Source organism: Streptomyces sp. NPDC051921 (assembly GCF_040680975.1).
Lineage (GTDB): Bacteria > Actinomycetota > Actinomycetes > Streptomycetales > Streptomycetaceae > Streptomyces.
In genome coordinates, this window is the sequence record NZ_JBFAXU010000008.1 from 1 (window position 1) to 113427 (window position 113427).

General features: G+C 72.9%; 96 protein-coding genes, 3 tRNA genes and 2 pseudogenes (1 of these 101 only partly in view). 46 read left to right on the top strand and 55 right to left on the bottom strand.

The features are described from left to right. A partial coding sequence (locus tag AB0M16_RS12630; RefSeq protein WP_365341834.1) for a choice-of-anchor A family protein occupies positions 1–1088 on the top strand: 1088 nt, incomplete at its 5' end. 132 nt (positions 1089–1220) lie between these two features. After that, positions 1221–1913 (top strand): TerB family tellurite resistance protein, encoded by a 693-nt coding sequence (locus AB0M16_RS12635; RefSeq protein ID WP_365341836.1) that lies wholly within the window; start codon positions 1221–1223, stop codon positions 1911–1913. A gap of 174 nt (positions 1914–2087) precedes the next feature. Here the strand turns inward: AB0M16_RS12635 and AB0M16_RS12640 are convergent, their stop codons facing one another. Together AB0M16_RS12640 and AB0M16_RS12645 are read right to left on the bottom strand one after the other, a co-directional pair. Next, the gene (locus tag AB0M16_RS12640; protein WP_365341838.1) at positions 2088–3620 is read right to left on the bottom strand and encodes a LuxR family transcriptional regulator; all 1533 of its coding nucleotides are present in this window, start codon (positions 3618–3620) and stop codon (positions 2088–2090) included. Between the two features lie 71 nt (positions 3621–3691). Then, positions 3692–5065: an FAD-dependent oxidoreductase gene (locus tag AB0M16_RS12645; protein WP_365341840.1), complete on the bottom strand. Its 1374-nt coding sequence runs from the start codon at positions 5063–5065 to the stop codon at positions 3692–3694. Positions 5066–5287: 222 nt separating this feature from the next. Between AB0M16_RS12645 and AB0M16_RS12650 the strand changes: the two genes are divergently transcribed. Next, a complete protein-coding gene (locus tag AB0M16_RS12650) occupies positions 5288–5746 on the top strand; it encodes a hypothetical protein (RefSeq protein ID WP_365341842.1) in 459 nt (152 codons plus the stop codon). A gap of 21 nt (positions 5747–5767) precedes the next feature. Here the strand turns inward: AB0M16_RS12650 and AB0M16_RS12655 are convergent, their stop codons facing one another. Continuing rightward, positions 5768–6502 carry a helix-turn-helix domain-containing protein gene (locus AB0M16_RS12655; protein WP_365341844.1) on the bottom strand — a complete coding sequence of 245 codons (735 nt, stop codon included), beginning with the start codon at positions 6500–6502 and terminating at the stop codon, positions 5768–5770. Positions 6503–6750: 248 nt separating this feature from the next. On the opposite strand from AB0M16_RS12655, the gene AB0M16_RS12660 reads away from it, so the two are divergent. Both AB0M16_RS12660 and AB0M16_RS12665 read left to right on the top strand, forming a co-directional pair. After that, positions 6751–7422, top strand: coding sequence for a DUF4097 family beta strand repeat-containing protein (locus tag AB0M16_RS12660; RefSeq protein ID WP_365341846.1), 672 nt, complete (start codon positions 6751–6753; stop codon positions 7420–7422). 61 nt (positions 7423–7483) lie between these two features. Beyond that, on the top strand, positions 7484–8284 hold the full coding sequence (locus AB0M16_RS12665) for an alpha/beta hydrolase (protein ID WP_365341848.1): 801 nt from the start codon (positions 7484–7486) through the stop codon (positions 8282–8284). A gap of 78 nt (positions 8285–8362) precedes the next feature. Here AB0M16_RS12665 and AB0M16_RS12670 read toward each other — a convergent pair. Together AB0M16_RS12670 and AB0M16_RS12675 are read right to left on the bottom strand one after the other, a co-directional pair. Then, a pseudogene (locus tag AB0M16_RS12670) lies at positions 8363–8623 on the bottom strand (GNAT family protein); the annotation flags it as partial. Between the two features lie 18 nt (positions 8624–8641). Next, complete coding sequence (locus tag AB0M16_RS12675; RefSeq protein WP_365341850.1) at positions 8642–8914, bottom strand: hypothetical protein; 273 nt, start codon at positions 8912–8914, stop codon at positions 8642–8644. Positions 8915–8998: 84 nt separating this feature from the next. Here AB0M16_RS12675 and AB0M16_RS12680 point away from each other — a divergent pair, with 84 nt between their 5' ends. From AB0M16_RS12680 to AB0M16_RS12705, 6 genes are all read left to right on the top strand, one after another. Next, a complete protein-coding gene (locus AB0M16_RS12680; protein WP_365341852.1) occupies positions 8999–9691 on the top strand; it encodes a TOPRIM nucleotidyl transferase/hydrolase domain-containing protein in 693 nt (230 codons plus the stop codon). Between the two features lie 57 nt (positions 9692–9748). Then, a complete protein-coding gene (locus tag AB0M16_RS12685; protein WP_365341854.1) occupies positions 9749–10330 on the top strand; it encodes an ATP-dependent Clp protease proteolytic subunit in 582 nt (193 codons plus the stop codon). Between the two features lie 406 nt (positions 10331–10736). Next, on the top strand, positions 10737–10952 hold the full coding sequence (locus AB0M16_RS12690; RefSeq protein ID WP_365341856.1) for a hypothetical protein: 216 nt from the start codon (positions 10737–10739) through the stop codon (positions 10950–10952). Between the two features lie 223 nt (positions 10953–11175). Beyond that, positions 11176–11925 (top strand): DNA repair protein RecO, encoded by a 750-nt coding sequence (gene recO / locus AB0M16_RS12695; protein ID WP_365341858.1) that lies wholly within the window; start codon positions 11176–11178, stop codon positions 11923–11925. A gap of 13 nt (positions 11926–11938) precedes the next feature. Further along, positions 11939–12763, top strand: a complete 825-nt coding sequence (locus AB0M16_RS12700; RefSeq protein WP_365341860.1) for an isoprenyl transferase — start codon at positions 11939–11941, stop codon at positions 12761–12763. Positions 12764–12783: 20 nt separating this feature from the next. Continuing rightward, entirely contained in the window at positions 12784–13290 is a 507-nt protein-coding gene (locus AB0M16_RS12705) for a YcxB family protein (protein WP_365341862.1), read from the top strand. A gap of 76 nt (positions 13291–13366) precedes the next feature. Here AB0M16_RS12705 and AB0M16_RS12710 read toward each other — a convergent pair whose 3' ends face one another. From AB0M16_RS12710 to AB0M16_RS12725, 4 genes are all read right to left on the bottom strand, one after another. Continuing rightward, positions 13367–13777: a Fur family transcriptional regulator gene (locus AB0M16_RS12710; RefSeq protein WP_365341864.1), complete on the bottom strand. Its 411-nt coding sequence runs from the start codon at positions 13775–13777 to the stop codon at positions 13367–13369. Positions 13778–13838: 61 nt separating this feature from the next. Beyond that, complete coding sequence (locus AB0M16_RS12715) at positions 13839–14732, bottom strand: metal ABC transporter permease (protein ID WP_365341866.1); 894 nt, start codon at positions 14730–14732, stop codon at positions 13839–13841. Position 14733: 1 nt separating this feature from the next. Further along, on the bottom strand, positions 14734–15510 hold the full coding sequence (locus tag AB0M16_RS12720; protein WP_365341868.1) for a metal ABC transporter ATP-binding protein: 777 nt from the start codon (positions 15508–15510) through the stop codon (positions 14734–14736). Positions 15511–15533: 23 nt separating this feature from the next. Further along, positions 15534–16532, bottom strand: coding sequence for a metal ABC transporter substrate-binding protein (locus AB0M16_RS12725; RefSeq protein WP_365341870.1), 999 nt, complete (start codon positions 16530–16532; stop codon positions 15534–15536). A gap of 263 nt (positions 16533–16795) precedes the next feature. Between AB0M16_RS12725 and AB0M16_RS12730 the strand changes: the two genes are divergently transcribed. Beyond that, the gene (locus AB0M16_RS12730) at positions 16796–18175 is read left to right on the top strand and encodes a glycine--tRNA ligase (RefSeq protein WP_365341872.1); all 1380 of its coding nucleotides are present in this window, start codon (positions 16796–16798) and stop codon (positions 18173–18175) included. A gap of 73 nt (positions 18176–18248) precedes the next feature. On the opposite strand, the gene AB0M16_RS12735 is transcribed toward AB0M16_RS12730, so the two are convergent. From AB0M16_RS12735 to AB0M16_RS12745, 3 genes are all read right to left on the bottom strand, one after another. Next, positions 18249–18842 carry a TetR family transcriptional regulator gene (locus AB0M16_RS12735; protein ID WP_365341874.1) on the bottom strand — a complete coding sequence of 198 codons (594 nt, stop codon included), beginning with the start codon at positions 18840–18842 and terminating at the stop codon, positions 18249–18251. A 31-nt stretch (positions 18843–18873) separates the two neighbouring features. Further along, positions 18874–19908: an aldo/keto reductase gene (locus tag AB0M16_RS12740; protein ID WP_365341876.1), complete on the bottom strand. Its 1035-nt coding sequence runs from the start codon at positions 19906–19908 to the stop codon at positions 18874–18876. An 87-nt stretch (positions 19909–19995) separates the two neighbouring features. Then, positions 19996–21396 (bottom strand): MFS transporter, encoded by a 1401-nt coding sequence (locus AB0M16_RS12745; protein ID WP_365342335.1) that lies wholly within the window; start codon positions 21394–21396, stop codon positions 19996–19998. A 143-nt stretch (positions 21397–21539) separates the two neighbouring features. On the opposite strand from AB0M16_RS12745, the gene AB0M16_RS12750 reads away from it, so the two are divergent. Beyond that, positions 21540–22517, top strand: a complete 978-nt coding sequence (locus tag AB0M16_RS12750) for a helix-turn-helix domain-containing protein (protein ID WP_365341878.1) — start codon at positions 21540–21542, stop codon at positions 22515–22517. Here AB0M16_RS12750 and AB0M16_RS12755 read toward each other — a convergent pair. Further along, entirely contained in the window at positions 22487–23953 is a 1467-nt protein-coding gene (locus AB0M16_RS12755; RefSeq protein ID WP_365341880.1) for an MFS transporter, read from the bottom strand. The two genes, AB0M16_RS12750 and AB0M16_RS12755, sit on opposite strands and share 31 nt — an antisense overlap. 52 nt (positions 23954–24005) lie before the next feature. Here AB0M16_RS12755 and dusB point away from each other — a divergent pair, with 52 nt between their 5' ends. The 3 genes from dusB (at position 24006) to AB0M16_RS12770 (ending at position 30339) form a co-directional block, all read left to right on the top strand. Beyond that, on the top strand, positions 24006–25142 hold the full coding sequence (gene dusB, locus AB0M16_RS12760) for a tRNA dihydrouridine synthase DusB (protein ID WP_365341882.1): 1137 nt from the start codon (positions 24006–24008) through the stop codon (positions 25140–25142). 886 nt (positions 25143–26028) lie between these two features. Next, positions 26029–28740, top strand: coding sequence for a pyruvate, phosphate dikinase (gene ppdK / locus AB0M16_RS12765; protein WP_365341884.1), 2712 nt, complete (start codon positions 26029–26031; stop codon positions 28738–28740). A 570-nt stretch (positions 28741–29310) separates the two neighbouring features. Further along, entirely contained in the window at positions 29311–30339 is a 1029-nt protein-coding gene (locus tag AB0M16_RS12770; RefSeq protein ID WP_365341886.1) for a winged helix-turn-helix domain-containing protein, read from the top strand. Here AB0M16_RS12770 and AB0M16_RS12775 read toward each other — a convergent pair. Further along, positions 30309–31469, bottom strand: coding sequence for an alkaline phosphatase PhoX (locus tag AB0M16_RS12775; RefSeq protein ID WP_365341888.1), 1161 nt, complete (start codon positions 31467–31469; stop codon positions 30309–30311). The two genes, AB0M16_RS12770 and AB0M16_RS12775, sit on opposite strands and share 31 nt — an antisense overlap. Before the next feature lie 436 nt (positions 31470–31905). Between AB0M16_RS12775 and AB0M16_RS12780 the strand changes: the two genes are divergently transcribed. Both AB0M16_RS12780 and AB0M16_RS12785 read left to right on the top strand, forming a co-directional pair. After that, positions 31906–32370 carry a group III truncated hemoglobin gene (locus AB0M16_RS12780; protein ID WP_365341890.1) on the top strand — a complete coding sequence of 155 codons (465 nt, stop codon included), beginning with the start codon at positions 31906–31908 and terminating at the stop codon, positions 32368–32370. 111 nt (positions 32371–32481) lie between these two features. Then, complete coding sequence (locus AB0M16_RS12785; protein ID WP_365341892.1) at positions 32482–32895, top strand: VOC family protein; 414 nt, start codon at positions 32482–32484, stop codon at positions 32893–32895. Between the two features lie 21 nt (positions 32896–32916). Here AB0M16_RS12785 and AB0M16_RS12790 read toward each other — a convergent pair whose 3' ends face one another. The 6 genes from AB0M16_RS12790 to AB0M16_RS12815 all read right to left on the bottom strand — a co-directional run bounded on the left by AB0M16_RS12790 (position 32917) and on the right by AB0M16_RS12815 (position 39946). Next, positions 32917–33675, bottom strand: a complete 759-nt coding sequence (locus AB0M16_RS12790; protein WP_365341894.1) for an SDR family oxidoreductase — start codon at positions 33673–33675, stop codon at positions 32917–32919. Between the two features lie 46 nt (positions 33676–33721). After that, positions 33722–35149 (bottom strand): MFS transporter, encoded by a 1428-nt coding sequence (locus AB0M16_RS12795; RefSeq protein WP_365341896.1) that lies wholly within the window; start codon positions 35147–35149, stop codon positions 33722–33724. A gap of 79 nt (positions 35150–35228) precedes the next feature. Next, positions 35229–35813 (bottom strand): TetR family transcriptional regulator, encoded by a 585-nt coding sequence (locus AB0M16_RS12800; RefSeq protein ID WP_365341898.1) that lies wholly within the window; start codon positions 35811–35813, stop codon positions 35229–35231. A gap of 62 nt (positions 35814–35875) precedes the next feature. Continuing rightward, positions 35876–36205: a nitrite reductase small subunit NirD gene (gene nirD, locus AB0M16_RS12805; RefSeq protein WP_365341900.1), complete on the bottom strand. Its 330-nt coding sequence runs from the start codon at positions 36203–36205 to the stop codon at positions 35876–35878. Continuing rightward, entirely contained in the window at positions 36202–38736 is a 2535-nt protein-coding gene (gene nirB / locus AB0M16_RS12810; RefSeq protein ID WP_365341902.1) for a nitrite reductase large subunit NirB, read from the bottom strand. The genes nirD and nirB overlap by 4 nt, the downstream gene beginning before the upstream one ends. Position 38737: 1 nt before the next feature. Then, positions 38738–39946: an FAD-dependent oxidoreductase gene (locus AB0M16_RS12815; protein ID WP_365341904.1), complete on the bottom strand. Its 1209-nt coding sequence runs from the start codon at positions 39944–39946 to the stop codon at positions 38738–38740. Positions 39947–40141: 195 nt separating this feature from the next. On the opposite strand from AB0M16_RS12815, the gene AB0M16_RS12820 reads away from it, so the two are divergent. Together AB0M16_RS12820 and AB0M16_RS12825 are read left to right on the top strand one after the other, a co-directional pair. After that, a complete protein-coding gene (locus tag AB0M16_RS12820) occupies positions 40142–41626 on the top strand; it encodes a ferric reductase-like transmembrane domain-containing protein (RefSeq protein ID WP_365341906.1) in 1485 nt (494 codons plus the stop codon). Between the two features lie 221 nt (positions 41627–41847). Next, on the top strand, positions 41848–42633 hold the full coding sequence (locus tag AB0M16_RS12825) for a TSUP family transporter (protein ID WP_365341908.1): 786 nt from the start codon (positions 41848–41850) through the stop codon (positions 42631–42633). Between the two features lie 154 nt (positions 42634–42787). Here the strand turns inward: AB0M16_RS12825 and AB0M16_RS12830 are convergent, their stop codons facing one another. The 3 genes from AB0M16_RS12830 to AB0M16_RS12840 all read right to left on the bottom strand — a co-directional run bounded on the left by AB0M16_RS12830 (position 42788) and on the right by AB0M16_RS12840 (position 45079). Next, complete coding sequence (locus tag AB0M16_RS12830; protein WP_365341910.1) at positions 42788–43408, bottom strand: class F sortase; 621 nt, start codon at positions 43406–43408, stop codon at positions 42788–42790. Between the two features lie 83 nt (positions 43409–43491). Next, positions 43492–44028 carry a hypothetical protein gene (locus tag AB0M16_RS12835; protein ID WP_365341912.1) on the bottom strand — a complete coding sequence of 179 codons (537 nt, stop codon included), beginning with the start codon at positions 44026–44028 and terminating at the stop codon, positions 43492–43494. A 223-nt stretch (positions 44029–44251) separates the two neighbouring features. Beyond that, positions 44252–45079 (bottom strand): aminotransferase class IV, encoded by an 828-nt coding sequence (locus AB0M16_RS12840; RefSeq protein ID WP_365341914.1) that lies wholly within the window; start codon positions 45077–45079, stop codon positions 44252–44254. Between the two features lie 68 nt (positions 45080–45147). On the opposite strand from AB0M16_RS12840, the gene AB0M16_RS12845 reads away from it, so the two are divergent. From AB0M16_RS12845 to cutA, 3 genes and pseudogenes are all read left to right on the top strand, one after another. Next, a complete protein-coding gene (locus tag AB0M16_RS12845; RefSeq protein WP_365341916.1) occupies positions 45148–45735 on the top strand; it encodes an NAD(P)H-dependent oxidoreductase in 588 nt (195 codons plus the stop codon). Positions 45736–45810: 75 nt separating this feature from the next. After that, positions 45811–46023 (top strand): annotated as a pseudogene (locus AB0M16_RS12850) (ABC transporter ATP-binding protein); the annotation flags it as partial. Then, positions 46020–46739 (top strand): divalent cation tolerance protein CutA, encoded by a 720-nt coding sequence (cutA, locus tag AB0M16_RS12855; RefSeq protein WP_365341918.1) that lies wholly within the window; start codon positions 46020–46022, stop codon positions 46737–46739. The pseudogene AB0M16_RS12850 and the gene cutA, both read left to right, overlap by 4 nt. Positions 46740–46769: 30 nt before the next feature. On the opposite strand, the gene AB0M16_RS12860 is transcribed toward cutA, so the two are convergent. The 3 genes from AB0M16_RS12860 to AB0M16_RS12870 form a co-directional block, all read right to left on the bottom strand. Then, positions 46770–48878: a molybdopterin oxidoreductase family protein gene (locus tag AB0M16_RS12860; protein WP_365341920.1), complete on the bottom strand. Its 2109-nt coding sequence runs from the start codon at positions 48876–48878 to the stop codon at positions 46770–46772. Positions 48879–48950: 72 nt separating this feature from the next. Continuing rightward, positions 48951–49643 carry an ElyC/SanA/YdcF family protein gene (locus AB0M16_RS12865; RefSeq protein WP_365341922.1) on the bottom strand — a complete coding sequence of 231 codons (693 nt, stop codon included), beginning with the start codon at positions 49641–49643 and terminating at the stop codon, positions 48951–48953. Between the two features lie 46 nt (positions 49644–49689). Then, a complete protein-coding gene (locus AB0M16_RS12870; RefSeq protein WP_365341924.1) occupies positions 49690–50400 on the bottom strand; it encodes an aquaporin in 711 nt (236 codons plus the stop codon). Positions 50401–50538: 138 nt separating this feature from the next. Here AB0M16_RS12870 and AB0M16_RS12875 point away from each other — a divergent pair, with 138 nt between their 5' ends. The 6 genes from AB0M16_RS12875 (at position 50539) to AB0M16_RS12900 (ending at position 58066) form a co-directional block, all read left to right on the top strand. Further along, positions 50539–51180: a hypothetical protein gene (locus tag AB0M16_RS12875; RefSeq protein WP_365342337.1), complete on the top strand. Its 642-nt coding sequence runs from the start codon at positions 50539–50541 to the stop codon at positions 51178–51180. A gap of 89 nt (positions 51181–51269) precedes the next feature. Next, on the top strand, positions 51270–52154 hold the full coding sequence (locus tag AB0M16_RS12880; protein ID WP_365341927.1) for a sirohydrochlorin chelatase: 885 nt from the start codon (positions 51270–51272) through the stop codon (positions 52152–52154). Positions 52155–52189: 35 nt separating this feature from the next. Next, positions 52190–53506 (top strand): deoxyguanosinetriphosphate triphosphohydrolase, encoded by a 1317-nt coding sequence (locus tag AB0M16_RS12885; RefSeq protein WP_365341929.1) that lies wholly within the window; start codon positions 52190–52192, stop codon positions 53504–53506. A 138-nt stretch (positions 53507–53644) separates the two neighbouring features. Then, positions 53645–54907 (top strand): FAD-dependent oxidoreductase, encoded by a 1263-nt coding sequence (locus AB0M16_RS12890; protein WP_365341931.1) that lies wholly within the window; start codon positions 53645–53647, stop codon positions 54905–54907. Positions 54908–54942: 35 nt separating this feature from the next. Next, a complete protein-coding gene (gene dnaG / locus AB0M16_RS12895) occupies positions 54943–56844 on the top strand; it encodes a DNA primase (protein ID WP_365341933.1) in 1902 nt (633 codons plus the stop codon). Between the two features lie 187 nt (positions 56845–57031). After that, the gene (locus AB0M16_RS12900; RefSeq protein WP_365342339.1) at positions 57032–58066 is read left to right on the top strand and encodes an RNA polymerase sigma factor; all 1035 of its coding nucleotides are present in this window, start codon (positions 57032–57034) and stop codon (positions 58064–58066) included. Positions 58067–58147: 81 nt separating this feature from the next. Here the strand turns inward: AB0M16_RS12900 and AB0M16_RS12905 are convergent, their stop codons facing one another. The 4 genes from AB0M16_RS12905 to AB0M16_RS12920 form a co-directional block, all read right to left on the bottom strand. Then, positions 58148–60073: an ABC transporter ATP-binding protein gene (locus AB0M16_RS12905; protein ID WP_365341935.1), complete on the bottom strand. Its 1926-nt coding sequence runs from the start codon at positions 60071–60073 to the stop codon at positions 58148–58150. After that, positions 60073–61806, bottom strand: coding sequence for an ABC transporter ATP-binding protein (locus AB0M16_RS12910; protein WP_365341937.1), 1734 nt, complete (start codon positions 61804–61806; stop codon positions 60073–60075). Before AB0M16_RS12910 ends, AB0M16_RS12905 begins: the two co-directional genes overlap by 1 nt. A 108-nt stretch (positions 61807–61914) precedes the next feature. Then, positions 61915–63354 (bottom strand): FGGY family carbohydrate kinase, encoded by a 1440-nt coding sequence (locus AB0M16_RS12915; protein WP_365341939.1) that lies wholly within the window; start codon positions 63352–63354, stop codon positions 61915–61917. A gap of 37 nt (positions 63355–63391) precedes the next feature. Then, complete coding sequence (locus tag AB0M16_RS12920; RefSeq protein WP_365341941.1) at positions 63392–63679, bottom strand: YtxH domain-containing protein; 288 nt, start codon at positions 63677–63679, stop codon at positions 63392–63394. A 136-nt stretch (positions 63680–63815) separates the two neighbouring features. On the opposite strand from AB0M16_RS12920, the gene AB0M16_RS12925 reads away from it, so the two are divergent. The 3 genes from AB0M16_RS12925 to AB0M16_RS12935 all read left to right on the top strand — a co-directional run bounded on the left by AB0M16_RS12925 (position 63816) and on the right by AB0M16_RS12935 (position 64209). Continuing rightward, positions 63816–63888, top strand: a tRNA-Asn gene (locus AB0M16_RS12925). 5 nt (positions 63889–63893) lie between these two features. After that, positions 63894–63969, top strand: a tRNA-Asn gene (locus AB0M16_RS12930). A gap of 163 nt (positions 63970–64132) precedes the next feature. Further along, positions 64133–64209, top strand: a tRNA-Ile gene (locus AB0M16_RS12935). Positions 64210–64376: 167 nt separating this feature from the next. Here AB0M16_RS12935 and AB0M16_RS12940 read toward each other — a convergent pair. The 7 genes from AB0M16_RS12940 to AB0M16_RS12970 form a co-directional block, all read right to left on the bottom strand. Further along, positions 64377–64727, bottom strand: a complete 351-nt coding sequence (locus AB0M16_RS12940) for a hypothetical protein (RefSeq protein WP_365341943.1) — start codon at positions 64725–64727, stop codon at positions 64377–64379. Positions 64728–64917: 190 nt separating this feature from the next. Further along, complete coding sequence (locus tag AB0M16_RS12945; protein WP_365341945.1) at positions 64918–69315, bottom strand: FG-GAP-like repeat-containing protein; 4398 nt, start codon at positions 69313–69315, stop codon at positions 64918–64920. 199 nt (positions 69316–69514) lie between these two features. Further along, positions 69515–71569: a phosphocholine-specific phospholipase C gene (locus AB0M16_RS12950; RefSeq protein WP_365341947.1), complete on the bottom strand. Its 2055-nt coding sequence runs from the start codon at positions 71567–71569 to the stop codon at positions 69515–69517. A gap of 214 nt (positions 71570–71783) precedes the next feature. Continuing rightward, complete coding sequence (locus AB0M16_RS12955; RefSeq protein WP_365341949.1) at positions 71784–73868, bottom strand: HEXXH motif-containing putative peptide modification protein; 2085 nt, start codon at positions 73866–73868, stop codon at positions 71784–71786. A gap of 21 nt (positions 73869–73889) precedes the next feature. Further along, positions 73890–74048: a hypothetical protein gene (locus AB0M16_RS12960; protein WP_365341951.1), complete on the bottom strand. Its 159-nt coding sequence runs from the start codon at positions 74046–74048 to the stop codon at positions 73890–73892. A 290-nt stretch (positions 74049–74338) separates the two neighbouring features. Then, entirely contained in the window at positions 74339–75466 is a 1128-nt protein-coding gene (locus tag AB0M16_RS12965) for a caspase family protein (protein WP_365341953.1), read from the bottom strand. Further along, complete coding sequence (locus AB0M16_RS12970) at positions 75463–76512, bottom strand: hypothetical protein (protein WP_365341955.1); 1050 nt, start codon at positions 76510–76512, stop codon at positions 75463–75465. The genes AB0M16_RS12965 and AB0M16_RS12970 overlap by 4 nt, the downstream gene beginning before the upstream one ends. A gap of 321 nt (positions 76513–76833) precedes the next feature. Between AB0M16_RS12970 and AB0M16_RS12975 the strand changes: the two genes are divergently transcribed. Beyond that, positions 76834–78162 (top strand): cation:proton antiporter, encoded by a 1329-nt coding sequence (locus AB0M16_RS12975; RefSeq protein WP_365341957.1) that lies wholly within the window; start codon positions 76834–76836, stop codon positions 78160–78162. 125 nt (positions 78163–78287) lie between these two features. On the opposite strand, the gene fxsT is transcribed toward AB0M16_RS12975, so the two are convergent. The 4 genes from fxsT to AB0M16_RS12995 form a co-directional block, all read right to left on the bottom strand. After that, a complete protein-coding gene (fxsT, locus tag AB0M16_RS12980; protein WP_365341959.1) occupies positions 78288–82721 on the bottom strand; it encodes an FxSxx-COOH system tetratricopeptide repeat protein in 4434 nt (1477 codons plus the stop codon). After that, positions 82721–83881: a MoxR family ATPase gene (locus AB0M16_RS12985; protein ID WP_365341961.1), complete on the bottom strand. Its 1161-nt coding sequence runs from the start codon at positions 83879–83881 to the stop codon at positions 82721–82723. Before AB0M16_RS12985 ends, fxsT begins: the two co-directional genes overlap by 1 nt. Next, positions 83878–85338 carry a hypothetical protein gene (locus AB0M16_RS12990; protein WP_365342341.1) on the bottom strand — a complete coding sequence of 487 codons (1461 nt, stop codon included), beginning with the start codon at positions 85336–85338 and terminating at the stop codon, positions 83878–83880. Before AB0M16_RS12990 ends, AB0M16_RS12985 begins: the two co-directional genes overlap by 4 nt. Positions 85339–85535: 197 nt before the next feature. Continuing rightward, positions 85536–85952 (bottom strand): organic hydroperoxide resistance protein, encoded by a 417-nt coding sequence (locus AB0M16_RS12995; RefSeq protein ID WP_365341963.1) that lies wholly within the window; start codon positions 85950–85952, stop codon positions 85536–85538. A 125-nt stretch (positions 85953–86077) separates the two neighbouring features. On the opposite strand from AB0M16_RS12995, the gene AB0M16_RS13000 reads away from it, so the two are divergent. The 5 genes from AB0M16_RS13000 to AB0M16_RS13020 all read left to right on the top strand — a co-directional run bounded on the left by AB0M16_RS13000 (position 86078) and on the right by AB0M16_RS13020 (position 88978). Continuing rightward, positions 86078–86590, top strand: coding sequence for a MarR family transcriptional regulator (locus AB0M16_RS13000; RefSeq protein ID WP_365341965.1), 513 nt, complete (start codon positions 86078–86080; stop codon positions 86588–86590). 41 nt (positions 86591–86631) lie between these two features. Further along, on the top strand, positions 86632–87096 hold the full coding sequence (locus AB0M16_RS13005; RefSeq protein ID WP_365341967.1) for a GNAT family N-acetyltransferase: 465 nt from the start codon (positions 86632–86634) through the stop codon (positions 87094–87096). Continuing rightward, positions 87093–88349, top strand: coding sequence for an MFS transporter (locus AB0M16_RS13010; RefSeq protein WP_365341969.1), 1257 nt, complete (start codon positions 87093–87095; stop codon positions 88347–88349). Before AB0M16_RS13005 ends, AB0M16_RS13010 begins: the two co-directional genes overlap by 4 nt. Positions 88350–88373: 24 nt before the next feature. Next, a complete protein-coding gene (locus tag AB0M16_RS13015) occupies positions 88374–88685 on the top strand; it encodes a hypothetical protein (RefSeq protein ID WP_365341971.1) in 312 nt (103 codons plus the stop codon). Positions 88686–88801: 116 nt separating this feature from the next. Further along, the gene (locus tag AB0M16_RS13020) at positions 88802–88978 is read left to right on the top strand and encodes a hypothetical protein (RefSeq protein ID WP_365341973.1); all 177 of its coding nucleotides are present in this window, start codon (positions 88802–88804) and stop codon (positions 88976–88978) included. Positions 88979–89006: 28 nt separating this feature from the next. On the opposite strand, the gene AB0M16_RS13025 is transcribed toward AB0M16_RS13020, so the two are convergent. The 6 genes from AB0M16_RS13025 to AB0M16_RS13050 form a co-directional block, all read right to left on the bottom strand. Then, positions 89007–90488 carry a carboxyl transferase domain-containing protein gene (locus AB0M16_RS13025; RefSeq protein WP_365341975.1) on the bottom strand — a complete coding sequence of 494 codons (1482 nt, stop codon included), beginning with the start codon at positions 90486–90488 and terminating at the stop codon, positions 89007–89009. After that, complete coding sequence (locus tag AB0M16_RS13030) at positions 90481–91947, bottom strand: acyl-CoA synthetase (RefSeq protein ID WP_365341977.1); 1467 nt, start codon at positions 91945–91947, stop codon at positions 90481–90483. Before AB0M16_RS13030 ends, AB0M16_RS13025 begins: the two co-directional genes overlap by 8 nt. 20 nt (positions 91948–91967) lie before the next feature. After that, the gene (locus AB0M16_RS13035; RefSeq protein WP_365341979.1) at positions 91968–93200 is read right to left on the bottom strand and encodes an MFS transporter; all 1233 of its coding nucleotides are present in this window, start codon (positions 93198–93200) and stop codon (positions 91968–91970) included. An 85-nt stretch (positions 93201–93285) separates the two neighbouring features. After that, entirely contained in the window at positions 93286–94827 is a 1542-nt protein-coding gene (locus tag AB0M16_RS13040) for a GAF domain-containing protein (RefSeq protein WP_365341981.1), read from the bottom strand. Positions 94828–94861: 34 nt separating this feature from the next. After that, positions 94862–95908: a rod shape-determining protein gene (locus AB0M16_RS13045; RefSeq protein WP_365341983.1), complete on the bottom strand. Its 1047-nt coding sequence runs from the start codon at positions 95906–95908 to the stop codon at positions 94862–94864. 149 nt (positions 95909–96057) lie between these two features. Then, positions 96058–96645, bottom strand: coding sequence for a hypothetical protein (locus AB0M16_RS13050; RefSeq protein WP_365341985.1), 588 nt, complete (start codon positions 96643–96645; stop codon positions 96058–96060). Positions 96646–96767: 122 nt separating this feature from the next. Between AB0M16_RS13050 and AB0M16_RS13055 the strand changes: the two genes are divergently transcribed. After that, positions 96768–97610: a hypothetical protein gene (locus AB0M16_RS13055; protein ID WP_365341987.1), complete on the top strand. Its 843-nt coding sequence runs from the start codon at positions 96768–96770 to the stop codon at positions 97608–97610. 120 nt (positions 97611–97730) lie between these two features. On the opposite strand, the gene AB0M16_RS13060 is transcribed toward AB0M16_RS13055, so the two are convergent. Then, positions 97731–98162, bottom strand: a complete 432-nt coding sequence (locus AB0M16_RS13060) for a MarR family transcriptional regulator (protein ID WP_365341989.1) — start codon at positions 98160–98162, stop codon at positions 97731–97733. Positions 98163–98251: 89 nt separating this feature from the next. Between AB0M16_RS13060 and AB0M16_RS13065 the strand changes: the two genes are divergently transcribed. The 3 genes from AB0M16_RS13065 to AB0M16_RS13075 all read left to right on the top strand — a co-directional run bounded on the left by AB0M16_RS13065 (position 98252) and on the right by AB0M16_RS13075 (position 100743). Then, on the top strand, positions 98252–99271 hold the full coding sequence (locus AB0M16_RS13065) for an NADP-dependent oxidoreductase (RefSeq protein ID WP_365341991.1): 1020 nt from the start codon (positions 98252–98254) through the stop codon (positions 99269–99271). Positions 99272–99335: 64 nt separating this feature from the next. Then, positions 99336–99758, top strand: coding sequence for an organic hydroperoxide resistance protein (locus AB0M16_RS13070; RefSeq protein WP_365341993.1), 423 nt, complete (start codon positions 99336–99338; stop codon positions 99756–99758). A gap of 154 nt (positions 99759–99912) precedes the next feature. Beyond that, positions 99913–100743 (top strand): EI24 domain-containing protein, encoded by an 831-nt coding sequence (locus AB0M16_RS13075; protein WP_365341995.1) that lies wholly within the window; start codon positions 99913–99915, stop codon positions 100741–100743. A gap of 148 nt (positions 100744–100891) precedes the next feature. Here the strand turns inward: AB0M16_RS13075 and AB0M16_RS13080 are convergent, their stop codons facing one another. From AB0M16_RS13080 to AB0M16_RS13090, 3 genes are all read right to left on the bottom strand, one after another. After that, positions 100892–102115 (bottom strand): serine hydrolase domain-containing protein, encoded by a 1224-nt coding sequence (locus AB0M16_RS13080; protein WP_365341997.1) that lies wholly within the window; start codon positions 102113–102115, stop codon positions 100892–100894. A gap of 75 nt (positions 102116–102190) precedes the next feature. Next, positions 102191–103408, bottom strand: coding sequence for a SpoIIE family protein phosphatase (locus AB0M16_RS13085; protein ID WP_365341999.1), 1218 nt, complete (start codon positions 103406–103408; stop codon positions 102191–102193). Positions 103409–103535: 127 nt separating this feature from the next. Beyond that, positions 103536–104495 (bottom strand): LysR family transcriptional regulator, encoded by a 960-nt coding sequence (locus tag AB0M16_RS13090; RefSeq protein WP_365342001.1) that lies wholly within the window; start codon positions 104493–104495, stop codon positions 103536–103538. Between the two features lie 146 nt (positions 104496–104641). Between AB0M16_RS13090 and AB0M16_RS13095 the strand changes: the two genes are divergently transcribed. Then, a complete protein-coding gene (locus AB0M16_RS13095) occupies positions 104642–106831 on the top strand; it encodes a M4 family metallopeptidase (protein WP_365342003.1) in 2190 nt (729 codons plus the stop codon). Between the two features lie 67 nt (positions 106832–106898). On the opposite strand, the gene AB0M16_RS13100 is transcribed toward AB0M16_RS13095, so the two are convergent. Beyond that, positions 106899–107621: a carbon-nitrogen hydrolase family protein gene (locus AB0M16_RS13100; protein ID WP_365342005.1), complete on the bottom strand. Its 723-nt coding sequence runs from the start codon at positions 107619–107621 to the stop codon at positions 106899–106901. 32 nt (positions 107622–107653) lie between these two features. Continuing rightward, positions 107654–108562, bottom strand: a complete 909-nt coding sequence (locus AB0M16_RS13105) for a LysR family transcriptional regulator (protein WP_365342007.1) — start codon at positions 108560–108562, stop codon at positions 107654–107656. A gap of 58 nt (positions 108563–108620) precedes the next feature. Here AB0M16_RS13105 and AB0M16_RS13110 point away from each other — a divergent pair, with 58 nt between their 5' ends. Further along, positions 108621–109547: an NAD(P)-binding domain-containing protein gene (locus tag AB0M16_RS13110; protein ID WP_365342008.1), complete on the top strand. Its 927-nt coding sequence runs from the start codon at positions 108621–108623 to the stop codon at positions 109545–109547. A gap of 86 nt (positions 109548–109633) precedes the next feature. Continuing rightward, on the top strand, positions 109634–110842 hold the full coding sequence (locus tag AB0M16_RS13115; RefSeq protein WP_365342010.1) for a serine hydrolase domain-containing protein: 1209 nt from the start codon (positions 109634–109636) through the stop codon (positions 110840–110842). On the opposite strand, the gene AB0M16_RS13120 is transcribed toward AB0M16_RS13115, so the two are convergent. Both AB0M16_RS13120 and AB0M16_RS13125 read right to left on the bottom strand, forming a co-directional pair. Then, positions 110839–111957, bottom strand: a complete 1119-nt coding sequence (locus AB0M16_RS13120; protein WP_365342343.1) for a pyroglutamyl peptidase — start codon at positions 111955–111957, stop codon at positions 110839–110841. The two genes, AB0M16_RS13115 and AB0M16_RS13120, sit on opposite strands and share 4 nt — an antisense overlap. Before the next feature lie 30 nt (positions 111958–111987). Then, positions 111988–112566, bottom strand: a complete 579-nt coding sequence (locus tag AB0M16_RS13125) for a TetR/AcrR family transcriptional regulator (RefSeq protein ID WP_365342012.1) — start codon at positions 112564–112566, stop codon at positions 111988–111990. A 140-nt stretch (positions 112567–112706) separates the two neighbouring features. On the opposite strand from AB0M16_RS13125, the gene AB0M16_RS13130 reads away from it, so the two are divergent. Continuing rightward, a protein-coding gene (locus AB0M16_RS13130) for a glycoside hydrolase family 3 C-terminal domain-containing protein (protein ID WP_365342014.1) crosses the window boundary here: on the top strand, positions 112707–113427 show its 5' portion. It continues 1718 nt past the right edge of the window; the window shows 721 of its 2439 coding nt (coding positions 1–721); the start codon lies at positions 112707–112709; the stop codon falls past the right edge of the window.

Here is a 113427-nt window from a genome sequence, read left to right on the forward strand (position 1 = left end):
GCAGCCCCGAGCAGCGCTCCGGCTTCTCCATCGGCAGCCGGCTCACCTCCGGTGACCTCGCCGCCCTGCCCGGCGGCCACAGCCTCGTCGTCGGCGGAACGCTGTACGCGAACCAGGTCGTCCTCGACAAGGGCACCGGCGTCGCCGGCAAGGTCGTCGACCGGTCCACCAAGGGCTCCGGCTTCGGTGTCGACGGCGACAAGGTCGAGGAGGGCCCCTCGCCGATCGACTTCGCCGAGGAGTTCGGCTCCCTGCGCACGCTGTCCGCCGGCTGGGCGGCCGTCGACCCCAACGGCACCGTCGCGAGCGACCAGGGCGGCCAGGGGCTGTTCCTCACCGGCACGGACAAGCAGCTCAACGTCTTCGCCGTGAGCGCCGCCGACCTGCAGAAGGCCCGCGCGATCACCCTGAAGGTCCCCGCCGGCGCCTCGACCCTGGTGAACGTGCTCGGTACCGCGTACGACATGAACGCCTCGGCCACCTACGGCGTCTACTACCAGGGCGAGAGCGGCGCCCCCGTCATCGACGACTACGACCTGCCGGGCGACGGGTTCCGGCAGATCCGCGCCAAGCTGCTGTGGAACTTCCCGCAGGCCGAGAGCGTGAAGAAGAACTACACCTCCTGGCCGGGCACCATCCTCGCGCCGAACGCCACCGTCGAGATGGGCGGCAAGGGCGTCGGTCCCGGTCATGTGAACGGTTCCGTGATCGCCGAGCGGCTGATCACCGTACCCGGCGCCGAGACCCACCAGATGAACTTCGCCGGCTGCCTGCCCGGCGGGAAGCAGCCCGGCCCCGTCGTCCCCCCGGAGAAGCCGAAGCCGACCGACACCCCGGTGCCGACCGCCCCTCCGGCCCCCACCGGGACGGCCTCCCCGAAGCCCTCCTCCCCGGCCACTTCCGCCCCGGCCCCCTCGCGGTCCACCTCGGCCGCGGCACCGGCTCCCGCGCCGTCGTCCACTCCGGAGGGTGATCTCGCCCAGACCGGCTCGGCCTTCGGACCTGGTGCGATGGGGGCCGCCGGAGCGGCCGTCCTGCTGGGCGGCGGCTTCCTGGCCTTCGCGAAGCTGCGCAAGCGCGCTTCCTGAGCCCCGGCGGGGCCCGGCGGGTCTCGGCCATCTCCTCGGCGTTCTGCTGACGAGGTGCTGACGCCACATCATCGATGTGGCTAACATCACGCCACGGCCGGCAGTGTTGCCGGGACGTTAAGGAGGTGCGGCGTGCGGTCAGCGCGGAAGTCACGGGACCGGAGCAGGGTTCTCTGCGGAATTCGCACCTCCTGGAACACGATCGGCGACGGCGAGTTCTTCTGCGAGGAGTGCGGCGGCGACCGCAACTACCGGCGGCGCACCGGCCGCCGCCGGTTCGCCCTCCTGGGCGTGCCGCTGCTGCCCCGGGGCCACGCGGGCCCGGTCGTCGAGTGCGCCGCCTGCCACACCCACTTCGGTACGGACGTGCTGACGCACCCGACGACCAGCCGGTTCTCCGGGATGCTCCGGGACGCCGTGCACACCGTCGCGCTCGCCGTGCTCGCCGCGGGCGGCACCTCGTCCCGTACCGCCGTCGACACCGCCGCGGCAGCGGTGCGGGCGGCCGGCTTCGCCGACTGCACCGGACTCCAGCTCGTCGAACTGGTCGAGGCCCTCGCCGCCGACACCGGCCGCTTCCTGCCGGACGTCAGCAGCGGGGGAGCGGCCCTCGCCATCGAGCTCCACGAGGCCCTCGAACCGCTCTCCCCGCACCTGGCTCCGTCGGGACGTGAATCGATCCTGCTGCAGGGCGCCCGGATCGCCCTCGCGGACGGTCCGTACACCCCGGCCGAGCAAGAGGTCCTCGGCACGGTCGGCAACGCGCTCGCCCTGTGCGCCGACGACACGGCCCGACTGCTGGCCACGGCCCGCACGGTGAGCTGACACCTCGGGGATCCCCGCGACACGCACGGCACGCGTGCGTGGTCGAGCCGGAGGGGTCGGCCTCCCGGCGGTGCCGCGCTCAGGTCGGGGTGGGCGGGGCCGGTGCGCGCGCCCAGGTGGGCCTGACCGGCTCGGACCGGGCGGCACGGGCTCGGAGCTCCGGCCATGACGGGCTCAGGACACCCGGCCGCGAGTACGCGCCCCTGAGAGCAGGTCGGCGGCGCGGCGGGCGTCGGGTCCGGCGCCCAGGCGCTCGAAGACCGCGCGGGCGGCGCCCAGTTCGAGCCGGGCGGCCTCGTGATCCCCGGCGGCCCGGTCGGCCGCCGCGAGCAGCAGCCGCGCCCGCCCCGCCTCGTACGGCACGCGCAGCTCCAGCCACAGGGCGAGGGCCTGCCGCAGCGGCCGGTGCGCCGGTTCGCCCCGGGCGAGGGCCAGCGCCCCGCGGGCCGTCGCGGCGACGGCGGTGAGCAGTGGCGCGCCCCGGGCGGGCGCCAGCTCCTCCAGCTCCCGGACCGCCTTCTCGGCGGCGTCGGTCTCGCCGACCGCCAGGGTCACCTCGGTGAGCGCGGCGAGCAGTCGGGCCCGTCCGAGGAGGTCGTGCAGGGGGTCGGTCTGGCAGTCCAGGGCCAGCCGCAGCCCGGCGAGGGCGGCGTCGGCGCGGCCCTCGGCGAGCCGGAGCAGCGCGAGCCCCGGCTGCGGGACGCGCCCGAGTTCGTGGGCGCGGGTGTACGAGCGGGCCGCCTCGGCCAGGCGGCCCTGGCGCCGCTGGACGTCCCCGGCCGCGTACGAGGCCGCGGCGGCGGTGTCGAGGGAGTCTGGCAGGACCTCGTGGTGGACCAGCCGTGCCTCCTCCTCCGCACGCGTCCACTCGCCGCGCAGGTCGAGCACCTGGACGTGGTGGACGCGGCACGGACCGCGGAAGGGGTTGTCGGGAACAGGAGCGGCAGGCGGGGAGGGGGTCGGCGCCGGGCCCTTGCGGGAGGCTCCGCCGGGAGCCGCCAGGTGCTGCGCCCAGGGCACCGAGCACCACGCCATCGCCGCGTCCGTCCACTCCACCGCCCGCCCCAGGTCGGCCGCGGCCATGCACTGGTCGAGGGCCAGGCAGAACAGCCGGCCGGTGAACAGGCGGGTCAGCTCGCCCGCGGTGACCGCGCGCATCGCGTCGTCGAGGAGCGCGAACCCCTCGGCCCGGCGGCCCTGTGCGAGCAGGACGGAGGCCTCGGCCTGGCGGCTCAGGGCGAGCAGGTCGGGGCTGCCGGAACGGTCGGCGAGCCGGGTCATGCGCCGTGCGGCGGCGAGGGCCGCGGCCGGGGCGTGGTGCTCCTGGGCCTCGTCGGTGTCCGTGAGGGCGAGGAGGCACTGCCCGGTGCCGTCGGGCCGGCCCTCCAGATGGTGCCGGGCCCGGTGCAGCCAGCCGGCGGCGGCCGCGGGCCGGCCGAGGCGGCGGTACTCGAAGGAGAGCCACCACGCGGTGAGTCCCGCGCCCCGCCGGTCGCCCTCCGCCACGTACCCGGCGTGGGCCCTCAGCCGGGCGGCGACGGACTCGTCGACGCGGCCGGACCACCAGGCGGAGTCGGCGAGGCTGTCGAGGTCGCCGGGCCCGAGGGGCGCGGTGGGATGCCGGTCGGCCTCGTGCAGGAGGGCGTACGCACCGGCCCAGTCCTCGCGGGCCGCCGCGTCCCTGGCCCGTGTGAGAGTGGCGGCCATGACGGGCTCCTTCCCGGCCCTTTCAGAGTAGGGCCGGGAAGGAGTCGCGGCAGGGTGTGCCCCGCCGGGCGTCAGCCGAGGTCGACGCCGCTGGCGCGCAGCATGTCCTCGCGCTCGACGATCTTCACGCGCTCGCGGCCCTCCGGCTCGCCGAGCGCCTTCTCGGCGGCGTCGAGCCGGTACCAGCCCTCCCACGTGGTGTACGTGACGCCCTTGCCCTCCAGGAAGGACACGACCGCGTCCTCCTCCGGGGACTCGGGGGTGAGCAGGCGCCCGTTGGCGTGGTCGTCGAGCAGGTTGGCCACGGTCTCGTTGGCGTCGCCCTTGGTGTGCCCGATGAGGCCGACGGGGCCGCGCCGGATCCAGCCGGTGACGTAGGTGGAGGCCATGGGCGCGCCGCCCTCCTCGATGACCCGGCCGCCCTCGTCGGGGACGGTGCCGCTGACGGTGTCCCAGGGGAGCTTGGGCAGCTCGTCGGAGAGGTAGCCGACGGCGCGGTAGACGGCCTGGACGTCCCAGTCGGTGGTCCGGCCGGTGCCCTTGACGTTGCCGGTGCCGTCGAGCTCGGTGCGCTCGGTGCGCAGGCCGACGACCTTGCCGTCCTCGCCGAGGATCTCGACGGGGGACTCGAAGAAGTGCAGGAAGAGCTTGTGCGGACGGTCGCCGATGTCGCGGATCGCCCAGTTCTCCAGGGTCTTGGCGACCATGTCGGTCTGCTTGTTCTTGCGCCGCTCGGCGATGGAGCCCTCGTCGTAGTCGATGTCCTCGGGGTTGACGATGACCTCGATGTTGGGGGAGTGGTCCAGCTCGCGCAGCTCCATGGGGCTGAACTTGGCCTGGGCCGGGCCGCGACGGCCGAAGACGTGGATCTCCACGGCCTTGTTGGCCTTGAGGCCCTCGTGGACGTTCGGCGGGATCTCGGTCGGCAGCAGCTCCTCGGCGGTCTTGGCGAGGATGCGGGCGATGTCGAGGGCCACGTTGCCGACGCCGAGGACGGCGACCTTCTCGGCGGAGAGGTCCCAGGTGCGCGGGACGTCCGGGTGCCCGTCGTACCAGGAGGCGAAGTCGGCGGCGCCGAGGGAGCCGTCGAGGTCGACACCGGGGATGCGCAGCTCGCGGTCGAACATCGCGCCGGTGGAGAAGACCACCGCGTCGTAGAAGGAGCGCAGGTCGTCGAGGTGGACGTCGGTGCCGTAGTTCACGTTGCCGAAGAGGCGGACCTGCGGCTTGTCGAGCACCTGGTGGAGGGCGGTGATGATGCCCTTGATGCGCGGGTGGTCGGGCGCGACGCCGTAGCGGATGAGGCCGAACGGCGCGGGCATCCGCTCGAAGAGGTCGATGGACACGCCCGGTTCGGCGGCGGCCTCGGACTTCAGCAGCGCATCAGCGGCGTAGATCCCGGCGGGGCCGGCGCCGACGATCGCGACCCGGAGGGGGCGGGGCATGACGGGTTTCCCTTCGCAAGCGAGCGGCGGCGAGGGATCGCCGCACTTAGGTCACCCTAAATAACACCGGAAATGATCCGGTACCCGCCCCCGGTCTATGGCCTCATAAGGCGGACTTATGAGATCCCAAAGGGAAGCCTGGGTTCAGGTGTTGATATCGGACTTATGGCTCCTCGGGGGGAATTCACGCGTCCGTTAGGGTGGGTTTCCATGCGAAATTGGATGTTTGGCGGCATTTACGGCACGGTCCTGGCGAGTGCGCTGCTGGCCGCCCTGCAGAGCGAGGGTGAACGGTTCACCCCCCTCTACGACGCGCTGTGGATCCTGGTGACGGCCATCGCCGCCGGTCTCGTCCACGGCTACGCGCACCACATGGCGACCCACCACACCGGCAGTGCGTGGGTGCGCTGGCGGCGCCTCCTCACCGCCCTGGGGGACGAATGGCCTCTGGTGATCGCCGTCGTCCCCACGGTCGTGCTGCTCCTCCTGGCGGGTGTCGCGGACTGGGACGAGGGCCCCGTCACCACGGTCGGGCTGACGCTCAACACCCTGCTGCTCGGGGCCTGGGGGACGTTCGCCGCCCTGAAGTCCGGCTACCGGCGCGGCTCGGCCGTGCTGGTGGGCCTCGCGGACGCGACGATCGGCCTGGCCATCGCGGTCGCCAACGCGCTCATCAAGTAGGGCGCCACCCGAAGCGGGCCGTCACTCGGCGGCGGGGTCGCTCGGCGGGCGCTTCGTGGAGAGGATGTCGCGGGCCTGTTCCGCGGAGCGCATGATGCTCTCGGCGACGAAGTCGACGAAGCGGGCGATGTTCTCCAGGCGGACGGCGGCCGGGGTGTCGGGGCCGAGGACGCCGACGCCCTGCCGGGCGGTCCGGGCGAGCTGGGCGTTGGCCTGGGCGGCGGAGATCATCGACTGGTACCAGACGTCGTCGTCGACGGCGTAGCGCTCGCGGCGGCCCTCGCCCTGTTCGCGGCGGATCAGGCCCTGCTGTTCGAGGAAGGCGACGGCCTTGGAGACGGACGCCGGGCTGACCTCCAGGCGCTGGACGAGTTCGGCGGCGGTAAGGCTGCCTTCGTCGGTGGTGAACAGGCAGGTCAGCACCCGGGACATCATCTTGGGCAGGCCCTGCTGCATGAGGAGGGTGGTGAAGACCTCCTCGTACTCGCGCACCGCCTCGGCGTCGCGGCCGTGCCCCAGCTCGGGCGCCTGCGCCCCGCGCGGGGCGGCCGGCTTGCGCCGGTGGGCGCGGCGCTCGGTCGCGCGGTGGGCCAGGTCGGCGCGGTAGGCGGTCGGGCCGCCGTTGCGCATGACCTCGCGCGTGACCGTTGACGTGGGGCGGTCGAGGCGCCTGGCGATCTCCGCGTAGGCGAGCCCGTCGGCCACCCCCAGCGCGATCTGCTGGCGTTCCTGCTGGGTGAGTCGGCCTCCCGGCATCGCGGTCTCCCTCTCGTGTGTCCGTGACGTCGTCAGCATAGCGTTCACATCTCATCCAATGCAACGCGAGGGATCGGGAGCGTTGCATTAGAGCCGCGCCCGTTGCAACGATATTCAATCTCTGAGCTGCACCGATTCTGATTCTGCGCAACAAGAGCGTTGCCGCGCATTGGAAAGCAACGTAGCGTTTCCGGTGTCAGAAACGACGAGCGCGAGATTCCGGACGCAGCATTCCAGAGGAGAGAACGATGCAGAAGTTCGCCACCCCCGCCCCGATCGCCGCGGTCATCGACTTCCCCGCCGGGCGCGTGCAGTTCATCGCCGCCGACCGGGCCGACGCCACCGTCGAGGTCCTCCCGGCCAACGCCTCCAAGAGCCGCGACGTGAAGGCGGCCGAGCAGACCACGGTCGACTACGCCGACGGCGTCCTGCGGATCGCGGCCCCGGACGGCAGGAAGCAGTACTTCGGCCCGTCGGGTTCCGTCGAGATCACGGTCCAGCTCCCCGCCGGGTCCCAGGTCGGTGTGACGTCCTCGTGCGCCGAGTTCCGGGGCGTGGGCCGCTTCGGCGAGGTCGCCTTCGAGGGCGCCCAGGGCGCCATCAAGATCGACGAGGCCGCGGGCCTCAGCGTCACCACCTCCGGCGGCGATGTCACGGTCGGCCGCCTCACCGGCCCCGCCGACATCAGCACCGGCAAGGGCGACATCCGGATCAGCGAGGCCCGCCGCGGCGCGGTCGTCCTGCGCACCCAGATGGGCGACATCTCGGTCGGCGCCGCCGCCGGAGTCTCCGCCTCCCTCGACGCGGGCACCGGCTACGGCCGGATCCGCAACACCCTCAGGAACGCCGAGGGTGCCGCCGCCGGCCTGAACATCGAGGCCACCACCGGCTACGGCAACGTCGACGCCTGCAGCATCTGATCCCCCCACCCGCTGCACCCCATCTCCCCGTCCCATCCCCATCCAGCCCGGAGGGCACGTCATGACCAGCAACACCGCGTGGACCGGCATGGTGCCGGTGGACGACACCGCTCTGGCCGTCACCGACAGCGGCGGCCCCGGCATCCCCGTGATCTACCTGAACGGCCAGTTCGCCACGCAGGGCTACTGGCGGCGGGTCCTCGACGAGCTGGGCCCGGACTGGCGGCACATCACCTACGACGAGCGCGGCCGCGGCCGCAAGTCCGGCCGTTCGGCCGACTACTCCTTCGAGGCCGCCGTCCGTGACGTCGACGCGGTCCTCGCGGCCCGGGGCGTCGACCGGGCGCTGCTGGTGGGCTGGTCCTACGGCGCGTACGTCGGGGCCCACTGGGCAGCCCGGAACCCGGAGCGCGCCATGGGGGTGGTCCTGGTCGACGGCGCGTGCCCCTACGACTGGATGGACGAGGCCATGGAGGAGCGGATCCGGAAGATGTTCCGGCGGATGAGCTGGTTCCTGCCGCTGCTGCGCCCGACGGGCCTGGCCCCTCGCCTCACCGCCGAGGAGCAGGCGGAGAGCAACATCGAGCTCGGCAGGCTCGGCGGCGAGCGCGAGCTGGGCGCCGTCCTCGACTCCGTCGTCGTCCCGACGCGCTACGTGCTCGCCTCGGGGACGTCCCTCGGCAGCCGCGGGGACGAGCAGGAGCGGATCCGCGCCGGCCTCGACGCGGTGACCGCCCGCAACCCGCACATCGAAGTGAGCGCCAAGGTCGCGAGCAACCACGGCGCCATCCTGCGCAAGGACTTCCGCGCGGTCGCCGCTGCGGTGCGCGAGGTCGCGACCCTCGACCGTGCGGCGCGCTGAGCGCCCCGTCGGGCGTCCGCCCCGCCCGCCCACCAGAGCCCGGTGCATCCCGGCGCCGGTTCCGGCCGGGCCTGCGGGTCAGCCCTCGGACCGCGTCAGCCGCCAGACCCGGAACTCCGCGTCCCCGTCCCGCAGCCGCCCCTCCTCCGTGAAGCCGAGCCGGGCGGGGACCGCGCCGCTGGCGTGGTTGGCCGGGTCGTGCACGATGAGGACCTGATCGACGCCGGGCAGCCCGAGCGCCTGCTCGGTCAGGGCGCGCGCGGCCCGGGTGGCCACGCCCCGGCCGGTGGCGGCGGGATGCAGCCAGTAGCCGATCTCGTAGGCGTCGCCCGGGGTGTCCTCGCGCCGGTGGAGCTGTCACGCGCCGGAGATCCCGCCGTCGAGCACGACGGCGTACGTGAACTCCTCCCCGCTCTCCCACCGTTCGGCCCGCCGCGAGAGGAAGGCCGCGGTGCGCGCTGCGCTGTGCTCGGACACCCACTCCATCCACGGGCGCAGATGGTCGAGGGACTCCTCGATGAGCCGGTGCAGTGCGGGGAGGTCCGCCGGGTCGACGAAGCGGCGGAGGGTGAGGCGGTCGTCCACCTCGATGACCTGCGGGGGCTGCGACAGCTGCTCGGGTAGGTCCATGCGGCGAGCATCGCCAGGCACGGGTCACGCGGGCAAGCGGATATCCGATGGCACGCGAGCCGGGGGAGGACGCAGACTCGCCCCATGGATGACATGGGGGCGTTCCGGGAAGCGGTCCTCGCCTGGGCGGTGAGCGACTCCGCGGCAGGCGGCTTGGCGCGAGGTGGGTCCGCGGCCGTCGGCTTCACGGCAGGGGGGTCCGCGGCGGGAGACCCCGAGGGCCCCGCGCGTGAACTCGCCGCGCGCCTGCCCGTACGGACGGTGGTCCTGCTCGAAGGACTGAGCGACGTGGCCGCGGTCGACGCGCTGGCCGAGCGCCGCGGGCGTGACCTGGCGGCCGAGGGGGTCTGCGTCCTGCCGATCGGCGGCGCGATGAGCGTCGGGCGCTTCGCCCGCCTGCTCGGGCCGGCCGGCCTCGGCCTCCGGCTCGTCGGCCTGTGCGACGAGCGGGAGCGCGACTACTACGCCCGGGCCCTGGAGCGGGCCGGCGCGGAGGGGCAGGGCTTCTTCGTCTGCGCGGCCGACCTCGAGGACGAGCTGATCCGCGCGCTGGGAGTCCCACGCGTGACGGAGCTCGTCCGGGAGCAGGGCGAGGAGCGGCCCCTGCGCACCTTCCTGCGCCAGCCCGCACAGCAGGGCCGGGCGCCGCACCAGCAGCTGCGGCGCTTCTTCGGCACGAAGAAGGGGCGCAAGATCCACTACGGCCGGGTCCTCGTGGAGGCCCTCGATCCCGACCGCGTCCCCGCGCCGCTGGAAGGGCTCTTCGCCGGCCTGTGAGCCGATCGGCGGCACGGCACGTGAGGAGCGGAGCGGCCGGGTGGAAGGCATCACCGCATGCCCGCCGACTCCCAGGACACCACGGCCCACGACACCGCAGCCGAGGCGGACGCCGTCGTCGAACGCCTCCTGCGCCACCGCGTCCTCCACATTTCCACGCCGATCACCCACGACACCGCCGGCCGGATCACGGCGCAGCTGCTGCTCCTGGCCGCCGAGGGCGACCGCCCCGTCACCCTCTACGTCAACTCCACGGGCGGGTCGGTGCCGGCCGGCCTGGCGATCTACGACACGATGCAGCACATCAGGAACGACGTCGTCACCATCGGGCTCGGCTACTGCGCATCGATGGCCCAGTTCCTCGTCGCCGCCGGTACGCCCGGCAAGCGGTACGCCCTGCCCCACACCCGCATGATGCTGCACCTGCCGTCCTTCGCCGACGCCGACGCCGGCGACACGGACGACGTGGGCATCGCCGAACTGCACCACACGCGCACCCGCATCACGGACCTCCTCGCCCTCCACACCGGCCGCGAAGCGGCCCAGGTCGCCGCCGACTTCGCCGACGACCGCTGGCTCACGCCCGCGGAGGCCAAGGAATACGGCCTGATCGACCACGTGCTGGATCCGGCCTCGTGACGCTCACTTCACGGCGGCCACCCGCCGCAGTCAAAGGGGGCGTCGCGAACCGAATACCGCTGGTTCACAGGACCTCCACGAATTCCCGTCGGGTCCGGTCGCGGATTCCTGATGTCGGGCGGTGGCTCCGTCGAGACCCGCCGCCCTGCCTGCTGTTTGCCCTTGGCCAGGGATTAACCCCCGGGCCCCGCACCAGATTTGTCGCCCCGGCGAGTCCCGCGATTGTACGGATCCGTACCCATTCTGGATGTGGTAAACGGGAAATGGATTCGGAGCGGAACGCGTTGGTGAAAGAGACAGCATGCGGTCTTCGGAAGTGGCGCGCGGGGCGCGCGAGGTGGTGAAGGAATTGCGCGGCGCGCGCCTGTGCGCTCGTCGTGGCGCTCATCAACGAAGGGGGATGCGCATGGAGCCGCCCATCGGTGCGTACGTCGTCGACATCCGTACGGGAAAGGTCGGCACGGTCATGGGGCACGAGGGCTCCTGCCTTCAGGTCCGCCCCATCGGGGGCGGGCGCGAGTGGGACTGCGAGCCGGACGGGGTGCGGGTCGCGACCGTCGCCGAGCGGCTGAGCGCGGCGACGGCGCACGCCAACGCCCGCAGTCGCGGAGAAGTGCCGTGAAGCCGGGGACGGAGGCGGAGTCGGCGAGCGAGCTCGCCCTCGCCTGCCGCGCCGTGGGCCGCCGAGACGAGGCCGCCCGGCGGCTGGGACGGGTCCCTGGTCCGGCCCGCGGGACCTGGAACGCGCGGCCGTGGAGCAGTTCCGTGGCAGGCCCGGCCCGGCTGCGCCTCCGGAAGGGACAAGGGCACCCCTGAGCACTCCTCCCGTACGGGAGAATGGCTCCATGAGTCTGTTCCGCGACGACGGCATCGTGCTGCGCACCCAGAAGCTGGGTGAAGCGGACCGCATCATCACCCTCCTCACGCGCGGTCACGGACGCGTACGCGCCGTCGCGCGCGGGGTGCGCCGGACCAAGTCGAAGTTCGGGGCGCGGCTCGAACCGTTCTCGCACGTGGACGTGCAGTTCTTCGCCCGGGGGAGTGAGCTGGTCGGGCGGGGGCTGCCGCTGTGCACGCAGAGCGAGACCATCGCCGCGTACGGCAGCGGGATCGTCACCGACTACGCCCGCTACACCGCCGGCACCGCGATGCTGGAGACGGCGGAACGGTTCACCGACCACGAGGGCGAGCCGGCCGTGCAGCAGTACCTGTTGCTCGTGGGCGGGCTGCGGACGCTCGCGCGCGGGGAGCACGCCCCGCACCTGATCCTCGACGCGTTCCTGCTGCGCTCGCTCGCCGTGAACGGCTACGCGCCCAGCTTCGAGGACTGTGCGAAATGCGGACTCACCGGCCCGAACCGCTTCTTTTCGGTCGCGGCGGGCGGAGTCATATGCGGGGACTGCCGGGTGCCCGGAAGCGTCGTACCCTCAGCGGAGGCCGTAGGCCTGCTCAGCGCGCTGCTCACGGGCGACTGGGAGACGGCGGACGCGGCCGAGCCGCGTCACGTCAGGGAGGGCAGCGGGCTCGTGTCCGCCTATCTGCACTGGCACCTGGAGCGCGGGCTGCGCTCGCTGCGGTACGTAGAGAAGAGCTAGGAGAGACCACGTCATGGCCATCGCACGACTCCTCGGGCGGCAGCGACGGGAGTACAGCACCCCCGAGCCGCACCCCTCCGGTGCCCGCCCGCCGAAGCTCCAGCCGGAGCTCGTGCCCGAGCACGTCGCGATCGTCATGGACGGTAACGGCCGGTGGGCCAAGGAGCGTGGTCTGCCGCGCACCGAGGGGCACAAGGTCGGCGCGGAGCAGGTGCTCGACGTGCTCCAGGGCGCGATCGAGATGGGCGTGGGCTCGATCTCGCTGTACGCCTTCTCCACGGAGAACTGGAAGCGCTCGCCCGAGGAGGTGCGCTTCCTCATGAACTTCAACCGGGACTTCATCCGCAAGACCCGCGACCAGCTCGACGAGCTGGGCATCCGGGTGCGCTGGGTGGGCCGCATGCCCAAGCTGTGGAAGTCGGTGGCCAAGGAGCTCCAGGTCGCCCAGGAGCAGACCAAGGACAACACGAAGCTCACGCTGTACTTCTGCATGAACTACGGCGGCCGGGCGGAGCTCGCGGACGCGGCGCAGGCGCTGGCGGAGGACGTGAAGGCCGGCCGGCTCGACCCCGCGAAGGTCTCCGAGAAGACCATCCAGAAGTACCTCTACTACCCGGACATGCCGGACGTCGACCTCTTCCTGCGGCCCAGCGGCGAGCAGCGCACGTCGAACTACCTGATCTGGCAGAGCGCGTACGCCGAGATGGTCTTCCAGGACGTCCTGTGGCCCGACTTCGACCGCCGCGACCTGTGGCGCGCCTGCGTCGAGTACGCCCAGCGCGACCGGCGCTTCGGCGGGGTGGACCCGGCCGACCTGGCCGTCCTCGACAAGGCCTGACGAGAGCTGGGGGGTAAGCGGTGGAACTGGTCTACACGCCGACGCGTGCGGACATCGCCGACGCGGTGCGGGTGCAGACGCGGCACGGCTCGTTCCGGCTGCTGCGGTGGCTGCTGCCGGTCGCCGCCGCCCTGGCGTTCCTGGCCGTCGCCCTGCTGCTGACCGGGCCCGGCGAACCGGACACCGGGGGCGCGGTCCTCATGGGCGCGCTCGGGCTGCTCTCGGCCGTCCTCGTACCGCTGAGCCGCCTGCTCACCACCCGGCAGTTGTACGCCATGATCGCCCGGCAGGGTGAGCACCGGGCCAGGGTCGACGAGGCCGGGGTCCGGTGGACGAGCCAGGACTGCGAGGTCGTGGCCGGCTGGCAGCTCACGCCCCGGTACGCCGAGACCCCGACGCAGTTCGTGCTGTTCTCCGGCGACAAGGGCCGCGTGGGCCTGGCCGCGCTGCCCAAGCGCGCGCTCGCCGACGCCGCCGACGTCGACCGGCTCCGCGCGCTCCTGGACCGGAACATCGACCGGATCTGAGGCCGTACATGCGGCTGGGGCCCGTACCGGAATCGTCCGGTTCGGGCCCCAGCCGTATGTCACCTCGTGCGTCAGGTCACTTCGCCGCGCACTCCGCGCAGGTGCCGAAGATCTCCACGGTGTGGGCCACGTTCACGAAGCCGTGCTCCGCGGCGATCGTCTCGGCCCACTGCTCCACGGCCGGGCCCTCGACCTCCACGGCCTTGCCGCAGACGCGGCAGACCAGATGGTGGTGGTGGTCGCCCGTCGAGCAGCGGCGGTAGACCGTCTCGCCGTCGCTGGTGCGCAGGGCGTCGACCTCACCGGCCTCGGCCAGGGACTGGAGCGTGCGGTAGACGGTGGTGAGGCCGACGGAGTCGCCGCGGTGCTTGAGCATGTCGTGCAGCTCCTGGGCGCTGCGGAACTCGTCCACCTCGTTCAGCGCCGCCGACACGGCGGCCCGCTGCTTGGTCGAGCGGCCACGTACGGGGGGTCCTGCCGTCGTCACGCGGGCCTCCTTGAATCCTTGTCTGCCCCCGCCATTCTGCCAGCCCCCCGTGGGCCCGGTGTCAGACCTTCACGTCGTCCGAGGGGCGCCGGGTGGCCGGAAGCGGCGCGTCGCAGGCCCGTGTGGCGGCCTCGGCGGCCCGGGCGCGGCGCCGGGCGAGCGGGGCCGAGAGGGCCGTGAGGGTGATGAAGACCGCGATCGCGAGGAGCACGATCGTCGCGCCGGGCGGGGCGTCGACGTAGTAGGTCGTGACGGTGCCGGTCAGGGTGACGCCGACACCGATCAGCACCGCGAGCGCGAACGTCGTGCGGAAGGAGCGGGACAGCGACTGGGCGGCCGCGACCGGGACCACCATCAGCGCGCTGACCAGGAGCAGGCCGACGACGCGCATGGCGACCGTGACGGTGACGGCGGCGGTGACGGCGATGAGCAGGTTCAGGGCGCGCACCGGGAGGCCGGTGACGCGGGCGAAGTCCTCGTCCTGGCTGACGGCGAAGAGCTGCCGGCGCAGGCCGACCGTGACGAGGATGACGAAGGCGGCCAGGATCGTGATCGCCACCGTGTCCTCGCGGGACACGGTCGTCAGCGAGCCGAACAGGAACGAGGTCAGGTTCGCGTTCGAGCCGGTGTCCGAGAGGTTGATCAGCATGACGCCGCCCGCCATGCCGCCGTAGAACAGCAGGGCGAGGGCGAGGTCGCCGCGGGTCTTGCCGTACGCGCGGATGAGTTCCATGACGACGGCGCCGACGACGGCGACCAGGGTCGCCATCCACACCGGGTTGGCCGACATCAGGAAGCCGAGGCCGACACCGGTCATGGCGACGTGGCCGATCCCGTCGCCCATGAGTGCCTGGCGCCGCTGGACGAGGTAGATGCCGACGGCCGGTGCGGTGATGCCGATGAGCAGGGCGGCGAGCAGGGCCCGCTGCATGAAGGGGTCGTTGAGGAATTCCATGTCAGGTCAGCAGTCCCGTACGGAGCGGCTCGTCGGCCGCGTGCGGATGGACGTGGTCGTGGCCGGGCAGCGCGTGCTGGCCGACGGCCTGCGGGGGCGGGCCGTCATGGACGACGCAGCCGTCGCGCAGCACGACCGCGCGGTCGATGAGGGGCTCCAGCGGGCCGAGTTCGTGCAGGACGAGGAGGACGGAGGTGCCGCCGGCGACCTGGTCGCGCAGGGTGGCGGCGAGGATCTCCTGGCTGGCGAGGTCGACGCCGGCCATCGGCTCGTCCATGATCAGCAGCTCGGGTTCGGCGGCGAGCGCGCGGGCGATGAGCACGCGCTGGTGCTGGCCGCCGGAGAGGGCGGAGACGGAGTCCTTGGCGCGGTCGGCGAGGCCGACGAGCTCGATGGCGCGGTCGACGGCGGCACGGTCGGCCCTGCTGGTGAGGCCGAACCGGCGGCGGGAGAGCCGGCCGGAGGTGACGACCTCGCGGATGGTGGCGGGGACGCCGCTGGCGGCGGTGGTGCGCTGCGGCACGTAGCCGACCCGGGCCCACTCGCGGAACCGCTTCTGCGGGGTGCCGAAGAGCTCGATGGTGCCGCCGGTCAGCGGCACCTGGCCGATGACGGAGCGGACGGCGGTGGACTTGCCGGAGCCGTTGGCGCCGAGCAGCGCGACGACCTCACCGCGCCGGACGGTGAGGTCGACGCCGCGCAGTACGGGGCGCGCGCCGAGGGCCGCGGTCGCTCCGCGGACGGAGATGACGGGCTCGTCGCTCACGAGGGCGCTCACGGGTGCCTCCTGCTGGGTGCCGATCACTTCGCGCCGAGGGCCTTCTGCAGCGCGGCGAGGTTGGACTGCATGACCTCGATGTAGTCATCGCCCTTGGACTTGTCCGTGATTCCCTCGAGCGGGTCGAGCACGTCGGTCTTCAGGCCGGTGTCGCTCGCGAGGGTCTTGGCGGTCTTGTCGCTGGCGAGGGTCTCGAAGAAGACGGTGCCGACCTTGTCCTGCCTCGCGATGTCCTGGAGCTGCTTGACGCGGGCGGGGCTCGGCTCGGCCTCGGGGTCGATGCCGGAGATGCCCTCCTGCTCCAGGCCGTAGCGCTCGGCGAGGTAGCCGAAGGCGGCGTGGGTGGTGATGAAGGTCTTGGTGGTGGTGTTCCTCAGACCCGTCTCGAAGGCGGTGTCCAGGTCACCGAGCTTCTTCACCAGGGTGGCGGTGTTCTTCTTGTAGGCGGCGGCGTGCGCCGGGTCGGCCTTCTCGAAGGCGGCGCCCACGCCCTTGGCGACCTCGGCGTACTTCACGGGGTCGAGCCAGATGTGCGGGTCGGTGCCGGCCTCGGATCCGTGGTCGTGGCCCTCGTGGCCCGCTTCCTCGGAGCCGTGGGCCCCGTCGCCGTGGCCGTGCTCGTGGCCGCCGGCCTCGGTGCCGTGCTCCTCCAGCTCGGTGAGGGTGGCGGCGTCGACGGTGTTCTTCACGCCGGCCTGCTGGATGGCGTTGTCCACGGCGGGCTGGACGCCCTTGAGGTAGACGATGACGTCGGCGTCGGTGAGCCGGCCGACCTGCCGCGGCTTGAGCTCCAGGTCGTGCGGCTCGACGCCGGGCTTGGTGAGCGTGTCGACGGAGACGTGCTCGCCGCCTATCTGCTCGGCCAGGTACTGCATGGGGTAGAACGACGCGACGACGTCCAGCTTCCCGTTGCCGTTCTTGTCGGCCGCGTCCGAGGTCCCGCCGCAGGCGGAGAGGGTGACGAGACCGAGCGCGACGGCTCCGGCGACGGCGGTCGGGGGTATCAGTCGGCGTACGTTCATGACACTCATTTTCAACAAAGATGGAAACGGTTGTCAATTGCCGCACGTGTGTCCCGGCGCACTGTCGTTCGACGGGAACGGCGCCGTCGTCGATATCCAGGCAGACTGGTACAAGTCGGGGGTTGATCCGACCGAGGCCCCCGGCACCCGCGTCCCCCTCCCTCCGCTTCCCGGTGAGCGGGGGAGAACCGATTTGAAAGAGGGGGTGCGGGCGCCGGTAACCTGAGGCATTCGCACTTCGTCGTCGTAATGAAGAGAGCACCGTGGCCGCCGACAAGATCGACACCATCGTCAGCCTGAGCAAGCGCCGTGGCTTCGTCTACCCGTGCAGCGAGATCTACGGTGGCCAGCGAGCCGCCTGGGACTACGGGCCGCTGGGTGTCGAGCTCAAGGAGAACATCAAGCGTCAGTGGTGGCGTTACATGGTCACCTCGCGCGAGGAGGTCGTCGGCCTCGACTCCTCCGTCATCCTGGCCACCGAGGTCTGGGAGGCGTCCGGCCACGTCGCCACCTTCACCGACCCGCTGACCGAGTGCACCTCCTGCCACAAGCGCTTCCGCGCCGACCACCTGGAGGAGGCGTACGAGGAGAAGCACGGCCGCCTCCCCGAGAACGGCCTCACCGACCTCAACTGCCCCAACTGCGGCAACAAGGGCACCTTCACCGAGCCCAAGCAGTTCTCCGGCCTGCTCTCCACGCACCTCGGCCCGACCCAGGACACCGGCTCCGTCGCGTACCTGCGTCCCGAGACCGCCCAGGGCATCTTCACCAACTTCCTCCAGGTGCAGACCACCTCGCGCAAGAAGCCCCCGTTCGGCATCGCGCAGATGGGCAAGTCCTTCCGGAACGAGATCACTCCGGGCAACTTCATCTTCCGCACCCGCGAGTTCGAGCAGATGGAGATGGAGTTCTTCGTCAAGCCGGGCGAGGACGAGCAGTGGCACGAGTACTGGATGGAGCAGCGCTGGAACTGGTACACGGGCCTGGGTCTCCGTGAGGAGAACATGCGCTGGTTCGAGCACCCGAAGGAGAAGCTCTCCCACTACTCGAAGCGCACCGCCGACATCGAGTACCGCTTCCAGTTCGGCGGCAGCGAGTGGGGCGAGCTCGAGGGCGTCGCCAACCGCACCGACTACGACCTGAAGGCCCACTCCGAGGCCTCGGGCGCCAACCTGACCTTCCTGGAGCAGGAGGGCGAGCGCTACACGCCGTACGTCATCGAGCCGGCGGCCGGTGTCGGCCGCACCATGCTGGCCTTCCTGCTCGACGCGTACACCGAGGACGAGGCCCCGAACGCCAAGGGCGTCATGGAGAAGCGCGTCGTGCTGCGCCTCGACCACCGCCTGGCCCCGGTCAAGGTCGCCGTCCTGCCGCTGTCCCGCAACGCGCAGCTCTCGCCGAAGGCCAAGGGCCTGGCGGCCGACCTGCGGCAGAACTGGAACATCGAGTTCGACGACGCCGGCGCCATCGGCCGCCGCTACCGTCGCCAGGACGAGATCGGCACCCCGTACTGCGTCACCGTCGACTTCGACACCCTCGAGGACAACGCGGTGACCGTGCGCGAGCGCGACACCATGAAGCAGGAGCGCGTCTCCCTCGACCAGATCCAGGGCTACCTGGCCAGCCGCCTCATCGGCTGCTGAGTCCGCTTCCCGCCCACGGCGAAGCCCCCGGTTCCGTACCCGGAACCGGGGGCTTTCCCGTGCGGTCGTGTCCTCAGGCCCTCAGGGCGCGCTGCACCAGGGAGACGACCGCCGCGAACGCGGCCTCGCTGCCCGGGGCGGACCAGTCCGCGGAGTGCGCCGGGTTGTGGAAGCGGTCCGTGGCGTGGAAGACCGCGCGGGCCGTCGTCGCGAGGTCCTGTTCCGGGGCGGCGAACACGCCCTCGCGGACGCCGTCCTCCAGGATGCGGGCGATCTGGTCGGCGAGGTGCTCCTCGTGCCGGTCGACCACCGCGCTGTTCTCGCCGATCAGCACCTGGAAGGTCGCCATCAGCTCCGGATCGCCGCCGGCCTTCTTGCGCTTGAGGGCGAAGAGGGCCGTGAGCCAGCCGGTCAGGCGCTCGTCGGCGCGCTGCGGGCCCGTCACGTACGGTTCCAGGGCGACGATGGTCCGCTCCAGCCAGCGCTCCGTGACCGCCTCGCGCAGCGCCGCCTTCGTACGGAAGTGGCGGTAGACGCTGCCGTGGCTGACGCCGAGGGCCCGCGCCACGTCCACGACGGTCGCCTTCGCGGGACCGAAGCGCCGGAGCACCTCCTCGGTGGCTTCCAGGATGCGCTCCGCGGTCAGGGTCTCGGTGGTGGCGGCCATGGAAGGACAGTACCTGTCACCGGGACGCCGCTCACTGCTCGCTGTCGAGGTGCGCCATCTGGTTCTCCGGGTAGCGCGCGCCGGACGCCGCGCCGGCCGGGACGGCCGCCTCGATCGCCGCGAGCTCGGCCGCGTCGAGGGTGACGTCCACGGCGCCGAGCGCCTCCGCGAGCCGGTCGCGGCGACGGGCGCCGATCAGCGGCACGATGTCGGCGTGGTGACGCGCTCCCTGGGCGAGCACCCACGCGATGGCCGTCTGGGCCACCGTGACGCCCTTCGCCTCGGCGACCGCGCGCAGCCGGTCCACCAGGTCCAGGTTCCGGCCCAGGTTCTCGCCCTGGAAGCGCGGGGACATCCCGCGGAAGTCCCCCGGGGCGTAGGACTGGTCACGGGTGACGTGCCCGCTGATCAGACCGCGGGAGAGGACCCCGTACGCGGTGATGCCGATGCCCAGCTCACGGGCGGTCGGCAGGATCCGGTCCTCGATGCCGCGGGAGACCAGCGAGTACTCGATCTGCAGGTCGGCGATGGGGGCGACGGCGGCGGCCCGGCGCAGGGTGTCGGCGCCGACCTCGGAGAGGCCGATGTGCCGGACGTGGCCCGCCTCGACCAGTTCGGCGATGGCGCCGACGGTCTCCTCGATCGGCACGTCCGGGTCGACGCGCGCGATCCGGTAGATGTCGATGTGGTCGGCGCCGAGGCGCTGCAGCGAGTAGGCGGCGAAGTTCTTCACCGCGGCCGGTCGTCCGTCGTAGCCGAGGAAGTCGCCTTCGACGGCCCGCAGGGCGCCGAACTTCACGCTGGTCAGGGCCTGTTCGCGGGCGGCGGTGGGGGCGGTGCGCAACGCCTCGTTGATCAGCAGCTCGTTGTGGCCCATCCCGTAGAAGTCGCCGGTGTCGAGCAGCGTGACGCCGGCGTCCAGGGCGGCGTGGATCGTCGCGATCGACTCCGCGCGGTCGGCCTCGCCGTACAGCGCGGACATGCCCATGCAGCCGAGGCCGAGAGCGGAGACCCGGGGGCCGGTGGTGCCCAGGGGGCGGGTGGGGAGGGAGGTCGTGAGCGTCATGGGGGGCTCCTGGGGAGGGAGGAAGGGGGCCCGTCGAGCGGGGCACCCTTCAACCATGACATGAGCGATGACAGATTTCAATATTTGTCACTTCACTGCGCGAGGGAGGCGCAGACCCAGCAGCACCGTCAGCGCGATCACCGCCAGCTGGACCAGCAACGTCGTCGTCACCGCCGAGCCCATCCGGGCCGGTGACGAGGCCAGCGACAGGAAGAGCGAGCCCAGCGTCGCCACGCCCAGCGCCAGGGCCGACTGCTGGGTGGTCACCATGACCCCGCTGCCCACGCCCGCCCGCTCCGTCGGCACCTCCGACAGCACCACCCGGAACAGCACCGGCAGCTGCAGGCCCTGGCCCAGGCCGGCGATCGCCATGCCCGGCACCAGCTGCCACACCGTGAGGTCCGTCCAGCCCCGCCACGCCGCCCAGGCGATGAGGGCGATGCCGAACCCCTGGAGCAGGCCGCCCACCGGCACGATCCGGGTGCCCCAGCGGCGTACGACCCGCGGCCCCGCGAGCGAGGCCGCGAAGAAGGCCACCGCCATCGGCACCAGCGCCAGGCCCGAGGCCACCGCGCCCATTCCCAGGCCTTGCTGGAGCGCGACGGCGATCACGAACATGAAGCCGCTGAAGCCCAGCGACAGCGGCAGCACCACCGCCAGGCCCCGGCGCAGCGGGACCAGGCCGAGCAGGCTCGGCGGCACCAGCGGCACCCCGCCCCTGCGGTCGGTCCGCAGCTCGACCCACCAGAACGCCCCGGCCGCGAACGGGAACACCGCGAGCGCGATCCAGGTCCACGGCGGCCAGCCCGCGGCCCGGCCCTCGGTCAGCGGCGCGAGCAGCGTGAGCAGGGACAGCGCGAGCAGCAGCGTGCCCGGCACGTCGACGGGCGCGGGCCGGTCCGAACGGGTCTCGGGGACGGTGCGGGCCGCGAGCAGCAGACCGGTCAAGGCCACCGGCACGTTGACCAGGAACACCGCCCGCCAGCCGCTGCCCGCGACATCGGCGGCCACCAGCACGCCGCCCAGGATCTGGCCGGCGACCATCGACAGGCCCGCCGTCGCCCCGTACAGGCTCAGGGCCTTGGCGTGCCGGGCGCCCGAGGTCGAGGAGTGGATGGTCGCGAGGACCTGCGGCAGCATCAGCGCCGCCGCGGCGCCCTGGGCCACCCGTGCGCCGACCAGCGTCCAGGCGTCCGGGGCGAGACCGCAGGCGAGGGAGGTGACGCCGAAGGCGGCCATGCCGGCGAGGAAGAGCCGGCGGCGCCCGAAGAGGTCGCCGAGCCGGCCGCCGAGGACGAGCAGGACGGCGTATGCCAGGCCGTAGCCGGCGACCACCAGTTCGAGCATCGCCGGTCCGGCCGCCAGGTCGTGGTCGATGGTGGGCAGGGCGACGTTGACGATGAAGAAGTCGATCAGCGGCAGGGCCGCGCCGAGCAGCACCGTGAACAGACCGAGGGAGCCGAGCGAAGGCCGGGCACGGTCGACCACCGGGGCGGCCGCGCGGGCGGACGGGGAGGTTGTCGTAGTCACGCAACCGAGCTTCGGACCGTCCTCAGCCTGGTACCAGAGTGTCTTTATCCTGGTACAAGGACTACCTGGCAATGGGCTGAGCGCCCGGGCACCCTGGGGGCATGACGGTCATGACGGCGTACGCGACCACCGAACCGGACGTCCGACGGCACGAGCTCGCCGCGTTCCTGCGCAGCCGGCGCGAGCGGATCAGCCCCGAGCAGGTCGGGCTGCCGCGCGGCCGCCGCCGCCGTACGCCGGGGCTGCGCCGCGAGGAGGTCGCCCAGCTGTCCGCCGTCGGCGTCACCTGGTACACGTGGCTGGAGCAGGCCCGGCCGATCCAGGTCTCCCCGCAGGTCCTGGACGCGCTCGCCGCCGCGCTGCTGCTCGACCCCACCGAACGGACCCACCTCTTCGCGCTCGCCGGGCAGAGCGACCCGCACCCCGAGACGCCCTGCCCGACGGTCACGCCCGCGCTCCGGCAGCTCCTCGACCAGTTGGAGCCGGTCCCGGCCGCCGTCCAGAACAGCCGCTACGACTTCCTCGCCCACAACCGCACCTTCGGGCGCCTCTTCTGCGACCTGGACGCCCTGCCCCGCGAGGACCGCAACAGCCTCTGGCTGGCCTTCACGAACGAGGAGTTCCGCGCCGCCGTCACCGACCTGCCCGAGGTGCTGCGCTCCCTGGCCGGCAAGCTGCGCGCCGCCATGGCCGAGCACCTCGCCGAACCCGCCTGGAAGGCGTTGCTGCACCGGCTGCAGGACGCGTCGCCGGAGTTCCGCGAGATCTGGGCCCGGCACGACGTCGTCGACCAGGCCAGCCGGACGAAGGTCATCCGCAACACCCGGGTCGGGCTGCTCCGCCTCGAACACACCAACCTCTGGCTCGGCCCCCAGTCCGGACCGCGCCTGGTGACGTACGTGCCGGTGGACGAGGCCTCGCGGGCGGGCATCGAACGGCTCCAGGCGCTGGTCCTGGCCGAGCAGGCGGCGGAGGAGACGGAGGCGGAAGGGGCCCGTCGCGGCGGCGCCTCGGCCGACCCCCGGGCCGGAGCCGCCCCGACGCCCGCTCAGGAGGACGGGGCCCTGGCCGCCGCCTGAAGTCCGTCCGCCCCCTCCAGGAGGCGCGCCGTGCGCTCCGCCGTGCGGCGCGCCCACGCGCCGCTGGTGAGCGCACCGGCGAGCAGCACGCACAGGCCGCACCCCGTGATGATCCAGTAGACCGGCCCGCTCGCGTCGACGAAGCCCTCCGGGTGTCCGGCCCCGCCCGCGCCGTACGCGGTCGAGCCCATCCCCGCCGTCAGGACCGCGCCCGCCACCGCGACCCCGAGGGTCTGGCCGATCTGGCGGCTGGTGGAGGCCACGGCGGCGGCCACCCCGGCCTGGGCGCGGGGCATCCCCGACACCGCCGTGTTGGTGATCGGCGCGTTCACCAGGCCGAAGCCGATGCCGAAGACCACGTACCCGGTGAGGAGCAGCGGCGTGCTGGTCTCCGCCTGGAAGGCGGCGAGGAGCAGCGGTCCGGCCGCCATCGCCGTGCCCGCGAGCAGCAGCGAGGGCCGCGGGCCGCGCGTCCCCACCAGGCGGCCCGAGAGCGGCGCGAAGACGAAGGTCATCGCCGCCATCGGCAGCATGAAGAGCCCCGCGTGCAGGGCGGACAGGCCACGGACGTCCTGGAGGTAGAGGGTGTTCAGGAACAGGAAACCGCCCAGCGCGGCGAAGGCGCAGACCGCGATCACCGTCGCCCCGCTGAACGGCGCGCTGCGGAAGAACCGCAGGTCGATCAGCGGCTCCCGGCGCCTCGGCTCGTAGAGCAGGAGGCCGGCCAGGGCGAGCGCCGCGACCCCTGCGAACAGCACGCTGGACTCGATGATCGCGTACGTCAGGGAGCCGAGCAGCGCCGCCACCAGGACCTGGCCCACCGGGTCGGGGCGCCGGGGGCGGGGCGCGCGGGACTCGGGGACGTAGCGCAGCGTGAGGAGCAGGGCGACGAGACCGACCGGGAGGTTCACCCAGAAGATCGCGCGCCAGCCGACCGACTCGACGAGGAGGCCTCCCACCAGCGGGCCCGCGGCCATGGAGACGCCGACGACCCCGCCCCAGACGCCGATGGCCCGCGCGCGTGCCGCCGGTTCGGTGAAGGTGTTGGTGATGATCGACATGGCGACCGGGTTCAGCATCGAACCGCCCACCGCCTGCACCATCCGGAAGGCGACCAGCGTCTCCAGGCTGGGCGCGAGGGAGCAGAGCAGCGAGCCGAGCGCGAAGAGGACGAGTCCCGTGGTGAAGACCCGGCGGCGGCCGATCCGGTCGGCGGTGGAGCCCGCGAGCATGAGCAGCGAGGCCAGCACCAGGGTGTAGGCGTCGATGGTCCACTGCAGACCGGCGACGGAGGCGTCCAGCTCGCGCCGCATGGAGGGCAGGGCGACGTTGAGCGCGGTGTTGTCCAGGCTGACGATCAGCAGGCTCATGCAGCAGACCGCGAGGACGATCCGTTGCCTGCCGTGGGTGAGCTGGGCCTTCGTGACCTCGGACATAGCCGGATAGTACGGCTGTCTAAAGACTTGCGCAGTGCGCGACAATGGGCGAATGACCGCGTTCTCCCCCCTCGCCATCGGCCCGCACATCGTGGAGCCGCCGGTGGTGCTCGCGCCGATGGCCGGCATCACCAACGCTCCCTTCCGCACCCTCTGCCGTGAGTTCTCCGGAGGGAAGGGGCTGTTCGTCAGCGAGATGATCACGACGCGGGCCCTGGTCGAGCGCAACGAGAAGACGATGCAGCTCATCCGCTTCGACGAGACCGAGAAGCCGCGGTCCATCCAGCTGTACGGCGTGGACCCGATCACCGTCGGCAAGGCCGTGCGGATGATCGTCGACGAGGACCTCGCCGACCACATCGACCTGAACTTCGGCTGCCCCGTCCCCAAGGTCACCCGCAAGGGCGGCGGCTCCGCCCTCCCGTACAAGCGGCCGCTGCTGCGGGCGATCCTGCACGAGGCCGTGACCAACGCGGGCGACCTGCCGGTCACGATGAAGATGCGCAAGGGCATCGACGACGACCACATCACCTACCTCGACGCCGGCCGGATCGCCGTCGAGGAGGGCGTCACCGCCATCGCGCTGCACGGCCGGACGGCCGCCCAGCACTACGGCGGCACCGCCGACTGGGACGCGATCGCACGCCTCAAGGAGCACGTGCCGGAGATCCCGGTGCTCGGCAACGGCGACATCTGGTCGGCGGACGACGCGCTGCGGATGATGCGCGAGACCGGCTGCGACGGCGTCGTCGTGGGCCGTGGCTGCCTCGGCCGCCCCTGGCTCTTCGGCGACCTCGTGGCGGGCTTCGAGGGGACGGGCACCTACGCGCAGCCCTCGCTCCGCGTGGTCGCGGACGCGATGGTCCGGCACGCCCGCCTGCTCGGCGAGTGGCTGGACGACGAGGCGCGCGGCGTCATCGACTTCCGCAAGCACGTGGCCTGGTACCTCAAGGGCTTCTCGGTCGGTTCCGAGATGCGCAAGAGGCTCGCCATCACCTCCTCCCTGGACGAGCTGCGCTCCGGCCTCGACGAGCTCGACCTGGACCAGCCCTGGCCGGTCGGCGCGGACGGCCCCCGTGGCCGCACGTCCGGGAACAACCGGGTCGTCCTGCCGGACGGCTGGCTGAAGGACCCGTACGACTGCGCCGGTGTGAGCGAGGACGCGGAACTGGACACATCGGGCGGCTGAGCCCGACCTGAGCCCGACCTGAGCCCCCGGCCGCCGACCCGGCGCCGGGGGCGACGTGTTCCACGGGCCGCCGGTGCCGCACGCGGGGTCGGGCGAGCGCCGCGGCGGCCGCTACGGCGCGCCCGGTGCGACGGGCTCCGCTGACGCTTCTTGAACACGGGCTGCGCGTTCCGGACGGGGACGGCGCCCCCACCGCACGACTTCGGCCCGCCCAAGGCGTGTACGCGCCGCCTTCCGGCCGATCCGCCCGCGGGACGGCTCGCCCGTGGGCCCCATGGGGAGGCTGCCGAAGCCCTCGCGGGCGCGGCCCGCTCACGTGAGCGGGCCCCGGGCGCCGCGCACGAGCTCACAGCGGGGTCCTTCCCAGGGCCTCGCCGAGGCCCTCACCGCGCCACCGGTGCCAGGACGGAGGTGCACTCGCCGTGGCACCGGGTGCACGAGATCGCCGTGCAGACGCTGGGTGACCAGCGCGAATGCGCCACTGCTCCCCGTGCGGGGGCGGAACGGCTCGCGGATGGTCCGGATCGTGGGAATCGTGCCGCCGAAGCGGAGTGATTCTCGCCACCCTTGATAGGGGTGGTGCTCAGATGAGCAGATTACGAGCTTGTCTCCCGCTTGAAGGATGGCACGGAGTGCCACCCGTTTTGTGTTCAAGAGTTGAACGCATATGCCAATTTGCGCGCTCATCTGAGCGCTCTAGGCCTATATTGAGTCAAACGAGCTTCGGGGCCTGAAAGCGGAAGCTACCCGTCAGTTACTTTCGATGTGCTGGCGGACGGGTGGTTAAGACCGGGTGACCGGCAGGCGTACCTCCCCAGACGCCTTCGATCTGGGTATGTTCCTCGCCGTCAGGGCAGCCAACCGAGTCGTCGAGGAGTCGAGACCCGTGTCGGAAAACAATGATCAGAAGTTCGTGTACGACTTCACCGAGGGCAACAAGGACCTGAAGGACCTGCTCGGTGGCAAGGGCGCGAACCTGGCCGAGATGACCAACCTCGGTCTCCCGGTTCCTCCCGGCTTCACGATCACGACCGAGGCGTGCAAGACGTACCTCGACAGCGGCTCCGAGCCGGCCGAGCTGCGCGACGAGGTCACCGCGCACCTCGACGCGCTCGAGCGGAAGATGGGCAAGAAGCTCGGCCAGGCCGACGACCCGCTGCTCGTCTCCGTCCGCTCCGGCGCCAAGTTCTCGATGCCGGGCATGATGGACACCGTCCTCAACATCGGCCTCTCCGACAAGTCCGTCGAGGGCCTCGCCGCGCAGGCCGACAACGAGCGCTTCGCCTGGGACTCGTACCGCCGCCTCATCCAGATGTTCGGCAAGACCGTCCTCGGCGTGGACGGCGAGCTCTTCGAGGACGCCCTCGACGAGGCCAAGGCCGCCAAGAAGGTCACGAGCGACACCGACCTCGACGCCGCCGACCTGAAGAAGCTCGTCAAGCAGTTCAAGAAGATCGTCAAGAGCGCGACCGGCCGCGACTTCCCGCAGGACCCGCGCGAGCAGATGGATCTGGCCATCAAGGCCGTCTTCGACTCCTGGAACGGCGAGCGCGCGAAGCTGTACCGCCGCCAGGAGCGCATCCCGCACGACCTCGGCACCGCCGTCAACGTCTGCTCCATGGTCTTCGGCAACCTGGGCCCGGACTCCGGCACCGGCGTCGCCTTCACCCGCGACCCCGCCTCCGGCCACCAGGGCGTCTACGGCGACTACCTGCAGAACGCGCAGGGCGAGGACGTCGTCGCCGGTATCCGCAACACCGTGCCGCTCGCCGAGCTCGAGTCGATCGACAAGAAGTCGTACGACCAGCTCATGCAGATCATGGAGACGCTGGAGACCCACTACAAGGATCTCTGCGACATCGAGTTCACCATCGAGCGCGGCCAGCTGTGGATGCTGCAGACCCGCATCGGCAAGCGCACCGCCGGTGCCGCCTTCCGCATCGCCACCCAGCTCGTGGACCAGGGCCTCATCGACGAGGCCGAGGCGCTGCAGCGCGTCAACGGCGCCCAGCTCGCCCAGCTGATGTTCCCGAAGTTCGACGAGAACGCGAAGGTCGAGCAGCTCGGCCGCGGCATCGCCGCCTCTCCGGGCGCCGCCGTCGGCAAGGCCGTCTTCGACTCGTACACGGCCGTCAAGTGGTCGCGCTCCGGCGAGAAGGTCATCCTGATCCGCCGTGAGACCAACCCGGACGACCTGGACGGCATGATCGCCGCCGAGGGCATCCTCACCTCGCGCGGCGGCAAGACCTCGCACGCCGCCGTCGTCGCCCGCGGCATGGGCAAGACCTGTGTCTGCGGCGCCGAGGAGCTCGAGGTCGACACCAAGCGCCGCCGGATGACCACCGCCTCCGGCGTGGTGATCGAGGAGGGCGACGTCGTCTCCATCGACGGCTCCACCGGCAAGGTCTACGTCGGCGAGGTGCCCGTCGTACCGTCCCCGGTCGTCGAGTACTTCGAGGGCCGCATGCACGCCGGCGCCGACGACGCCGACGAGCTGGTCCAGGCCGTGCACCGGATCATGGCCTACGCCGACCGCGTCCGCCGCCTGCGGGTCCGCGCCAACGCCGACAACGCCGAGGACGCCTCCCGCGCCCGCCGCTTCGGCGCGCAGGGCATCGGCCTGTGCCGCACCGAGCACATGTTCCTCGGTGAGCGCCGCCAGTACGTCGAGCGCCTGATCCTCGCCGACACCGACGAGGAGCGCGAGGAGTCGCTGAAGGCCCTCCTCCCGCTGCAGAAGCAGGACTTCGTCGAGCTCTTCGAGGCGATGGACGGCCTGCCGGTCACCGTGCGCCTGCTCGACCCGCCGCTGCACGAGTTCCTGCCCGACATCACCGAGCTGTCGGTGCGCGTCGCCCTCGCCGAGGCCCGCAAGGAGCCGCACGAGAACGACCTGCGCCTGCTCCAGGCCGTGCACCGGCTGCACGAGCAGAACCCGATGCTGGGTCTGCGCGGTGTCCGCCTCGGCCTGGTCATCCCCGGCCTGTTCACCATGCAGGTCCGCGCCATCGCCGAGGCCGCCGCCCAGCGGATCGACGCCAAGGGCGACCCGCGCGCCGAGATCATGATCCCGCTCGTCGGCACCGTCCAGGAGCTGGAGCTGGTCCGCGAGGAGGCCGAGGCGGTCATCGCCGAGGTCGTGGCGCAGACCGGTGTGGAGCTGAAGCTGGCCCTGGGCACCATGATCGAGCTGCCGCGCGCCGCCGTGACCGCCGGTCAGATCGCCGAGGCCGCCGAGTTCTTCTCCTTCGGCACCAACGACCTGACCCAGACGGTCTGGGGCTTCTCCCGCGACGACGTGGAGGCCAGCTTCTTCACCGCGTACCTGGAGAAGGGCATCTTCGGCGTCAGTCCCTTCGAGACCATCGACAAGGACGGCGTGGGCGCCCTGGTCCGCCAGGCCGTCGAGGCCGGCCGGGCCACCCGCCCGGACATCAAGCTCGGTGTCTGCGGCGAGCACGGCGGTGACCCGGAGTCGGTGCACTTCTTCCACGAGGTGGGTCTCGACTACGTCTCCTGCTCGCCGTTCCGGATCCCGGTGGCGCGCCTGGAGGCCGGCCGCGCGGCGGCCGAGTCGAAGGGCAGCGACAGCCGCTGACCCACCGCCGGCGACGCCGCTGACTGTCGGTTCAGTAGCGAAGTCGTGCGAAGACCACCGGAGCCGTCGCTCGTCCCCGACCCTCAAACCGATGGGCGGCGGCTCCGGTTTCCAGAAGAGACGGGGCGGACACCTTGTGCGGAGGTGTCCGCCCCGTCGTATTTCGTCCGGGCCGACCGTTGCATGATCGTTGGGGAAATGTGAGTTCCTGTTCAACTCCCCAGGCATTGTGTGCGTTGAATTATTGGGCGTTGAACTTTCCGCGCTTTCGCAAAGAATGAGACGGGCGCGACCCCCGGATCCCCACCCGGAGGCCGCGCCCATTGGGTTCGTCGGGCGGGTGAGCCGCAACCCTCGCCGACCGCCGCCGGACGCGCCAAAGCCCCCCACGGTCTTCGCCGCGTCACCTCGGTCCTGAAGGTTTCCCGTCCGACACGCACAGCTTTTCGGTTCCCGGCCGTTCGCCGCGAGGCTTTTCAAGTGTGGCTGAAACACCCTGGTAACGTGCAGTGATGCTGTGCATACTCGTCGTCGGGGGTGGTTGCGAGTGCACAGGTGGGGGTTCGGCATATGCTGCGGATTCATTTCACCGGAAACGACTTGGCCGGGGTGCGCATGGCTGCCCGGCCGGACGTTCTGTGGGAAACGATTCTCAGTTTTCACCGTTTAAGGGACCGGCGCGGCTCCGTCGTCTACGGAGAATGGCGCTCCGAGGCGCGCAGGCGCCTGGGGGCCGAGACCCGGCTGCTGGGCGCGCTCGTGCCGAGCCGCGGCTATTTCCCCGACTTCCTCACCCCGCCCCAGGGCATCCTCGGGCTGGACGAGGGACTGGACGCGGTCGGGGCCACGCCGCCCGGCCGGCTGCACACCGAACTGGCCCTGATCGGCGCCGCACGCGCCGGGCACCCCGCGGTCCCGACCGCGCTGCGGACCCTCGCCGACGGCGGCAGCAAGCCGCTCGGCCGGCTCCTCTCGGCCCTGCGCAGCTACCACCGGGCGGCCGTCGAGCCGTACTGGACCCACATCCAGGCCCGGGTCGAGGCCGACCGGGCGCGCCGCGGGCGCGCCCTGCTCGACGGGGGCGCGGACGAACTCCTCGCCTCCCTGCCGACGATGCTCCGCTGGCGCAGCCCCGTCCTGGAGGCCGACTACCCGGTGGACCGGGACGTCCACCTCGACGGGCGCGGGCTGCTGCTGCAGCCGTCCTGGTTCTGCCGCGGCACCGCAGTCGTGCTGCGCGACCCCGAACTGCCGCCGGTGCTCGTCTACCCGATCACCCACTGCGAGCCGCCGACCCTGCGTTCCCCGGGTCTGCCCTCGCTGGCCAAGCTCGTCGGGCACACCCGCTCCGCGGTCCTCAGCGCCATCGGCGACGGCGGGACCACGAGCGAGCTGGCCCGCAGGGCAGGGGTGTCCCTGGCCTCCGCGAGCCAGCACGCCGGCGTGCTGCGCGAGGCCGGCCTGGTCGCCACGCTGCGGCACGGCAACGCGGTCCTGCACACGCTGACGCCGTTGGGCGCCGCCCTCCTGGGAGGCGGCGGCGCCCACGGCCGGACGGGTACCCGGTGCTACGCGCGGAACGGGCCGGTCACCTCGTAGGTGATGCCGCCGGAGGAGCTGCCGGAGGTGCCGCGCTGGCTCGAGAAGTACAGCCGGGTGCCGTCGGGGGAGAAGGCCGGTCCGGTGATCTCGGATCCGGACTGGCCGGTGATCCGCAGGAACGGCGCGACGACGTCGTCCGGCGTGATGATGCAGATCTCCATGTTGCCGCCGTCCTCGGCGACGAACAGGTCGCCCGAGGACGAGCCGGTGACGTTGTCGACCCCGGTCAGCGGCGCGCCGCCGCCGACCACCAGCGAGTCGTCGTAGGCCAGCTCGTACGTGCCGGCGGCCAGGTCGACCTGCCAGACCCGGTTGTCGCCCTTGGTGGTGAACCAGACGGTGTCGTTCGCGTAGTGGCAGCCCTCGCCGCCGTTGAAGCGCTTGGCGCCGGAGACCTGGTTGCGGGTGGTCGTCGGCGAACCGTCCGGGTCCGGGACGGTCTGCCAGGTGAAGGTGCCCGAGGTGGCGGTGCCGGCCTTGAGGACCTGGAGGGTGCCGGAGGAGAGGTTGCCCCAGGTGGTGGGCAGGAAGCGGTAGAAGCAGCCGTCCGTCTCGTCCTCGGTGAGGTAGATCGCCCGGCGCACCGGGTCGGCGGCGGCGGCCTCGTGCTTGAACCTGCCCAGGGCGTCACGGCGCACGGCCGCGTTCACGCCGTACGGGTCGGTCTCGTACACGTATCCGAGGCTGACCTCCTCGCAGGACAGCCAGGTGTTCCACGGGGTCCTGCCGCCGGCGCAGTTCTGCCGGGTGTTGGACAGGATCCGGTAGGCGCCGGTGATGGCGCCGGAGGAGTTGAACTTCACGGCGCTCGCGCCGCCGCCCGGGTTGATCTCCGAGTTGGACACGTAGATCCATCCCGTGCCGTCGGCGAAGCAGGCGCCGCCGTCCGGGGCGCTGTGCCAGGTGTACGAGGTGCCCGTGACCGTCTGCGAGGACCGGGCGATCACCCGGCTGCTGAAACCGGCGGGCAGCTGGATGCCGTTCGCGTCCGCCGGGCCCAGGGCCCCGTAGGGGCCGGCACCGGGCTGGGCGGGTGCGGCGAGCGCCGTCCCGCCCCAGAGGCTGCCGCCGAAGGCGGCGGCCGACGTACCGATGACCGCTCCCCGCAGGAAACTGCGTCGCTCCACGTCTCACTCCTGAACAGGTGTGAAGGGCCCGTCGCACCGGTCGGCGACGGGGTCGCGCGGTCCTGGAATCTAGGAGTCCGGAGTTGACCGGGCGTCAACGGACGGTGACGGGAGGACGGCGGACGGTGGACGGGGGCGGGGCGGCCGTGCCGTCGGCGCCGAACGGTCGGTTCCGGCCATCTCCTCGGTCCCGGCCGTCCCTTCCGGCCCGCGGATCTCGCCGGCCTCGGCCGCCTCCTCCGGCCCGGCGTCCCCTCCCTCCGGCCCGCCGGTCCCTCCGGCCCGCCGGTCCCTCCGGCCCGCCGGTCCCGCCGGCCCGGGCCCGCCTCCGATCCGGGCAGGGTGCGAGGTCCGGGACCACCTCGACAGCGGGCGGGAGGGGGCCCGGGACCTTCGGCACTGGGCGGGAGGGGGCCCCGTGCGCGACCCTGGGGGCATGTCCGCCACCCGTGCCCTTCGTGACATCGGCTCCCGTGCCGACCTCGACGTCCTGCTGAGGCGTTTCTACGGGGCGGCCTTCGCCGATCCGCTCATCGGGCCCTTCTTCACCGAGGTCGCCGGCACCGACCTGGAGGTCCACCTGCCGAGGATCGCCGACTTCTGGGAGCGGGCCCTCCTCCGCGGCGCCGAGTACCGGCGGGACGCCTTCGCGCCGCACGCCGCCCTGCACTCGGCGCGGCCCCTCACCGCCGCCCACTTCGGGCGCTGGACGCAGTTGTGGCGGGCCACCGTCGACGGGCTCCACGAGGGGCCGCTGGCCGAGCGCGCCAAGGCGCAGGGCGAGCGCATCGCCCTCTCCATGCTGCGGCGCCTCGCCGGGCGGGACGCGCCGACCGGGGCCCCCGAGGGCCAGGGCGGCTTCGTGCCGCTGGCGGCGCTCAGGCTGCGGTCCGCGGCCTGAGCGGAAAAGATTTCCGAGGAAAGTGCCGAGACGCCGATGAGTTCCGGCGGGCCCGCCCGTCATCACTCTCGAAAGCGCCGACACGGCTCCTACGGAAGAGAGAGTGACACCATGGCCCCGCAGATGATCTTCGTGAACCTGCCGGTGACGGACCTCGACGCCAGCAAGGCCTTCTACGAGCAGCTCGGCTACTCGATCAACCCGCAGTTCTCGGACGAGACCGCCGCGTGCGTGGTCATCAGCGACACGATCTTCGCGATGCTGCTCACCGAGGAGAAGTTCCGGAGCTTCACCGCCCCCGGCAAGGAGATCTCGGACGCCACCAAGAGCACCGAGGTGCTCATCACGCTGAGCGCCGAGAGCCGCGAGAAGGTCGACGAGCTCGCGGACAGGGCCCTGGCCGCCGGCGGCAGCCCGGCGAAGGAGCCGATGGACATGGGCTTCATGTACGGGCGCTCCTTCGCCGACCTGGACGGGCACCACTGGGAGGTCTTCTGGATGGACGTGGCCGCCGCCCAGGGCTGACCCCTCGCCCGCCGGAGAACGTCAGGCCGAGACGCCGCCGTCGATCACCAGGTCCGTGCCGACGGCGGAGCCGGCCGCGTCCGAGGCGAGGTAGAGCACCGCGGCCGCGATCTCGGCCGCCGAGGAGATCCGGCCGAGTGGGGACTCCTCCTTCATCCGCACCGCACGGTCGGCCTCCGTCTCGCCCGGCCGCAGCGACATCGAGGACTCCGAAGCGCCCGGGCTCACCGCGTTGATCCGGATCCCGTCGGCGACGTGGTCGAGGGCGGCGGCCCGCGTGATCGCCGAGACGGCCGCCTTGGAGACCTGGTAACCGAAGACGCCCGGGAAGCGCACGTGGGCGCCCAGGTTGGACGAGACGTTCACGATCGCCCCGCCACCGTGCGCGCGCATGTGGCCGACCTCGGCCTGGAGCGCGTGCAGGACGCCGGTGACGTTGACGTCGAGCAGCGTCTGCCAGTCCTCCAGGGGGAAGTCGCCGGCGAGGTGACCGCCGCGGAACACCCCGGCGTTGTTGACGGCGACGTCCAACCCGCCGAAGGCCGCGACCGTGTCCCGTACGAGACGGCGCATGTCGTCGGCGACGGCGACGTCGGCGGTGAACGCGCGGGCGGTGCCGCCCGCGGCCTCGATCAGTTCCACCGTCTCGTCGAGCGGGGCGGCGCCGCGGCCGGCGACGGCCACCGCGGCGCCTTCGGCGGCGAAGGCCAGCGCGATGGCCCGGCCGAGCCCGGAGCCGGCGCCGGTGACGAGGACGGTGCGGTCGGTGAATCGGGACATGACGAGTTCGACTCCTCTGGGATGAAGGATCACTTGGGACGGCGGATCAGGTGGGACGCGAGGCCGGGGCGGCCAGGGCGGCGAGTGCGGCCAGTGCGGCGAAGCCGAGGGCCGTCGCCGCGAGCGACGCGGCGTCCGTACCGAGGGTCAGCACCGCGGCGAGGACGACGGTGGGCCCCAGCTCCATCGCGGTGTTCAGGACCCCGCCCGCGAGCCCGCTCCGTTCGGGCGGCACTCCCTCGGTGGCGAGGACGCCCGCCCCGGCGAAGGACACGGCGGCCCCGGTCGCGAGCAGCAGCAGGCCGGGCAGCAGCCCGCACGCGTAGGGCGTGGCGGGGTCGAAGCCGGTCGCCGCGAGCAGCGCGAGGCCCGCGGCTCCCGCGCCCAGCCCGGCGGCGGTCGCCCGCCCCGCCCCGTGCCGCCGGATCAGCGGCCCCGCGGCCCGGCCCGCCACGAGCAGGGCCACGGCGAACGGAGCGAAGGCGCCCGACGTGAGCAGCGCCGACCAGCCGCGGTCGCGCTGGAGGCCGAGGGAGAGCAGGACGAACACTCCGGCGGTGCCGGAGGCGGTGAGCGAGACGGCGGCGAGTCCGAGCCCGCGGCGCCGGTCGCGCAGGAAGGCGGGCGGCAGCAGCGGGTCGGCGGCGCGCCTCTCGACCAGCGCGAACGCGCCGAGCAGGACGAGTCCCGCGAGCAGTGGGACCAGGACGGCGACGGAGCCCCAGGGGCGGGCGTCGGTCCGGACGAGTCCGTAACTGGCCAGGGTGATCCCGCCGGTGGCCAGCAGCGCCCCCGGCAGGTCGAGTCCACGCGCCGCCCGGCCGGTCGCGGGGGTGGCGGGAAGCAGGCGGGGGGCCAGGGCGAGGGCGGCGGTCGTGACGGCGACGGGGACGGCGAAGCTCCAACGCCAGGACGTGAAGGCCGAGACGACCCCGGAGAGCAGGTTGCCCGCGGTCGCGCCCAGGACGGAGAGCCCGCCCCAGGTGGCCATGGCCCGTCCGTACGCGGCGGGCGCCGGGTACAGCGTGCGCAGCACGCCCATCGCCGCCGGCGCGACGAGCGCGGCGCCCAGGCCCTGGCTGAACCGGGCGGCGAGCAGCGGGCCGTAGCCGGGGGCGAGCGGGGCGAGCGCGGAGGCGGCGCCGAAGACGAGCAGTCCCGCGGTCAGCGCCCGGCGCCCGCCGTAGCGGTCGGTGATCCGCCCGCCGAAGAGCAGCAGTCCGGCGAAGGTGAGCCCGTAGGCGGCGCTCAGCAGGAGCAGGTCGGCCCGGTCCAGGCCGAGTTCGTCGCCGATCCGGGGGAGCGGCACGGCGAGCGAGGCCAGCGTGAAGATCAGCGTCGTCTGGACGGCGCCGAGCAGGGCGAAGCCCGCGGCGGGGCGGCCGCGGGTGGTGCTGCCGGCGGCGGTCCCGGCTCCGGCGGCGGTGGCGGCCCGGCCGGCGGCGGTGGTCCTCGTGCGGACGGTGGCGGTCATGATCCCCCCATAATTGACCGATCGTTCTGTTATGTGGGCCGAGAAAAGGGCGCCCGAAGGCGCCCCTCGAAGGAGTCGTTCAGTCCAGCAGGGCCAGCGCCTGCTCCGCCGCGTCGCGCACGCGGGCCGGGTCGCTGGAGGCCTTGCCCACCACCCGCAGTCCCTGCATCAGGACGAGGAGCATCCGGGCGAGCGCCCGGGGGTCGCGGTCCGCGGGCAGTTCGCCCTGGGCCCCGGCCCGGCTGAGCGCGCTGTGCAGCAGGGTCTCCACCTGCTCCCAGCTGAGCTCCACCCGGCGTGCCACCGCGCCGTCGTGCGGGGCCAGTTCGGCCGCCGAGTTGGTGACCAGGCAACCGCTCTGGCGGATCCCGTCGGTCCCGGCCTCCGCCGCGAACCGGCGCACCAGCGCGCGCACGGCCGGCAGTGCCGGGCCCGGCGCGGACAGCTCCGCCATGATCCGGGGGTCGCGGGTCTCCAGGTAGCGGTCCATCGCCTTCATGTACAGCTCGTGCTTGCTGCCGAAGGTCGCGTAGATGCTGGCCCGGCCGATGCCGAGGTGCTCGACGAGGTCCGCCATCGACGTCGCCTCGTAGCCGCGCGCCCAGAACAGCTCGAGAGCGGACTGGAGCGCGGCGTCGGGATCGAATTCCTTGGTCCTGGCCACGAGACGACCGTACGTCTTTCAAGAACGATCGGTCAAGATGAATGTTCGGGCCGTCGCAGCCCCTACACCGTCCGCACCGGATACACCGCCACCGTCACCTCGTCGTCGTCCAGGCACCGCCCCGTCTCCAGGTCGAAGCGCTGCTTCAGGAGCGGTGAGGCCACGAACGCCCGCCCGCCCGCCGAGCCGAGCAGCCCCCGGGAGAGCACCTGCGCCCCCGTGAACGGGTCGCGGTTGTCGATCGCGTACGTCCGGCCCGAGCGGTCCTTGAAGACCGCGGCCTGCCGCCCGTCCGGCAGCAGGGCCGCCAGGCCCCGGCCCGGGGTGAGGCGCGCGTCCTCGCAGACCGTCATCCAGGCGTCTTCGGCGGGGGAGAGTTCGAGGGTCGTCATCGGGAGGAGACTCCTTCCAGGGGCTTCGGGGTGCCGATCGTGAGGATCTGGAGGTCCGGCTTGATCTGGTCGCGCTCCGGAACGAACCGCACCGACGGGTCCGGCGTCTCCGGCGCGTTGACGAAGGACACGAAGCGGCGCAGCCGGTCCGGGTCGTCCAGGGTCTCGGCCCACTCGTCCTTGTAGTCGGCGACGTGCGCCGCCATCAGCGCCTCCAGCTCGTCGCACAGGCCGAGCGAGTCGTGCACCACCACGTCCCGCAGGTGGTCGAGGCCGCCCTCCAGGCGCTCCAGCCACACCGAGGTGCGCTCCAGGCGGTCACCGGTGCGGATGTAGAACATCAGGAACCGGTCGATCAGGCGCACCAGTTCGGCGTCCGACAGGTCCTGGGCGAGCAGGTCGGCGTGGCGCGGGGTCGCGCCGCCGTTGCCGCCGACGTACAGGTTCCAGCCGTTGGCCGTCGCGATGACGCCGAAGTCCTTCGACTGGGCCTCCGCGCACTCGCGGGCGCAGCCCGAGACGGCCGACTTCAGCTTGTGCGGGGCGCGCAGGCCGCGGTAGCGCAGCTCCAGCTGGATCGCCATGCGCACGGAGTCCTGCACGCCGTAGCGGCACCAGGTCTGGCCCACGCAGGACTTCACCGTGCGCAGCGCCTTGCCGTACGCGTGCCCCGACTCGAAGCCGGCGTCGACGAGCCGGGTCCAGATCGAGGGCAGCTGGTCCACGCGCGCGCCGAAGAGGTCGATCCGCTGGCCGCCGGTGATCTTCGTGTAGAGGCCGAAGTCGCGGGCCACCTCGCCGATCACGATCAGTTTCTCGGGGGTGATCTCGCCGCCCGGGATGCGCGGCACCACCGAGTAGGAGCCGTTGCGCTGGAGGTTGGCCAGGTGGTGGTCGTTGGTGTCCTGCAGCGCGGCCTGCTCGCCGTCCAGGATGTAGCCGTTGTTGAGCGAGGCGAGGACGGAACCGACGGTCGGCTTGCAGACCTCGCAGCCGTCCCCGCCCTTCGCCTCCTCCCGCCCGTGCGAGTCGAGCAGCGCCGCGAAGGAGGTCACCCGCAGGGTGCGGGCGATCTCGTAGAGCTCGCTGCGGGTGTACGAGAAGCAGCCGCAGAGTCCTTTGTCGGTGGCCGCCGGCAGCAGCTTCTCGATCACCTTCACACAGCTGCCGCAGCCCGTGCCGGCCTTGGTGCACTTCTTCACCTCGGGCAGCGAGGTGCACTGACCGATCGCGTGCTTCGTGACGTTGTGGCAGGAGCAGATCACCGCGTCGTCCGGCAGCGCGGACGGGCCGAGCGCGACCGGCGCGCCCACGCCCGCCGGGAGCACCAGCTGCTCGGGCGAGACCGGCGGCTTCGACCCGGTCAGCGGGCGCAGCAGACCGTAGGACTCGGCGTCGCCGACCAGGACGCCGCCGAGCAGGGTGCCCTCGCCGTCGACGACCAGCTTCTTGTAGATCCCGGAGCGCGAGTCGGAGTAGACGACGTCCAGGCAGCCCTCGGCGGTGCCGTGCGCGTCTCCGAAGGAGGCGACGTCCACGCCGAGCAGCTTCAGCTTGGTCGACAGGTCGGCGCCGGTGAAGCCCTCGGTGCTCTCCTCGGCGATCGCCGCCGCCGCCGTGTGCGCCATCTCGTAGCCCGGCGCCACCAGGCCGTAGACCCGGCCGTCGGAGGCGAGCGCGCACTCACCGATCGCGAACACCGCCGGGTCGGAGGTCCGGCACAGCTCGTCCACGGCGATGCCGCCGCGCTCGCCGACGTCCAGGCCGCAGTCGCGGGCCAGCTGGTCGCGGGGGCGGACGCCCGCCGAGAACACCACCATCTCCGTGGCCAGTTCGGAGCCGTCCGACAGGCGCATGCCGGTGACCGCCCCGTCCTCGGTGACGATCTCCTGGGTGCCCGTGCCGGTGTGGACGGTCAGGCCCATCTGCTCGATCGTGCGCAGCAGGGCCGCGCCGCCGCCCTCGTCGACCTGCACCGGCATCAGCCGGGGCGCGAACTCCACGATGTGCGTGTCGAGCCCGAGGCCCTTGAGCGCGCCGGCCGCCTCCAGGCCCAGCAGGCCGCCGCCGACCACCGCGCCGGTCGTCCGGCCCTTCGCGTACTCCTCGATCGCGAGCAGGTCCTCGATCGTCCGGTAGACGAAGCAGCCGTGAGCGTCCTTGCCGGGCACCGGCGGCACGAAGGGGAACGAGCCGGTGGCGAGGACGAGCGTGTCGTAGCCGAAGACCTGCCCCGACCGTGCGGTGACGGTGCGGGCCGTCCGGTCGACGGCGACCGCCGGGTCGTCGGTGTACAGCTCGATGCCGTGCCGCTCCATGAAGCCGTCCTCGACCATGGAGAGGTCGTCGGGGGTCTTCCCGGAGAAGTACGAGGTCAGCTGGACGCGGTCGTAGGCGGGGCGGGGCTCCTCGCAGAGCACCACGATCCGGGCCCGCGCGGTGACGCCCCGGTCCGCGAGCGCCTCCAGGAACCGCTGGCCGACCATGCCGTGGCCGACCAGGACGATGGTGGGGGTGGGCGGGGTCGTCATGTCAGGAGCCTCCGTCGTGGGTGAGCAGGTGAAGCAGAGGGGCGTCGGGCAGGGCCTCGTCGCCCTCCCAGGCCCGGGCGAGCGTGCCGACCGCGGCGAGATCGCCGAGGAGCACGCCGCCGACGAGCCGGTCGCCACGGACGACGACCTTCCGGTAGGCCCGCCGCGTCGCGTCCGTGAGCTGCACGACGTCGTCGCCCGGGGCGGGTGTGGTCTCGCCGAACGCCGCCAGGTCCAGCGACTCGGGGCCGCCGAGCGTGAGCCGGGTGAGCGCGCGGGTGCCCGTGTAGCGGGGGCGGTCCCCGGGGGCGTCGCCGGCCCGCTCGGCGAGGAGCAGGTCCGCCAGGGCGTCGGCCTGGTCGAGCGCGGGACCGGCCAGGCCGTACACCCGCCCGTCGTGCTCGGCGCAGTCGCCGATCGCGTGGACGTACGGGTCCGAGGTGCGCAGTTCGTCGTCCACCACGACGCCGGTGCGGATGTCGAGACCGGCCTCGCGGGCCAGCGCCACGCGCGGGCGGACCCCGCAGGCGAGGACGACGACCTGCGCGTCGAGGATGAAGCCGTCGGCGAGCTCGACCGCGGTGACCGCGCCGTCCCGCTGCCGCAGACCGCTCACCCGGCACTCGGTGTGCACCTCGACGCCGAGCTCCTCCATGTGGGTGCGGAGCAGGGCCGAGGAGTGCTCGTCCAGCTGGCGCTCCATGAGGCGCTCGCCCTGCTGGGTGAGCATCACCTCGGCGCCGAGCGCCGCGAGCGCCCGGGCCGCCGAGACGCCGAGCAGCCCGCCGCCGATGACGACCGCCCGCACCCCGGGCCGTACCAGCTCCCGCAGCGCCAGGCAGTCGTCGAGCGTGCGGAAGGGGTGCACCCCGGAGGGGAGTTCCGCCCCGCGCAGTCCGCGCAGCGGCGGCAGCACCGGCGCCGAACCGGTCGCGAGGACCAGCCGGTCGTACGGCACCCGGGACCCGTCCGCGCACTCCACCGTGCGGGCCGCGCGGTCGATCCGCACCGCCCGCGCGCCGAGCCGGGCCGGTTCGCGCGCCTCGGGCAGCGCGATCACCTCGGGGCCGTAGCGGCCGGCGAGGACGTCCGCGAGCAGCAGGCGGTTGTACGGCGCGTGCGGCTCCTCGCCGAGGAGGGTGACCGGCAGGCGCTGGGCGAGCCGGGCGCCCGCCGTTCCGCCCCCGACCACCACGATCCGTGTACTCATACCCGGAAGCGTGCGCGGTGGGTGTTTCCCGACGGGATCCCGGCTGTTTCCCGTTCGGAACGCTGACCTCACCACGGGCCCGCCGCGCTGTGAGGCTTAACCGGCCGTGAGCCGCTGTTCAAGGCCGCCTTAAGGATCACCGGGACGGGGTCGAACGGGCGGCGGGCGTATACGGGCCGACCTAGGGTGCCGGACGTGACCACCGAGGCCCAGCACCACCATCCGCTCTACCGACCGCTCGTCGTGCCGCTGACGACGCCCGGGGGAGCCGGTCCGGAGCGACCGGGCCCCGCGCGACCCGGACCCGCCCGGACCGGGCGGTCCGGGCCCGTGCGCACCGCCGCGCGGGCTCCGCGGTCCGAGCCCGCGCCGCCCCGCCTCGCCCCCGACAGGCTCCGGAACACGATCGTCGCCGGCGCCGGCGCGGTCGCCCTGTGCTGGGGGCTCCAGGTCCGGCCGTCCGCCCGGCTCGACGCCCTCTTCGCGAGCGGCGCGCATCTCACCGGTCTCCTCGCCGGGTACGGCGTGCTCGTGATGCTGCTGCTCATGGCCCGGGTCCCCGCGGTCGAGCACGGAGTGGGCGCCGACCGGCTCGCCCGCTGGCACTCCCGAGGCGGCCGGCACGTCCTCGGTCTCGTCGCCGCGCACGGTCTGCTCGCGCTGTGCGGGTACGCCGTCCACACCGGCACCGACCTGGTCTCCGCCGTGCGGGGGCTGCTCGGCTATCCGTGGATCGCCGCCGCCTGCGCCGGGTCCGTGCTGTTCGCCGCCGTCGGCGTCTCCTCCGCCCGTGCCGCGCGCGGGCGCGTCCGGCACGAGACCTGGCGCGGGCTGCATCTGCTCAGTCACCTCGCCGCCGCCCTCGGCTTCGTGCACCAGCTCGCCGGGCCCGACCTGGCCGGCGGGGTCCTCACCCGGTGGGTCTGGTCGATGGCGCACGCGACCGTGGGCGTGCTGCTCGTCTGGTACCGGATCGTCGTGCCGCTGCGGCTCGCGCTCCGGCACGACCTGCGGGTCGCCGAGGTGCGGGACGAGGGGCCGGACGTGGTGTCCGTCGTCGTCCGGGGGCGCGGCGTCGCCTCGCTGCGGGCCGAGCCCGGGCAGTTCTTCCGCTGGCGCTTCCTGCGGCCGGGGCTGTGGTCCACCGCCCTGCCGTTCTCGCTGTCCGCGCCCGTCCGCGACGACACGCTGCGGATCACCGTCAAGGCGCTCGGCGACCACACCCGGCGGATGCGCCGGCTGCGGCCCGGCACCCGGGTCCTCGCCACCGGGCCGTTCGGGGCGCTCACCGCCCACCGCCGTACCCGCAGGAAGGTGCTGCTGCTCGCCGGCGGCGTCGGCATCACCCCGCTGCGGGCCCTGTTCGAGACGCTGCCCGGCGGTCCCGGCGACCTCACCCTGCTCTACCGGGCCTCGGACGCCGGCGGGCTCGTCCTGCGGGACGAACTGGAGGCCATCGCGTCCGAGCGGCGGGCCGCCCTGCACTACCTGCTCGGCGCCTCCGACGACTCCTTCGACCCCCTGGCCCCGCGGGCGCTGCGCGACCTGGTGCCCGACCTCGCCGCCCACGACGTCTATCTGTGCGGGCCGCCGGGGATGGCGCGGGCCGCGACCGCCTCCCTGATCCGGGCCGGGGTGCCCGCCCACCGCATCCACAGCGAGGACTTCAGTCATGACTAGACATCGTGCGCCGCGCTTCCCCGCGGGGGAGAAGGCGCGACGGCGGACCGCCGCCGGGCTGCTCACCACCGGGGCGCTCGCCGCGACCCTGCTCACCGTGGCGGGCGTCCCGGCCGCCCCGCCGGCCCCGGACCGCGCACCCGCCGCGCCAACCTCAGACGTAGCTCAAGACTCCCGGGATTGATGGCTGACGCACCTATCCGCCCTCTAGGCTCGCGGCCATGCCTGACATATCCCTGACCACACTCGCTCTGCTCTGTCTCGCGGCCCTGGCCGCCGGCTGGATCGACGCCGTGGTCGGGGGTGGGGGACTGCTCCTGCTGCCCGCGCTGCTGCTCGGCCTGCCGCACCTGCCGGCCGCGCAGATCCTCGGCACCAACAAGGCCGTGGCGATCGTCGGCACCTCCGGCGCGGCCGTCACGTACGCCCGCAAGGCGCCCGTCCGGGTCGGCACGGCGGTGCGGATCGGGCTGGCTGCGCTCGCCGGGTCGATGGGCGGTGCCTTCTTCGCGGCCGGGATCAGCAGCGAGGTGCTGCGGCCGGTGATCATGGTGGTGCTGCTCGGGGTCGCCGGCTTCGTCATGTTCCGGCCGTCCTTCGGCACCCGCCCCGAGGGCGCGGAGCGGCCGCCGCTCACCCGGGCCAGGATCGCCACGGCGATCGTCGTGGTCGGCGGCGGGATCGGCTTCTACGACGGACTCTTCGGGCCGGGCACCGGCACCTTCCTGGTGCTGGCCCTGACCGCCGTGCTCCACCTGGACCTGGTGACCGCCTCGGCCACCGCGAAGATCGTCAACGTCTGCACCAACGCGGGCGCGCTCGCCATGTTCGCCTACCAGGGGCACGTGATGTGGCTGCTCGCGGCCGTCATGGCGGTCTTCAACCTGGCGGGCGGCATGGTCGGCGCGCGGATGGCGCTGCGCAAGGGCTCGGAGTTCGTCCGCGGGGTGCTGCTCGTGGTCGTCTTCTCGCTGGTCGCGAAGCTGGCCTTCGACCAGTGGGCCTGACCGCCCGGCCGGCCCGGATGCCCGGCCGGCGCGGCCGACCCGGATGCCTGACGGCGCCCCCCGACCTGCACGGCCGGCCCGGATGCCCGACCGGCGCGGCTGTCCGACCGGCACTCCGACCGGTGCGCTGCGCCCGGCCACCGCCTGACCGCCGCTACTTCACCCCGATGAGGTGTCCGAAGGCGACGACGTTGCCCTGGTAGCCGCCGGACTTCCGGGAGAATCCGCCGCCGCAGGTGATCACCCGGATCTCGGCCCGGTCGGCCTCCCCGTACACCTTGGCGTCGGGGAAGCGGTCCTTCTCGTAGACCTCGACGGCGTCGATCGTGAAGACGGCGGTGCGGCCGTCCTGTCGGTCCACCTCGATCCGGTGACCCTTCTTCAGGGCGCCCAGCGCGTAGAAGACCGCCGGCCCCTGCGCGTTGTCGACGTGGCCCGCGACGATCGCGGTGCCCTTCGCCCCGGGCCGGGTGCCGTCCTCGTACCACCCGGCCAGATTGCGGTCGGCGGCCGGCGGCACCTCCAGCGAACCGTCGTCGCCGAGCCCGAGGCCCGTCACGGGCGCGTCCACGTCGATCTCGGGGATGCGCAGCCGCAGCGGGGCGGAGGGTGGCAGCGGGTCGGCGGCGGCGTCGGTGTGGACGCTCGGCCCGGCGGCGAAGGCCTGGGCGGCCGAGGGCACGGGCGGGGTGACCTCGCCGGAGCCGTTCTGGATCATCCAGAGGCCCACGCAGGCCGCGGCGGCTATGCCCCAGCCCTTCCTGCTGTTGCTCACGGGCGTCCATCCCTCCGGGTGTGGTCCTGCCCCCGCCGGCCCGTCAGCGGGCGCGCGGCGGGGGCAGGACGCGGGCGGTACCCTCAGCCGTCCTGCGCGCCGCTCGCCCGGCGGCGCAGGAGCCAGGTACCGCCGACGGCGGCCGCGGCCAGCACCGCCACGCCCGCCGTGACCTGGGCGGTGTCGGGGCCCACGCTGCCGCCGACGCCGGTCTGCACATGGCCGCTGGGGCTCCTGTGCTTGACGACGAGGTCGCCGCGGGCCGTCTTGCCGTTGTCGCAGGCGACGCTGATTCCGTAGGTCCCCGGTTTGACGTGGTGCGGCACCGTGAACTGACCCACCACGACCTCCTTGTGGGTGCTGGGCTTGAGCGGGAAGTCGCCCGCGCCGAGCGAGTTCGCGTCGCCCACGCCGTGCCCGCGGGAGCCACAGGCCAGGGTGTTCACGGTGACGGTGGTGCCAGGGTCGGCCGAAGAGGGGAAGATCTCCAGGGCTTCGGAGCCGTGTCCGTTGCCGTTGCCGTATCCGTCGTTCGCGAGCGCCGCGGGGGCGGCGAAGGCGCCGAGGGCGACGACCGTGAGCGCGGTACCGGTGAGCAGTTGGGCGGGGTTGCGGCGCATGGGGTCCTCCGGGGCGCGCGAACTTTTGTGCCGGAAGCGGGACGTTCTTCCGTAGGACCGAGGTAAATGCGTGGCCGGACCCGCCGCCTGCTGATGGGCGATCAGAATTGCTCCATCCGATACGGCGCGTCGCCTGGATTCCGGGTGTTTCCGCAGGTCGGAGCCGATTTCTCGGGGTCAGCTGACGATCCGTGCCGAACGGGTGACCCCCGGAGCGCCGCGGCTACAGCACCTCCCAGGGCGCCTCCTCGTAGGCCGCGTACACCCGCCCCATCAGCTCCTCGTCCACCGCGAGCTCGACGTCGTCGATCAGGGAGACCGGGGAGATGCCGCGCGAGTTCGCCACGAAGGCCGCGCGGAAGGAGGGCACGTCCGCCAGGGTCACCCGGCGGGTCACGGACGGCAGCCGCGGGGCGAGCAGCTGCATGGTGATGCCGGCCAGGCAGGGTGCCGACGGCCAGACCACCGAAGTGCCGTCCCAGAAGGCGATGTTGGTGACCGCGCCCTCGGCGATCTCGGCGTCCGGACCGCCGGTGAGCAGGGCCTCGTCGAAGCCCGCCCGGCGGGCCGCGTCCCCGTGGAAGGACTGCCCGAAGCCGCCCAGGTGCTTGATGTGCGCCGCCGGCCGCCAGTACGCCACGGACTTCAGCGACCAGGGCGCCCGGTCGTCCGGGAAGGGGGCCCGTACGGTCACGACGGTGCGCGCGCCCTCGTAGACGTACACCCGCGCGGACGCGTCCCGCCGGTCCGCCGCCGCGAGCGCCCCGGCGAGCTGCCGGCGCACCCGGTCTCCGTCGAGGGCCCGGCCGAACAGCTCGCGGGTGGACCGGTCGAGCCGTTCCAGGTGCAGGCCGAGGCCCCGCACCCGCCCGTCGCGCACCTGCATCGCGGTGAAGTGGCCGTAGCCGCTCATCAGGGTCGCGAGGAGCTCCGGGTCGGCAGCCGGGACGCCGTCCACCTCGATGTGCAGGGCGGGTGTCTCGGCCGCCCCGGCGGCCTCCTCGGAGGTCTCTGGATCGGGTTCTGCGGGCTTCGGGTCAGGCGTGGTCATGGGGTCCACCGTATGCCCGTGACCGCGGACTTGACCTCAACCGAAGTTGAGGTATCAGGATCCTCGCCATGGACATCACGAACCCGCTCCGTCTCGCCGTCATCGTCGCCAGCAACCGCGAGGGACGGTTCGGCCCCGTCGTCGCCGACTGGTTCGCCGGCAGTACCGCCGAGCGCGACGACTTCACCACCCAGGTCGTCGACCTCGCCGACGTCGACCTGCCCACCGCCCTCTCGCACAGCCCGAGCCCCGCCGTCCGGGCCGAACTCGCCAAGGTGAGCCCGGTCCTGGCCGACGCCGACGCCTTCGTCGTGCTCACCCCCGAGTACAACCACTCCTTCCCGGCCGCCCTCAAGTCCCTGATCGACTGGCACTTCAGCGAATGGCAGGCGAAGCCCGTCGGCTTCGTTTCCTACGGCGGCATCTCCGGCGGACTGCGCGCCGTCGAGCAACTCCGCCAGGTCTTCGCCGAGATGCACGCCGTCACCGTCCGCGACACCGTCTCCTTCCACATGGCCCACGGGCGCTTCGACGAGGACGGCACCCCCAAGGACCCGACCGGGCCCGACACCGCCGCCAAGACCATGCTCGACCAGCTCGGCTGGTGGGCCCGCGCGCTGAAGGACGCCAAGTCGACCCGACCGTACGCCGGTTGACCGCGAGCCGCCGCCATGCTGCTCAAGCTCATCACCACCCGGCTCGGCCCCCACCGGCCGTTACTCGCCCTCCTCGTCCTGCTCCGGCAGGCGATGGCCCGACTCGCCCGGGGGCGTACCTCCGTCGTCCTCGCGCACCGGCTCTCCACCGTCAGGGACGCCGACCTGATCCTGGTCATGGAGAACGGCACCATCGCGGAGCAGGGCGGCCGACGGGAACTCCTCGCCGCCGGCAGGGCGTACGCCCGGCTGCACGCGGCACAGTTCGCCCGTACGGTGGAGGCGTGATCGTCACCGTCCGCACCACCACCGACGCGCGCGCCAAGGCCGACGCCCTGGCGCGCGGCGCCGTCGAGGCCCGGCTCGCCGCCTGTGCGCAGGTCTCGGGGCCCACCACCTCCGTCTACCACTGGCGGGGCGCGATCGAGACCGCCGAGGAGTGGCAGGTGGAGTTCAAGACCACCGAGGCCCGCTACCCGGCCCTGGAGGCGCACCTCCTCGCCGCCCACGACTACGAGACCCCCGAGATCCTCGCCACCCGGGTGACCCGGGCCGGCGCGGACTACGCCCGCTGGGTCGAGCAGGAGACCGCGGCGGCCCCGGCGATCGAGGCCCCCGTCGCGGACGAGCGGCCGTTCTTCGTGTACGGGACGCTGCGCCCGGGCGCCTACAACCACGACCGGTTCCTCGCCGGCCGGATCGGCACCGAGGCGGACGCCGTGCTCCCGGGAGCGGTCCTGCACGACGGGCCCGGCTATCCGTACGTCGTCCCGGCGGACGGGGGCCAGGTGGTCGGCACCCTGCTGACGCCCGCACCCGGCGCGTACGGCGAGCTGTTCGGCCTGCTCGACCGGCTGGAGCTGCCCGCCGGGTACGAGCGGGTGGCGATGGACGTCGTACGGGTCCAGGACGGGGCCCGGGTGTCCGCCTGGGTGTTCCTGGCGGCGCCGGACGCACCCCTCGGCCCGGTCATCGAGGGCGGCGACTGGTTCGGCCGGCCGTAGGCGGCGACACCCGCCGGGGCGTCCCGCGGCTCAGGACCCGGGACCGCCCGTCGCGCTCCCCGGGCGCTCCAGGCGCACCGCGCACACCTTGAACTCCGGCATCCGCGAGACCGGGTCGAGCGCCGGGTTCGTCAGGGTGTTGGCCCGGCCCTCGCCCGGCCAGTGGAAGGGCATGAAGACCGTGTCCGGGCGGATCGCGGCCGTGACCCGGGCCGGCGCCACCGCCCGCCCGCGCCGCGACACCACCGCGACGGGCTCGCCGTCCGCGACCCCGATCCGCTCGGCGAGCCGGGGGTGGAGCTCCACGAAGGAGCCGGGCGCGGCCGCGTTCAGCTCGGCGACCCGGCGGGTCTGCGCGCCCGACTGGTACTGCGAGACCACCCGCCCGGTCGTCAGGACCACCGGGTACTCGGTGTCGGGTTCCTCCGCCGCCGCCCGGTGCACCACCGGCACGAACCGGGCCCGGCCGTCGGGCGTGGCGAAGCGGTCGAGGAACAGGCGAGGGGTGCCGGCGTCGCTCTCGTCGGCGCACGGCCAGAACACGCCCTGCTCCTCCTCGATCCGGCGGTAGCTGATGCCCGCGTAGTCGGCGGGGCCGCCGGCCGAGGCGCGCCGCAGCTCCTCGAAGACCTCCTCGGGATCGGTCGGGAAGCCCTTCTCCCAGTCGAGCAGCGCCGCGAGGCCGTGCATCACCTCCAGGTCGCTGCGGACCCCCGGGGGCGGGGTGAGGGCCTTGCGGCGCAGCAGCACCCTGCCCTCCAGGTTGGTGGTGGTGCCGGTCTCCTCGGCCCACTGGGTCACCGGCAGGACCACGTCGGCGAGTTCGGCGGTCTCGGACAGGACCACGTCGGCGACCGCCAGGAAGTCCAGGGAGCGGATCCGCTCCTCGACGTGCGCCGCGCGGGGGGCGGACACGACCGGGTTGGAGCCCATGAGGAGCAGGGCCCGTACGTCGCCGCCCAGCGCGTCGAGGAGCTCGTAGGCGCTGCGCCCGGGGTCGGGCAGCGTCTCGGGGTCCACGCCCCAGACGCCGGCGACGTGCGCGCGGGCGGCCGGGTCGTCGAGCTTGCGGTAGCCGGGGAGCTGGTCGGCCTTCTGGCCGTGCTCGCGGCCGCCCTGGCCGTTGCCCTGGCCGGTGAGGCAGCCGTAGCCGCTGAGCGGCCGGCCGGCCTTGCCGGTGGCCAGGCACAGGTTGATCCAGGCGCCGACCGTGTCGGTGCCCTTCGACTGCTGCTCGGGGCCGCGGGCCGTGAGCACCATGCCGCTCGCCGCCTCGCCGAACATCCGGACCGCCTCGCGCAGCCGCGGCACGGCGACGCCGGTGATCCGCTCCACGTGCTCGGGCCAGTGGGACATCGCCCCGGCCCGGGCGCCCTCCCAGCCGGTGGTCCGCTCGCGGACGAAGTCCTCGTCGACCAGGCCCTCGGCGACGACGAGGTGCAGCATGCCGAGGGCGAGCGCCAGGTCGGTACCGGGGCGCGGCGCGAGGTGGAGGTCGGCCTGCTCGGCGGTGCGGGTGCGGCGCGGGTCGACGACGATCAGCTTGCCGCCGTTCTCCTTCAGCTCGGTGAGGTAGCGCAGCGCGGGCGGCATGGTCTCGGCCAGGTTGGAGCCGACGAGGATCACGCAGCCCGTCCGCGGGATGTCCTCCAGGGGGAAGGGGAGGCCCCGGTCGAGGCCGAAGGCCCGCTGGTGGGCCGCGGCGGCGGAGGACATGCAGAAGCGCCCGTTGTAGTCGATCTGGGAGGTGCCGAGCACGAGCCGGGCGAACTTGCCCAGCGTGTACGCCTTCTCGTTGGTGAGGCCGCCGCCGCCGAAGACCCCCACGGCATCGGCTCCGTGGTCGGCGCGGGTCCGGCGCAGCCCGTCGGCGACGGCGGCGAGTGCCTCCTCCCAGGTGGCGGGCTCCAGCGCCCCCGTGTCAGGGCGGCGGACCAGGGGCTCGGTGAGCCTGACCCGGGAGGAGAGTACGGCCGGGGCGGTGCGGCCCTTGCCGCAGAGCGCGCCCCGGTTGACGGGGAAGTCGGGCCGGTCGACCACCTCGGCGGGGAGCTCCCCGGTGCTCCCGGCGCGCAGGTTCATGCCGCACTGGAGCGCGCAGTAGGGACAGTGCGTGGGAACGGTGGCGACCTCTGACATGACCCGAGGATGCGACGGGCGTGTTACGGGCGAGGACGTGCCGCATTACGGGCGCGGTGCCATGCGCTCCGCTCAGCGGCCCGCGCCGGGTGAGGCTGCCAGGGCCTTCGCCACGCCGTTCTCGCGGGCGCCGAGGAAGTGCGGGTCCGGGCGCGTCGCGGCGTCCAGGGCGGCCTTCCCGGCGGCCGCCAGTTCACGGGTGGTGCCGTAGTACCAGGTGGCGTCGTGGGGCTCGGCGACCCCGACGCCGTACGACTCCACGCCCGCCGCCCCGCACAGGGCGACGGCCCGCTTGATGTGGAAGTCCTGGGTGACGAGGACGGCCCGGTCCACGCCGAAGATCTTCTTGGCGCGGACGCAGGAGTCCCAGGTGTCGAAGCCCGCGTAGTCGCTGACGACCTTTCCGTCGGGCACCCCGCGCTCGGCGAGGTACTTCCGCATGGCGCTGGGCTCGTCGTACTCGGTGCGGCTGTTGTCGCCGGTGACGAGCAGGACCTTGACCTTGCCGGTGCGGTAGAGCTCGGCGGCGGCGTCGAGGCGGTGCGCCAGGTACGGGGTCGGGCGGCCCTTCCAGAGGCCGGCGCCGAACACGACGGCGACGTCCTGGGCGGGTACGTCGGCCGCGGTGCGCAGCCGGTCCCCGGTGCTGAGGTGCATCCAGGTGGCGGGCATGAGGGCGAGCACGGCGCCCAGCACGAGGGCCCGGACGGCGCGGCGGCGGCCCCGGGTGGTGCGGGGGAGGCGGGGCAGGCGGACGCCGCGCATCGGGTGGACCTCCGTGGTCGGGAAGGAGCGGTCACTCCGTCCGACGCTATTCCGCGGCCTTCGGTTCGCTCATGGGCCGGTCCGCTCCGTACAGCAGTGCGGACACGGCCATGCCGAGCAGCATGCCGAGGAGCTGGGCGGCGGCGAAGGCGGGCACGGAACCGGGGGCGATCCCGGTGAACGAGTCGGAGAAGGCGCGGCCGACGGTGGCCGCCGGATTGGCGAAGGAGCCGGAGGAGGTGAACCAGATCGCCGCGCCGATGTACCCGGCGACGGCCACGGGGGCGAGCGAGGGCCGGCCGATGCGGCGCAGGCCCTGGACGACGAGGACGAGTCCGGCGGTGGCGACGGCCTCGCCGAGCAGCAGGTGCAGCTCGGCCCGCTGCTCGGTGGCGAGCGCGGCGCCGGGTGCCCGCCCGAACATCGCCTCGGCCAGCAGCGCGCCCGCGACGGCGCCGCCGAGCTGGGCGGCGATGTAGACGACGGCGTCGCGCCCGCGCTCGCCGGAGCGGCGGGACCACCACTCGGAGAGGGTGACGACGGGGTTGAAGTGGGCGCCGGACAACGGGCCGATGAGGGCGATGAGCAGGCCGAGTCCGATGGCGGAGGCAGCGGCGTTGGCGAGCAGCCGGACCCCGATGTCCTGGCTGAGGGAGTCGGCGCGGATGCCGGAACCGACGATGACGGCGACGAGGGCGGCGGTGCCGGTGAACTCGGCGAGGGCACGCCGGGGGAGCGGCGCAGGGGACATTCTCATAATGGAAAAGATATTCCGTGATTCGGAACGAAAAAAGAGGGGAGGGAAGGGGTGAGCGATCTCTACGATCCGTCCGTGATCACCGAAGCCACCCTCCTCGCGGCCGCCGTCCGCAACAACGCCGACTGGTGCGACGCCATGTGCCGCGCCCACGGCCTCCCCGGCTCCTTCGGCGCGCGCGCCTGGACCAACCCGCGCCGCACCCCGCTCTACTACCCGGACGCCGTGACGCTGACCGCGGACGCGGACGCCGAGGACCTCCTCGACGCCGTCGACCGGTCCGCCCCCGGGGCCTCCGTCAAGGACAGCTACGCCCGCCTCGACCTCGCCGCCGCGGGCTTCTCGATGCTCTTCGAGGCCCAGTGGATCCACCGCCCCGCCGGTCTCCCGGTCGGCGGCGAGGCCGCCGGCTTCCGCCCCGTCACCACTCCCGCCGCACTCGCCGCCTGGGCCCTCGCCTGGAGCGGCGGCGACGACGAGGACGCGGCGGTCTTCCTCCCCGCGCTCCTCGCCGACCCGACGACCACGATCGTCGCGGGACACGCGGCGGACGGACGGATCCTCGGCGGCGCCGTCCTCACCGGGACCGCCGGCGTCACCGGCGTCTCCAACCTCTTCACCGTCGGCGACGTCCCCGCCTCCTACGCCTGGTCCGGCGCCCTCGCCGCGGCCGCCCCCGGGCTGCCCGTCGTCGGCTACGAGTCCGGCGACGACCTCGACGCGGCCCTGGCCGAGGGCTTCGAGCCGATCGGAGCCCTGCGGGTCTGGCTGGACGCCTGACGGGAGCGCCCCTCCGGCCGTGAGGCCACGGCAAACGCCCGTGACCCCGGCGAAACGGGGCGGCAACCTGCCCCGGGCAGGATCGGCCCATGACGACGCAGGAGCCGGACCTCATGTGCGACAGCAGCGCCGACCTGCTCGGCCGCGTCGGGACCCAGCTGGGCGCCCGCCTCCGCCGGGTCCGCCCCGCGGGGCCGGGCCCCGCGGGACCCGGCCCCGCGCCCACCCTGATAGCCGTCGGTCACGGCAGCCGCGACCCGCGCGCCGCCGCCACCCTCCGGCTGCTCCTCGACCGGGTGCGCGAGCTGCGCCCCGGGCTCGACGTACGCCTCGCCCACATCGAGCTGAACGCCCCCCTGCTCACCGACACCCTCGCCGAACTCGCCGGCCCCGCCGAGCCGTCCGGCGGGGCGGCCGTTCTCGTCCCCCTCCTCTTCGCCCGCGGACACCACGTCAAACACGACCTGCCCGCGGCCGTCGCCGCCGCCCCCGCCGCACGCGCCCGGATCGCCGAACCGCTCGGCCCGCACCCCCTCCTCGTCGAGGCCCTCGCCGACCGGCTCGCCGAGGCCGGCTGGACCCCCGAGGACGGCCGCTCGCCCGCCACCGGCGTCGTCCTCGCCGCCGCCGGCTCCCGCGACCCCGAATCCGCCGCCGACACCCACCGGATCGCCACGCAGCTCGGCGAACGCCTCGGCGGGGTCCCCGTCCTCGCCGCCTACGCCTCCGCCGCCGCGCCCACCGTCCCCGAGGCCGTCCGCGCCCTCGCCGCCCGCGGCCGCCACCGCGTCGCCGTCGCCTCCTGCTTCACCGCCCCCGGCCTGTTCGCCACCCGCGCCGCCGCCCACGCCCCCTGGCTGGCCGCCGACCCCCTCGGCGCCCACCCGGCCCTCGCCCGCCTGGTCCTGCACCGCTACGACGAGGCGCTCCGGCCCGCCGACCGCACCGCACGGCGAGAACTCGCCGCCATCTGACCCCTTCTGTCCGTCCCTCCCGTTACCTTCGGGACATGGAAGGCATCGCGGACCACAGCAGCAACGACACCGACACCCCCGGCTACGACGAGACCGCCACCGAGCGCTGGGCCGCCGAGCCCGACAAACGCCCCGGACGCACCGCCTTCCAACGCGACCGGGCCCGCGTCCTGCACTCCGCCGCGCTGCGCAGGCTCGCCGGCAAGACCCAGGTCGTCACGCCCGGCACCCGCAGCCACACCTGGGACGCCAGCCCCCGCACCCGGCTCACCCACTCCCTCGAATGCGCCCAGGTCGGCCGGGAGCTCGGCGCCGCCCTCGGCTGCGACCCCGATCTCGTCGAGGCCGCCTGCCTCGCCCACGACATGGGGCACCCGCCCTTCGGGCACAACGGGGAGCAGGCCCTCAACGACGTCGCCAAGGACTGCGGCGGCTTCGAGGGCAACGCCCAGTCGCTGCGCCTGCTCACCCGGATCGAGCCCAAGCGCTTCACCGCCGACCCCGTCACCGGCGAGCCGGTCAGCGTCGGCCTCAACCTCACCCGCGCCGCCCTCGACGCCGCCACCAAGTACCCCTGGCCCCGCGGCGGCCACCCCACCGACCCCGGCTCGCCCAAGTTCGGCGTGTACGAGGACGACCTGCCCGTCTTCGCCTGGATCCGCCAGGGCGCCCCCGCCCACCGCAAGTGCTTCGAGGCCCAGGTCATGGACTGGTCCGACGACGTGGCCTACTCGGTGCACGACTTCGAGGACGGACTGCACGCCGGGCACATCGACCCCAACATGCTGCTCGCCGAGCCCGAGCGCGCCGACATCTGGGCCGTCGCCCTCGGCCGCTACGTCCCGGAGGACACCGACCCGCAGGAGCTCGCCGACGCCCTCGACCGGCTCGTCGACGAGGAGTGGTGGCCGCACGGCTACGACGGCTCCGCGGGCGCCCAGGCCCGCCTCAAGGACGCCACCAGCCAGCTCATCGGACGCTTCTGCCTCGCCGCCGAGGGCGCCACCCGCCAGGCCTACGGCTCCGGGCGGCTCACCCGCTACGGGGCCGAGCTCGTCGTCCCCCGCGAGACCCGCAACGAATGCGCCGTCCTCAAGGCCGTCGCCGACCGGTACGTGATGCAGCGCGCCGAGCAGGAGGCGCTCCGCGCCGACCAGCGGATCGTCCTCGCCGAGCTCGCCGAGGCGCTGACCGCCCGCGCCCCCGAGGGCCTCGAACCGCAGTTCCGCGCCCTGTTCGTCGGTGCGCCGGACGAGCGTTCCCGCAAGCGGGTGATCGTCGACCAGATCGCCTCCCTCACCGACGCCTCCGCCCGCACCCTGCACGCCCGGCTCCGCACCCCGCGCGTCTAGGCCCCACCCCGGGCCGTTCGCCCCCTTTCGCCATCCCGGCCGGTGCGGGACCCTCGCATGCACGCCCCGGGGCGGTACGGCCCGGGCCGGGCACGGGGGCGTAGCGTAGGGAACCGGTCGCAACGAGGAGGAATCAACGTGGTCGACGCAGATCAGACCTTTGTCATCGTTGGCGGGGGCCTGGCCGGCGCCAAGGCGGCGGAGACGCTCCGCGCCGAGGGGTTCAACGGGCGGGTGATCCTCATCTGCGACGAACGCGAACACCCCTACGAGCGGCCGCCGCTGTCGAAGGGCTACCTGCTCGGCAAGAAGGACCGGGAGGCGGTCTTCGTCCACGAGGCCTCCTGGTACGCGCAGAACGACGTCGAGCTGCACCTCGGCCAGCCCGTCGTCCAGATCGACCGCGAGGCGCACACCGTCCGCCTCGGCGACGGCACCGTCATCCGCTACGACAAGCTGCTCCTCGCCACCGGCGCCGAGCCGCGCCGCCTGGACATCCCCGGCATCGACCTCGCCGGCATCCACCACCTGCGCCGGCTCGCCCACTCCGAGCGGCTGCGCGACGAGCTCAAGACCCTCGGCCGCGACAACGGGCACCTGGTGATCGCCGGCGCGGGCTGGATCGGCCTGGAGGTGGCCGCCGCGGCCCGTTCGTACGGCGCCGAGGTCACCGTCGTCGAGGCCGACCCCACCCCGCTGCACCGCGTCCTCGGTCCCGAACTCGGCCAGCTCTTCGCCGACCTGCACGCCGAGCACGGCGTCCGCTTCCACTTCGGCGCCCGGCTCACCGAGATCACCGGCCAGGACGGCATGGTCCTCGCCGCCCGCACCGACGACGGCGAGGAGCACCCGGCCCACGCCGTCCTCGTCGCCATCGGCGCCGCCCCGCGCACCGCACTCGCCGAGAACTCCGGCCTGGCCCTCGTCGACCGCGCCGACGGCGGCGGCATCGCCGTCGACGAGTCGCTGCGCACCTCCGACCCCGACGTCTTCGCCGCGGGCGACGTCGCCGCCGCCCACCACCCCTTCCTGCACCACCGCATCCGCGTCGAGCACTGGGCCAACGCCCTCAACGGCGGGCCGGCCGCCGCCCGCGCGATGCTCGGCAAGCACGTGTCCTACGACCGCGTCCCGTACTTCTTCTCCGACCAGTACGACCTGGGCATGGAGTACTCGGGCTGGGCGCCGCCCGGCTCGTACGACCAGGTCGTGGTCCGCGGCGACACCGGCAAGCGGGAGTTCATCGCCTTCTGGCTGCACGAGGGCCGGGTCGTCGCCGGCATGAACGTGAATGTGTGGGACGTCACAGATCCCATCCAGAAGCTGATCCGCTCCCGGGCCCAGGTGGACACCGAGGCCCTGGCGGACCCGTCGGTCGCCCTGGACAGCCTGATTCCCTAGCCGGGACCGCCCCCGGACCCCCGTAGAATCTATGCGTGGCAGGCAGGATCAACGATGAGGACGTGAAGGCGGTACGGGACGCGGTCCCGATCGACGCCGTCGTGTCCGAGTACCTCCAGCTCCGCAACGCGGGCGGCGGCAACCTGAAGGGACTCTGCCCCTTCCACGACGAGAAGTCGCCCTCCTTCCAGGTCAGCCCCAGCAAGGGACTCTTCCACTGCTTCGGCTGCCAGGAGGGCGGCGACACCATCGCCTTCGTGATGAAGATCGACCACCTCTCCTTCTCGGAGACGGTCGAGCGCCTCGCCGCCAAGGCGGGCATCACCCTGCGCTACGAAGAAGGCGGCTACAACCCCGGCCACCAGCGAGGCGAACGCACCCGCCTGGTCGAGGCGCACAAGGTCGCCGCCCAGTTCTACGCCGACCAACTCGGCTCCGCCGAGGCCGAGATCGGCCGGAAGTTCCTCGCCGAGCGCGGCTTCGACCAGGCCGCCGCCGAGCACTTCGGCGTCGGCTACTCGCCGGCCGGCTGGGACCACCTCACCCGCTTCCTGCGCGGCAAGGGCTTCTCCGACCGCGAACTGATCCTCTCCGGCCTCTCCCAGGACGGCCGCCGCGGCCCCATCGACCGCTTCCGCGGCCGGCTCATGTGGCCGATCAAGGACGTCGGCGGCGATGTCGTCGGCTTCGGCGCCCGCCGGCTCCGCGAGGACGACAACGGGCCCAAGTACCTCAACACCCCCGAGACGCCGATCTACAAGAAGTCCCAGGTGCTCTACGGCATCGACCTGGCCAAGAAGGACATCGCCAAGGTCAGCCGCGCCGTCGTCGTCGAGGGCTACACCGACGTCATGGCCTGCCACCTGGCCGGCGTGACGACCGCCATCGCGACCTGCGGCACCGCCTTCGGCGGCGAGCACATCAAGATCCTGCGCCGCCTCCTCATGGACAACGGCTCGGCCCGGGTGATCTTCACCTTCGACGGCGACGCCGCCGGCCAGAAGGCCGCCCTGCGCGCCTTCGAGGACGACCAGAAGTTCGCCGCCGAGACCTACATCGCCATCGCCCCCGACGGCATGGACCCCTGCGAGCTGCGCCTCGCGAAGGGCGACGAGGCCGTCGCCGACCTGGTCGAGCCCCGTACCCCGCTCTTCGAGTTCGCGCTGCGCCACATCGTCGGCCGCTACGACCTGGAGACCCCGGCCGGCCGGGCCGCCGCCCTCGACGAGGCCGCCCCGATCGTCGCGAAGATCAAGAACCTGGCCTCGCAGCACGAGGTCGCCGTCCAGCTCGCGGGCATGGTCGGCATCCTCGACGAGCGCTTCGTCGTCCAGCGCGTCGGCCAGATCGCCCGCTGGCAGCGCGACCGCGGCGGCCGCGGCCAGGCCGCGCCCGGAGGCCCCGAGCGGCGCCGCCACGACGTCGGACAGATCCAGGCGCCCACCGCCCCCGCCGGGCCCGCGCTCAACCTGCGCAGCCCCGCCCACCGCACCGAGCGCGAGCTCCTCAAGCTCGCCCTCCAACACCCCGAACTGGTCTCCCCGGCCTTCGACGCCTACGGGGTCGACGAGTTCACCGCCCCGCCCTACGCGGCCGTCCGCCAGTGCGTCCAGGACGCCGGCGGCGCCACCGGAGCCCCCGCCGACTACCTCGACGCGGTCCGCGAGGCCGCACCCGACGACACCGTCCGCGCCCTCGTCACCGAACTCGCCGTCGAGGCGATCTTCGCCAAGAACGTCGACGAGGCCTACGCGGGCGACCAGCTCGTCACCGTCCGCCTCCGCGCCGTCGACCGCCGCATCCGCGACGTGCAGGGCACCCTGGCCCGCCTCGGCGCCCACGGCGACCCGGCCCAGCTCGCGGCCGTCCAGAACGAACTGTGGGTGCTCACCCAGTACGGCCAGTCCCTGCGCAACCACGGGGCCGCGGCCCTCTGACATCGGTCCGGCATACGTTCGGTCACGCGACGGACTCAAAAAGTCACCGCACGCCCCTCGTGGCAGTGATGTGTCGTACCCCACACTGGGTCACGGTGCCGTCCCGCTGCCCCTACGCCCCCGAACCGGCAGCGATCACCCGCCCTGGAGGTCGCCCCCCGTGCAGACCCAGACCCAGACCCTCGCCCTGTCCGAGCCCTCGCCGGTGGAGCTGGTGGCCGTGGAGGAAGAACCGGAGCCGGAACGCGAGCCGGAGCCCGAAGTCCAGGAAGTCCCCGACCGGCGCCGTCGCGCCGACCTCGGCGGCAACGGGCCCTCGTCCGACCTGTTCCGCCAGTACCTGCGCGAGATAGGCCGGGTCCCGCTGCTCACAGCGGCGGAGGAGGTCGAGCTCGCCCGGCGCGTCGAGGCCGGCCTCTTCGCCGAGGAGAAACTCGCCAACACCCCCGACCTGGACACCCGGTTGGCGCTCGACCTGGACCGGCTCGTGGTGCTCGGCCGGATCGCCAAGCGCAAGCTCATCGAGGCGAACCTGCGGCTCGTCGTCTCCGTCGCCAAACGCTACGTGGGCCGCGGCCTGACCATGCTCGACCTCGTCCAGGAGGGCAACCTCGGCCTCATCAGGGCCGTGGAGAAGTTCGACTACGCGCGCGGCTACAAGTTCTCCACCTACGCGACCTGGTGGATCCGCCAGGCCATGTCCCGGGCCCTCGCCGACCAGGCCCGGACCATCCGCGTCCCCGTCCACGTCGTCGAACTCATCAACCGGGTCGTCCGCGTCCAGCGCCGGATGCTCCAGGAGCGCGGCTACGAACCCACCGCCGAAGAGGTCGCCGCCCAGCTCGACCTGGCGCCCGAACGGGTCGGCGAGGTGCTGCGGCTCGCCCAGGAGCCGGTCTCGCTGCACGCCCCCGTCGGCGAGGAGGAGGACGTCGCCCTCGGTGACCTCATCGAGGACGGCGACGCCGCGTCCCCCGTCGAGTCCGCCGCCTTCCTGCTGCTGCGCGAACACCTGGAGGCCGTGCTCTCCACCCTCGGCGAACGCGAACGCAAGGTCGTCCAACTGCGCTACGGCCTCGACGACGGCCGGCCCCGCACCCTGGAGGAGATCGGACAGCTCTTCGGCGTGACGCGCGAACGCATCCGCCAGATCGAGTCCAAGACCCTCAACAAGCTGCGGGACCACGCCTACGCCGACCAGCTGCGCGGCTACCTCGACTAGGCGGCGCCCCGGGCACCCGACCCACGCCGCACATGACGCGGCATGGGTCGGCCGGCGGACGATCGGCGACGTGGCCGCCGATCAGTCCACTTCGGCCACGGCCTGCGCGAACTGCGCCGCGTACAGCCGGGCATAGGCGCCGTTCGAGCCCAACAGCTCCTCGTGCGTGCCCTGTTCGACGATCGAGCCGTTCTCCATCACCAGGATCACGTCCGCGTCCCGGATGGTGGAGAGGCGGTGCGCGATCACGAACGACGTGCGCCCGTGGGCGAGTCGGGCCATCGCCTTCTGGATCAGCACCTCGGTGCGGGTGTCGACCGAGCTGGTGGCCTCGTCCAGGACCAGGATCACCGGGTCGGACAGGAACGCCCGCGCGATGGTGATCAGCTGCTTCTCGCCCGCGCTGACGCCCGCGCCCTCGTCGTCGATGACCGTGTCGTAGCCCTCCGGCAGGGTGCGGATGAAGCGGTCCGCGTGCGCGGCCCTCGCCGCCTCCTCGATCTCCGTCCGGCTCACCTCGCGCGTCGCCCCGTAGGCGATGTTGTCGGCGATGGTGCCGCCGAAGAGCCAGGTGTCCTGGAGGACCATGCCGATGCCGGAGCGCAGGTCCTCGCGGGACATCCTCGCGATGTCGACGCCGTCGAGGGTGATCCGCCCGCCGGTCACCTCGTAGAACCGCATGAGCAGGTTCACCAGGGTGGTCTTGCCGGCACCCGTCGGGCCGACGATCGCGACCGTGTGCCCCGGCTCCACCGCGAGCGACAGGTCCTCGATGAGCGGCTTGTCCTCCTCGTAGCGGAAGGCCACCCCCTCCAGGGCGACCTTGCCCTTGAGGTCCACCGGCCGCTCGCTCTTCGGCGCGTCCGGCTCCTGCTCCTCCGCGTCGAGCAGCTCGAAGATGCGCTCGGCGGAGGCGACGCCGGACTGCACCAGGTTCGCCATCGAGGCGACCTGCGTCAGCGGCATCGAGAACTGCCGGGAGTACTGGATGAAGGCCTGCACGTCACCGATGGACAGGCTGCCGGTCGCCACCCGCAGACCGCCGACCACGGCCACCAGGACGTAGTTCAGGTTCGAGACGAAGAACATCACCGGCTGCATGACGCCGCTGTTGAACTGGGCCTTGAACCCGGCCTCGTACAGCGCCTCGTTCTGCTCGTGGAAGTCCTTCGCGGACTCCTCCTGCCGACCGAAGACCTTCACCAGCGTGTGGCCGGAGTACATCTCCTCGACGTGCGCGTTGAGCCGCCCCGTGGACTTCCACTGCTGCACGAAATGCGGCTGCGAGCGCTTGCCGATCCGCGTCGCCACGACCACCGACAGCGGCACCGTGACCAGCGCCACCAGGGCGAGCAGCGGCGAGATCCAGAACATCATCGCGAGCACGCCGACGATCGTGAGCAGCGAGTTGATCAGCTGGCCCATCGACTGCTGGAGGGTCTGCGAGATGTTGTCGATGTCGTTGGTCGCCCGGGACAGCACCTCGCCGCGCTTGGCCTTGTCGAAGTACGACAGGGGGAGCCGCGCCAGCTTCGCCTGGACGTCCTCGCGCATCCGGAAGACCGTCCGGTTGATCACCTTGATCGACATGCGCGTCGAGACCAGCATGAGCAGGCCCGCGAGCACGTACACGCCCAGCGCCAGACCCAGGACCTCGCCGACCGCGGAGAAGTCGATGCCCTGGCCCGGAGTGAAGTCCACCCCGGCCAGCATGTCCGCCATCCCGCCGTCGCCCTCGGCGCGCAGGGCGTCCAGGGCCTGCTGCTTCGTGCTGCCCTCGGGCATCTGACGTCCGACCACACCCGCGAAGACCAGGTCGGTCGCCCGGCCGAGGATCTTCGGCCCGACCACCGAGGCCGCGACCGAGAGCACGCCGGCGATCAGCATCACCCAGAGCGAGCTCCGCTCCGGCGCCAGCTGCTTCAGCAGCCGCTTGCCCGAGCCCTTGAAGTCCATCGACTTCGAGTCCGGGCCGCCCCCGGCCATCGGCATACGTGGACCGGCCATCAGGCTGCCTCCGCCTCGGTCAGCTGGGAGAGCACGATCTCCCGGTACGTCTCGTTCTCCGCCATCAGCTCGTGATGCCGCCCGGTGCCCACGACCCGGCCCTCGTCGAGGACGACGATCCGGTCGGCGTCGCGGATGGTCGACACCCGCTGGGCGACGATCACCACCGTCGAGTCGGACGTCTCCTCGGCGAGCGCGGCCCGCAGCAGGGCGTCCGTCTCGTAGTCGAGCGCGGAGAACGAGTCGTCGAAGAGGTAGATCTCCGGCTTCTGCACCAGCGTGCGGGCGATCGCGAGCCGCTGCCGCTGCCCGCCCGACACGTTCGTGCCGCCCTGGGCGATGGGGGCGTTGAGCCCGCCCTCCAGCTTCGACACGAAGTCCTTGGCCTGCGCCACCTCCAGGGCGTGCCACAGCTCCTCGTCGGTCGCGTCGGGGTTCCCGTACCGCAGGTTGGTCGCGACCGTCCCGGAGAACAGGTACGGCTTCTGCGGCACGAGCCCGACCGTCCGCGCCATCAGCGCGGGCTCCAGCCTCCGCACGTCCACGCCGTCGACGAGCACCTCGCCCTCGGTCACGTCGAAGAGCCGCGGCACCAGGCCGAGCAGCGTCGACTTGCCGCTGCCGGTCGAACCGATGATCGCGGTGGTCTCGCCCGGCCGGGCGACCAACCGGATGTCCCGCAGCACCGACTCCTCGGCGCCCGGGTACCGGAAGTCCGCGCTCCTGACCTCCAGATGCCCGCGCTGAGCGAGGGTGCCGACCGGCTCGGCCGGCGGCACGACGCTGGACTCGGTGCCGAGCACCTCCTCGATGCGCTCGGCGCACACCTCGGCCCGCGGCACCATCATGAACATGAAGGTGGCCATCATCACGGCCATCACGATCTGCATCAGATACGCGAGGAAGGCCGTCAGCGCGCCGATCTCCATGTCGTTGCTGTCGATGCGGTGCGCGCCGAACCAGACGACGGCGATCGACGACACGTTCACGACCGTCATGACGGTCGGGAACATCAGCGCCATCAGCCGGCCGGTGGCCATCGACACGTCGGTCAGCTCGGTGTTGGACCCCTTGAACCGCTCGCGCTCGTAGTCGTCCCGGACGAAGGCGCGGATGACCCGGTTGCCGGTGATCTGCTCGCGCAGCACCCGGTTGACCGTGTCGAGTCGCGTCTGCATGGTCCGGAACAGCGGCCGCATCTTCCGGACGATCAGCGAGACCGCGATGCCGAGCACCGGCACCACCGCGATCAGCACCGCCGACAGCGGCACGTCCAGGCTGAGCGCCATGACGATGCCGCCGACGCACATGATCGGCGCGGAGACCATCAGGGTGAACGCCATCAGGGCCAGCATCTGGACCTGCTGCACGTCGTTGGTCGTCCGGGTGATCAGCGACGGCGCGCCGAAGTGCCCGACCTCCCGGGCCGAGAAGGACTGCACCCGCTCGAAGACCGCCGCCCGGACGTCCCGACCGAGCGCGGAGGCGGTCCGTGCCCCGAAGTACACGGCCCCGATGTTGCAGACGACCTGGATCACGGACACGCCGATCATCAGCGCGCCGAACCGCAGGATGTAACCGGTGTCCCCGTTCACGACACCGTTGTCGATGATGTCCGCGTTCAGGGTCGGCAGATAGAGGGTGGCGCTGGTCTGCAGCAGCTGCAGCAGCACCAGCAGTCCGATGGGTTTCCTGTAGGGCCTGAGGTGGGTCCGGAGAAGTCTTATGAGCACGGGTTCTACTATCGCCCGCGCTCCCGAGTCGTTACGACTCGTTTGTGGGCCGGTGCAGAGCCCTGGGCAAGTCTTTACGAACCCGCGCCGAGGACCGGCGGCCGGGGCTCAGGAAGCGAACGCCCCGGGGTGGATCTGGTCCCGGGTCGCGGTGTACTGCTGCCGCACGGCCTGGCCGACGGCCAGTTCCTCGCCCGGCTCGAAGACCTGGGCGGCGGCGCCCTGCCAGGCCGGGGGAACGGCCGGGGAGAGCGTGCCCTGGGAGACCCCGAGCGCCCAGGCGGCCTGGCGGGCGGCGCCGAGCGCCGCGTAGTCGGCCGGCTGGGGCACGACGACCTGCGCGCCGAAGACGGTGGGCGCGATGGCCTGGACGGCGGGCAGCCCGGCCGCCGCACCGAGCAGGAAGACCCGCCGCACCTCGACGCCCCGCCCGCGCAGCACGTCCATGGCGTCGGCGAGCGAGCAGAGCATGCCCTCGAACGACGCCCGGGCGAGGTGCTCGGGCTTCATCGACTCGCGGCGCAGCCCGGAGAGGGTGCCGGCGGTGTGCGGCAGCTGCGGCGTCCGCTCACCCTCGAGGTAGGGCAGCAGGACGAGCCCGGAGGAGCCGGGCGTCGACTTCAGCGCCAGCGCGGACAGCTCCTCCAGGGACTCGACGCCGAGCATCTCGGCCGTCCCGCGCAGGGCCCGTACCGCGTTCGAGGTGTGGACGACCGGGAGGTGCATGCCCGTGGCGTCGGCGAAGGAGGTGATCATGCCGGCCGGGTCGGCGAGGGCCTCGTGGTGGACGGCCATGACGGAGCCGGAGGCGCCGAGGGAGACCACGGCGTCGCCGATGCCGAGCCCGAGCCCGAGGGCGGCCGCCATCGTCTCTCCCGTACCGGCGGAGATCAGCAGCCCCTCGGGGGTCGTGCCGGCGGCCTCGGCGGGTGCCAGGACCTCGGGGAGCACGGCCTGGTGCCCGAGGGCGAGCTCGACGAGATCGGGCCGGTAGGCCCCGTTCCGCGCCGACCAGTACCCCGTCCCGGAGGCGGCTCCGCGATCGGTGGTGCGGCGCGCGGGGCGGCCGAGCAGCTGCCAGACCAGCCAGTCGTGCGGCTGGAGGATCATCGCGACGCGCTGGGCGTGCTCGGGCTCGGTGCGGGCGAGCCAGCGGAGCTTGGCGACGGGCAGACCGGCGGCCGGTACGGTCCCGACCGCCTCGGCCCACGCCTGCCGCCCGCCGAGGCTCTCGACCAGATCGGCCGCGGCGACCTGGGCGCGCTTGTCGTTGCCGACGAGGGCGGGCCGGACGAGCCCGCCCTGGGCGTCGAGGGGCACGAGGGCGTGTCCCTGGGCGGACACGCCGATCGCCTGCACCCCTTCGAGCAGCCCGCCGGTCGCGGCCTCCCCGAGGGAGAGCAGCCAGGCCTGCGGGTCGACGTCGGTGGACCTGGGCTCGATCGGGTGCGGGGCATGGCCCTGCCGCAGTACGGCGCCCGTGTCGGCGTCACAGACGACGATGCGAGTGGAGTCCGAAGAGCTGTCCAGACCGGCGACTATCCCCATGGCACATGATTCTGCCGTACTTCGGGCGTTCGCGAGGTCAGGTGTTGCTGGTGCCCCAGTCCTCCTCGTACTTGCCGGCGGGTCCGTACTGCCCGTTGTGATCGCGCCGGGCGCGGATCCTGTGGGCCTGGTCCCCGACGGCGTGCATGGCTTTCCCGGCCGCCTGCCGCCCGGAGTGGGCGGCGGTCTCGGCCGCGTTGCGCACGGCGGGGTTCTCGGCGACCCGCTGGGCCCCCTTCTTCATCCGCTCGTACCACTCTCGTCCGGCCCGTGTCCCGATGACGAAACCGAGGGCAAGGCCGCCGATGAAGATCAGCTTGCGCACGCTGCGATCCTTCCGTGGAGCGCCCTGGGGATACCGATTGGCGGAGCACCCCCCTGCTTGCGCTAATCTATGTCTCGCAGCGAGCGCCCGCCCCCCGGCAAGGCCGGAGGTGGGACCGTTCGTCGCAACGCAGCAATCCCCTGTAGCTCAATTGGCAGAGCAGCCGGCTGTTAACCGGCAGGTTACTGGTTCGAGTCCAGTCGGGGGAGCGCGATCCCCTGTAGCTCAATTGGCAGAGCATTCGGCTGTTAACCGGAGGGTTGCTGGTTCGAGTCCAGCCGGGGGAGCCACACGGAAGAGGACCCTTCGGGGTCCTTTTTCGTTTCCGGTGGAACCGGCCACCCGCTCCCGGAGTCTTCTTGATCGAGCATGGCCGACCATCCGGAGCAGGAGATCGTATGAGCGGCTATGCTGCGGCAGACGGCGCGCACACTTGTACGCGCCGTGGTGTTCGGGGCGGTAGCTCAGCCGGTTAGAGCAGCGGACTCATAATCCGTCGGCCGTGGGTTCGAGTCCCACCCGCCCCACCACTGCCCGCACCCGCAGGAAGGTTTTGCCTGGGGGTGCGGGCTTTTTTCGTCCTCCACGGTGCACCCGCTGTGATCCGAGTCATAGGAGCGACACGCCGACGTCACCCGGACGCCGCAGGAGTTTCTCGCGCGAACGCCGCAGACGTTCCTCGGCGCCCCCCTGGCCCTCACGGCGTCTGCAGCAGGCCCGCGAAGACCACCGTCGCGAGGACGACCGTCAGGGGCGCGGCGAGGGCGAAGCCCGCGCGGCGGGCGCGGTGGCGGGCGCGGCGGGGGAGGGCCCAGCTGGTGATCAGCAGGGCGAGGGAGACGAGGAGGCCCACGGCGAAGATCGGGAAGGCCAGCTCGAAGCTGGCGTCGAACCGGTCGGCGTCCGCCCCGTTGCAGGAGTCGCAGGCCATCGGGGACAGCCCGGCGAAGAACAGGGCGATGAGGCCCATGGGGAGGGTGAACAGGGTCGAGACGAGCGGGGCGACCCAGCCTCCGGTCACCGGTGCGTCGGGTTCGTTCATCTGCATGGGACGAGCCAACCCCACGGCGAGGAAGCGCACATGAGTCCGCGTACTCATCGTGCTCTGCGCACCGGACGGTCGTGCACCCGGCTCGCTCGCGGACGGAGGCGTGCTCGGTCGCGTGCCCGCGCACGTGCGGACGGGACGAGGCCCGGGGCGTGTTCCGCCCCGGGCCTCGCCGTTCTTCGCCGTGTGGCTAGTTGGACGGGTTGTACGGGCGCAGGAAGGTGCCCCGCGACCAGACCCAGTTGGTCGGCTCGGTCCAGCCGGGCTTGCCCGGGTTGAAGCCGCCCGCAGACGTGGAGATGTGGGTCCACATACCGACCTTGCCGTCGGCGTAGCCGTACATGTTGCCCATGTCGTCCCGGCCGTCACCGTCGTAGTCGCCGGGCACGATCTTCATCTGGCCGTAGGTCCAGTTGCCGCTCGCCGACTCGAAGCCCTTGGTCGAGGAACCGAACTTGCCGTCCCTCGCCGAGGAGCCGGGGAGGGTGAACATGGCGTCGTGGCCATCGGCGTAGTCGTACCAGAACAGGGCGTCGTCGATGCCGTCGCCGTTGAAGTCACCGGCGTGCAGCTTGGTGCGGCCGAAGCTGCCCCAGGTGGTGGCGTCGCCGGCCCAGGAGGTGACGGACCCCTGGAACCCGCCGTTGGGCAGGGCCAGGAACGTGTGCATCTTCAGCTTGCCGTCGGAGTACCCGTAGAGGGCCGCCAGGTCGTCCCGGCCGTCACCGTTGAAGTCGCCGGTGGCGAACTGGCTCTGGTTGACGTCCCACCATCCGGCCTGGAGCTGGTACGAGGAGAACGGGGCGTTGAAGCCGCCCTGCACGTTCGACGTGAAGGTGAAGAGCGTGTCGTTCCCGGACCAGTACGAGTACCAGGCCATCAGGTCGTCCCGGCCGTCGCCGTTGAAGTCGCCCGACTGCAGGGTCATCGACGAGGAGTAGAAGCCGCCCTTGCCCGAGGACCAGGATGCGAAGGGGTTGTTGAATCCCCCGCCCGCCTTGCCCAGTGCGGTGAAGAGCTTCACGACGCCGTCGCCGTAGTCGTACAGGGCGGCCATGTCGCCGCGTCCGTCACCGTTGTAGTCGCCGGTGGCGAACTGCATCCTCGTGACGTTCCAGCTTCCCGCCATGGACTCGTAGGACTTCAGCGGTGCGCGGAAGGAGCCGTCCGAGTTGGTCAGGAAGGAGTTCAGCGACGACTTGCCGTCGGGCGCGAGGTACCACGCACCCATGTCGCTGCGTCCGTCGCCGTCGTAGTCGTGACGGACCACCGTGTTCGTCGACCACTTGGACTGGCCCGCCGCGTTGTAGATGACGAGGCTGCCGCGGTCCTGCAGGAGCGCGTAGCCGTCCGGAGCGGTCGTGTGCGACTGCCACAGCGCGGTGGCGCCGTCCGCGCTGTAGACGACGAGGTTGCCGTTGCTCTGCATGACGGCCTTGGCGCCGATCTTGCCGGCGGTGCCCGAGCTCCACAGGGCCTTGCCCGCCTTGGACGTGACGACGAGGTTGCCGTCGGTCTGCATGGTGAGCGTGGCGGAGTTGGAGCTGTAGGACTTGCCGGACTCGATGGTGGTGCCGGACGGGATGTACGCGCCGCCGGTCACACCGTCGATGGTGAAGCGCGGTGCGAACTGGATGCCCGTCACCGCGTCCGGGGCCTGGCCGCGCCAGCCGATCAGGGTGTTGTCCGAGGCCTTGCGGGCCCACAGGTCGGGCCAGGTGTCCTCGGCCGGGTCGACGGTCATGTCGCCGACCGAACCGATCACGGGGTAGGCCGCCTTGGTGACACCGCCGCCGATCTTCCACCGCGAGCCGGGCAGGCCCCAGGTGGCCGTGTCCACCGAGCCGTCGGGAGCCTTCTTGGCCCAGGCGGTCAGGATGTCGCCGTTGGCGTCGTCGCGCAGCCACAGGTCCGGCAGGCCGTCGCCGGTGACGTCACCCGGGGTGATGACGGTGAACTTGTCCCAGTCCGTGCCGCCGACCAGGCTCGGCGACTTGGTGAAGCCCAGGTCGAGGTCGTTCGTGGCACGGTTGCCGTAGTAGGCCCACAGCAGCTTGCCCTGCTTGACGAGCAGGTCGGGCTGCTTGTCACCGTTGATGTCACCCGGCGAGGCGAGCTGGTCGGCGTTGTACCAGTGGTCGTCGCCGCTCCAGGTGGCTTCGCCGGGGCAGCCCATCTCGTCGGAGATCTCGTCCTTGACGGGACAGGTGACCTGCAGCTCCACGCGCCGGTCCGGGTCGATCCGGCCGAGCCCGTTGTTGGGGTAGACCCAGATCTTCTTCTTCTTGTCGACCTCGCTGTACTCCAGGCTCACGAGGTCGTTGTAGCCGTCCTGGCCCCAGTCGCCGAAGGTGGTGACCTGCTTGTCGGCGAACGAGCCGCCGCCGTTGGTGGCGTTGTTGAACTCGCCGTTGCCCTGGCTGGCGTAGGTCAGCAGGGTGCCGTTCCCGTCGACGGCCCAGATGTCGCGCGAGCCGTCACCGTTCAGGTCGTACGGCTTGTCCCGCTCGGCCGACCGGGACGCGTAGTAGATGTACGTCGCGGTGTCCGAACGGTTGCCGGCCTTGTCGATGCTGAAGGCGTACACGAAGTGCGGGCCGTAGCTCGGCGGAGTGATCTTCACCGGCACGCCCGGCGAGACCGGGGTGACCTCCGGGTCGGTGTCGGTCCAGTAGTGGTACTGGGCGACGTCCGGGACCGTGTTCGGGCCGAAGACGAAGTCACCGGTGCTGCGGGCCTTGCCCGTGCCGGAGGCGGGCCAGCCCTTCTCGCCGTTGGGGAACTGGGCGGACGTGATGGTGGGCGGGAAGCTGGGCCGCGTACGGTCGACGGAGAACTTGCAGGTCGGCGACACCGGGGAGAGCGCGCCGTCCTGGTCGCGCGCGACCACGTTCCAGGTGTAGTCACCGGTCGGCACGAGGATGTCCGGGACGGGCCAGGTCGTGACCTTGCCCTTCAGGGCGGGCAGCGTCTCGGTCGCGACCGGGGTGCTGCTGCCGGCCTTGTAGAGCCGGAACTCCGCCTTCAGGTTGCCCGCGTTCTTGTCGTCGGTCGTGGCATGGAGGCTGACCCGCGTGTTGCCGATCGTGCCGCCCGTCGCGCAGTCGGTCTTGGGGAAGGTCCCCAGGTTGAACGGGCGCTTCGGCGGGTTGTTGTAGACGATCTCGAGCGTGGCCGTCTTGGGGTCGAACTTCTTCCAGCCGTACGTGTCCGTCTCGTCCTCGGCGTAGAGCCCGAGCGTGATGCTTGCCTTGCCCTGGCCCTTGGGGCCCTCCTTCGCGCGGGTGCGGACCTTGGCGGTCAGGTCGAACTCGAGGTTCCCCGCCGCGCAGTCCTTGCTCCAGCCCTTGGCGTCGTTGACCGTGTCCAGCTGGCTGATCTGGTTCGGCTGGTTGCCCCAGTTCGTCTTCGACGTGATGTCCTGGGTGTGCCACAGCTGCACCGGACTGGCCTGGCAGGACCACGACCAGATGTTCTTGATCCGGAACGTGGCCCGCTTCACGTCGGCGCCCATGACGTCGCTCGTGTCGAGCTGGAGGAAGGACCGGGAGATCCGGTCGCTGCCGCCGGTCTGGGCCTCGTAGCCGACCCGGATCGGATCCGTGGAGTTCCAGAACGAGGTGCCGGGGTACTTCTTGTAGACCCGCGTCCAGTTCTGCCGCTCGCCCCACGCCCAGGACGGGTCGATGTAGACGGGGTACTCGGTGGTGGCCTCGTCCAGGAGCGCCTGGTCCGGCTTGATCTCCAGGGTGTCGCCGGAGACGGTCGTCTGCATGGCGGCGTCGTTCGAGCCCGGCGGCGGCTCGAACGTGTCCGACGGAGCCGGAGGCTCGGACGGGGTGTCCTCGGCCGTGGCGAGCATGGCCGAGGCGCCGGCCGGCTGCGTGGCACTGCTGGCGGTGCTGGAGTCCCACATCAGCGGGGACGGGCTCGTGAAGACGGCCTGTCCCGCGGGATCGGTCGCGGTGATGCTGCCGGTCTCCGCGTCCTTGGCGACGTTGAGTCCGACCGTGCCGAACTTCAACTTCAGGCTTTCCAGGGCCGGGTTCTGCGCCGCCTCGGCGGTCTTGACCACCAGCAGCTGGGAGAAGCCCTCGACCTCGGCCTTGAGTTGGAGGTCGACGCCCGGCAGCACCTCGGGGTAGGTCGCCACGTTCTCCGCGAGCGTGGGTTCCGGCAGCGCCGTGGGCCAGTTGAGCGTGAGCTTGCGGCCCTCCTTCACGCCGGAGAGCAGCGGTGCGGTACCGCCCCCGGAGAACGTGACGTCGACCAGCGAGGCCTTCGGCCGCACGGAACCGTCGGTGCCGCGTACCAGGGTGGGATCGGTGGGGATCCACACGTCGTTCCGCAGCACGCGCACCGCGGTCCCGTGCCGCTTCACCGACCAACTGCCGTCCGGGAGCGCCCAGGTGTCCGTGGTCTCGGTGCGGGCCGACTCCAGTTCGTACGGCTGTCCGCTCACCCTGGCCTGCTCGAGTGCGAAGTCCTCTTCGCTGATCGCGCCGTCGGCCACGGGGTCGGAGGTCGTCGCGGAGGCGACGACCGTGAACGGCGTGGCGACGATGCCGGCGGCCGTCAGGCCGGCCACGAGCGACAGGGAAACGCTTTGTCTCCATCGTTTCCCGAAATGCGGATTTCTTCCGCCTGATCTCACTTGAGAGCCCCCCTCTTCGTGGATATCGGGCGGCACTCTACAGTCAGCGAAGCTGCCTGACCAGCGGTTTTGTCGGGAATGACATCCACGAAGAGGGGGGAATATTCGCTTATTGCGCGACGTTGACGGGGCGTCAGTAGGTGAGAATTCCCGGGTCCGTCACGCCCGCCGTGCCCGTCTCCACGTGGCCCGCGAGGCGGCGCAGGTAGTCCGTCGTGGAAGCGGCCGTGACGGTCACGTCGTACCAGCGGGACGAGGACGTGAGGGCGACGGTGTGGGTGGTCGTCGCGCCCTTCGGGACCGAGACGGTCGTCGGTGTGCCGCCGTAGGCGTTGGTGACCGTCACCGTCGTCGTGTCGCCCGCATTGGTGAAGGTCAGGTCCAGGTTCCCCGTCGCCGCGTCGTGGCGGGCCCGGACCTCCGGGACGCCCGTCTTGCCGGGGGAGCGGAAGCGGCGCAGGAAGCCGTTGGGGCCGTGCACCGTGAGGTCCGTCACGCCCTTGCTGTACTTCGTGTTCCAGGTGTCCGTGATCGTCTTGCCGGCCTCGGTCGTGTACGTCCACGGCGCGTCCGTGCGGTTGGCCGAGGTGATGTAGAACTGGGCGCCCGCCGACGGGCCGCCGCTGAAGGTGAGGCGGAAGGTGCCGGCGGTGGTGTCCGCGGCGCCGTCCACGTACGGGGCGTACTTCAGCGGGCGGGTGGGCTTCGCGCCCGGCTCCTGACGGGGCATCGTGCCCACGGCCGGGGCCGTCGCCAGGAAGTCGGGGTGGCGGTTGCGGTCTGGCGGGTAGTAGCCGGCGGTGGGCGGCAGGGCGGCCGGCTGGGTCTGGGTGCGGCTGAAGTCGAAGGCCGACGTCAGGTCGCCGCAGACGGCCCGGCGCCAGGGGGAGATCTGCGGCTCACGGACGCCGAAGCGGGTCTCCATGAAGCGGATGATGGACGTGTGGTCGAAGGTCTCCGAGCAGGTGTAGCCGCCGGTCGACCAGGGGGAGACCACGAGCATGGGAACGCGGGGGCCCAGGCCGTACGGGCCCGCCGTGTAGCCCGTCCTGCCCGGGAAGTAGTCGAGCGTCGTCGCGACCGTCGACAGGCCCTGGGAGGCCGACGCCGGCACGTACGGCGGGACCACGTGGTCGAAGAAGCCGTCGTTCTCGTCGTACGTGATGAACAGCGCCGTACGCGCCCACACGTCCGGGTTGGAGGTCAGTGCGTCCAGGACCTGGGCGATGTACCAGGCGCCGTAGTTGGACGGCCAGTTGGCGTGCTCCGAGAAGGCCTCGGGGGCGGCGATCCAGGACACCTGCGGGAGCCGGCCGGCCTGCACGTCGGCACGCAGGATGTCGAAGTAGCCGTCGCCGGCCTTGGCGTCGGTGCCGGTGCGGGCCTTGTCGTAGAGCGGGTTCCCGGGCTGGGCGTTGCGGTAGTTGTTGAAGTAGAGCAGGGAGTTGTCGCCGTAGTTGCCGCGGAAGGCGTCGTTGATCCAGCCCCACGAGCCGGCGGCGTTCAGGCCGTCGCCGATGTCCTGGTAGATCTTCCAGGAGACGCCCGCCGCCTGCAGGCGCTCGGGGTAGGTCGTCCAGCCGTAGCCCGCCTCGGCGTTGTTGAGGACCGGGCCGCCGCCGGCGCCGTCGTTGCCGGTGTGACCGGTCCACATGTAGTAGCGGTTCGGGTCGGTCGAGCCGATGAACGAGCAGTGGTACGCGTCGCAGATGGTGAACGCGTCGGCGAGCGCGTAGTGGAACGGGATGTCCTCGCGGGTGAGGTGCGCCATCGTGGCCTTGGTCTTGGCCGGCACCCAGTTGTCGTACTTGCCCTTGTTGAAGGCGCTCTGGCCGCCCGCCCAGTCGTGGTTGAGGCCCTGGAGGTACTCCATGCCGAGCTTGTCGCTGGTCGGCCGGAAGGGCAGCGTCACCTTGTTGCCGTCCGACTGGTTCCAGACGGACTTGCCGCTCGGCAGCGTCACCGGGCGCGGGTCGCCGAAGCCCCGTACGCCCTTCATCGCACCGAAATAGTGATCGAAGGAACGATTCTCCTGCATGAGCACCACGATGTGCTCGATGTCCTGGATCGTGCCGGTCGCGCCCTGCGCGGGTATGGAGGCGGCGCGGGCGATGCTGTCGGACAGCATGGTGAACGCGGCGGTGCCGCCCGCCAGTTGCAGGAACCGGCGGCGATTGAGGTCGGCCATGGGGGAGTGGTCCTCCGGAGTGGGATCGGACGGGTGGGTGCGGGTGCGGTGCCGCCGGTGGCGGCGACGGGCGCCCCAAGGAGAGCGCCCGTGAACCACCGCCCGGCGGCCGTCCCATGACTGCCCGTCGTACGCCAGACGAATCCCCGGTGCCGAACAAAGTCGCTCAAATTCCGACGTATTGGGGGCGGGTGGGGGTTCGACCGCCGCTCCCTCAGGCGGTGCCGCCCGTCCCGCCGCCCGTTCCGGCGACCGTCCCGCCACCCGTCCAGCTCGCCGTTCCGTCGGCCAGCCAGCGGGCCACCCGGCGTGGGTCCGCCGACGTGCCGATGGCGCGGAGTTCGCGGTGGACGGCCCGCAGGAGCTCAGGGCGGCGGAGCAGCGGGCGGGCGGCGGGGTCGGTGGCCGCGAGGGCGAGGACGAGTCCGGCCCACAGGTCCGGGGCTTCGGGGTCGCAGCCCAGGAGGCGGGCGTAGGCGTCCGGTGCGGTCGGGTCCCCGGTGACGAGGGCGCGGTCGGCCTCGGAGGGCCCGCGTCGGGTGCCCGTGGACGGATCGGGGCGATCGCCCGGGGGGCCGGCGGCGTCGAGGAGCCGTGGCCGGCCTCCGGCGGGGCTCCTGGTGGTGGGCGGTTCGGGCCTGTCGTCGGCGGGGCTCGTGGTGGTGGGCGGTTCGGGCCTGTCGCCGACGGGGTTCGCGGTGGTGGGCGGTATTGGTCGGTCGGTCGCGGGGCCGCCTCTGCCGACCGCCGGTCCGGGCCGGTCGGCCGCGGAGCCCGAACCGAGTAACCGCTGGATCAGGCCGGTACGGGCGTGGGACCAGCGGGTGGGGTCGGGGACGACCGAGGACCCGGCGACGGGGCAGTCGGCCGCGGCCCCGCTCACGAAGGCCCTGGCCAGCGCCCGTACGTCGTCCGGGGCGGGGACCAGGTGCCGCACCCGCCACTCGGTGCGGTGGTCGGTGGCGGCGAACTCGGCCAGGGCGTCGATGCCCGGCCCGACCCGGTCCTCGGCCGTCAAGGAGGACAGCCGCGCGGCCATCCCCTGGAGGAAGCGGCGCCCGTGGCCGGTCAGCGCCGGATCTCCCGCCAGGACGTCGACCGCCTCCCGCGTCTGCCGCCACCGGAGGGCGAACTCGAACTCGGCCGACGCCCGTTCGGCCCGCGGCGCCCGGTCCAGGTAGCGGGACCAGAACTCGGTGATGCCCAGGAACGCGTACGCGCCCTGGAGCAGTCCGCTCAGTGGGCGGGGGTCGTCCCGCCAGGGGGCGTGGTGCCGCTCCGCCCCGCCGTCGCCCTCCAGCGTCAGCAGGTGGAGCAGTGCGCCCAGCTTGGTGTGCTGGAACTCGTGGACCAGCGTGACGGCCATCGTGACCGGGTCCGGCGGCAGTGAGGTCAGCATGCCGCCGAAGGCGTCGCCGGAAGAGGCGCTGAGCACCGCCCCGCTCGCCGACGGCTGCACGGCCGTCATGCTGCGCAGGCCCTCCGCAAGGGCCGCCGCCGTCTCGGGGTCGATGTCCTCCAGCAGCGCGAGCGCCCGGCCGAACCGGTCCTGCCAGCGGGCGATCTCGCCCGTACCGAGGCGTTCCGGCGGCAGCGGCTCGCTGAGGTCCCGGAACGGATCGACGTCGTCCAGCCAGACGTCCAACGGACGCCCGGCCGCGTACGCGTGCAGCCGCCGCACGCCCTGCCAGCCCGGCGGGTCACCGGCGAGCGGGGCGAGCGGCCCGGCCGGGCCCACGCGAGCGCCGTACGGGTCGACCCGCAGCCGGCCCGCCTCGACCACCACGTCCGCCGTACCCCAGCGAGGCCGTCCCGGCAGCCGGGCGAGCCCGAGGGCGGGGAACATCGCGGCGCCGTCGCGCAGCGGCACGGTCGTGCGCAGCGGCACGCCGGCACGCAGCGCGGCGACGGCGCACACCGCGAACAGGTGGCCGAGGTCGGTCCAGAGCGGTCCGTCACCCCAGCCCGTGTGGCGCAGCCGCCGCAGACCGTGCCCCAGCCAGACGCCGGTCTGCGGATGCAGCAGCAGCTCACGGAACGCCTCCGGGGCGCGCTCCTGTGCCGTGGTCAGCGTGTCCCACGCGCTGTCCACGGACGGCAGCGGCCCCAGCGCGGCCGGCGTCTCGGCGATCTCGTCGAGCAGCGCCCGCAGCAGCAGGAGCCGCCTGCTGTACTCGGTGGTCCGCAGGAAGCGGATCGTGTCGGGACCGCCCCGGCCCGCGGCCAGGGCGTCGAAGTGCGCCGTGGGAATGAGATGGTGCACGGTACGGGCGGGCTCGTGACGTCCGTCGGTCTGCACGGATCTCCTCCCGGAGAGCCGTCAGTCGGCCCGCCCGGGCGAACTGTCGCCGGCGAAGTTGACCCGGGGACGCTCGACCTGACGGAGCAGCAGCTCCAGCGACTGGGCATGCAGCCGCGGGCTCTGCGACCGGATGACGGACAGCGGGACGTCGCTGAGATCGACCAGTTCGGATCCCATGTACGCGGGCCCCGGGTACGCGGACCCCGAGCTGGGATCGACCGGTTCGGATCCCCTGTACTCGGGCCCCGTGCCGTCGGGTCCCGGGTACGCGGATCCGACCTGAGGGGATCCCCTGTACGCGGACCCCGCGTGGTCCGATCCCGCGTACTCGGACTCCCCGTACGCGGGACCCGTGTACCCGTGTCCCGTTGAGCTGTCGGACGTGTGCATCGACATCCCCCTGCCATGCCCTGAACCCCGTTGGCCTTTCATGATGGCGCAGGCTCAGGGGTTCCGAAAGGGCGTGATCAGGCGGTTGCGCCCCCTGGTTCCGTCCTCAGCCAGCGCGCGGCCCATTTCTCCAACTCGCCCTGCTCCAGAGAGCCCGGTTCGAGCAGGGCGATCGCCTCGACGAGAGCGGCCAGGCCTCCCGGGTGGCGACGGCAGGTGCGCACGATGCTGATGATGTCGGGCCGCGCCGCCTGCAGCCGGGGGACGGCACCCGCCAGGGCGGCGGGCAGCATGCCGAGGACGAGTTGCCGATGGTCCCGGTCCGTCATGCTCGGCCAGCCGGCCAGCAGGGTGATGAGTTCGGTCAGCCCTGTGTCCGACACCGGCTCCTCGAGGCGCCGTACGGCGGAGGCGGAGCTGGCGGCAGGGAAGTCGAGCCTGCGCTCGTCGCCCGCCCAGGTCCGGCTGTAGAGGGAGGTGGGCCGCTGCGCCCCTTCGGTGAACCCGCCGACGACGGCGTCGGCGATCCCGCTCATGTCGGGCGGCCACGCCCCGCCGTCCGCCGCCGCCAGCGCCTCGAGGACGGCCAGGGAGAACGCGCCGGTCTGCCGTACGGGGTCGTTGGCCGCCCGCTGCCCCGGCCCCGAGGCCAGCAGGACGAACTGCTCCCGGCCCGGCAGGCGGTCCCCGCCCGGCGGGAGCTCGGCCGGCAGGGAGCGCGTGAAGCCGAGGTCCTCGACGAAGGTCTGGCAGGAGTCCACCAGCCAGACCTGGCGCCGGAAGCCGGGCACGAGGTCGGTGGTGAAGGCGGTCAGCCAGGCGTCCAGGTCCAGGTTCCGCCGGTCGTCCGGGCCGGCGTCGGCGTAGAAGAGCCGGCGGTGCCCCTGCGGGTCGGTGACGCCGTGGCCGCCCCAGAACACCCAGAGGAGATCGCCCTCGAGGGCCGGAAGCCGGCGCGTCAGCACCTCCTGCACGGCCTCGCGCCCGGCCGTGCCCGCGGGGACGTCGACCTCCGGCCCGCCCGCGCCGGGCAGCGGAGCGAGCAGCAGCGAGATGTGGGCCGCGGGCACCCCGCGCCCGCGCAGCCAGGCGGTGAAGCGGCGGGCGTCCGCGGCCGGGCCGGGCAGGTCCCAGGACGGGCCCGCCGCATAGCGCTCCGTACCGACGACGAGGGCGTACGTCCGGTCCGGGCGGGCCCCGGTCACGGCAGCTCCGCCGCGAGGAGGCGGTACAGCTCCGGGTTGCTCCAGTAGGCGCTGTGGGAGAGCGGGAACGGCTGGCGGCTGTCCACGGCGACGTCGTCGACCCGCCCGGGGAAGATCCCGGCGCCGACGTAACTGAGCAGGTCCCGCCGGTCGTACACGTTGAGCCAGCGCGGTACGTGCGGGGGCAGCGGGCTGCCGTGTTCCAGGCTGGGCAGCGCCCCCAGCTCGTAGAGGAACGGCGCCTGCGAGCCGACGGTGACCAGCAGCTCGACCTCCGGCAGCTCGCGCAGCACCAGCAGGTCGAGCGAGGCGATGCCGCCGAGGCTGTGCGCCAGCAGGACGACGGGCGGCTCGGCGGCCCGCACGGCCGCCGCGACCGTCTCGCGGATCGCGGCGCCCCGGGACAGGTAGAGCAGCACGTCACCGGCCGCCGGATGCGCCGCGTCGGTGAGCGCCGAACGCCGCTTCACCGCCTGGGCGGAGGCCAGGCCGAGCGCCAGCCGCCCGGTCAGCCGCTTGATCCGCCGGGTCACCGGGCCGCGGTGCGTGCCGGTCCCGTCGGACGGATCCCCGCCGAGCAGGGCGACGATCCGGGTCACCGCCCCGTCGCGCGCGGTGCCGTCGAAGGCCGGAGCCGAGCCGTTCCGCTCGGTCCGGCGGCGTGTCGCCTCGGCCACGAACGCCCGCGCCAGGAGGCTCGCCGCGGTGTCCGCGGCGGCGGTGCGCAGGAACCGGCGGCAGTCGGGAGCGGTGAGGACGGCCGCCACGGCGGCGGCGAACTCGTCACCGATCCCGGCGGCGTCGAGGAGTCCGCGCAGCGGGGCGTCCCCGGAGAGGGACAGGGCGGCCGACGCGAGGGCCTCACCCGGTGGGCGCGCACCCGGCGCCAGCTCCTCGCGGGCGGACTCCGACGAGACGAAGCGGAGTTCGAGCAGGGGATCGAGGTAGAGGAGACCCCAGAGCTCGACGTCCTCGTCGAGCTCGCCGTTCGGCGCGCCCGGGAAGCCGTCCGCCTCCGCGGCCCCCGCGCTCCCCGTCCCCGGCACTCCGCGCCCGGTCCCGTATCCCGGTACGGAAATACCGTTCGAATGCAGCGCCGATCCGGCGCTTCCCCCCCAATAGCAGGGAGTGACGACGACTTCGGGCCGTAAGGGACGCAATCCGTCCCGTACCCGTTCCACCGATTCGGTGAATCCCGGCTCGCGCACCCCCGTGCCGTGTACGAACAGCACTGTTGTCACAGCTGACCCCCCGTCCGTGTCGGCATACGCCAAACGGCTTCCACGATAGGCCAGTTAGCGGGCGGACAGCTACACTCTGTAGGGGCTGTGCCTCATCGGGCGGCACTTGCCGGAAGGGGAATGCCGGTGAGCACGGACTCCGTCATCACGCACGTCGTCGCCGCTCTCGCCGTGGTGATCGCGGCCTCGCACGCCCTCGGCGGGTTGGCCCGCAAACTCGGCCAACCGGCAGTCATCGGCCAGCTGTTCGCGGGCATCGCGCTCGGGCCCAGTCTGCTGGGCATGCTGCCCGGGCAGGTGCACGAGACGCTCTTCCCGAAGGAGATCCAGCCCATTCTGACGGCGCTGGCGCAGGTGGCCCTGGTGTTCTTCCTCTTCGCCGTCGGATATGAACTCGACCTGCGGCTCCTGCGTCATCAGAGTGCCGTGACCGCCGTCTCCGTCAGCGGTTTCGCCATTCCCATGCTGATGGGCGCCGGTATCGTCCTGCTCTTTCCCGGAGGATTCGCCTCGGTGAACGAGGGGCGGCCGACGGACGCCACTTTCGTCCTCTATATGGCCGTCGCCCTTTCCATCACCGCGGTTCCCGTCCTGGCCAGCATCATCAAGGACCGAGGGCTGGCCAACAGCAGACCGGGCACGATAGCGATGGCCTCCGCCGGTGTCATCGACGCGCTGAGCTGGCCGGTCCTCGCCGTCGTGCTGGTCGGCGGCGCACACGCCTCGGCGCGGACCTGGGCGGTCAAGGCGGCCCTGCTCGTGCTGTACGTGCTGCTGATGCTCTTCGCGGTACGGCCCCTGCTGGTCCGGTGGATGCGCCGGCCGGGCGCCACGGCGACCCACCAGGTCCCCCTGGCCGTCACCCTGGCCCTGGCCTCGGCCTGGGCCACGAACGCGCTCGGGCTGCACGTCATCTTCGGCGCGCTGCTCGCCGGGGTGATCCTGCCCCGCCTCCCCGACGGCGCACCGGACCCCCGCCTGCTGCGACCGCTGCTGGACGTCGGCGGGCTGCTGCTCCCGATGTTCTTCGCGATCTCCGGAATGGCCGTCGTCCTCGGTGGGCTGCACGCCTCCGACCTGCTGATCCTGGCGGTGATATGCGTCGCGGCGGTGGTGAGCAAGGTGGCTGCCGGCACGCTCTCGGCCCGCGGCGCCCGCCAGCCCTGGCGCGACTCGCTGCTGATCGGCGTCCTGCTCAACACCCGCGGTCTGACCGAACTCATCGTGCTCAACGTCGGACTGCAGGCAGGGATCATCGGCCCCCGGCTCTACGCCCTGCTGGTGGTGATGGCACTGCTGACCACGGCCGCCACCGGGCCGCTGATCCGACTGCTGCGCCGGCCGGCCGACGCGCTGCCGGACCTGCCCGCAGACGCCCCGCCCGCCGGCGTCCGGGCCGGGAAGGAACCCGCGCCGGTGCCCTCCGCAGGCGCAGAGACGGCCCCGAGCCCGTAGGGCCCCCGCCCCGACGAGAGACGAGAGACGAGAATCGAGAGACGGATACGCCGAAGCCGGCCGGGCCCCTCTGGACCCGGCCGGCTTCGGCGTTCCCGCTTCGGCGCTCCCGGAGGATCTCCGGTCTAGAACGGTACGGGTGCGATGTCGACGTCGGCCCGCCGTCCGCTCGCGGAGGCCACCGTCGCGGGGTGCCCCTCGCCGAGCCGGCGACGGAAGCGCGCCAAGGTGTCGATGTGCAGCGCCGTGGCCTCGGTGTCGCGGTCCAGCGCGCGCAGGTCGAGGACCTTGTTGTTGGCGCAGGCCAGTGTGGTCGGGTGGTCCTCGCCGTGGTCCCGGGTCAGGATCTCCAGGGTCCGCTCGTCCAGTTCCAGGGCCTCCGCGTGCCGCCCCTCGGCGGCGTACTGGGTGGCGGTGCCGAGGGCCGCGGTCAGGGTGAGGATGTGCGCCTCGCCCAGGTTCTCGCGCAGCCCGGGCAGCGCCGCCGCCATGTGCTCCCCGGCGGCGACGAGGTCGTCCAGGTGGCGCAGGGTGATGGCCAGGTTGACGCGGGCCGACAGCGTGTACGGGTGGGTGTCGCCGAGCTTCGCCGCGTACCGCGCGACGGTCGCCTCGCCGAGTTCGCGGGAGCGCCGAAGCTGCCCGTCCTGCCGCAGGTCCACGACCAGGTTGGCCGCGCAGGCGACGGCGTCGGGGTGGTCCGGACCGAAACGGTTCACGAACTTCGTCCACACGGCCTCGCCGAGCTCCAGCGCCCCGGCGTGGTCGCCGGCGCGGCGGCGGCACACCGCGAGGACGCGGGCGCAGCCGAGGCTGGCCGGGGTGTCCTCGCCGAAGTGGAGGAGGTAGCGGGCGTAGACGTCCTCCTGGTGGGCGGCGCCCTCCAGGTAGTCGCCGGTCTCGCGGATGTCGATGGACAGGCCGCTGAGGGTGTTCAGGGTGTCGAAGTGGTTCTCGCCCAGGTTGAGCGCGCGCAGCCGGGCCGTCTCCGTGTCGTACGTGCGCGCCTCCCGGTAGAGCCCCATCAGGCGCAGGCCGACGCCCAGGCTGTGGGCGGCGCGGAGGGCGGCCGGGTCGTCCTCGCCGAAGGCCCGCAGGGAGCGCTCGTACACCGACCGGTTGATCTCCAGGCCCCGGGCCATCTCGGCGCGCAGCCGCAGACCGCTGCACAGCTGGATGAGGGCGTCGAGGGTGCCCTCGTCGTCCTCGCCCGCGGTCCGCAGGTACGTGTCCGCGGTGCGCTGCATCATGGCGGCCGCTTCCTGGTACTCGCCGAGCGTGCGCAGCATGAAGGCGAGCCACTTCGCCATCTCCAGCGTCTGCTGGTCCTCCTCGCCGAACTTCTCGGTCCAGATCTCCAGCGCCTCGCGGGCCATCTTCGCCGAGCCCGCGTGGTCTCCCCAGACGAAGAGGAACTCGACCATGCCGCGGATCAGGCCGCGCACCCAGGGGGACTCGCACTCCACGGCCCGTGACATCACGACGTGCGGGAGCAGCGACTGGTAGCGGGGCCAGAGCTCGCGCGAGCCGGGGCTGTTGGGGTTGGCGTCGGCGAGCAGCAGGTGCGCGCCGTGCCGCATGTCCGCCTGCTGTTGCGGGGACATGCGGTTGACCAGCACGGCCTGGACCAGGCGGTGCAGCTGGATGGTGTCGTGCCGGTGCTCGATCCGCGCCAGGGCGTAGACGTTGATCTCGCGGATGGCCCGGCCGAGCTTGATCGGGGTCCGCAGGGCGTCGTCCAGCTCGGGGGCGATCGTGGTGCTCCGCGAGTTGTTGAACAGGGAGCGCGAGATCGGCTCGGGGGCGAAGAAGGAGCAGACCTGCAGGAGTTGGAGGGCCGCGGGGTTGCGCTGTTCGAGCTGGCGCAGCGAGACGTCCCAGGCGGCTGCCACCGACATGGGGTAGTCGGGCGACGGAACGAGTTCGAGCATCAGTTCCGCGATCTTCTCGTTGATCAGCCGCAGGTAGTCGGGTACGGCCATCCCGGTCACGGCCTGCCAGGCCGCCGCCTGCTCGATGGCGAGCGGCAGGTCGCCCAGGGCCTCGGCGAGCTTGTCGGCGTCCTCGTCGCTCAGGTCGCGGGCGCGCCGGCGGAGCAGCGCCTTGCTCTCCTCGCGGGTGAAGACGTCCACGGACAGCGTCCTGGCCACCCGGTCCCACTCCTGGTTCCGGGAGGTGATGAGGATCTTCCCGGTGCCGCCGGTGGGGAAGTAGGGGCGTACGGCCTCCACGTTCTCGGCGTTGTCGAACACCAGGAGCCACCTGCTGTAGGGCTCTCCCCGGCGCAGCGCCTCGCGGACGGCGGGCACGGCCCGGTTGGCCTCGGCGCTCACGTTCAGGCCCATGCGCTGGGCGAGTTCGGTGAGCGCGGTGAGGATCATCGTCGGCTGCTCGGACGGGATCCACCAGACGATGTCGTAGTCGGACGCGTACCGGTAGACGTACTCGATGGCGATCTGCGATTTTCCGACGCCGCCCATGCCGTGCAGCGTGTGGGGCAGCACCGCCGAGGTGTCGCCGGTCAGCAGCTGCTCGCGGACCTGCGCGAGGAGTTCCTCCCGGCCCACGAAGTTGGGGTTGTTCGGGGGGACGTTGCCCCAGACGGAGGGCACGGCGTTGTGCGGCCGGGGTGGCTGCGGCACGGCAGGGCCCGGGACCGGCGTGCCGGTTGGCGGGGTCGGGTGGGCACTGGACTGCCCGTCGGGACTCGGGGCCGGAATCGACTGGATCCGGGTCCCGTTCAAGGTCCCTCCCTCTTCGCGCTGGTGCTGACTGGCAGTGCTGTCGGTCATCGCAAGGCCGCCCGTGTCGGAATTTTCTGGTGTATTGCGGATATGGTGGACCAAAGCCGGGGTGTTCGGTGCGACCGACCCTCCCGGCGAACTCCCCGCCAGGGCGGCGCTGATCCGGTGGGCCCGGAGCAGGTACGGCCCGGACAGGGCACGGAGGATCGCCAGTTCGACGCGCACGAAGGGGAGGCTCTCCGCCGTCAGGGGCGGGTCGGGTGCCTCCTCCGGGGCGAGCAGGGCGCCGTGCAGCCCCCGCGCGGCCTCGGAGCGGGCGCCGTAGAAGTCGGACACCGAGCGCGCCACCCGCGCGGTGTCCGCCCGCATCGCGCCGGCCAGCAGCGCCTCGCGCGCCCCGTCGACGAAGTCGAGCGGGGCCGCCTGGGTGACGGAGGCCGACGGTTCCTCGGGCGGGGCCTCCTGGACCAGTCCGCTCAGGAACAGCTCGGCCACATGGACCGGCCGCGCCTCCGGCACGAGGGCGCGCCGCACGTCCCGCACCAGGTCGGGCTCCAGGATCGCGGCGGCCAGATGGGTGGCGAGCCGGAACGCGGTGGGGGTGGCGTGGCTGCGGAACCGGCGGAGGCGCTCCTGGACCGACGGCACCGGCGGGGGCGGCGGCTCGGCGACCTCCGGCTCGGCGCGCTCGGGTGCGCCGAGGAGCAGGACGGTGGCGTCGAGCCGCCCGGAGTCCTCGCCGGCCACCATGGAGGCCCAGCGGCCCAGCCACTCGGCGGTGAGCTCCAGTACCGGGACGGCCACCCGCCAGGTGTCCGGCGGTGGGTCGAACGGGTCGCGCTCCTCCGGCGGGAAGGACACCGACAGTTCGCTGTTGCGGGCTCCGGCGCGCGGGCTGCGCAGCCGCACCCGCCAGGGCGTCAGCGCGGTGCGGTGCCAGTCCCGCTGGGAGAGCAGGTGCACCATCGCCGTCGGCCCGGCCGTCGCCCAGACCTCCAGGGCCGCCAGGCCCGCCCCGGTCGACCACAGCGGTCCCAGGGCGTCGGTCAGGACGAGGATGATGCGCCGGCCGGTCCGGTCCGCCAGCTCGGCGGGGACACCGACGGCGTCGTCCCCGTACGGGCTGTGCAGCACGGCCTCCTCGCTCCCGGCGGTCCCGCGCAGGCCGAGGCGCCGGACGCGTACGTCACGGAAGGCCCCCAGCTGCTCGGCCACGGCGGTGAACTCGGCGATCGTCTGCTCCCAGATCGCCATGGTCGCGTGGTCGTCCACGACGAGCACCAGGTCGAAGCGCCGCTCGTCCGCCGACCGGATCCGGGGCATCCACAGGCCGGCCTCGGCGGCGTGCTCGGCCGTGGCCTCCTCGTCCAGCTCGACGTCGGTCCTGGAGGGGACCACCTGTTTCAGCGGGCGCAGCCGACGGCTGATGTCCCGCGCGTCGCGCAGGTCCGGCAGCGGCTCGGCCCGGACGTGCACGTCCCGGAACTCCTGTACGAGGTGGAAGGCGGACGTCGACGGTCTTCGGGGCGGGGGCGGGTCCGAGTCGCCCCGCGCAGGGGGCTCGGGCCGGACGCCGCCGGGCACCCCGTCCGGACCCTCGGGCCCGGGCCCCGGCGGCGTGCCGTCCGGGGTTCCGTTCCGCGGCGGCCGTTCGCCGTTCTCGGGCGGCCCGGGGAGATCGGGCAGGGTCACCGGCCGGGGCCGCGGCGGCTCGGTGGAGGGGGGAAGCCGGGCGGCGAGCGTCTGGTACGCGTGCAGCCACAGCGCCTCCGCGACTTCGAAGGCCTCCGGAAGCGAACGGGCGTCGTCATCCATCAGGGTGCTCCCGAGAGTTGACGCCAGAGGGCGTCCAGAAGCTCGCTCCAGGCCTCGTCGTCCTCCCGCACGCCCGCCGTCCGGAGGAAGATCGCGTTCAGCAGCTGGTCCGTGGCCAGCCCGCCGTGCTCCTTGCTGCGCTCCATGAACGCCTTGATCATGGCGTCGTGCCGGCCGCCCTGGTCGCGGAAGTGGGCGGCGATCATGGCGGCGAGCTGGTCCTCGCGCGGAGGGGAGACGTTCAGCCGGACGCAGCGGCGGAGGAAGGCCGGAGGGAACTGCCGCTCCCCGTTGCTGGTGATCACGATGAACGGGAACGCCCGGCACCGCACCCGCCCGTCGGTCACCGTGACCGTGCCGTCCGGGTCGTCGGTGAACACCTGGGCGCGGCCCTCGTGGTGGCGGGCGCGGACCAGCTCGGGGATGTCGTAGGAGCCGTTCTCCAGGACGTGCAGGAGGTCGTTCGGCAGGTCGATGTCGCTCTTGTCCAGCTCGTCGATGAGCAGGACGCGGGGGAGCGCGTAGGGCAGGAGCGCGGTCCCCAGCGGGCCGAGCCGCACGAAGTCCCCGATCCTCGCGGCGCTTCCGCCGTCGTCCGTATCGCCGCTGACGTGCGGGAGCGGCTGGGACGCGTCGTCCGGGGAGCCGGACGCCTGGGCCGGCACGGGGGCGCCCGTGACCGGGGCGCCGGTCCGGATCCGCCCCAGGGAGGCCTGGGCGCGGCCGATGGCGTCGTACTCGTACAGGCCGGAGCGCAGGGTGCTGCGCGACGTGATGCCCCAGTGGAGGACGCGGCCCAGGCCCAGCTCGCGGGCCACGAGGTAGGCGAGGGTGGACTTGCCGATGCCGGGCCGGCCGGTGACCAGCAGGGGCCTGCGGAGCAGCAGGGCCGTGTTGATCAGGTCGATGTCGTGCGGGTCCTGCCGGGGGGTCGCGCGGCCGACGGCGCCGAGCCGGCGGTCGGTCTCGGCGCTCTCGGCCGGTACGGGCGGCAGCACGGGACCGCCGTCGAAGTCCCGCCAGCCGGGGGGCGACGGCAGGATGTCGCCGAGGCGGATGTCCCTCAACGGCTGTCCGGTGCCTCGGTAGATCCACCAGCTGCGGCTGGTGACGGGGCCTCCGTTCCGGTCGCCGTGGACCGGGTGTGGGACACCGTTCATGATTCCCCCTCTTCGTCGTGTCCGCCGCGCGCGTTCCAGGCGTCCACCCCTGGCGAGCCGGACCAGTCGACGAGGCGGTTCGGGTCGTCGAAGAGAACCGCGACGTGCCGTCCCACGTGGACGTCCCGTTGTGCCGCGGCGGCGGTGGCCGCCTCGTGCCGTAACTGCTGGACGCGCTGCGGAAGTTCGATCGCCCTGCCCTTCAACAGCTTCCTGGCGCGCTTGCGGAAGTCGGCGGGCGCCGCCGGGCGGCGGTCCCACACGGCCATCGGTACCCCGGCGAACAGGGCCGATTCCAGCGAGGCCCGGCTGCCGCCGGAGTCCGGCAGCGGGGGAGCGTTGAGGGCGACGGAGACCAGGCGTTCGTCGGTGGCGAGCGTGCTGGCCCACTGGCTGGGGTCGTGACCGCGGCTGCCGGCCGTGTCCCAGTGGCAGACGGTGTCGGAGCTGTCCAGGAGCTGCTGCCAGCGGTTGTGCCACCGTCGGTGGAGCTGCGGTTTGCGCATGCGTTCCAGGCTGCGCAGCACCACCGGGTAGCTCAGGCAGAGGGCGGTCGAGACGGGCGAGTCGGAGGCCACCGGCAGCCACTCCATCGGGTGGTTCAGCAGGTGCACGGGGAGGACGAACTCCATCACCGGCCTGCCGGGACGCCCGGCCCAGTCCTGCTCCGCCTGGTCGACCAGCTGTTCCACCACGGAGCCGACCTCGCGCAAGGACACGAGCCGGTCCTCTCCGCGCTCCGGCCGCCAGGGGCCCGGTCGGATCTGGCGCCAGTGGGAGAGCAGGTACCGGTCCGGATCCATTCCGTGTCTGCACAACTGGACAACGAGGCAGGCGGGCGCTGGTTGTGCCGCCGGGCCGCGGGCGACGTCCGCGCGCAGGGCCTTCAGCTGCGTCGTCAGGGAGAGACCGGCGGCCTGGGCGTTGTTCCATTCGCGCAGGCCCGTGGCGGTCTGCCGGTGGGCGTCGGATCCGTCGAGCGCCGTGGCCACGTGCTCGACCAGGACCATCACCGGGAGCAGACCGTCGGGGCGGGCGTTGACCCGGCTGAGGAAGTCGAAGGCCTCGCCCAGGGTGGAGACGGGGCGGGGCGGGAGGGTGACGTCGCCGGCCGCCGCGTAGAGCGTTCCGTGGGCGTCGAGGTGGCGGACCTGGGCGAGCAGGGCGCGTACGTCCCGTGCCGCCGCTTCGGGCAGGACCTCGAGCAGCGGGGGCGCGGTGGTGACGAGCTCCCGGATCCGCAGGACGGGGGTGGACCCGGGGTCGTAGACGTTCAGGGTGTCGAGCAGCTCGCGCAGTCCGCGCGGTTCGCGCAGGCAGGCGCGGACGATCTCCAGGACCTCCAGGCGCGTCCGGCCGTGCCGTTGGACGTTGCCCAGTTCGGGTAACCGTTCCGTGAGCATGCTGATGAGCAGATCGCGCCCGCCGGGGGCGTCGAGCCCTGTCACCGCGCACATCTGATCCACCAGCTCACGCTCGAATTCCGGTGCGTAAGCGCCGTGGCCCTCATCGAACAAAAGCCCCCCCGTCACGGCTCCGATGCCCCAACTCCTCTTAAGGAGACGGTCAGTCCGGGCGCCGTTCGCCCACCCCCCAGGGTATGGCCCGGGCCTGACGCTTCGCCACCCCGAGTGCCGGGTTGCTTCGCTTCCGGCTACTCGACGACGAGCTCCACCGTGATGTTGCCCCGGGTGGCCTTCGAGTACGGGCAGAAGGCGTGGGTCTTCTCCAGGAGGGCGGTGCCGGCCTCGCCCTGCAGGTGGTCGGGGAACTCGGCGCGCATGATGACGGCCAGGCCGAAGCCGCCGTCGGCGGGGTCCTTGCCGATGGAGACCTCGGCGGTGACGGAGGCCTCGGAGATGTCGATCTTCTCCTGGCGGGCCACGACGCCCATGGCGCTGGCGAAGCAGGCCGCGTAGCCGGCGGCGAAGAGCTGCTCGGGGTTGGTGCCCTGGCCGTTGCCGCCGAGGGCCACGGGGTGGGCGAGGGGGAGGTCGAGGTGGCCGTCGGAGCTGACGGCGCGGCCCTCTCGGCCGTTGGCGGTGGCGACTGCGGTGTAGATCGCGTCCATGGGGAGTCCTCTCCTCGGCCCCTCAGTGAGGGGGTGTGTCGTGCTGCCTCCGCAATTATTAGCGTGCCATTAAGTTGCGCACAACTTAATGGCGTGTGATGCACGTCTCCCGTACCCTGGACCCCATGGACCGACCCACCACCGACCGACCCGCCGGCGAGGACTTCCTCCGGCTCGACAACCAGATCTGCTTCTCCCTGCACGCCGCCACCCGTGCCTTCAACGGCGTCTACCGGGGCGCGCTCAAGGAGCTCGGGCTCACCTACCCCCAGTACCTGGTGATGCTGGTCCTCTGGGAACAGGGCGAGCTCCCCGTGAAGGGGATCGGGGAGCGGCTGCACCTCGATTCCGGCACCCTCTCGCCGCTGCTCAAGCGCCTGGAGGCGGCCGGTCACGTCGAGCGGCGGCGCAGCGCCGAGGACGAGCGCTCCGTCACCGTGCGAGTCACCGAGGAGGGGGCCGCGCTGCGGGAGAAGGCCCTCGGGGTGCCGCGCGGGATCGCCGCCGCGACCGGGCTCGACCTGGCGGAGATCCAGGAACTGCGCGACCGGCTGCACGCCCTCGCGGCCCGGCTGGACGCGGTCGACCCGGACGACGTGGCGCAGTGCGTCGGCGCGGTCCCTGCGCCCGACATCTAAATGTAAGGATCGGTTCAGCCCTCCGGTCCTATACTCGGGCCATGCCCGACATCACCCTCCGGCGCGCCACCGCCGCCGACGCCAAGCGGCTCACCCAGCTCGTCCGGACCTCCTCCGCCTACGCGGGCGAGTACGCGGTCATGGTCGACGGCTACCAGGTCGGCGGGGCGTACATCGAGCACCACCCCGTCCACGTCGCCGTCGACGCCGACGACCGGGTGCTCGGCTTCTACGCCCTGCTCCTCGACGAGGCCGAGCTCGACCTCGCCTTCGTCGCCGACCGGGCCCAGGGCCTCGGCATCGGCCGGATGCTCATCGAGCACATGATCGCCGAGGGGCGCGCCGCCGGCCTCGACTCGATACGGGTCGTCGCCCACCCGCCCGCCGAGGAGTTCTACCTGCGCACCGGCGCCCGCCGCACCGGGACCGTCCGGCCCGCCGGACGCATCTTCTGGGCCCGCCCCGAGCTGCGCTACGACCTCGCCCGCACGGCCGACGCCGCGTGACCGCCACCCAGGAGGCGGGGCCCGGCAGCCGCAGGGTCTTCGCCGACCTCACCCCGCTGCGCGTCTCCGCCGACTACCGCCGCCTCTGGTTCGGCAACACCGTCACCTGGGTCGGTCAGGGCATGACGACCCTGGCGATCTCGCTGCAGGTCTACGACATCACCCGCTCGCCGTTCGCCGTCGGCCTCGTCGGGCTCTTCTCGCTCGTCCCGCTCGTCGTCTTCGGCCTGTACGGCGGCGCCATCGCCGACACCGTCGACCGCCGCAAGCTCGGCCTCGCCAGCTCCACGGGTCTGGCCGTGCTCTCCGCCGGTCTCGCGGCCGCCGCGTTCGCCGGCTTCCACCAGGTCTGGTTCCTGTACGCGATCGTCGCCCTCCAGGCGGTCTGCGCCGCGCTCAACTCGCCCGCCCGCAGCTCGATGATCCCGCGGCTGCTGCCGCCCGAGCAGCTGCGCGCCGCCAACGCGCTCAACTCGATGACCACGACCTTCGGCACGCTCGTCGGACCCGGCCTCGGCGGCGTGATCGTCGGCCTGGCGGGCTACCAGGCCGCGTACCTCATCGACGCGATCGCCTTCTCCGCCTCCCTCTACGCGATGTGGCGGCTGCCCTCGATGCTGCCGGAGCGCACCGGCGCCAAGAGGGCCTCCGTCCTCGACGGGCTGCGCTTCCTGGCCACCCGGCCCAATCTGCGCATGACGTTCTTCTCCGACTTCTGCGCGATGATCCTCGCCCACCCCCGCGCGCTGTTCCCGGCCGTCGCCGTGCTCTGGTACGGCGGGGACGCGCGCACCACCGGACTCCTCGTCGCCGCGCCGGCGTTCGGCGCGCTCCTCGGCGGTGTGCTGTCCGGCTGGCAGGGCCGGATCCGCCACCACGGGCAGGCGATCCTGCTCTCCGTCGCCGCCTGGGGCACCGCGATCGCCGCCTTCGGCCTCACCCGCAACCTGTGGCTCGGGCTGCTGCTGCTCGCCGTCGCCGGGTACTCCGACACCGTCTCCATGATCTTCCGGAACACGATGATGCAGGTCGCTGCCCCGGACGAGATGCGCGGCCGGCTGCAGGGCGTCTTCATCGTGGTCGTGGCCGGCGGCCCCCGGCTCGGCGACTTCCTCGCCGGGTCCGTCGCCGACCTGACCTCGCCGGCCGTGGCCATCACCGGCGGCGGCCTCGCCTGCGTCCTCGCCATCGGCCTGCTCGCCCTCCACGGCCAGGGCTTCCGGCGCTACGACGCGCACAACCCCACGGCCTGAGATGGCGGTTGGCCGCCCCAGCACATGGCCGCCGGGCGAAGCACCCTGGAGCGGCGCGGCGGCCGGTCGGTCCGCCGGGGCGGCGGCCGGGTGCCCGTGCGGGTCTTCGCCGAGTACGTGAAGGGCGCGACCGGCACCGGCGCCCTCGGCGGGAACCGGCTGGAGGCGTCCTACGACGAGGGCGTGACCTGGACGAAGGTCGCGCTCGACGGCCGGGGGCGCGGCGAGCTGCGGGTACCGGCCGGCGCCGGGCCGGTCTCGCTGCGGGCGGGCGCGAGCGACGACCGCGGTGGCTCCGTCACGCAGGAGATCATCCGGGCGGTGGGCGTGAAGTGACGGGCGCCCCCGCCGAACGGGTCATCCCGGCGGCGGGCCAGGGCGCGGGCGCTTGCCGACGGCCTATGCCACGGAGAGGCTCCGCATGAGCAACTCCGCTCGTCAGGAGGTTTTTCATGCGCAAGTTCATCGCCTCGGCCGCCCTGGCCGCCGCCGTCGTCCTCTCGGGCTCGGGCACCGCCCTCGCCCACGGGTACTACGACGAGGGCGACGGTCCCAACGTGGTGACCGTGGTGGACCACACGGTCGTCGTCTGCGAGGACTTCAGCTACTGCGCCGGCGACATCGGCTGACCGGAGCCCGCACCGCGGCGGAGCCCCCTCACCCCGAGGGGGCTTCGCGCTGCCCCGGGTCCGCCCGGACGATCCCCCGTACGAGGCCGAGCTCCACCAGGTCCTGGGGACGCAGCCGGAGCTCGTCCGCCGTGGCGGGGACCTGCTCCCGGGGGCGCTTGAGGATCTGCGCGGCCGGCTCGGGCGCGATGACGGAGAAGTAGCTGTCCGGTGTGGCCCAGGTGTTGCCGGGTGCCGCGAGCGCGAGCGCCCCGCCGGATCCGCCCTCGCCGACGAGCAGCGACGTGACGGGGACGCGGGCCCCGGCGACGGCGGCGAACGCCGCCGCGACGGCCGGGCCCGTCCCGGCCCGCTCGGCGGCGGCGTCGTTGGCCGCGCCGGGTGTGTCGATCAGCGTCAGGACCGGGATCCCGAGCCGGTCGGCGAGCCCCACGAGCCGCGCGACGGTCCGGAAGCCGGCGGGCCGGGTCGCCCCGCCGTCCTGTGCGGCGTAGGCCACGACCTGCCCCTCGCGCACCCCGAAGCCGCACTCCACCCCGGGATCCACGCCCCCGGCCCGGTCCCCGCGGACCGCCGCGCGGACCTCGAAGTACGCGTCCAGGTAGGCCCCGGCGCGCGGCCGGTCGGCGGCACGCGCCGCCCGCACGGCCGCCCACCCGGTGGCGGGCAGGCCGAGACGGCCGAGCGCGTGGGGCGGGGGAGCGGGGGCCGCTGCGGACCCGGCCGCCGGGCGCAGGAGCCGCAGCCACAGCGCCAGGGTCTCCCGCAGCCGCTCGGGCGGGACGAGCGCGTCCACGTGTCCGTGGGCGTGCTGGTCCTCCGCCGTGTACGCGGCGGGGTCGGCGTCCGGGGGCCGCACGCGGGAGCCCGCGAAGGCGACCTGGGCGGTGGGCAGGGCCAGCACGACGTCGGCGCCCGCACCGAGGGTGGCCCAGCCGCCGCCGGTCGTCGGGTCGCGCAGCACGGCCACGTGGGCAACGCCCGTCGCGCGCAGCCGGACGGTCTCGGCGGCGACGCGCTGCAGCTGGGTGAGGGCGATCATGCCCTCCTGCATACGGCTGCCACCGGTCGCGACCAGAGACACCAGCGGGAGCCGCCGTTCGGCCGCCGTACGGAACGCCGCGACGAGCCGGTCGCCCGCCGCCCGGCCGAGCGAGCCGCCGAGGAAGCCGAACTCGAAGACCACGAGGACGCAGCGGATCCCGCCGACGGTCGCCGTGCCGTACCGCACCGACTCGTCCTCACCGGTGCGCGCGGCGGCCCGGGCCCGGGAGGCGTCGTAGCCGGGCCAGCCGATCGGCCCGTCGGCGCCGGCCGGACGGCCGGGCCCGGCCGGGTCGTCCTCCGGTCTCCGGTCCTCCGCGGACGCGGGTGCGGGCGCCTCGGGCGCCTCGTCCTCCGGGAACCGGTCCTCCCGTGCCGTCCGGTCCGGTGCCGAGGGGGCGGTGAGCGGGACGAAGTCGTCCGCCACCAGCGCGACCGCCTCCCGGGCGGAGAGCCGCTCAGCCACGGGAGGGCTCCCGGAGGGCCTTCTTCAGGACCTTGCCCATGTCGTTGCGGGGCAGCGCCGTCAGGTAGCGGACCTCGCGGGGGCGCTTGTGCGGGGCGAGCTGGGCCGAGACGTGCGCGGCGAGCGCGTCCGCCGCCGGCGGGGCCTCGGGGTCAGCGGGGACCACCCAGGCCACGATCCGCTCGCCCAGGTCGGGGTCGGGCTCGCCGGTCACGGCGGCCTCGCGCACGTCCGGGTGGTCGAGCAGCGTGTTCTCGATCTCGCCGGCGCCGATCTTGTACCCGCCGCTCTTGATGAGGTCGGTCGCCTTGCGGCCGACGATCCGGACGTGGCCGTCGCGCTCGCGCACCCCCATGTCCCCGGTGCGGAACCAGCCGTCCTCGGTGAAGGCGGCCGCCGTCGCGTCGGGACGGTTGAGGTACGCGGAGAACAGGTTCGGGCCGCGCACCTGGATCTCGCCGACCGTCTCGCCGTCGTAGGCCTCCGCCCCGAGGACCGAGCCGTCCTCCTCGGCCAGGCGCAGCTCCACCCCGCCCAGCGGCAGCCCCACCGAACCGGGGCGGGGCTCAGAGCCGACGAGGACCGACGTGTTCATCAGGGTCTCGGTCATGCCGTAGCGCTCGACCACCGTCCGGCCCGTCGCCGCCCGGATGCGCTCGTGGTCGTGGACCGGGAGCGCCGCCGAGCCGGAGACGAGCAGCCGGGCCTTCGTCAGGGACCGGACCGATGCGGGGTCGTGGGGGAGCGCCTCGGCGAGCCGGTGGTACATGGTCGGCACCCCGAACAGCATCGTGCCGCCGCCGTCCCCGAGCTCCTTCGTGACGCCCTCGACGGAGAAGCCGCCCAGGTGGCGCAGTTCGCCGCCGCGCCGCAGCGGGCCGAGGACGCCGAGGACGAGCCCGTGGACGTGGAACAGGGGCAGGCCGTGCACGAGGACGTCCGCGTCCGTCCAGGCCCAGGCGTCCGCGAGGGCGTCGAGGGAGGCGGCGATCGCACGCCGGGACAGCACGACGCCCTTGGGCGGGCCGGTCGTTCCGGAGGTGTAGACGATCAGGGCGGGGGTCTCGGGGTCCTCCGGCTCCGAGCAGGGCGCCGGGACCTGCGCGGTCCCCGTCACGACGTCGATCCGCGGCAGCTCCGCGAGTCCCGCCGGCAGGGCGTCCGCGGCGCCCGCGAGCACGACCCCCGGCGCGCTGTCGCCGAGGATGTGCGCCAGTTCGCGCTCGCCGACGCGGGGGTTGAGCGGGACGGCCGGCACGCCGGCGAGCAGCGCGGCGACGACGCCCACGGCCGTCTCCGCCGTGGGGGTGGCCCAGACGGCGACCCTTCCGGCGGTCAGGAGCCGGGGCGCCAGGGCACAGGCGGCGCGCGCCAGTTCCGCGTACGTCAGGGTGTCGGCGCCGAACCGCAGGGCCGGCCGGTCGGATGCGGCCCTCAGGGCCGGGAACAGGGCGCTCATGGGCGCATTCTGCCCAGCCGTCAGGGACGGCGTGCTGCGACCTTGCTCACGTCCGGCGCGGGCGTGTCGCCGTCGGGGCGCACGTTCCGCATCCTCCCGTACGCGTAGACGCAGCCGGCCAGGGCCAGGTCGGACAGCAGCATGAAGCCGATCGAGTACGAGCCCTTGGCGCTGTAGATCGCGCCCATGACCAGCGGCGGGACGAAGCCGCCGAGGCCGCCCATCGCGCCGACGATGCCGGTCACGCTGCCTACCTGGGGCTGCGGGGTGACCTGGGAGACCAGGGCGAAGACCGCGCCGCTCGCGGTGCCGAGGCCGGCGGCCATGACCAGCAGGGCGATCGTGCCGCCGGGGTCCAGCGGCGGGTCGAAGGCCTGGACGATGGCGAGCAGGGCGACGCCCCCCAGTGCAGCGGAGGTCACCAGGGCCGGGTGGACCCGGTCCGAGAGCCAGCCGCCGATCGGCCGGAAGACGACGGTCACCACGGCGAATCCGGCGGCCTTGGTCCCCGCGTCGGTCGGGTCGAGCTCGTACCAGGTCTTCAGATAGGTGGGCAGGTAGACACCGAAGGCGACGATGCCGCCGAAGCCGATCGCGTACAGCGCCGACAGCTCCCAGGTCACCCGCAGCCGGCCGGCCCGGCCGAGGCGGTGGGCGAGGGATTCGGAGGGGATCGGCCGGTCGGGGCGGTCGCTGATGAGGAGCGCGGCGAGGACGGCGTACGCGGCGAGGGCGACGGCCACGACGACGAACGGCAGGTCCTCGCCGTGCTCGGCGATCCGCGGGGTGAAGTAGCCGGAGAGCGCCACGCCGCCCATGCCCATGCCGAAGACGCCGAGCGCGAAGCCGCGCTTGGCGGGTGGGAACCAGGAGTTGACCAGCGGGATGCCGATGGCGAAGGTCGTGCCGCCGAGCCCGAGCAGGAAGGCGACGACCAGCAGCAGGCCGTAACTGTCCTTGACGACGATCAGGAGCAGCACGGGCACGATCGTCAGCGCCGACACCAGCGGGAACATCAGCTTCGCGCCGTACCGGTCGGTGAGCGCGCCGGCCGGGATCCGGCCGAGCGAGCCGACCAGGACGGGGATCGCGACGAGCAGCGACTGCTCGAAGGAGCTGAGCGAGAGCCGGTCGCCGTACCAGCTGGCGAGCGGCGCGATGAGGTCCCACGCCCAGAAGGTCAGGGTGAAGCCGACGGTGGCCAGGAGCAGGTTGCGGTAGGCGGCCGCGGGGATCTTCGCTTCGGTGTCCACGCGTTCAGTCAAGATCCCGAAGGCGGGCGCGGCGCGCGGGGCTACGCCGAACGGGGAGCCCCGGCCGACCGGGAGGAGCCCGCCCTCAGGCCTCCTGGGGCCAGGTCACGACCGTCGGCGGATCCGCGTCGTCCTCGACCCGCAGTCGCAGCCCCGCCTCGTCGGCGCCGACCTCGACCGTGACGGCCCCGACGCGCGGCCGCCGGTGGGCGGCGGCCAGCGCACCGCGCAGGGCGGCGAGCAGCCGGTCGGCGGAGGCCTCGTCGGAGAGGGTGTCGACCGCGCCGGAGAAGTGCACGGAGGGCTGGAAGCCCAGCAGCGCCGCCGCGCCGCCGGTCTCGCGCAGCACCCGGCCGCGGAAGGAGGCCGGGGCGTCGGCCGGTGGCTGCTGGAGCGCGAAGATCGTGGTCCGGACCTCCTGGATCGTCGAGTCCAGTTCGTCCACGGCCCGGCCGAGGAGCGTGTCGACCTCGTGGACGGCGGCCCGCCGCCGGGTCGACTCCAGCATCATCTCGGTGGCGAACAGGCGTTGCACGACGAGGTCGTGCAGGTCGCGGGCGATCCGGTCGCGGTCCTCGTAGACGGCGAGCTGCTCACGGTCGTGCTGGGCGTCGGCGAGGACGAGGGCGAGCGCCGCCTGGGAGGCGAACTGGGAGGCCAGCAGCCGGTCCACCGCCGTGTACGGGCGGTCGCCGCGCCGCCGCGGCAGGGCGAGCGTGCCGATGAGCTGTCCGCCGCTGCGCAGCGGCAGCATCATCGACGGCCCGAAGCGGCTGCGCACAGGGGTGGTCATGCGCGGGTCGGTGGCCGAGTCCTCGACGAACACGGGCTCGCCGCCGAGCAGCTGGACCAGTACCGGGGAGCCGGGCGCGATCGTGGTGCCGACCAGGTCGCCGGGGTCGTCGGGGGTGGAGGCGGCCACGATCTCCATGCCGCCCTCGGGGGTCGGCTGGAGCACCACGCCCGCCGAGGCGTCGGCGAGGATCCTGGCCCGTTCGGCGACGGTCGTCAGGGCGTCCTCGGCCGGCTTCCCGGTGAGCAGCGCGGTCGTCACGGCCGCGGCGCCCTCGATCCACCGCTCTCGCTGCCGGGCCGTCTCGTACAGGCGGGCGTTGCCGATCGCGATGCCGGCCTGGGTGGCGAGGACGCGCAGCAGGGCCAGGTCCTCGTCGGCGAAGCGGCCGGTGGGCTTGTCGGTGAGGTAGAGGTTGCCGAACACCTCGGTGTGGACGCGGATGGGCACCCCGAGGAAGGACCGCATCTCCGGGTGCCCCTCGGGCACGCCGGACGCGCGCGGGTCGGCGCGCACGTCGTCGAGCCGCAGCGGCTGCGGTTCCTGGACGAGGACGCCGAGCAGTCCGGTGTGTCCGTCGGGGAGGCGGCCGATCCGCTGCCGCTGCTCCTCGGTCATGCCGGAGGTGAACAGGTCGGTGATGCGCGGGCGCTCGGGGTCGACGACTCCGAGCGCACCGTAGCGGGCGCCGGTCAGCGCGGTGGCGGTGTCCACGATGTGCTGGAGGGTGGCCCGCAGTTCGAGCTCGGTGCCGACGCTGAGGACGGCTTCGAGCAGCATGGGCAGCCGCGGTGCAGGATCGTTTCCGTATCCGTCCTCGTCCATGATCGACATGGGGTCATTGTCGTACAAAGCGCCCATCCGTGGGCTATTCGGCGGTCTCGGCCAGTGGGTCGAGGACCAGGGGCTGGATCCGGCCCTCCAGCATCGCGCCGAGCCCGAGGACGGCGCAGACGTCCGGGCGCTCGGCGATGTGCACGGGCATCCCGGTGGCCTCGCGCAGCATCTGGTCGAGCCCCGGCAGCAGGGCGCTGCCGCCGACCATCATGATCCCGCGGTCGGCGAGGTCCGCCACCAGGTCGGGCGGGCAGTCGCGGAGCACCTTGCCGATGCCGTCGAGGACGGCGGTCAGCGGAGTCTGGATGGCCTGCCGCACCGCGGCGGTGTCGACGGTCACCGAGCGGGCGAGGCCGGTGGCCACGTCGCGGCCGTGGATCTCGGTGAAGGTGGGGCCCTGGAGCGTCAGGCCGTTGCCGTGCAGGGCGACCTGCAGCGGGCGCACCGACTGGCTCGGCAGCATGAGTTCGTGCTGGTGGCGCAGGTGCTGGATGACCGCGTGGTCGATGGCGTCGCCGCCGACCGGCATGCGCTCGGCGGTGACGATCGCGCCCAGCGAGAGCACCGCGACCTGCGTGGTGGCCGCCCCGCACACCAGGATCATGGTCGCGGTCGGCTGCTCGACCGGGAGGCCGCAGCCCACCGCGGCCGCGATCAGGGTGTCGACCAGCTCGACCCGGCGGGCGCCCAGGCCGACCAGGGTCTCCACGGCGGCGCGCTGGGCGAGCGGGTCGCTGTCGTGCGGGGTGCAGGCGGCGGCGCGCAGCCGGGGCTTGCGGCGCAGCTGGCGGCGGAGCTTGTCGCCGAGGAGGTGGCGGAGCATCCGCTGGGCCATCTCGATGTCGACGACGGTGCCGCCGGAGACGGGACGGACCACCCGGATGTAGTCGGGGGTGCGGCCGGTCATCTTCTCGGCGAGGGCGCCGACGGCGATGAGCGCGCCGGTGCGGGTGTTCACGGCGGCGACGGACGGCTCGTCGACGACGAGTCCGGCGCCCTTGACGAAGACCCGGGTGCGGGCGGCGCCCAGGTCGACGGCGACATGGCAGCGGCGCAGCTGCTCAAGGCTGACGGTCACGGCGGTCCTCCGGAGTGCGGTGCTGGCACGGGCGAGGCGGGGCGCGCGGGGTGCGCGGTCCTGTTCGATCGTCCTGCCGCCCCGCCCCGGGCGCGCGCTGAGCTGAGCCGCCCGGGGGTGGGGCGGCCCCGGAGAACCCTGACGGGACATCAGGCCCAGGGGGTCGCCGCCCGCCCGCCGAGCGGCGGTACCTGACGCTGGAGCAGCCCCCAGGCGAACTCGGCCGCGCCGCGGCCGCCGTCGGCCAGGGTGAAGTCGAGCCGGGCGAGGGCGGGGGAGACGCCCTCCCGGGCCTCGACCTCCCGGAAGGCGCGCCAGACCTCGTCGATCGTGCACCGCCAGGGACGCAGGTCGTCGGCCGTGCGCAGGTCCGGCGCGGCGGCCCCGGGGGCGCGGGTCAGCGAACGGGACCACACCGCGCGGCGCGGGCCCACCAGGACGGTGAAGCGCAGCTCCGGCCAGAGCGGCACCGGCCACGACCACGCCTCGCTGTCGCCGCGCACCGGGTGCCGTGCCTCCGGCTCCCCGAGGGCCTGCCGGTAGCGCTCGAACTCGCCCGAGGCCGACGGGCGGGCGTGCGCCCGCGCCTGCCAGCGCTTGTTCGCCTCGCGCATCTCGGTGCGCGTCGCGTCGAGTTCGCGCAGCGCCTCCTCGACGAGCCCGGGCTGGTGGTCGGCCATCCGGCGGAGCAGGACGAGCTGGAACTCGTACGGCCCAAAGGGGGCGGCAGGGGTCATGCGCCCATCCTGCCCGAAGGGGGAGATTCGCGACGGCACGCCGACGACCTGCGGTTTCCTCACAGAATCCACACCTCCACGTCTATGAGTCGTGTCCGAGCGGCGCATAGCCTGCGGGCGCCATGGACTACTGCCACCAGTGCCGACGGCATCTCAACGGCGCCCTGGCCTGTGCCGGTTGCGGGACCCCCGCCGAGGAGCTGCGGTACTTCGCCCCCCACCAGCCCACCCCTGCGCCCGTGCCCACGTCCACGTTCACGGAACCGGCAGCGATCCTGCCGCCCGGGGAACCGGAGTACGGCCACGCGTACGAACTGGAGCCGCTCGAGCCGGCCAGGCCCGCCGAGGGGCGCGCGGCCGCACGCCGTGGCAGGAGCCGGACGGGCGGCCGGGCCGCCGCGCGGGGCGGGCGGCGGGCGCGCTCGCGGCGTGGCCGCACGGTGCTGCTCGGCACGCTCGGCTTCGCGTTGGCGGCCGGTTCGCTGAGCATGGCCAAGCTGGCCCTGGAGCAGCCCGACGGTGGCGGCGCCGCCACCGCCGTCCAGGAGGAGGACGTCGTCGAGGAGACCCTCGACCCGGATCCGCCGGCGCCCTCGGAGAGCACCGCCCGGCCGGACGGCGGCCCCGGGCCCGTCGAGTCGGTCACCGCGCGCCCGACGTCCACCGGTCACCTCACGCGAGGCTCCGGCCGTGGCGTGGGCGGGGGAGGGGCCGGTTCCGGCGACGGTGCGGCCACGGGGACGGGTGACGGCACGGGGACGGGCTCCGGGGACGACTCCGGCGCCTCCCCGACGGCGACCCCACCGGGCCCGGAAGACCCTTCCGGCACGCCCTCGAACGGTCCCTCCGGCAGCGCCTCGCCCCCGCCCGGCGGCGGCCCGACCGCGGCCCCCGGCCCGCAGACGCCGAGCCCCACACCGAGCCCGACGCCGAGCTGCACCCGCTTCCTGTGGTGGTGCGTCTGACGCCTGTCCGGTGCTGCCGGACACCACCTGGCCGGGGCCTGTCCGGCGGATCACGGCCGCAGCGGCCGTCCTGTCCGGCGGATCACGGCCGGTCCGCCACCGATCCGCCGGACAGCACGCCTAGGCGGGCGTGCCCAGCATCCGCTTGAGCAGGTCGCGCAGCAGGGTGCGTTCGGTCTCGGTGAGCTCGCCGAGCGGCTCGCGCGCGAAGCGCAGCGACTCGCGCAGCCGGCGGGCGGTGTCGCGGCCCTCGTCGGTGGGGGCGGCCACCTTCACGCGGCGGTCGGCCGGGTCGGGGCGGCGCTCGACCAGGCCCCGGGACTCCAGGCGGTCGATGATCCCCGTCACGTTCGACGGCTCGCACTTGAGCTTCTCGGCGATCTTCCGCATGGGGGTGGGCTCCAGGGCCAGCAGCCCGAGGACGCGGGCCTGCGCGCCGGTGAGGGCGTGCGCGGCGGCGGCCTCCTCGTACTCGTCGTGGTAGCGGGCCACGACGGTGCCGATGAGCTCCACGACTTCCAGCGTCAGGGGGTCCGTGCGTTGGGTGGGCATGGCTTCATCGTACTCCGATGCTTGACAACCTGAAATATCGAGGCGCATGGTTGTTTCAGTTCATGAAGCATTTCTAGGAGGCTCCGCCGATGTCCGTACTCCCCGCGTCCAGCCGTGAGTGGCACCTCGTCGCCCGCCCGCACGGCTGGCCCGTGCCCGCGGACTTCGCCCTCCGCGAGAAGCCGGTGACCGAGCCCGGCGAGGGCCGCATCCTCGTGCGCAACCAGCACTTCTCCGTGGACCCGTACATGCGCGGCCGGATGAACGACGTCAAGTCCTACATCCCGCCCTTCAAGCTGGACCACCCGATGGACGGCGGCGCGGTCGGCGAGGTCGTCGCCTCCAACGCCGAGGGCTTCGCCGTCGGCGACCACGTGCTGCACGGCCTCGGCTGGCGCGAGTACGCCGAGGTGCCCGCCCAGCACGCCACCAAGGTCGACCCGGCGCTCGCGCCGCTGTCCGCGTACCTCGGCGTGCTCGGCATGACCGGCCTCACCGCCTACGCGGGCCTCTTCGAGGTCGCCTCCTTCAAGGAGGGCGACTCCGTCTTCGTCTCCGGCGCGGCCGGCGCCGTCGGCAGCCAGGTCGGCCAGATGGCGCGGCTCAAGGGCGCCTCCCGGGTCATCGGCTCGGCCGGCTCCGACGAGAAGGTGAAGTGGCTGGTCGAGGAGCTCGGCTTCGACGCCGCCTTCAACTACCGCAACGGCCCGGTCAAGGACCAGCTGCGCGAGGCGGCTCCGGACGGCATCGACGTCTACTTCGACAACGTCGGCGGCGACCACCTCGAAGCCGCGATCTCCTCGCTCAACGTGCACGGCCGCGCCACCATCTGCGGCATGATCGCGCAGTACAACGACACCGAGCCGGTCCCCGGCCCGCGCAACATGGCCATGATCATCGGCAAGCGGCTCCGCCTCCAGGGCGTCCTCGTCGGCGACCACTACGGGATGCAGCCGCAGTTCGTGCAGGAGGTCGGCGGCTGGCTGCGCTCCGGTGAGCTCCAGTACCGGGAGACCTCCGTCGAGGGGATCGAGAACGGCGTGGACGCCTTCCTCGGCATGCTCCGCGGCGACAACACCGGAAAGATGATCGTCTCGACGACCCGCTAGTCTTCCCTCAGCCGTCGCGATCGTGGGCGCGAGTCGCGGCGAACGGAAAAAGGAAGACAGCAGCATGTCGATTCAGCAGTCCGACGTCCTGTACACCGCCGTCGCCACCGCCGAGAACGGCCGCGACGGCCGGGTCGCCACCGACGACGGCCAGCTCGAGGTCGTCGTCAACCCGCCCAAGGCCATGGGCGGCTCCGGCGCGGGCACCAACCCCGAGCAGCTCTTCGCCGCCGGCTACAGCGCCTGCTTCCAGGGCGCCCTCGGCGTGGTCGCCCGCAACGAGAACGCGGACGTCTCCGGCTCGACGGTCACCGCCGAGGTCGGCATAGGCAAGAACGACGAGGGCTTCGGCATCATCGTGAAGATCTCGGCGACCATCCCGAACGTGGACGCCGAGACCGCCAAGAGCCTCATCGAGAAGGCCCACCAGGTCTGCCCGTACTCCAAGGCGACCCGCGGCAACATCACGGTCGAGCTCGCCGTCTGAGCCGGCCCGCCGCACACTGAGAACGAGGGCCGCACCCTGACCGACCAGGGTGCGGCCCTCCCGCAGGTCCGGGGCACGTCCGCCGGCCGGGGCACCGTCTCAAGTTCGGAACAGGAAGCGGGCCTCCGCCGGACCCGCCACTAGGGTGATCGCCATGCGTGATTTCGGGGCAGGATTTCGTTACCTGCTGCAAGGGCAGAAATGGGTCGGCACTCACGGACGGTGGTTCGGGTTCGGGCTGCTGCCCGGGCTCGTCACCTTCGTCCTCTACGTGGGGGCGCTGGTCGGGCTCTTCTACGGGGCCGACGACCTGACGGCCTGGGCGACGCCGTTCGCCGACGACTGGGGCTCGCCCTGGCAGGGCGTGTTCCGGGGCACCCTGACCTTCCTGGTCTTCGCGCTCGGCATCTTCCTCGCCGTGATCACCTTCACCGCCGTCACGCTGCTGATCGGCCAGCCCTTCTACGAGTCGCTGTCCGAGGCGGTCGACCGCAGCGAGGGCGGCGAGGTGCCCGAGTCCGGTCTGCCGCTGTGGCGCGAGCTGTGGATCTCCGCCCGCGACAGCCTGCGCGTCCTGCTGCGGGTCGCGCTCTACGGCGTCCTGCTCTTCGCGGCCGGCTTCATTCCGGTCGTCGGCCAGACCGTGGTCCCCGCGATCGGCTTCTGCGTCTCCGGCTTCTTCCTCACCGAGGAGCTCGCCGCGGTGGCGCTCCAGCGCCGGGGCGTCGAGTTCAAGGAGCGCCTGGGCCTGTTGCGCGGCCGTCGGATGGCCGTGCTCGGCTTCGGTGTCCCCCTCACCCTCGCCTTCCTCGTCCCCTTCGCCGCCGTCCTGCTGATGCCGGGCGCGGTCGCCGGAGCCACCCTGATGGCCCGGGAGCTGACCGGCGAGGCGACGGACGAGGACGCCGGTGCCGATGACGGTGACGACGCCGCCGCCGACGACGCGGCGGGCCGGACGCGAGGCGTGCCGTACCGCACCGCCTGAGCCCGCCGAGGCCCCGGCCCCCGGCCTCGGCTCCGGCCCCGGGCCTCGCCTGTGGCCCGGCCCTCGCTCTGGCCCGGCCCTCGCTCTGGCCCGGCGCACGGACCCGGCCCGGCGCACGGACCCGGCCCGGCGCCCGGACCCGGCCCGGTCAGGGCTGCAGCGGGTGCTCCGGGGCGAGGGCCGCCGCGATCCGCTCCGCCACCACCTCGGCCGTGTTCCCCTCGGGGGTGTCCGGCGTCTTCGTCGTGGACACCGCGATGGACAGTCGCTTCGACGGCAGGTACGCCTGGATCGCCGCGTACCCGGAGAAAGACGGGTTCTGCAGCAGCCAGGTGTTGGCGACGATGACGCCGAGCCCGAAGTGCTTCGCCTCGGTCTGCTTCAGGCAGATGTCGGCCGGGCACTTCGCGGTCGGCACGCCGAGGCCGACCGTGCCCGGGTCCAGCAGGGTGCGGTACGAGCGCCGCGAGATCAGCTCGCCGCTGCCGATGCCCTGCGCGGAGCGGGCCATGTCGCAGACGGTCGAGGTGATCACCGCGCCCGGTCCGGTGGTCCACGACGGGTTCCAGAACGTGGACTCCTCGTAGAGACCGCGGTCCGAGGTGAAGGCGTGCAGGACCGGGCGGGGGATCTCCGGGGTGAAGCCGTTCCGCGTGTTCCGCAGCCCCAGCGGTCCGGTGACCTGCTCCTCCACGAGCCTGTCGATCCGCTGCCCGGTGATCCGCTCCAGGGCCCTTTCCAGGAGCAGGTAGTTGGCGTGCGAGTAGCTCCAGTTGGTGCCCGGGTCGTACCAGAAGTCGTGGGAGAAGGGGAACGCCAGCAGCTCGTCGGGAGTCCAGGCGCGGAACGGGGCGGCCGTCAGCTCGGCCCCGAACTCGGGGTCGGTGACGTAGTCGTGCAGCCCACTGGTGTTGTTGGCCAGCATCCGCAGCGTGATCTCCTTCGCCCGCGGCACCTCGGGCAGCCAGGGCTCCACCGTGGCGTCGAGGTCGACCCGGCCCTGCTCGACCAGCCGCAGCAGGGTCGTGCCGATGTGCGCGAAGGCCACCGAGCCGGCCCGGAAGTGCATGCCGGGCTCGGCCGGGACGCCGGTCATCGACTCGCCGAGCGCGTCCGTGACGACCTCCCTGCCGCCGTCGGTGACCCGCAGCAGCACGGCGTTCAGCTTGAGGTCCTGCTGGGCCTTGCGGGCGATCTCCAGGACCTGACGGCCCCGGGCGTCCAAGGGGTGCCGGGTCCGTACGCAGTCGCGGTCACCGTGCCCGCCGGGCGGCCCGGAGGGGCTGTGCGCGACGGCCGCGCCGGCGGGGAGGAGGGTGGCGAGCAGGGCGGCGGCGAGGAGCGCCGCTCGGTTCCGGGAGGTGCGTCTCATGCCCGCACTATGTCCGGAAGGTCCCGTTGATCCCGTGGAACACTCCGCGTGCGGCGCGGGACCCGCCCGGACGCCTCACAGCCCCACGACGATCAGCGCCGTGTCGTCCGTCGCGCCGCCCACCGGCAGCATCTCCAGGAGCAGCGCGTCGGCCAGCGCGTCCGGCTCGGCGCCACGGTGCCGCGTGAGGGCCCCGGCGAGGCGTTCGAGACCGGCGTCGATGTCCTCGCGGCGCCGCTCGACGAGCCCGTCGGTGTACAGGACCAGGGCGCCGCCCGAGGTGAAGGCGGCCTCCGCCTGCGGCCGGGGCGAGCGCTCCGGGCGCGCCCCGAGCGGTGGATCCGTCGCCCCGTCCAGGAACTCCACCCGCCCGGTCGGGTGGAGCAGCGCGGGCGGCAGGTGCCCGGCGCTGCTGTACGTGACGACCCGGCGGTCCCAGTCGATCCAGGTCTCGACGGCCGTGGAGTTCTCGGCGCCCGCGACGGACCGGGCGTACAGGTCGAGCACGTCCAGGGCCTCCGCGGGCCCCTCGACGACCCGGGACGCGGCGCTGAGGGCGCTGCGCAGCTGGCCCATCACCCCCGCGGCGGTCAGCCCGTGCCCCACCACGTCGCCGACCGCCACGCCGCCCCGGTCGCCGCCGGCCAGCGTGACCAGGTCGTACCAGTCCCCGCACACGTTCAGCGCGCCGACCGCCGGCCGGTAGCGCACGGCCGTCGGGTGCGCCCCGATCGGTACCGGCGCGGGCAGCATCGCCTCCTGCAGGGAGAGCGCCACCTCGCGCTCCCGGGCGTGCGCCGCGCGCAGGCGCTCGTTGACCTCCTGGAGCTCCCGGGCCCGGGCGTACACCTCGGCCTCCAGGACCCGGGCGCGGGCGTTGGTGGGCCCGCCACGGGACCGGATCAGCTCGGTGATCTCCTCCACCCGGTGGATCAGGAGCACCACCCGGCCGTCGGGACCGAGCACCGGAGCGTTGACCGGGCTCCAGTACCGCACGTCCCACTCCCCGGGCCGGTCCACGTGCTCGACGTCGTAGCGCTGCGGGGCCATGGCGTCCCGCTCGCCGGTCTCGACCACCCGGCGGAGCGATGCCGCCAGGTTCCGTACGCCGCTCGCCGCCGGATCGTTCGGGTTGTCGGGGAACACGTCGAACACGTTCCGGCCGATCAGTTGCTCCCGGGTGCGTCCCGACAGGAGGACGAAGTCGTCGTTGGCGTCGACGTACACCAGGTCAGGGGTGAGCAGCGCGACCATGCCGGGCAGCGCCCGGAACACGGTCGCGTAGTCGGTCACCGTCCATCACCTCTGAGACCAGGGTGCGCCGCGCGCGGGCCGCGCACATCCCGGAGCGCGACCCCGGCAGGTACGGCGGTGGGGTACCGGGAGCGTTCGGGCGCGTCCGGCAGGGGTGCGGCCCCGGTCAGTCCAGGACCGGGTGGAGCTCCGGGCGGGCCTCCCACCAGGCCCGGTGGAAGGTGTTGTTGGGGACGTTGTCCAGGTACGCGAGTGCCGCCGCCCGGTACAGCAGACCGGCGCGCCGCTCGGAGACCGCCGCCCGGTTCCAGGCGAGCCGGATGCGGCCGGTGATCGGGTCGCCGGCCAGCGGGCGGAGCACGGTGCCCTCGGCGGGCGGCGCCGACGGCTGGCTCACGGAGATCGCCCGGCCCGCCGCGATCAGGTCGTAGTGCATCTTGCGGTCGGCGATCCGGTAGCGCAGCGTCGGGGTGAACCCCGCCCTTCGGCAGGCGCCGACCAGCGCCTCGGGGCCGCCGTCGTCGTCCTCCACCATGGTCATCCAGGTCTCGCCCGCGAGGTCCGCGAGCTCGATCCGGTCCCGCCCGGCCAGCGGGTGGGCCGCGGACATGCGCACGCAGAACGGCTCCCTCGGCACCAGGGTCCGCGCCACCGCTCCCTCGGGCAGCGGGACCTCGTGGTCGGCGACCTCCCCGTACACGACGGCGTCGTACCGCCCGGCGCCCAGCAGCCGGCTGAGCGTGGTCACCGAGTGCTCGATGCTGACCTCGATCTCCTGGCCCCCCAGCTCCTGCTCCAGGCGCCCGATCAGCCGGTCCACCAGGACCAGCAGGATGCAGCCGAGGCGCAGCGTCGGATGCGGCGCGGCGGCCCGGGCGCCGGCCGCGAGGGCGTCCATCTCGCCGAGCACCCGGCGCGCCCTGGACAGCACGAACTCACCCAGCGGGGTGGGCTCGACGCCGTGCCGGCCACGGGTGAACAGCTCGCCGCCCGTGGCCCGTTCGATCCGCCGCAGCTGGGCGGAGAGGGCCGGCTGGGAGACCCCGAGCCGAGCGGCGGCACGCCCCAGACTGCCCGCTTCCGCTATCCGGCAGACGGCCTCAAGATGCCTCAACTCCAGCTGCATTTCAGCAGCGTACGCACGGTGCGGCGGTGGACGGAGCCCTTCGGCATAACGCGCGTCTTATGCCGGGTGAGATGTCCCGCGATGGGCATGTCCACGCCCATACTCGGCGCGTCCCACCGTCTCCCCCCACCCGAAACGGAGCAGACGTGCACCCCACCAGACTCTCGGCGGCCCTGGCGGCGCTCGCCCTGACGGCGAGCCTCGCGGGCACCCTCGCGGGCACCGCGAACGCCGCCGCCGCGGGACCGTCGCAGCCCGTACCGCCCGGGCACGGCAAGTCCCTCGCCCTCGCCGCCGCCGACAAGGCCGCCGCCAGCGGACTCGACGGGCTGCGCCACGGCACCGACGAGGAACTCGTCCGCACCGCGGTGACCCCGTGGGCGGGCGGCCTCTACTACGCCGCCTACCAGCGCACCTACAAGGGCCTACCGGTGGCAGGCGGCGACGCCGTCGTCGTCTCCGACAGCGCCGGCAAGGTCCGCGAGGTCGCCGCCGCGCCCGCCCCGGCCATCCGGATCTCCACCAAGGCCACGGTCGGCTCCGCCGCCGCCCTCGCCACCGCCGAGGCGCAGCTGGCGGGCGTCGAGAGCGCGGGCACCCCCGAACTGACCGTGCTGCTCAAGGGGAACAAGCCGGTCCTCACCTGGCACACCCTGGTCGTCGGCCGCACCGCCCAGGGCCTGCCGAGCTCGCTCGACACCTACGTCGACGCCCGCACCGGCAAGGTCACGCAGGCCACCGACAAGATCCTGCACGCCGACGGCCGCGGCTACCACAACGGCAACGTCACCATCGACACCGCCGCGAGCTCGATGACCGACCCCAACCGCTCCGGCTTCAAGTGCGGTGGCCAGAACGGCAGTGCCTACACGGGCACCCCGCCGTGGGGCAACGGCACCGCCAACGACCTCGTGACCGCCTGCGTCGACATCATGTACGCGGCCCAGCGCGAGTCCGACATGCTCAAGCAGTGGCTCGGCTACAACGGCCAGAACGGCCAGGGCGGCATGGTCCCGGCCCGCGCCGGCCTGGGCGAGGTCAACGCCTACTACGACGGCACCAAGACCACGTACGGACACAACCAGAACGGCACGATGCAGCTCACCGGCATCGACGTCGTGGCGCACGAGTACGGGCACGAGATCTTCGACCGGACCCCGGGCAGCGCCGGCTCGTCCAACGAGAACGGGGGGATGAACGAGTCCACCGGCGACATCTTCGGAGCGCTCACCGAGCACTTCGCGAACAACCCCAACGACACCCCCGACTACACGGTCGGCGAGAAGCTGAACTTCCTCGGCGACAACAAGCCGATCCGGTACATGCACAACCCCTCGTTGGCCGGCGATCCCAACTGCTACCCGCAGCTGAACGCCGGCACCGAGGTGCACGCGGCGGCCGGCCCGCAGAACCACTGGTTCTACCTGCTCGCCGAGGGCTCCAACCCGGGCGGCGGCAAGCCGGCCAGCCCCATATGTTCCGGCGGACCCTCCTCGGTCACCGGGATCGGGATCCAGAAGGCCGGCAAGATCTTCATGGGCGCCCTGCTGATGAAGACCTCCTCCTGGAACCACCTCGCCGCCCGCAAGGCGACCCTGGCCAGCGCCAAGAACACCTACGGCAGCGCCGAGTGCAACGCGGTGAAGACGGCCTGGAACGCGATCGGCGTCCCGGCCCAGTCCGGTGAGACGGACTGCGGCGGCACCACCACGCCGGACTTCTCGCTCGCCCTGAACCCGGCCTCCGGGTCGGTCCAGCCGGGTGCCTCGGTCACCTCCACGGTCGGCACCAGCACCACCGGCGGCAGCGCGCAGACCGTGCAGCTCTCCGCGAGCGGTGCCCCGAGCGGGGTCACCGTCTCCTTCAGCCCGTCCTCGGTGACCTCGGGCAACTCCTCGACCATGACCGTCCAGGTCGCGGCCGGCACCGCCAACGGCACCTACCCGATCACCGTCACCGGTACGGGCTCCGCCACGCACACCGTCACCTACCAGCTGTCGGTCGGCACGACCACGCCGCCCACCGGCTGCGACAACACCGAGTACACGTACGAGGGTTCGCTGACCGACGGCCAGGCCGACGCCCAGCCGGACGGCTCGTACTACTACTCGGCGACCTCCGGCACCCACGTGGGCTGCCTGCGCGGTCCGGCCGGCGCCGACTTCGACCTGTACCTGCAGAAGTGGAACGGGTCGGGCTGGGCGGACGTGGCGGTCGGCGGCACCGCGAGCGCCGACGAGGACATCGCCTACAAGGGCACCGCGGGCTACTACCGCTACGTGGTGCACGCCTACAGCGGCTCCGGCGCGTACACGCTGGGCCTGAGCGCCCCGTAACAGGGGCGGGACACCGTCACGGACAGGGGGTTTTGTGACGGGCCTCCCGAGCCGGGCGGCCGGATTTCTACCGGCCGCCCGGCACGTCCACGAGCACGTGGCCGGGCTCGGCCGGACCGGCGTCGGCGAGCCGCGCCCCGTCCGGGCCCCAGGCGCCGGCCAGGCCGCCGCCCACGCCGTCCTCGTTGGCGCCGAGGACGTTGCCGAGCACGACGTGCAGGCCGAAGTCCCGGGCCCGCGCGGGATAGACCGTCTCGAAGGAGTCGTTGTCGGCGGAGAGCACCGAACTCGCCAGGTACGCGTGGCAGGAGTCGGCGGCGGCCCGCTCGGCGAGCTCGGGGAAGCGGTTGTCGTAACAGGTGGCCAGCGCGAAGCGGAGCCCGTCGAGCTCGAACCGCCCGTCGGTTGCGCCCGGTGCGAAGACCTCGGCCTCGACCCCGTACAGGTGCTGCTTGTCGTAGCGGGTCAGGAGCGCGCCGTCCGGGCCGATGACCAGCGTGGTGATCGCGGGGCGCCCTCCGGGCGTGCGGACCGGGCCGTTGACCACGGCCGCCGCCCGGACCGCCCGGCAGGCCTCACGCAGCGGTTCGAGGCGGGGGTCGTCCTCGGTGAGGACGAGTTCGGGGGAGCGCGCGATCAGGCTCGGCTCGTAACCGGTGAGCGACAGCTCGGAGAAGACCACCAGCCGCGCCCCCGCCGCTCCGGCGACGCGAACCGTCTCGGCGAGCGTGCGGACGTTGGTGGCGATGTCCCCGGCGACCGGGGTGAACTGCGTGGCGGCGACGATCATGGCGGCCATCATCCCGCGCCCCTCTGTAAGGGTCAATAGTGGTCGGCAGGTGTTAGTGCGCGGGCGGTCTCGTGCAGCAGGCCCAGGAAAGCCGTCGCCGCCCCGGTCGGCGTCGGTGGGGTCGCCGCGCAGATCTGCCGGTACGGCACGTCGTCCGGGTGGATCGTCACCAGAGCCACGTCCGGTCGCACCGAGGCCGCCGCCAGGGCCGGGACGAGCGTGACCCCGAGCCCGGCCGCGACCGCGCCCAGCTTCGCGATCCAGTCGTGCGCGATGAGGCCCGTGCGCGGCCGCAGCCCGGCGGCGACGGCCGGGCGGAACAAGGTGTCCTCCAGGCGCTCGTTGCCGACGATCCACTCCTCGTCGGCGAGCGCCGCGAGCCGTACGTCCCGCCGCCCCGCGCACGGATGCCCGGGCTCCAGGGCCACCAGCATCGGCTCGTCCAGGAGGTGGTGGAGCGTCACTCCCTCCGGCGCGGGACCGCCGGCCGCCGGGCTGACCACGGCCAGGTCCTCCTCGCCGGCCGCGACCAGCCCCAGGTGCTTCACCGACGGTCCCTCGATCCGGGTCACCGCGACCCCCGGGTGCCGTCGCCGGAAGCCGGCCTGCGCGCGCGGCACGAGCGCCGCGCCCGCGCTGGCGAAGGCGCCGAGCCGGAGCAGCCCGCCGTCCAGCGTGCGCAGCGCCTCCAGCTCCGCACGGGCGACCGCGAGCCGGTCCCGGACCGCCTCCGCGTGCGGCAGCAGTACCCGCCCCGCCTCGCTCAGTCGCACCCCGCGCGGCAGGCGCTCGAACAGGAGCGCCCCCGTCTCGTCCTCCAGCGCCTGGATCTGACGGGAGATCGCGGACTGCGTGTAGCCGAGCGTGCGGGCGGCCGCCGTGAAGGAGCCCTCGTGGGCGACCGCGAGGAACACCTCGTACAAGCCATGCGAAGCAGACATGGTCACCATGCTAGACATTCGCTTGTGGCATGCCGCAGGACCTTCTAGCGTCGACGGCATGCAGAACGAGACGCACGAGACGCACGAGACGCACGAGACGCACCAGAGCGCGCACGCGAGCGCGCACGGGACGCACGGGGCCACCCGCCCGGCCGCGCAGAAGATCGCCTTCCTCGGCCTCGGCTCCATGGGCCTCCCCATGGCCCGCCGCCTGCTCGACGCCGGCACTTTCGCCTCGCTCACCGTCTGGAACCGCACCGCCGCCAAGGCCGACGAGCTCGCCGCCGCCGGAGCCGTGCGGGCCGCGACGCCCGCCGAGGCCGTCGCCGACGTCGACGTCGTCGTCACCATGCTGGCCGACCCGGCCGCCGCGCTCGCCGTCGCCGACGCGATGGTCCCGGCGCTGCGCCCCGGCACCCACTGGATCGACACCTCCACCGTCGGCCCCGACACCGTCCGCGCCCTGGCCGCGAAGCTGCCCGAGGGCGTCACCCTCGTCGACGCGCCGGTCATGGGCAGCGTCGACCGGGCGGCCACCGGCGAGCTGATCGTCCTGGCCGGCGGCGACACCGCCCCCGTCGCCCACGTCCTCGACCGCTTCGGCTCCGTCACCGCGTGCGGCGGACCCGGTGCGGGCGCCGCCCTCAAACTCGTCCTCATCAACGCCGTCATCGGCGGCGTCACCCTGGTCGGCGAGGCCCTGACCCTCGCCGACTCCCTCGGCCTGCCCCGCGAACTCGCCCTGCGCACCCTCGCCGCGGGCCCCCTCGCCGGCGCCGTGGGCCGCGCCACCGCGACCGGCGCCCACTTCCCGGTCGCGCTCGCCGCGAAGGACGTGGCCCTGGCCACCGCGACGGCGAAGCTCCCCGTCCTGGAGGCCGTCCACGCCGCCCTCACCCGCGACCCGGCCCTCGCCGGCGAGGACCTCGCCGCCGTCGCCCACCAGCACCTCGCGCGGGGCGCCGAACGAGTGGACTCGCCGTGACGCGGCCACCGCGCGGCGGTCCCGCGCGGGGGCCGGTGGTGATCTGAGGCCGTCCGACCCCGTGAACCTGGAAGAGGCGCCCCGCCATGCGACGTACCTCCCCCCGCCGGCTGTTCGCCGCGACGCTGCTCGTCGCGTCCGTGCTGGCCCCGGTGGCGACGACCCCCGCCACCGCCGTCCACGCCGCGCCCGTCCCGGCCGCCGGTCCGCACCACGGCGACGACTGCCCGCGGGACGGCCTCGGCCCCGCGCTGACCGCCGAGCTGGACAGGACCGTCGAGGACGTCCGCGAGCAGGCCGGGATCCCCGGACTCGTCGTCGGCCTGTGGATGCCCGGCAAGGGCTGCTACGTCCGCGCGACCGGTGTCGCCGACAAGGCCACGGGGCAGCCGATGTTCGCCGACACCTACGTCCGGATCGGCAGCGAGACCAAGACCTTCACGGTCACCGCGCTGCTCGAACTCGTCGACGAGGGCAAGGTGAAGCTCGACGACCCCATCGACGACTACATCCGCGGCGTCCCCAACGGTCACAAGATCACGCTGCGGCACCTCGCCGAGATGCGCAGCGGCCTCTTCCCGTACACCTCCGACCCCGACTTCAGCCACGACCTGTACAGCGAGCCGGAGCGCGCCTTCAACCCGTGGGAGGTTCTCTCCTACGGCTACCGGCACGCCAACATCGCCGAGCCCGGCACCACGTTCCAGTACTGCAACTCCAACCTGGTCCTGCTCGGCCTGGTGATCGAGAAGGTGACCGGCCGGCCGCTCGCCCAGGTCATCCGCGAGCGCGTGGTCCGCCCGGCCGGCCTGCGCCACACCTTCCTCCCGGAGGGCGCCGAGTTCCCCGAGCCGCACGCGCGCGGCTACAGCGACCAGACGCTGACCGGCGCCGTCGAGGACACCACGGACTGGAACCCCAGCTGGGCCTGGGCGGCCGGCGGGATGATCTCGAACCTCCAGGACCTGCGCCGCTGGGCCCCGGTGCTCGCCAAGGGGAAGCTTCTCAGCCCCGAGACCCAGGCCGAGCGGATGAAGACGCTGCCGACCGGTTTCCCGGGCACCACCTACGGCCTCGGCATCCTCGAGACCAACGGCTGGATCGGCCACAACGGCTCCCTGCCCGGGTACGAGACCGTGACCGTCCACCTGCCCGAGCGCAAGGCGACCCTGGTCCTCATCCTGACCACCGACTCCCTCGTCGGGGGCCAGGAGCCGTCGACCCTCGTGGCCCGGGCGATCACCCGTCTCGTCACCCCGGACCACGTGTACGCCGGCGGGATCACCCCTCGCTAGACCGTGTCCGACGACCGGCCCGGGGACGCCGCGGCGACGGCCACGATCGCCCGCACCTGGGCGATGATGTCGAGCCGGTTCCGGACGAATGCGGGATCGGTGACCGTGCCCGTCGCCGGATCCGTGTTCCCGGTGCCGAACTGCAGTACGGGGGTGTGCACATGACCCCCCGGCAGGTCCTCCAGGCCGAGGCGGTCGCGCAGCAGGGTCGCCCGGTAGGCGATCTCGTTGGACAGGTGGTTCCCGCCGCCGCCCGCCCGGGCGGCGGAGCCGGGCGTCGGACCGCCGGGACGGACCACGGGGATGTCGGAGCCGGCCGGGAGCTCGGTCACGGACGTGTTGTCGTACACGGGGAAGCGCCCGGTCACCGCCGCGGTGATCGCCGCGTACGGAAGGGTGGTCGACGTCCACTGCGGCTGCGTGCCCGGGTCGGCCACGGGCACGGTCTCCGTACGGGAGAGGTTCTCGTTGTCCGGGAAGCCGCCGCGCCAGGCCCCGTTGGTCCGCTCCACGTCGAAGCGGCCCGGCCGGCCCTGGCTCACGGTGGTGAAGAGGTCCACGTCCGGCAGGTGCGGGGCCAGGGTCCGCTCGACCGTGCCGTCGGCGAAGTCCTGCCAGCGGACCGGGAAGACAGCCGTCTCGACCCGGGCGAGGGAGCCGTCGGCGGTGCGCAGCCAGGTGCCGTCCAGGGCGAGCGCGGCGGCCTCGGAGGGGCTGCTGATCCGGGTGTCCCGGTCGAGCGCGGGCGAAGCGAGATGGGGGTCCCCCCGGCCGAAGGCCGGGGGAGGGTCGAAGCCGGTCAGCAGGATCCGCTTCACGCCCTTGCCTGCCGGGTAGTGGATCGCGTCCTGGCCGCGCGAGGAGCGTTCGAGCCGCTCGGTCAGCCGGGCGCGCCCCTCCTCGGTGACCCCGAATCCCGGCTGCCAGGCGCGCAGTTCACGCGTGAGGGCCAACCGGGCCCAGTACAGCGGGCGGTCGTCGTCCCGACTCGGATCGCCGTCCGCGGGGCCCCGGCCCTGCGCCCGGTCCACCGCCCGGCGCCAGAGCTGTGCGCCGTACCGCGGTGCGCCGCGCCCGTCGCGTACCCCCCCGCCCGCGCCCGCGCCGACGCCCATGTCCCGGCGCACGCTGCCGCGGTGCGCCGGCTAAGGCGCCCTGACCCGCCCCTCCTTGAGCAGCGCCAGGAAGTCCCGGAACGAGGCCGGCATGTCCACCGCCTCCGGGTCGAGCAGCCACTGGAACTGCAGGCCGTCCATCACCGCCGTGAGCAGCGGTGCCGCCCGCTCCGGGGTGAGGCCGCCGGGCAGTTCCTCGCCGAACTCGGCCCGCAGGACCTCGGCCATGTTCTCCCGCACCTGGGTGTAGCGCTCGGTGAAGAAGGCGCGGGCCGGGTGGTCCTCCGTGACGCTCTCGCCGAGCAGCGCGGAGAAGGTCTGCACGATGCCCGGGCGCATCGCGTTGTACTCGACGAGCGACTCCATGAGGTCGAGCCGCCACTTCCCCGGATCCCGGGCGCCGCTGGTGTCCCAGCGGTCGCGCTCCTCGAGGACGGCGACGAGCAGCGCCTCCTTGGTCGGGAAGTAGTGCAGCAGGCCCTGCTGGGTCAGGCCGACCCGCTCGGCCACGGCGCCGAGGGACGCGCCGCGGTAGCCGCGCTCGGCGATCACCTCCAGGGCGGCCCGGACGATCTCCGTCCGCCGCTCCTCGCTTCTGGCCCGTGCCATCGCCCGTCCCCCTTCCGAAGGTCCCTGTCGAGAAGGACCGTACGCCATCATTTGATAACGAAATCCTAACGTAACCTACCGATCTACAGGTAGGGGAGTCACCATGGGCCGCACACAGCTCACTACGAGGAGGTACGGCCGTGGCAGACACGAACGCGGTGCGCGAAGAGGCCGTCGAGGCGGCCCTGGCCAAGCTCGACCTGGACGCCAAGACCCGGCTGCTGGCCGGACAGGACATGTGGTCCCTGCCGGCCCTGCCCGAGATCGGCCTGGCCTCCCTGGTCATGTCCGACGGCCCGATCGGTGTCCGCGGCGTCCGCTGGACCGCGGACGACCCGTCCGTCGCCCTGCCGTCACCGACCGCGCTCGCCGCGGCATGGGACCCGGCCCTCGCCCGCCGGGCGGGCCGGCTGCTCGCCCAGGAGGCCCGCCGCAAGGGCGTCCACGTCCTCCTCGCCCCTACCGTCAACCTGCACCGCACCCCGCTCGGCGGTCGCCACTTCGAGGCCTACAGCGAGGACCCGTTCCTCACCGGCGCCATCGGCACCGGCTACGTGCGAGGCGTCCAGGACGGCGGCGTCGGCACCACGGTCAAGCACTTCGTCGGCAACGACGCCGAGACCGACCGCTTCACCGTCGACAACAAGATCGCCCCGCGCCCGCTGCGCGAGCTCTACCTCGCCCCCTTCGAGGCCATCGTCAAGAACGCCCACCCGTGGGGCATCATGACCGCCTACAACCAGGTCAACGGCACGACGATGACCGAGCACCGCCACCTCGTGAACGAGGTCCTGCGCGGCGAATGGGGCTTCGACGGCTACAACGTGTCCGACTGGATGGCCGCCCGGTCCACCCGAGGCG

What these genes read in the sequence shown, in the direction of transcription:
- AB0M16_RS13080 (WP_365341997.1), bottom strand. Translation starts at nt 102,115, where the DNA reads ATGAGACGCACCTCCCGGAACCGAGCGGCGCTCCTCGCCGCCGCCCTG.
- AB0M16_RS12700 (WP_365341860.1), top strand. Translation starts at nt 11,939, where the DNA reads ATGGCCATCGCACGACTCCTCGGGCGGCAGCGACGGGAGTACAGCACC.
- AB0M16_RS12785 (WP_365341892.1), top strand. Translation starts at nt 32,482, where the DNA reads ATGGCCCCGCAGATGATCTTCGTGAACCTGCCGGTGACGGACCTCGAC.
- AB0M16_RS12645 (WP_365341840.1), bottom strand. Translation starts at nt 5,065, where the DNA reads ATGCCCCGCCCCCTCCGGGTCGCGATCGTCGGCGCCGGCCCCGCCGGG.
- AB0M16_RS12770 (WP_365341886.1), top strand. Translation starts at nt 29,311, where the DNA reads ATGCTGCGGATTCATTTCACCGGAAACGACTTGGCCGGGGTGCGCATG.
- nirB (WP_365341902.1), bottom strand. Translation starts at nt 38,736, where the DNA reads ATGACGACCCCGCCCACCCCCACCATCGTCCTGGTCGGCCACGGCATG.
- AB0M16_RS12960 (WP_365341951.1), bottom strand. Translation starts at nt 74,048, where the DNA reads ATGGGATCCGAACTGGTCGATCTCAGCGACGTCCCGCTGTCCGTCATC.
- AB0M16_RS13020 (WP_365341973.1), top strand. Translation starts at nt 88,802, where the DNA reads ATGCGCAAGTTCATCGCCTCGGCCGCCCTGGCCGCCGCCGTCGTCCTC.
- AB0M16_RS12735 (WP_365341874.1), bottom strand. Translation starts at nt 18,842, where the DNA reads ATGGCCGCCACCACCGAGACCCTGACCGCGGAGCGCATCCTGGAAGCC.
- AB0M16_RS12835 (WP_365341912.1), bottom strand. Translation starts at nt 44,028, where the DNA reads ATGCGCCGCAACCCCGCCCAACTGCTCACCGGTACCGCGCTCACGGTC.
- AB0M16_RS12885 (WP_365341929.1), top strand. Translation starts at nt 52,190, where the DNA reads ATGGAAGGCATCGCGGACCACAGCAGCAACGACACCGACACCCCCGGC.
- AB0M16_RS12680 (WP_365341852.1), top strand. Translation starts at nt 8,999, where the DNA reads ATGGATGACATGGGGGCGTTCCGGGAAGCGGTCCTCGCCTGGGCGGTG.
- AB0M16_RS12870 (WP_365341924.1), bottom strand. Translation starts at nt 50,400, where the DNA reads ATGAGAATGTCCCCTGCGCCGCTCCCCCGGCGTGCCCTCGCCGAGTTC.
- AB0M16_RS12690 (WP_365341856.1), top strand. Translation starts at nt 10,737, where the DNA reads ATGGAGCCGCCCATCGGTGCGTACGTCGTCGACATCCGTACGGGAAAG.
- AB0M16_RS12990 (WP_365342341.1), bottom strand. Translation starts at nt 85,338, where the DNA reads ATGTGCGCGGTGACAGGGCTCGACGCCCCCGGCGGGCGCGATCTGCTC.
- AB0M16_RS13125 (WP_365342012.1), bottom strand. Translation starts at nt 112,566, where the DNA reads ATGGCACGGGCCAGAAGCGAGGAGCGGCGGACGGAGATCGTCCGGGCC.
- AB0M16_RS12845 (WP_365341916.1), top strand. Translation starts at nt 45,148, where the DNA reads ATGGACATCACGAACCCGCTCCGTCTCGCCGTCATCGTCGCCAGCAAC.
- AB0M16_RS12675 (WP_365341850.1), bottom strand. Translation starts at nt 8,914, where the DNA reads ATGGACCTACCCGAGCAGCTGTCGCAGCCCCCGCAGGTCATCGAGGTG.
- AB0M16_RS12905 (WP_365341935.1), bottom strand. Translation starts at nt 60,073, where the DNA reads ATGGCCGGTCCACGTATGCCGATGGCCGGGGGCGGCCCGGACTCGAAG.
- AB0M16_RS12815 (WP_365341904.1), bottom strand. Translation starts at nt 39,946, where the DNA reads ATGAGTACACGGATCGTGGTGGTCGGGGGCGGAACGGCGGGCGCCCGG.
- AB0M16_RS13040 (WP_365341981.1), bottom strand. Translation starts at nt 94,827, where the DNA reads ATGTCGATCATGGACGAGGACGGATACGGAAACGATCCTGCACCGCGG.
- AB0M16_RS12880 (WP_365341927.1), top strand. Translation starts at nt 51,270, where the DNA reads ATGACGACGCAGGAGCCGGACCTCATGTGCGACAGCAGCGCCGACCTG.
- AB0M16_RS13005 (WP_365341967.1), top strand. Translation starts at nt 86,632, where the DNA reads ATGCCCGACATCACCCTCCGGCGCGCCACCGCCGCCGACGCCAAGCGG.
- AB0M16_RS12825 (WP_365341908.1), top strand. Translation starts at nt 41,848, where the DNA reads ATGCCTGACATATCCCTGACCACACTCGCTCTGCTCTGTCTCGCGGCC.
- AB0M16_RS13070 (WP_365341993.1), top strand. Translation starts at nt 99,336, where the DNA reads ATGTCGATTCAGCAGTCCGACGTCCTGTACACCGCCGTCGCCACCGCC.
- AB0M16_RS13050 (WP_365341985.1), bottom strand. Translation starts at nt 96,645, where the DNA reads ATGACCCCTGCCGCCCCCTTTGGGCCGTACGAGTTCCAGCTCGTCCTG.
- AB0M16_RS13105 (WP_365342007.1), bottom strand. Translation starts at nt 108,562, where the DNA reads ATGTCTGCTTCGCATGGCTTGTACGAGGTGTTCCTCGCGGTCGCCCAC.
- nirD (WP_365341900.1), bottom strand. Translation starts at nt 36,205, where the DNA reads ATGACGACCCTCGAACTCTCCCCCGCCGAAGACGCCTGGATGACGGTC.
- AB0M16_RS12750 (WP_365341878.1), top strand. Translation starts at nt 21,540, where the DNA reads ATGACGGTCATGACGGCGTACGCGACCACCGAACCGGACGTCCGACGG.
- recO (WP_365341858.1), top strand. Translation starts at nt 11,176, where the DNA reads ATGAGTCTGTTCCGCGACGACGGCATCGTGCTGCGCACCCAGAAGCTG.
- AB0M16_RS13110 (WP_365342008.1), top strand. Translation starts at nt 108,621, where the DNA reads ATGCAGAACGAGACGCACGAGACGCACGAGACGCACGAGACGCACCAG.
- dusB (WP_365341882.1), top strand. Translation starts at nt 24,006, where the DNA reads ATGACCGCGTTCTCCCCCCTCGCCATCGGCCCGCACATCGTGGAGCCG.
- AB0M16_RS13075 (WP_365341995.1), top strand. Translation starts at nt 99,913, where the DNA reads ATGCGTGATTTCGGGGCAGGATTTCGTTACCTGCTGCAAGGGCAGAAA.
- AB0M16_RS12950 (WP_365341947.1), bottom strand. Translation starts at nt 71,569, where the DNA reads ATGGCCGACCTCAATCGCCGCCGGTTCCTGCAACTGGCGGGCGGCACC.
- AB0M16_RS12940 (WP_365341943.1), bottom strand. Translation starts at nt 64,727, where the DNA reads ATGCAGATGAACGAACCCGACGCACCGGTGACCGGAGGCTGGGTCGCC.
- AB0M16_RS12985 (WP_365341961.1), bottom strand. Translation starts at nt 83,881, where the DNA reads ATGAACGGTGTCCCACACCCGGTCCACGGCGACCGGAACGGAGGCCCC.
- AB0M16_RS12790 (WP_365341894.1), bottom strand. Translation starts at nt 33,675, where the DNA reads ATGTCCCGATTCACCGACCGCACCGTCCTCGTCACCGGCGCCGGCTCC.
- AB0M16_RS12795 (WP_365341896.1), bottom strand. Translation starts at nt 35,149, where the DNA reads ATGACCGCCACCGTCCGCACGAGGACCACCGCCGCCGGCCGGGCCGCC.
- AB0M16_RS13115 (WP_365342010.1), top strand. Translation starts at nt 109,634, where the DNA reads ATGCGACGTACCTCCCCCCGCCGGCTGTTCGCCGCGACGCTGCTCGTC.
- AB0M16_RS13030 (WP_365341977.1), bottom strand. Translation starts at nt 91,947, where the DNA reads ATGAGCGCCCTGTTCCCGGCCCTGAGGGCCGCATCCGACCGGCCGGCC.
- AB0M16_RS12660 (WP_365341846.1), top strand. Translation starts at nt 6,751, where the DNA reads ATGCAGAAGTTCGCCACCCCCGCCCCGATCGCCGCGGTCATCGACTTC.
- AB0M16_RS12860 (WP_365341920.1), bottom strand. Translation starts at nt 48,878, where the DNA reads ATGTCAGAGGTCGCCACCGTTCCCACGCACTGTCCCTACTGCGCGCTC.
- AB0M16_RS12640 (WP_365341838.1), bottom strand. Translation starts at nt 3,620, where the DNA reads ATGGCCGCCACTCTCACACGGGCCAGGGACGCGGCGGCCCGCGAGGAC.
- AB0M16_RS12725 (WP_365341870.1), bottom strand. Translation starts at nt 16,532, where the DNA reads ATGAACGTACGCCGACTGATACCCCCGACCGCCGTCGCCGGAGCCGTC.
- AB0M16_RS13000 (WP_365341965.1), top strand. Translation starts at nt 86,078, where the DNA reads ATGGACCGACCCACCACCGACCGACCCGCCGGCGAGGACTTCCTCCGG.
- AB0M16_RS12655 (WP_365341844.1), bottom strand. Translation starts at nt 6,502, where the DNA reads ATGCCGGGAGGCCGACTCACCCAGCAGGAACGCCAGCAGATCGCGCTG.
- AB0M16_RS13120 (WP_365342343.1), bottom strand. Translation starts at nt 111,957, where the DNA reads ATGGGCGTCGGCGCGGGCGCGGGCGGGGGGGTACGCGACGGGCGCGGC.
- AB0M16_RS12740 (WP_365341876.1), bottom strand. Translation starts at nt 19,908, where the DNA reads ATGACGCTCACGACCTCCCTCCCCACCCGCCCCCTGGGCACCACCGGC.
- AB0M16_RS12755 (WP_365341880.1), bottom strand. Translation starts at nt 23,953, where the DNA reads ATGTCCGAGGTCACGAAGGCCCAGCTCACCCACGGCAGGCAACGGATC.
- AB0M16_RS12780 (WP_365341890.1), top strand. Translation starts at nt 31,906, where the DNA reads ATGTCCGCCACCCGTGCCCTTCGTGACATCGGCTCCCGTGCCGACCTC.
- fxsT (WP_365341959.1), bottom strand. Translation starts at nt 82,721, where the DNA reads ATGGATGACGACGCCCGTTCGCTTCCGGAGGCCTTCGAAGTCGCGGAG.
- AB0M16_RS12650 (WP_365341842.1), top strand. Translation starts at nt 5,288, where the DNA reads ATGTTTGGCGGCATTTACGGCACGGTCCTGGCGAGTGCGCTGCTGGCC.
- AB0M16_RS13060 (WP_365341989.1), bottom strand. Translation starts at nt 98,162, where the DNA reads ATGCCCACCCAACGCACGGACCCCCTGACGCTGGAAGTCGTGGAGCTC.
- AB0M16_RS13100 (WP_365342005.1), bottom strand. Translation starts at nt 107,621, where the DNA reads ATGATCGTCGCCGCCACGCAGTTCACCCCGGTCGCCGGGGACATCGCC.
- AB0M16_RS12715 (WP_365341866.1), bottom strand. Translation starts at nt 14,732, where the DNA reads ATGGAATTCCTCAACGACCCCTTCATGCAGCGGGCCCTGCTCGCCGCC.
- AB0M16_RS13065 (WP_365341991.1), top strand. Translation starts at nt 98,252, where the DNA reads ATGTCCGTACTCCCCGCGTCCAGCCGTGAGTGGCACCTCGTCGCCCGC.
- AB0M16_RS12665 (WP_365341848.1), top strand. Translation starts at nt 7,484, where the DNA reads ATGACCAGCAACACCGCGTGGACCGGCATGGTGCCGGTGGACGACACC.
- AB0M16_RS12915 (WP_365341939.1), bottom strand. Translation starts at nt 63,354, where the DNA reads ATGGGGATAGTCGCCGGTCTGGACAGCTCTTCGGACTCCACTCGCATC.
- AB0M16_RS12685 (WP_365341854.1), top strand. Translation starts at nt 9,749, where the DNA reads ATGCCCGCCGACTCCCAGGACACCACGGCCCACGACACCGCAGCCGAG.
- AB0M16_RS12875 (WP_365342337.1), top strand. Translation starts at nt 50,539, where the DNA reads ATGTGCCGCGCCCACGGCCTCCCCGGCTCCTTCGGCGCGCGCGCCTGG.
- AB0M16_RS12865 (WP_365341922.1), bottom strand. Translation starts at nt 49,643, where the DNA reads ATGCGCGGCGTCCGCCTGCCCCGCCTCCCCCGCACCACCCGGGGCCGC.
- AB0M16_RS13090 (WP_365342001.1), bottom strand. Translation starts at nt 104,495, where the DNA reads ATGCAGCTGGAGTTGAGGCATCTTGAGGCCGTCTGCCGGATAGCGGAA.
- AB0M16_RS12995 (WP_365341963.1), bottom strand. Translation starts at nt 85,952, where the DNA reads ATGGACGCGATCTACACCGCAGTCGCCACCGCCAACGGCCGAGAGGGC.
- AB0M16_RS12840 (WP_365341914.1), bottom strand. Translation starts at nt 45,079, where the DNA reads ATGACCACGCCTGACCCGAAGCCCGCAGAACCCGATCCAGAGACCTCC.
- AB0M16_RS13015 (WP_365341971.1), top strand. Translation starts at nt 88,374, where the DNA reads ATGGCCGCCGGGCGAAGCACCCTGGAGCGGCGCGGCGGCCGGTCGGTC.
- AB0M16_RS13055 (WP_365341987.1), top strand. Translation starts at nt 96,768, where the DNA reads ATGGACTACTGCCACCAGTGCCGACGGCATCTCAACGGCGCCCTGGCC.